This window comes from Streptomyces sp. NPDC001843, assembly GCF_042891955.1.
In the GTDB taxonomy this organism is placed as follows: domain Bacteria; phylum Actinomycetota; class Actinomycetes; order Streptomycetales; family Streptomycetaceae; genus Streptomyces.
In genome coordinates this window covers 1-112,430 of the sequence record NZ_JBIATQ010000010.1, presented here as the reverse complement: position 1 = coordinate 112,430, position 112,430 = coordinate 1, and the positions used below count along the sequence as shown (strand labels likewise).

At 71.3% G+C, this 112,430-nt stretch carries 102 protein-coding genes, 7 pseudogenes and 1 riboswitch (1 of these 110 running past the window's edge); of the genes and pseudogenes, 54 read left to right on the top strand and 55 right to left on the bottom strand.

The window, feature by feature from the left end:
* A protein-coding gene (gene ligD / locus ACFYZQ_RS24935) for a non-homologous end-joining DNA ligase (protein ID WP_389151641.1) crosses the window boundary here: on the top strand, positions 1–556 show its 3' portion. Its footprint begins 329 nt before the window's first position; 556 of the gene's 885 nt are visible here — the last part of the coding sequence; its start codon lies off the left edge, out of view; its stop codon occupies positions 554–556.
* Positions 557–807: 251 nt separating this feature from the next.
* On the opposite strand, the gene ACFYZQ_RS24930 is transcribed toward ligD, so the two are convergent.
* Positions 808–1,611 (bottom strand): NERD domain-containing protein, encoded by an 804-nt coding sequence (locus ACFYZQ_RS24930; RefSeq protein WP_389151638.1) that lies wholly within the window; start codon positions 1,609–1,611, stop codon positions 808–810.
* Between the two features lie 99 nt (positions 1,612–1,710).
* Between ACFYZQ_RS24930 and ACFYZQ_RS24925 the strand changes: the two genes are divergently transcribed.
* From ACFYZQ_RS24925 to ACFYZQ_RS24900, 6 genes are read left to right on the top strand one after another with little or no spacing between them, the layout of a single operon-like run.
* Complete coding sequence (locus ACFYZQ_RS24925) at positions 1,711–2,217, top strand: dual specificity protein phosphatase family protein (RefSeq protein WP_389151635.1); 507 nt, start codon at positions 1,711–1,713, stop codon at positions 2,215–2,217.
* A 57-nt stretch (positions 2,218–2,274) separates the two neighbouring features.
* On the top strand, positions 2,275–3,030 hold the full coding sequence (locus ACFYZQ_RS24920) for a hypothetical protein (protein WP_389151632.1): 756 nt from the start codon (positions 2,275–2,277) through the stop codon (positions 3,028–3,030).
* Positions 3,031–3,041: 11 nt separating this feature from the next.
* The gene (locus ACFYZQ_RS24915) at positions 3,042–4,319 is read left to right on the top strand and encodes an ATP-binding protein (protein ID WP_389151630.1); all 1,278 of its coding nucleotides are present in this window, start codon (positions 3,042–3,044) and stop codon (positions 4,317–4,319) included.
* 43 nt (positions 4,320–4,362) lie between these two features.
* Positions 4,363–5,724 carry an FtsW/RodA/SpoVE family cell cycle protein gene (locus ACFYZQ_RS24910; RefSeq protein ID WP_389151627.1) on the top strand — a complete coding sequence of 454 codons (1,362 nt, stop codon included), beginning with the start codon at positions 4,363–4,365 and terminating at the stop codon, positions 5,722–5,724.
* Positions 5,721–7,178: a penicillin-binding transpeptidase domain-containing protein gene (locus ACFYZQ_RS24905; protein WP_389151624.1), complete on the top strand. Its 1,458-nt coding sequence runs from the start codon at positions 5,721–5,723 to the stop codon at positions 7,176–7,178. The genes ACFYZQ_RS24910 and ACFYZQ_RS24905 overlap by 4 nt, the downstream gene beginning before the upstream one ends.
* Before the next feature lie 43 nt (positions 7,179–7,221).
* Positions 7,222–7,701: a DUF3291 domain-containing protein gene (locus tag ACFYZQ_RS24900; RefSeq protein WP_389151621.1), complete on the top strand. Its 480-nt coding sequence runs from the start codon at positions 7,222–7,224 to the stop codon at positions 7,699–7,701.
* Here the strand turns inward: ACFYZQ_RS24900 and ACFYZQ_RS24895 are convergent.
* A complete protein-coding gene (locus ACFYZQ_RS24895; RefSeq protein WP_389151619.1) occupies positions 7,646–8,287 on the bottom strand; it encodes a Uma2 family endonuclease in 642 nt (213 codons plus the stop codon). The two genes, ACFYZQ_RS24900 and ACFYZQ_RS24895, sit on opposite strands and share 56 nt — an antisense overlap.
* An 81-nt stretch (positions 8,288–8,368) precedes the next feature.
* Entirely contained in the window at positions 8,369–9,481 is a 1,113-nt protein-coding gene (locus tag ACFYZQ_RS24890; protein WP_389151616.1) for a ferritin-like domain-containing protein, read from the bottom strand.
* A 124-nt stretch (positions 9,482–9,605) separates the two neighbouring features.
* Here ACFYZQ_RS24890 and ACFYZQ_RS24885 point away from each other — a divergent pair, with 124 nt between their 5' ends.
* The 4 genes and pseudogenes from ACFYZQ_RS24885 to ACFYZQ_RS24870 all read left to right on the top strand — a co-directional run.
* The gene (locus ACFYZQ_RS24885; RefSeq protein WP_389151614.1) at positions 9,606–10,544 is read left to right on the top strand and encodes a diiron oxygenase; all 939 of its coding nucleotides are present in this window, start codon (positions 9,606–9,608) and stop codon (positions 10,542–10,544) included.
* A gap of 44 nt (positions 10,545–10,588) precedes the next feature.
* Positions 10,589–11,248 carry a TetR/AcrR family transcriptional regulator gene (locus ACFYZQ_RS24880; protein ID WP_389151611.1) on the top strand — a complete coding sequence of 220 codons (660 nt, stop codon included), beginning with the start codon at positions 10,589–10,591 and terminating at the stop codon, positions 11,246–11,248.
* Between the two features lie 10 nt (positions 11,249–11,258).
* On the top strand, positions 11,259–11,561 hold the full coding sequence (locus tag ACFYZQ_RS24875) for a hypothetical protein (RefSeq protein WP_389151608.1): 303 nt from the start codon (positions 11,259–11,261) through the stop codon (positions 11,559–11,561).
* Positions 11,562–11,676: 115 nt separating this feature from the next.
* Positions 11,677–12,285, top strand: a pseudogene (locus ACFYZQ_RS24870) (coiled-coil domain-containing protein); the annotation flags it as partial.
* Positions 12,286–12,368: 83 nt separating this feature from the next.
* Here ACFYZQ_RS24870 and ACFYZQ_RS24865 read toward each other — a convergent pair.
* From ACFYZQ_RS24865 to ACFYZQ_RS24845, 5 genes are read right to left on the bottom strand one after another with little or no spacing between them, the layout of a single operon-like run.
* A complete protein-coding gene (locus tag ACFYZQ_RS24865) occupies positions 12,369–13,622 on the bottom strand; it encodes a styrene monooxygenase/indole monooxygenase family protein (RefSeq protein WP_389151605.1) in 1,254 nt (417 codons plus the stop codon).
* Positions 13,623–13,654: 32 nt separating this feature from the next.
* Positions 13,655–14,308, bottom strand: coding sequence for an ATP/GTP-binding protein (locus ACFYZQ_RS24860; protein WP_389151603.1), 654 nt, complete (start codon positions 14,306–14,308; stop codon positions 13,655–13,657).
* A complete protein-coding gene (locus ACFYZQ_RS24855; RefSeq protein WP_388801863.1) occupies positions 14,289–14,708 on the bottom strand; it encodes a DUF742 domain-containing protein in 420 nt (139 codons plus the stop codon). The genes ACFYZQ_RS24860 and ACFYZQ_RS24855 overlap by 20 nt, the downstream gene beginning before the upstream one ends.
* On the bottom strand, positions 14,705–15,202 hold the full coding sequence (locus ACFYZQ_RS24850; protein ID WP_388801860.1) for a roadblock/LC7 domain-containing protein: 498 nt from the start codon (positions 15,200–15,202) through the stop codon (positions 14,705–14,707). Before ACFYZQ_RS24850 ends, ACFYZQ_RS24855 begins: the two co-directional genes overlap by 4 nt.
* A complete protein-coding gene (locus ACFYZQ_RS24845; protein ID WP_389151600.1) occupies positions 15,199–18,006 on the bottom strand; it encodes a nitrate- and nitrite sensing domain-containing protein in 2,808 nt (935 codons plus the stop codon). The genes ACFYZQ_RS24850 and ACFYZQ_RS24845 overlap by 4 nt, the downstream gene beginning before the upstream one ends.
* Positions 18,007–18,390: 384 nt before the next feature.
* Between ACFYZQ_RS24845 and ACFYZQ_RS24840 the strand changes: the two genes are divergently transcribed.
* Positions 18,391–19,179, top strand: coding sequence for a protein phosphatase 2C domain-containing protein (locus tag ACFYZQ_RS24840; RefSeq protein ID WP_389151597.1), 789 nt, complete (start codon positions 18,391–18,393; stop codon positions 19,177–19,179).
* Between the two features lie 43 nt (positions 19,180–19,222).
* Here ACFYZQ_RS24840 and ACFYZQ_RS24835 read toward each other — a convergent pair whose 3' ends face one another.
* Complete coding sequence (locus ACFYZQ_RS24835; protein WP_389151594.1) at positions 19,223–19,714, bottom strand: MarR family winged helix-turn-helix transcriptional regulator; 492 nt, start codon at positions 19,712–19,714, stop codon at positions 19,223–19,225.
* Positions 19,715–19,971: 257 nt separating this feature from the next.
* Here ACFYZQ_RS24835 and ACFYZQ_RS24830 point away from each other — a divergent pair, with 257 nt between their 5' ends.
* Positions 19,972–20,796, top strand: a complete 825-nt coding sequence (locus ACFYZQ_RS24830; protein WP_389151591.1) for a lysozyme — start codon at positions 19,972–19,974, stop codon at positions 20,794–20,796.
* Positions 20,797–20,955: 159 nt separating this feature from the next.
* Here ACFYZQ_RS24830 and lon read toward each other — a convergent pair whose 3' ends face one another.
* Positions 20,956–23,379, bottom strand: a complete 2,424-nt coding sequence (lon, locus tag ACFYZQ_RS24825; RefSeq protein ID WP_389151588.1) for an endopeptidase La — start codon at positions 23,377–23,379, stop codon at positions 20,956–20,958.
* Positions 23,380–23,546: 167 nt separating this feature from the next.
* Between lon and ACFYZQ_RS24820 the strand changes: the two genes are divergently transcribed.
* Positions 23,547–24,344 carry a GNAT family N-acetyltransferase gene (locus tag ACFYZQ_RS24820; protein ID WP_389151586.1) on the top strand — a complete coding sequence of 266 codons (798 nt, stop codon included), beginning with the start codon at positions 23,547–23,549 and terminating at the stop codon, positions 24,342–24,344.
* A 71-nt stretch (positions 24,345–24,415) separates the two neighbouring features.
* Here ACFYZQ_RS24820 and ACFYZQ_RS24815 read toward each other — a convergent pair whose 3' ends face one another.
* From ACFYZQ_RS24815 to ACFYZQ_RS24805, 3 genes are all read right to left on the bottom strand, one after another.
* Entirely contained in the window at positions 24,416–24,970 is a 555-nt protein-coding gene (locus ACFYZQ_RS24815) for a TetR/AcrR family transcriptional regulator (RefSeq protein ID WP_389151584.1), read from the bottom strand.
* Positions 24,970–25,290 (bottom strand): DMT family transporter, encoded by a 321-nt coding sequence (locus ACFYZQ_RS24810; protein WP_389151582.1) that lies wholly within the window; start codon positions 25,288–25,290, stop codon positions 24,970–24,972. The genes ACFYZQ_RS24815 and ACFYZQ_RS24810 overlap by 1 nt, the downstream gene beginning before the upstream one ends.
* 83 nt (positions 25,291–25,373) lie before the next feature.
* On the bottom strand, positions 25,374–26,123 hold the full coding sequence (locus tag ACFYZQ_RS24805) for a rhomboid-like protein (protein ID WP_389151579.1): 750 nt from the start codon (positions 26,121–26,123) through the stop codon (positions 25,374–25,376).
* Positions 26,124–26,317: 194 nt separating this feature from the next.
* On the opposite strand from ACFYZQ_RS24805, the gene ACFYZQ_RS24800 reads away from it, so the two are divergent.
* From ACFYZQ_RS24800 to ACFYZQ_RS24785, 4 genes are all read left to right on the top strand, one after another.
* A complete protein-coding gene (locus ACFYZQ_RS24800) occupies positions 26,318–26,995 on the top strand; it encodes a spermidine synthase (RefSeq protein ID WP_389151576.1) in 678 nt (225 codons plus the stop codon).
* A 123-nt stretch (positions 26,996–27,118) separates the two neighbouring features.
* Complete coding sequence (locus ACFYZQ_RS24795; protein WP_388801836.1) at positions 27,119–27,856, top strand: response regulator transcription factor; 738 nt, start codon at positions 27,119–27,121, stop codon at positions 27,854–27,856.
* Positions 27,853–28,962, top strand: coding sequence for a sensor histidine kinase (locus tag ACFYZQ_RS24790; RefSeq protein WP_389151573.1), 1,110 nt, complete (start codon positions 27,853–27,855; stop codon positions 28,960–28,962). Before ACFYZQ_RS24795 ends, ACFYZQ_RS24790 begins: the two co-directional genes overlap by 4 nt.
* Before the next feature lie 639 nt (positions 28,963–29,601).
* On the top strand, positions 29,602–33,390 hold the full coding sequence (locus ACFYZQ_RS24785) for a multifunctional oxoglutarate decarboxylase/oxoglutarate dehydrogenase thiamine pyrophosphate-binding subunit/dihydrolipoyllysine-residue succinyltransferase subunit (protein ID WP_389151570.1): 3,789 nt from the start codon (positions 29,602–29,604) through the stop codon (positions 33,388–33,390).
* A 100-nt stretch (positions 33,391–33,490) separates the two neighbouring features.
* Here ACFYZQ_RS24785 and fxsT read toward each other — a convergent pair whose 3' ends face one another.
* From fxsT to ACFYZQ_RS24745, 8 genes and pseudogenes are all read right to left on the bottom strand, one after another.
* Positions 33,491–36,499: an FxSxx-COOH system tetratricopeptide repeat protein gene (gene fxsT, locus ACFYZQ_RS24780; protein ID WP_389151567.1), complete on the bottom strand. Its 3,009-nt coding sequence runs from the start codon at positions 36,497–36,499 to the stop codon at positions 33,491–33,493.
* A gap of 152 nt (positions 36,500–36,651) precedes the next feature.
* Positions 36,652–38,103, bottom strand: a complete 1,452-nt coding sequence (locus ACFYZQ_RS24775; protein WP_389152234.1) for an aKG-HExxH-type peptide beta-hydroxylase — start codon at positions 38,101–38,103, stop codon at positions 36,652–36,654.
* Positions 38,103–39,278 (bottom strand): FxsB family cyclophane-forming radical SAM/SPASM peptide maturase, encoded by a 1,176-nt coding sequence (locus ACFYZQ_RS24770; RefSeq protein ID WP_389151564.1) that lies wholly within the window; start codon positions 39,276–39,278, stop codon positions 38,103–38,105. Before ACFYZQ_RS24770 ends, ACFYZQ_RS24775 begins: the two co-directional genes overlap by 1 nt.
* 107 nt (positions 39,279–39,385) lie before the next feature.
* The gene (gene fxsA, locus ACFYZQ_RS24765; RefSeq protein WP_389151561.1) at positions 39,386–39,574 is read right to left on the bottom strand and encodes an FxSxx-COOH cyclophane-containing RiPP peptide; all 189 of its coding nucleotides are present in this window, start codon (positions 39,572–39,574) and stop codon (positions 39,386–39,388) included.
* A gap of 13 nt (positions 39,575–39,587) precedes the next feature.
* Positions 39,588–42,965 (bottom strand): SAV_2336 N-terminal domain-related protein, encoded by a 3,378-nt coding sequence (locus tag ACFYZQ_RS24760; RefSeq protein ID WP_389151558.1) that lies wholly within the window; start codon positions 42,963–42,965, stop codon positions 39,588–39,590.
* A 7-nt stretch (positions 42,966–42,972) separates the two neighbouring features.
* Positions 42,973–44,019: an AAA family ATPase gene (locus ACFYZQ_RS24755; RefSeq protein ID WP_389151555.1), complete on the bottom strand. Its 1,047-nt coding sequence runs from the start codon at positions 44,017–44,019 to the stop codon at positions 42,973–42,975.
* 109 nt (positions 44,020–44,128) lie between these two features.
* Complete coding sequence (locus ACFYZQ_RS24750; RefSeq protein WP_389151552.1) at positions 44,129–46,237, bottom strand: trypsin-like peptidase domain-containing protein; 2,109 nt, start codon at positions 46,235–46,237, stop codon at positions 44,129–44,131.
* A 602-nt stretch (positions 46,238–46,839) separates the two neighbouring features.
* Positions 46,840–47,367, bottom strand: a pseudogene (locus ACFYZQ_RS24745) (CU044_2847 family protein); the annotation flags it as partial.
* Positions 47,368–47,569: 202 nt separating this feature from the next.
* Between ACFYZQ_RS24745 and ACFYZQ_RS24740 the strand changes: the two are divergent.
* The 3 genes from ACFYZQ_RS24740 (at position 47,570) to ACFYZQ_RS24730 (ending at position 49,935) form a co-directional block, all read left to right on the top strand.
* A complete protein-coding gene (locus ACFYZQ_RS24740) occupies positions 47,570–47,749 on the top strand; it encodes a DUF6104 family protein (RefSeq protein WP_155056888.1) in 180 nt (59 codons plus the stop codon).
* Between the two features lie 187 nt (positions 47,750–47,936).
* Positions 47,937–48,890: a DUF4097 domain-containing protein gene (locus ACFYZQ_RS24735; protein ID WP_389151549.1), complete on the top strand. Its 954-nt coding sequence runs from the start codon at positions 47,937–47,939 to the stop codon at positions 48,888–48,890.
* Between the two features lies 1 nt (position 48,891).
* Complete coding sequence (locus tag ACFYZQ_RS24730; RefSeq protein ID WP_389151546.1) at positions 48,892–49,935, top strand: helix-turn-helix transcriptional regulator; 1,044 nt, start codon at positions 48,892–48,894, stop codon at positions 49,933–49,935.
* Between the two features lie 31 nt (positions 49,936–49,966).
* On the opposite strand, the gene ACFYZQ_RS24725 is transcribed toward ACFYZQ_RS24730, so the two are convergent.
* From ACFYZQ_RS24725 to ACFYZQ_RS24710, 4 genes are all read right to left on the bottom strand, one after another.
* Positions 49,967–50,524, bottom strand: coding sequence for a Clp protease N-terminal domain-containing protein (locus ACFYZQ_RS24725; RefSeq protein ID WP_389151543.1), 558 nt, complete (start codon positions 50,522–50,524; stop codon positions 49,967–49,969).
* Positions 50,524–50,733: a helix-turn-helix domain-containing protein gene (locus ACFYZQ_RS24720; protein WP_018571396.1), complete on the bottom strand. Its 210-nt coding sequence runs from the start codon at positions 50,731–50,733 to the stop codon at positions 50,524–50,526. Before ACFYZQ_RS24720 ends, ACFYZQ_RS24725 begins: the two co-directional genes overlap by 1 nt.
* A 108-nt stretch (positions 50,734–50,841) precedes the next feature.
* Positions 50,842–51,807 (bottom strand): zinc-binding dehydrogenase, encoded by a 966-nt coding sequence (locus tag ACFYZQ_RS24715; RefSeq protein WP_389151540.1) that lies wholly within the window; start codon positions 51,805–51,807, stop codon positions 50,842–50,844.
* A 137-nt stretch (positions 51,808–51,944) separates the two neighbouring features.
* Positions 51,945–53,168, bottom strand: a complete 1,224-nt coding sequence (locus ACFYZQ_RS24710) for an NADP-dependent malic enzyme (RefSeq protein WP_389151537.1) — start codon at positions 53,166–53,168, stop codon at positions 51,945–51,947.
* A gap of 504 nt (positions 53,169–53,672) precedes the next feature.
* Between ACFYZQ_RS24710 and ACFYZQ_RS24705 the strand changes: the two genes are divergently transcribed.
* Genes ACFYZQ_RS24705 through ACFYZQ_RS24695 form a run of 3 tightly spaced genes read left to right on the top strand, consistent with a single transcriptional unit; the run spans position 53,673 to position 56,398 of the window.
* The gene (locus ACFYZQ_RS24705; RefSeq protein ID WP_389151534.1) at positions 53,673–54,641 is read left to right on the top strand and encodes an ABC transporter substrate-binding protein; all 969 of its coding nucleotides are present in this window, start codon (positions 53,673–53,675) and stop codon (positions 54,639–54,641) included.
* 30 nt (positions 54,642–54,671) lie between these two features.
* Entirely contained in the window at positions 54,672–55,601 is a 930-nt protein-coding gene (locus tag ACFYZQ_RS24700) for an amino acid ABC transporter permease (RefSeq protein WP_389151531.1), read from the top strand.
* Positions 55,598–56,398, top strand: a complete 801-nt coding sequence (locus tag ACFYZQ_RS24695; RefSeq protein WP_389151528.1) for an amino acid ABC transporter ATP-binding protein — start codon at positions 55,598–55,600, stop codon at positions 56,396–56,398. The genes ACFYZQ_RS24700 and ACFYZQ_RS24695 overlap by 4 nt, the downstream gene beginning before the upstream one ends.
* Before the next feature lie 75 nt (positions 56,399–56,473).
* Here ACFYZQ_RS24695 and ACFYZQ_RS24690 read toward each other — a convergent pair.
* A pseudogene (locus tag ACFYZQ_RS24690) lies at positions 56,474–56,766 on the bottom strand (SAM-dependent methyltransferase); the annotation flags it as partial.
* Between the two features lie 95 nt (positions 56,767–56,861).
* Between ACFYZQ_RS24690 and ACFYZQ_RS24685 the strand changes: the two are divergent.
* Positions 56,862–58,688: a serine/threonine-protein kinase gene (locus tag ACFYZQ_RS24685; RefSeq protein ID WP_389151525.1), complete on the top strand. Its 1,827-nt coding sequence runs from the start codon at positions 56,862–56,864 to the stop codon at positions 58,686–58,688.
* 30 nt (positions 58,689–58,718) lie between these two features.
* Here ACFYZQ_RS24685 and ACFYZQ_RS24680 read toward each other — a convergent pair whose 3' ends face one another.
* A complete protein-coding gene (locus ACFYZQ_RS24680; protein ID WP_389151522.1) occupies positions 58,719–60,113 on the bottom strand; it encodes a sigma-70 family RNA polymerase sigma factor in 1,395 nt (464 codons plus the stop codon).
* Between the two features lie 101 nt (positions 60,114–60,214).
* On the opposite strand from ACFYZQ_RS24680, the gene ACFYZQ_RS24675 reads away from it, so the two are divergent.
* A complete protein-coding gene (locus ACFYZQ_RS24675) occupies positions 60,215–61,030 on the top strand; it encodes a hypothetical protein (protein ID WP_389151519.1) in 816 nt (271 codons plus the stop codon).
* Between the two features lie 100 nt (positions 61,031–61,130).
* Here ACFYZQ_RS24675 and ACFYZQ_RS24670 read toward each other — a convergent pair.
* Positions 61,131–61,331: pseudogene (locus tag ACFYZQ_RS24670) on the bottom strand (hypothetical protein); the annotation flags it as partial.
* Positions 61,332–61,438: 107 nt separating this feature from the next.
* Between ACFYZQ_RS24670 and ACFYZQ_RS24665 the strand changes: the two are divergent.
* Entirely contained in the window at positions 61,439–62,068 is a 630-nt protein-coding gene (locus ACFYZQ_RS24665; protein WP_389151516.1) for a CGNR zinc finger domain-containing protein, read from the top strand.
* Here the strand turns inward: ACFYZQ_RS24665 and sodX are convergent.
* Positions 61,972–62,406, bottom strand: coding sequence for a nickel-type superoxide dismutase maturation protease (sodX, locus tag ACFYZQ_RS24660; RefSeq protein ID WP_389152231.1), 435 nt, complete (start codon positions 62,404–62,406; stop codon positions 61,972–61,974). The genes ACFYZQ_RS24665 and sodX overlap by 97 nt on opposite strands.
* A gap of 145 nt (positions 62,407–62,551) precedes the next feature.
* Here sodX and sodN point away from each other — a divergent pair, with 145 nt between their 5' ends.
* Positions 62,552–62,947: a superoxide dismutase, Ni gene (gene sodN / locus ACFYZQ_RS24655; protein WP_388804633.1), complete on the top strand. Its 396-nt coding sequence runs from the start codon at positions 62,552–62,554 to the stop codon at positions 62,945–62,947.
* Positions 62,948–63,025: 78 nt separating this feature from the next.
* On the opposite strand, the gene ppk2 is transcribed toward sodN, so the two are convergent.
* From ppk2 to ACFYZQ_RS24640, 3 genes are all read right to left on the bottom strand, one after another.
* Positions 63,026–63,928, bottom strand: a complete 903-nt coding sequence (gene ppk2, locus ACFYZQ_RS24650) for a polyphosphate kinase 2 (protein WP_389151513.1) — start codon at positions 63,926–63,928, stop codon at positions 63,026–63,028.
* A 61-nt stretch (positions 63,929–63,989) separates the two neighbouring features.
* Positions 63,990–64,223, bottom strand: a complete 234-nt coding sequence (locus ACFYZQ_RS24645; protein WP_388804639.1) for a hypothetical protein — start codon at positions 64,221–64,223, stop codon at positions 63,990–63,992.
* A 15-nt stretch (positions 64,224–64,238) separates the two neighbouring features.
* Complete coding sequence (locus ACFYZQ_RS24640; protein ID WP_389151510.1) at positions 64,239–65,393, bottom strand: anion permease; 1,155 nt, start codon at positions 65,391–65,393, stop codon at positions 64,239–64,241.
* 104 nt (positions 65,394–65,497) lie between these two features.
* Between ACFYZQ_RS24640 and ACFYZQ_RS24635 the strand changes: the two genes are divergently transcribed.
* The 5 genes from ACFYZQ_RS24635 to ACFYZQ_RS24615 all read left to right on the top strand — a co-directional run bounded on the left by ACFYZQ_RS24635 (position 65,498) and on the right by ACFYZQ_RS24615 (position 69,450).
* Positions 65,498–65,896, top strand: a complete 399-nt coding sequence (locus ACFYZQ_RS24635; RefSeq protein ID WP_389151507.1) for a helix-turn-helix domain-containing protein — start codon at positions 65,498–65,500, stop codon at positions 65,894–65,896.
* An 85-nt stretch (positions 65,897–65,981) separates the two neighbouring features.
* A complete protein-coding gene (locus ACFYZQ_RS24630; RefSeq protein WP_389151504.1) occupies positions 65,982–66,356 on the top strand; it encodes a hypothetical protein in 375 nt (124 codons plus the stop codon).
* A gap of 1 nt (position 66,357) precedes the next feature.
* Positions 66,358–67,668: a tetratricopeptide repeat protein gene (locus ACFYZQ_RS24625; RefSeq protein ID WP_389151501.1), complete on the top strand. Its 1,311-nt coding sequence runs from the start codon at positions 66,358–66,360 to the stop codon at positions 67,666–67,668.
* On the top strand, positions 67,668–68,996 hold the full coding sequence (locus tag ACFYZQ_RS24620; protein WP_389151498.1) for a Clp protease N-terminal domain-containing protein: 1,329 nt from the start codon (positions 67,668–67,670) through the stop codon (positions 68,994–68,996). The genes ACFYZQ_RS24625 and ACFYZQ_RS24620 overlap by 1 nt, the downstream gene beginning before the upstream one ends.
* A 37-nt stretch (positions 68,997–69,033) precedes the next feature.
* Entirely contained in the window at positions 69,034–69,450 is a 417-nt protein-coding gene (locus tag ACFYZQ_RS24615) for a VOC family protein (RefSeq protein ID WP_388804651.1), read from the top strand.
* A 61-nt stretch (positions 69,451–69,511) separates the two neighbouring features.
* On the opposite strand, the gene ACFYZQ_RS24610 is transcribed toward ACFYZQ_RS24615, so the two are convergent.
* From ACFYZQ_RS24610 to ACFYZQ_RS24600, 3 genes are read right to left on the bottom strand one after another with little or no spacing between them, the layout of a single operon-like run.
* Positions 69,512–69,844, bottom strand: a complete 333-nt coding sequence (locus ACFYZQ_RS24610; protein WP_388804652.1) for a DUF952 domain-containing protein — start codon at positions 69,842–69,844, stop codon at positions 69,512–69,514.
* A gap of 9 nt (positions 69,845–69,853) precedes the next feature.
* A complete protein-coding gene (locus ACFYZQ_RS24605) occupies positions 69,854–70,072 on the bottom strand; it encodes a hypothetical protein (RefSeq protein ID WP_389151495.1) in 219 nt (72 codons plus the stop codon).
* Positions 70,073–70,098: 26 nt separating this feature from the next.
* A complete protein-coding gene (locus tag ACFYZQ_RS24600; RefSeq protein ID WP_389151492.1) occupies positions 70,099–70,683 on the bottom strand; it encodes a dihydrofolate reductase family protein in 585 nt (194 codons plus the stop codon).
* Positions 70,684–70,797: 114 nt separating this feature from the next.
* On the opposite strand from ACFYZQ_RS24600, the gene ACFYZQ_RS24595 reads away from it, so the two are divergent.
* Positions 70,798–71,388: a TetR/AcrR family transcriptional regulator gene (locus ACFYZQ_RS24595; RefSeq protein ID WP_389151489.1), complete on the top strand. Its 591-nt coding sequence runs from the start codon at positions 70,798–70,800 to the stop codon at positions 71,386–71,388.
* 211 nt (positions 71,389–71,599) lie between these two features.
* Here the strand turns inward: ACFYZQ_RS24595 and ACFYZQ_RS24590 are convergent, their stop codons facing one another.
* Positions 71,600–72,745: a family 2 encapsulin nanocompartment cargo protein polyprenyl transferase gene (locus ACFYZQ_RS24590; RefSeq protein ID WP_389151486.1), complete on the bottom strand. Its 1,146-nt coding sequence runs from the start codon at positions 72,743–72,745 to the stop codon at positions 71,600–71,602.
* Between the two features lie 112 nt (positions 72,746–72,857).
* Positions 72,858–74,264 carry a family 2B encapsulin nanocompartment shell protein gene (locus ACFYZQ_RS24585; RefSeq protein WP_389151483.1) on the bottom strand — a complete coding sequence of 469 codons (1,407 nt, stop codon included), beginning with the start codon at positions 74,262–74,264 and terminating at the stop codon, positions 72,858–72,860.
* Positions 74,265–74,556: 292 nt separating this feature from the next.
* Here ACFYZQ_RS24585 and ACFYZQ_RS24580 point away from each other — a divergent pair, with 292 nt between their 5' ends.
* Positions 74,557–75,150 carry an N-acetylmuramoyl-L-alanine amidase gene (locus ACFYZQ_RS24580; protein WP_389151480.1) on the top strand — a complete coding sequence of 198 codons (594 nt, stop codon included), beginning with the start codon at positions 74,557–74,559 and terminating at the stop codon, positions 75,148–75,150.
* 33 nt (positions 75,151–75,183) lie between these two features.
* A complete protein-coding gene (locus tag ACFYZQ_RS24575; RefSeq protein WP_389151477.1) occupies positions 75,184–76,086 on the top strand; it encodes a 1-aminocyclopropane-1-carboxylate deaminase/D-cysteine desulfhydrase in 903 nt (300 codons plus the stop codon).
* 108 nt (positions 76,087–76,194) lie between these two features.
* Here the strand turns inward: ACFYZQ_RS24575 and ACFYZQ_RS24570 are convergent, their stop codons facing one another.
* Positions 76,195–77,790 (bottom strand): Na+/H+ antiporter, encoded by a 1,596-nt coding sequence (locus ACFYZQ_RS24570; protein WP_389151474.1) that lies wholly within the window; start codon positions 77,788–77,790, stop codon positions 76,195–76,197.
* A 61-nt stretch (positions 77,791–77,851) separates the two neighbouring features.
* Between ACFYZQ_RS24570 and ACFYZQ_RS24565 the strand changes: the two genes are divergently transcribed.
* The 3 genes from ACFYZQ_RS24565 to ACFYZQ_RS24555 all read left to right on the top strand — a co-directional run bounded on the left by ACFYZQ_RS24565 (position 77,852) and on the right by ACFYZQ_RS24555 (position 79,902).
* A complete protein-coding gene (locus ACFYZQ_RS24565; protein ID WP_388804669.1) occupies positions 77,852–78,112 on the top strand; it encodes a UBP-type zinc finger domain-containing protein in 261 nt (86 codons plus the stop codon).
* 261 nt (positions 78,113–78,373) lie between these two features.
* Positions 78,374–78,787 (top strand): anti-sigma factor, encoded by a 414-nt coding sequence (locus tag ACFYZQ_RS24560; RefSeq protein WP_006136266.1) that lies wholly within the window; start codon positions 78,374–78,376, stop codon positions 78,785–78,787.
* Positions 78,784–79,902 carry an RNA polymerase sigma factor SigF gene (locus ACFYZQ_RS24555; protein ID WP_389151471.1) on the top strand — a complete coding sequence of 373 codons (1,119 nt, stop codon included), beginning with the start codon at positions 78,784–78,786 and terminating at the stop codon, positions 79,900–79,902. Before ACFYZQ_RS24560 ends, ACFYZQ_RS24555 begins: the two co-directional genes overlap by 4 nt.
* 112 nt (positions 79,903–80,014) lie before the next feature.
* Here ACFYZQ_RS24555 and ACFYZQ_RS24550 read toward each other — a convergent pair whose 3' ends face one another.
* Positions 80,015–80,464, bottom strand: a complete 450-nt coding sequence (locus ACFYZQ_RS24550) for a hypothetical protein (protein ID WP_389151468.1) — start codon at positions 80,462–80,464, stop codon at positions 80,015–80,017.
* Between the two features lie 116 nt (positions 80,465–80,580).
* On the opposite strand from ACFYZQ_RS24550, the gene ACFYZQ_RS24545 reads away from it, so the two are divergent.
* Positions 80,581–81,549, top strand: a complete 969-nt coding sequence (locus ACFYZQ_RS24545; protein WP_389151465.1) for a diacylglycerol/lipid kinase family protein — start codon at positions 80,581–80,583, stop codon at positions 81,547–81,549.
* Positions 81,550–81,870: 321 nt separating this feature from the next.
* A complete protein-coding gene (locus tag ACFYZQ_RS24540) occupies positions 81,871–82,128 on the top strand; it encodes a WhiB family transcriptional regulator (protein WP_006142322.1) in 258 nt (85 codons plus the stop codon).
* 203 nt (positions 82,129–82,331) lie between these two features.
* On the opposite strand, the gene ACFYZQ_RS24535 is transcribed toward ACFYZQ_RS24540, so the two are convergent.
* Positions 82,332–83,798 carry a sensor histidine kinase gene (locus ACFYZQ_RS24535; protein ID WP_389152228.1) on the bottom strand — a complete coding sequence of 489 codons (1,467 nt, stop codon included), beginning with the start codon at positions 83,796–83,798 and terminating at the stop codon, positions 82,332–82,334.
* 483 nt (positions 83,799–84,281) lie between these two features.
* Here ACFYZQ_RS24535 and nagB point away from each other — a divergent pair, with 483 nt between their 5' ends.
* The 7 genes and pseudogenes from nagB (at position 84,282) to ACFYZQ_RS24500 (ending at position 92,189) form a co-directional block, all read left to right on the top strand.
* On the top strand, positions 84,282–85,067 hold the full coding sequence (gene nagB / locus ACFYZQ_RS24530; RefSeq protein ID WP_389151462.1) for a glucosamine-6-phosphate deaminase: 786 nt from the start codon (positions 84,282–84,284) through the stop codon (positions 85,065–85,067).
* Between the two features lie 167 nt (positions 85,068–85,234).
* A complete protein-coding gene (locus ACFYZQ_RS24525; protein WP_389151459.1) occupies positions 85,235–85,999 on the top strand; it encodes a GntR family transcriptional regulator in 765 nt (254 codons plus the stop codon).
* A gap of 137 nt (positions 86,000–86,136) precedes the next feature.
* Entirely contained in the window at positions 86,137–86,403 is a 267-nt protein-coding gene (locus tag ACFYZQ_RS24520; RefSeq protein WP_389151456.1) for a DUF3311 domain-containing protein, read from the top strand.
* Complete coding sequence (mctP, locus tag ACFYZQ_RS24515; RefSeq protein ID WP_389151453.1) at positions 86,400–88,028, top strand: monocarboxylate uptake permease MctP; 1,629 nt, start codon at positions 86,400–86,402, stop codon at positions 88,026–88,028. The genes ACFYZQ_RS24520 and mctP overlap by 4 nt, the downstream gene beginning before the upstream one ends.
* 75 nt (positions 88,029–88,103) lie before the next feature.
* Positions 88,104–88,423, top strand: a pseudogene (locus ACFYZQ_RS24510) (GNAT family N-acetyltransferase); the annotation flags it as partial.
* Positions 88,424–88,500: 77 nt separating this feature from the next.
* Positions 88,501–88,590: riboswitch (cobalamin riboswitch) on the top strand.
* A 141-nt stretch (positions 88,591–88,731) separates the two neighbouring features.
* The gene (locus tag ACFYZQ_RS24505) at positions 88,732–91,125 is read left to right on the top strand and encodes a ribonucleoside-diphosphate reductase subunit alpha (RefSeq protein WP_389151450.1); all 2,394 of its coding nucleotides are present in this window, start codon (positions 88,732–88,734) and stop codon (positions 91,123–91,125) included.
* A 56-nt stretch (positions 91,126–91,181) separates the two neighbouring features.
* A complete protein-coding gene (locus ACFYZQ_RS24500) occupies positions 91,182–92,189 on the top strand; it encodes a ribonucleotide-diphosphate reductase subunit beta (protein WP_389151447.1) in 1,008 nt (335 codons plus the stop codon).
* Between the two features lie 56 nt (positions 92,190–92,245).
* Here ACFYZQ_RS24500 and ACFYZQ_RS24495 read toward each other — a convergent pair whose 3' ends face one another.
* The 11 genes from ACFYZQ_RS24495 to ACFYZQ_RS24445 form a co-directional block, all read right to left on the bottom strand.
* Positions 92,246–93,616, bottom strand: coding sequence for a cytochrome P450 (locus ACFYZQ_RS24495; RefSeq protein WP_389151444.1), 1,371 nt, complete (start codon positions 93,614–93,616; stop codon positions 92,246–92,248).
* The gene (gene cyc1 / locus ACFYZQ_RS24490; protein ID WP_389151441.1) at positions 93,613–94,698 is read right to left on the bottom strand and encodes an epi-isozizaene synthase; all 1,086 of its coding nucleotides are present in this window, start codon (positions 94,696–94,698) and stop codon (positions 93,613–93,615) included. The genes ACFYZQ_RS24495 and cyc1 overlap by 4 nt, the downstream gene beginning before the upstream one ends.
* 244 nt (positions 94,699–94,942) lie before the next feature.
* A complete protein-coding gene (def, locus tag ACFYZQ_RS24485; protein ID WP_389151438.1) occupies positions 94,943–95,593 on the bottom strand; it encodes a peptide deformylase in 651 nt (216 codons plus the stop codon).
* A 90-nt stretch (positions 95,594–95,683) separates the two neighbouring features.
* On the bottom strand, positions 95,684–96,688 hold the full coding sequence (locus ACFYZQ_RS24480; protein WP_389151435.1) for a tetratricopeptide repeat protein: 1,005 nt from the start codon (positions 96,686–96,688) through the stop codon (positions 95,684–95,686).
* A gap of 100 nt (positions 96,689–96,788) precedes the next feature.
* Positions 96,789–98,039, bottom strand: a complete 1,251-nt coding sequence (locus tag ACFYZQ_RS24475; protein WP_389151432.1) for an HD-GYP domain-containing protein — start codon at positions 98,037–98,039, stop codon at positions 96,789–96,791.
* Positions 98,036–99,352 (bottom strand): HD-GYP domain-containing protein, encoded by a 1,317-nt coding sequence (locus ACFYZQ_RS24470; protein WP_389151429.1) that lies wholly within the window; start codon positions 99,350–99,352, stop codon positions 98,036–98,038. The genes ACFYZQ_RS24475 and ACFYZQ_RS24470 overlap by 4 nt, the downstream gene beginning before the upstream one ends.
* Before the next feature lie 144 nt (positions 99,353–99,496).
* On the bottom strand, positions 99,497–99,808 hold the full coding sequence (gene rsrA, locus ACFYZQ_RS24465) for a mycothiol system anti-sigma-R factor (protein WP_389151426.1): 312 nt from the start codon (positions 99,806–99,808) through the stop codon (positions 99,497–99,499).
* A complete protein-coding gene (gene sigR, locus ACFYZQ_RS24460; protein ID WP_388804723.1) occupies positions 99,805–100,488 on the bottom strand; it encodes an RNA polymerase sigma factor SigR in 684 nt (227 codons plus the stop codon). Before sigR ends, rsrA begins: the two co-directional genes overlap by 4 nt.
* 256 nt (positions 100,489–100,744) lie before the next feature.
* Positions 100,745–101,434: an alpha/beta family hydrolase gene (locus tag ACFYZQ_RS24455; RefSeq protein WP_389151423.1), complete on the bottom strand. Its 690-nt coding sequence runs from the start codon at positions 101,432–101,434 to the stop codon at positions 100,745–100,747.
* 1 nt (position 101,435) lies between these two features.
* Positions 101,436–102,251, bottom strand: a complete 816-nt coding sequence (locus ACFYZQ_RS24450) for an SOS response-associated peptidase (RefSeq protein WP_389151420.1) — start codon at positions 102,249–102,251, stop codon at positions 101,436–101,438.
* A gap of 175 nt (positions 102,252–102,426) precedes the next feature.
* A complete protein-coding gene (locus ACFYZQ_RS24445; protein ID WP_389151417.1) occupies positions 102,427–104,439 on the bottom strand; it encodes a glycosyl hydrolase in 2,013 nt (670 codons plus the stop codon).
* Between the two features lie 605 nt (positions 104,440–105,044).
* Here ACFYZQ_RS24445 and ACFYZQ_RS24440 point away from each other — a divergent pair.
* The 5 genes from ACFYZQ_RS24440 (at position 105,045) to ACFYZQ_RS24420 (ending at position 109,153) form a co-directional block, all read left to right on the top strand.
* Complete coding sequence (locus ACFYZQ_RS24440; RefSeq protein ID WP_389151414.1) at positions 105,045–105,767, top strand: M50 family metallopeptidase; 723 nt, start codon at positions 105,045–105,047, stop codon at positions 105,765–105,767.
* 64 nt (positions 105,768–105,831) lie between these two features.
* Positions 105,832–107,181, top strand: coding sequence for a 3-phosphoshikimate 1-carboxyvinyltransferase (aroA, locus tag ACFYZQ_RS24435; protein ID WP_389151411.1), 1,350 nt, complete (start codon positions 105,832–105,834; stop codon positions 107,179–107,181).
* A gap of 13 nt (positions 107,182–107,194) precedes the next feature.
* Entirely contained in the window at positions 107,195–108,205 is a 1,011-nt protein-coding gene (gene rsgA / locus ACFYZQ_RS24430) for a ribosome small subunit-dependent GTPase A (protein WP_389151408.1), read from the top strand.
* A gap of 75 nt (positions 108,206–108,280) precedes the next feature.
* The gene (locus tag ACFYZQ_RS24425; RefSeq protein ID WP_388804751.1) at positions 108,281–108,604 is read left to right on the top strand and encodes a DMT family transporter; all 324 of its coding nucleotides are present in this window, start codon (positions 108,281–108,283) and stop codon (positions 108,602–108,604) included.
* Between the two features lie 183 nt (positions 108,605–108,787).
* The gene (locus tag ACFYZQ_RS24420) at positions 108,788–109,153 is read left to right on the top strand and encodes a DUF1330 domain-containing protein (RefSeq protein ID WP_389151405.1); all 366 of its coding nucleotides are present in this window, start codon (positions 108,788–108,790) and stop codon (positions 109,151–109,153) included.
* 79 nt (positions 109,154–109,232) lie between these two features.
* Here the strand turns inward: ACFYZQ_RS24420 and ACFYZQ_RS24415 are convergent, their stop codons facing one another.
* A complete protein-coding gene (locus ACFYZQ_RS24415; RefSeq protein ID WP_389152225.1) occupies positions 109,233–109,838 on the bottom strand; it encodes a TetR/AcrR family transcriptional regulator in 606 nt (201 codons plus the stop codon).
* Between the two features lie 206 nt (positions 109,839–110,044).
* Here ACFYZQ_RS24415 and hisN point away from each other — a divergent pair, with 206 nt between their 5' ends.
* On the top strand, positions 110,045–110,845 hold the full coding sequence (gene hisN / locus ACFYZQ_RS24410) for a histidinol-phosphatase (protein ID WP_389151402.1): 801 nt from the start codon (positions 110,045–110,047) through the stop codon (positions 110,843–110,845).
* A gap of 37 nt (positions 110,846–110,882) precedes the next feature.
* On the opposite strand, the pseudogene ACFYZQ_RS24405 reads toward hisN, so the two are convergent.
* The 3 genes and pseudogenes from ACFYZQ_RS24405 to ACFYZQ_RS24395 form a co-directional block, all read right to left on the bottom strand.
* Positions 110,883–111,127, bottom strand: a pseudogene (locus ACFYZQ_RS24405) (tyrosine-type recombinase/integrase); the annotation flags it as partial.
* A gap of 7 nt (positions 111,128–111,134) precedes the next feature.
* Positions 111,135–111,371 (bottom strand): helix-turn-helix domain-containing protein, encoded by a 237-nt coding sequence (locus ACFYZQ_RS24400; protein WP_389151399.1) that lies wholly within the window; start codon positions 111,369–111,371, stop codon positions 111,135–111,137.
* A gap of 429 nt (positions 111,372–111,800) precedes the next feature.
* A pseudogene (locus tag ACFYZQ_RS24395) lies at positions 111,801–112,430 on the bottom strand (ATP-binding protein); the annotation flags it as partial.

Here is a 112,430-nt window from a genome sequence, read left to right as displayed (position 1 = left end):
GGAGTTCCATACGCATCAGTGGGTGATCCAGGATCCCGGGTGCGCGGATCGGCTCGTTTTCGATCTGGATCCTGGGCCGCCGGCGGGTGTGGTGCAGTGCTGTGAGGTCGCGTTGTGGTTGCGGGAGCGGTTGGCCGTTGATGGGGTCTCGGCGTACGTCAAGACGTCCGGGTCCAAGGGGCTGCATCTGCTGGCGGCCGTGCGGGGGGCTTCTTCGGAGCGGGTGTCCGAGTATGCGAAGGGGCTGGCTGTGGAGGCGGAAAGGGTTATGCCTCGGCTGGTGGTGCATCGGATGACGCGGAGTCTGCGGCCGGGGAAGGTGTTCGTGGACTGGAGCCAGAACGCGGCGCGGAAGACGACCGCTACGCCTTACACCGTGCGGGCGCGGGCTGAGCCGTATGTTTCGGTGCCGGTGACTTGGGAGGAGGTGGGGGGGTGTCGGTCTGCGGAGCAGCTTGTGTTCCGGGCCGGGGATGTTGCGGCGCGGTTGCAGGATCACGGGGATTTGCTGGCGCCGCTGCTTGAGCGTGGGCGGGCGGCTGTGTTGCCGGGGTGAGGGGTTTCGCCCCCGCCGTCCCTACCCTTCCCGTCCTCCAGGGGCTCCGCCCCTTCGACCCCGCTGGGGGCTGCGCCCCGTGGCCCCCGGCGGGGCTCCGCCCATGCACCCCGCCGGGGCTCCGCCCCGGACCCCATCGGCCTGAACGGCCTCGTCCTCGAACGCCGGACGGGCTGAGCAATGCCGGGCGGCACTGAAACGGCACCCCGACGGGCTGGGTGTTCATCGGCCCGCACCCAAAGGGCACCCCCTCACACCCTCCCCCACGTCCCCCGGTCCCGCGCCATCGCGTGCAGCGCCTCCACGTCCGCCGGCTTCAGCACGCCCCCCAGGCGGGACAGGTCCCCGATCTCCGTGTCCCGCAGGACGCGGACCTCGCGCAGCGGCACCGGTACCGACACCTCCCCCGGATCGACCAGGGCCAGTACCGGGCGGACCTCCGCGGTCAGGGCGTACGACGCGCGGTCGGCGTCCGCTCGGGCCTGGCGCAGCAAGGGCTGTGGGTCTCGGCGGCCGAGGGTGACCATCGGGTCGGTGATGAGGACGCGGTGGCGGCGGGCGGGGACGGTGTGGACGGTGAAGATGCCGCCGGGGCCGATCGCGAGGTGGTGGATGCGGTCGCCGCCGGGGAGGGGGACGGAGTGGAGGGTGTGCCAGCCCGCGCCGTCGAGGCGGTCCAGCGCCTCGCCGATCGTCTGCTCGGCCGCGAGGGCGCGGCGGCGCGGGTCGGGGCGGAGGCGGTGTGGTGGGGCCGGGTTGCGGTCCAGGGCGACCAGGAGGGCCTCACCGGGACGGTTGGGGGCCAGGTCGTCGTCCGGGTGGAGGGTGAGGCGGGCCAGTTCGGCGGGGGTCGGGACCGGGGGCGGGCCCACCGTGACCGGACCGGTCAGGAAGGGGCCCAGGGCTTCGAGTACGGCTTCCCTCTGGTGTTCACTGAGCAGGTTGACCCGGGCCGCCTCTCGGTCGTACCAGGCGATGTTGCCGCCGTCCCTGCCGCAGACGTACAGCCGTTCCTGACCGTGCCGCCAGGTCGGCACGACGCGCAGTCCGCTCATCCGCATCACCCCTCGACCATGGGAACAGGCGGGGTGCTCCCCGGGCAAGAACCCCGTTACCTTTGACAGCGGTGGGGGGACGGAGTGGGGGAGGCGCCGTTGCGTACCCGCAGGAGACAACCCGATGTACCGGCTCCGGGTACCCCGTGGAGCGAGATAGTGCCGGGCCTGTGGATGGGCGGCCATGAGTTCCGAAGTCCGGCGGGGCAGCTGGAGTTCGCCGTCGTGCGGGACGAGTTCGATCTCGTACAGACGCTGCTTCGGCTTCCGGGGCATGGGCCGGAGCCGGGCATCGAGCATCATGTGTGGCCGATTCCCGACGGTCCGCTGGACGGTACGCAGCTCGCCGGTGTGATGCGGCTGGCCCGGGCGGCGAATGACGCGTTGGACGCGGGCCGTAAGGTCCTCGTTCGGTGTTACCACGGGTACAACCGATCTGGCCTGGTCATTGCCCATGCGTTGGTCCGTCGGGGGCACGATGCCGAGGACGCGATACGGGTCGTCCGCGCCCGGCGCTCCCCCTGGGCGCTGCACAACGAGCTGTTCGTCGAGTACCTGCGCGCGGGTCTGGCCACCGCCCGCCTGCTGGAGGAACTGGCCGAATAAGGTGTGCTGGGCCGCCGTGCGGTCGTACTACCGAATGATTCGAGCCACAGGAGCACCGTGCCCCGCACCCGTCCGGCCCGCGCCGCCCGCGCCGCCCTCGCAGCCTGCGCCGTCGCCCTGGTGGCGGTGACCGTGGCCGGCTGCGGTGACACGGGCGGCCTGCGCGGCGCCGGGGCGACCCCGGCCGCGGTCGGCCCCGACCGGCTCTGGCCCGATCTGCGCCCGGCGTCCAGCCCGGCCTGGCCGTACGACGAGGGCAGCACGGAGACCGTGAAGGGCGTCGCCGTGCCGGGTGACGACATCCACGCGGTCTCCCCGGTCGCCGTCGTCCGTGCCGAGATAGCGGCGCACCCCGACGACTACGGCAGCAAGGGCGCGTACCACGCCACGGCGGTCCGGATGGACGACTGCGGGCCCGGCGGGGACGCGCGGCGGTGCCCCGTGCTGAAGGCGTACTACCGCGATCTGACCGGGGACGGGCGCGACGACATGACGCTGGGCTTCCGGTTGTATCCGACCAACCAGACGGCCGTGCGCGTCTACACCGTCGAGCATCACCGGCTGGTGCAGGTGATGGCCGACAACGACGCGATCACCGGGGTCGAGCTGGCCGGCCGGACCGTGATCGTCCGCTCGCCGGCCGGGATCACCGGCTACGAGTACCGCACCACCTGGGCCTGGGACGCGCAGCAGCGTGCGATGGTCTTCTCCCGGGACGAGTTCCTGCGCACCGGCAGGCATGGCCTAAGGCGGGGGCGGCACAGTACCCGCACGCCCTCCCCTTCGGTGTCCCCCTCGGCGAGCCTGCGATGAGGGCCCCGCGGATGAGGCTTCCCCGGCTTCGCCTTCCCCAGTGGGCCGGCACCCTGGCCGTGAAGGCCGCCGTCTTCATCGTGGTGATGTGCTGTGCGCTGGCCGCGCTGCTCGGCGTCCTGGTGCACGTCTCGGTGACCGACCAGACCGTGGGGCAGGCCCGGCATCAGGCGCTGGACCGGCTGGCCCAGGCGACCGAGGACTTCCAGGCGGGGGACGGTCTGTGGCGGGGCGCCGGGGTGGACCCCGAGGGGCTGCCCGCCGCTCTGCGGGCGCTGGCGGTGAGCGGGCAGCGGGGGACGATGGTCGGTACGCACCACGGGCGCCCCACGATGTGGGCGGCGGGCCCCGTGGACGGCGGCCGGGCGCTCGCGGTGGAGGTCGACTACTCGCAGCAGGCGGGCACCATAGCCGGCCTGGACCGGGCGATCCTGTGGTCGTCGGCGCTGGCCATCGGGTTGACACTGCTGGTCGGCGCGTTCGCGGTGACCCGGGTGACACGGCGGCTGCACGGCACGGCGCGGGTGGCCCGGCGGATCAGCGCCGGCGACCTGGACGCGCGCGTGAACGATCCGCTCGCGCAGGATCCGACCCGCCCCCAGGACGAGGTGGCCGCGGTCGCGGACGCGCTGGACACCATGGCGTCGTCGCTGCAGAGCAAGCTGCTGAGCGAGCAGCGGTTCACCGCGGACGTGGCGCACGAGCTGCGCACCCCGCTGACCGGGCTGCACGCGGCGGCCGAACTGCTGCCGCCGGGTCGGCCGACGGAGCTGGTGCGCGACCGGGTGGCGGCGCTGCGCACCCTCACCGAGGACCTGCTGGAGATCTCCCGGCTGGACGCCGGCCGGGAGCGGCCGGCGGTGGACACGGAGGAGCTGGGCGCGCTGGCGGAGCGGGTGGTGCGGGCGTCGGGCACGGACACCGAGGTGCGGATCGTGCGGGACGCGCGCGTGGAGACCGACCGGCGGCGGCTGGAGCGGGTGCTGGGCAATCTCGTGGCCAACGCGCACAAGCACGGGCGTGCGCCGGTGGAACTGACGGTGGAGCTGACGGGCGACGGGCCGGTGGTCACCGTACGGGACCACGGTGACGGCTATCCGGAGTACCTGCTACGGCACGGCCCGCAGCGCTTCCGTACCGAGGGCGGGGCGAAGGGGCACGGGCTCGGACTGACGATCGCGGTGGGCCAGGCGGAGGTGCTGGGCGCGCGGCTGGCCTTCGCCAACGCCCTGGACGGCGGAGCGGTGGCGACGCTGACACTGCAAGCTGACATCTCGGAAGGCGAGTGACGAACAGGGCACATGGGATGCCGCATTTAGGTAAGTTCCGGACATGACCAAGGCCGGAACCACCGTGGCGGCGGCACAGTCCCGGGCGCCCGTCGTACCCCTCCCCCGGCGCCGAGGCATCGAACTCGCCCTGATCGTGCTGGCCGTCCTGCTGTCCGTGTACGGCTACTGCGCCGTCGGGCTGGCCAGGTACGGCGCCGTCCCGCCCGGTGCGGCCGGCTACGGAGCCGGGCTCGGCCTCCTCGCCCTGCTCGCGCACACGGCCGTACGGGTGCGGGCCCCGTGCGCCGATCCGCTCCCGCTGCCGATCGGCGTGCTGCTCAACGGTCTGGGCCTGGTGCTGATCTACCGGCTCGACCTGGAGACACCGGGCGACCGGGCGGCACCGGCCCAGCTCGTGTGGTCGACGCTGGGCGTGGCCCTGTTCATCGTGGTCGTCCTGCTGCTGCGCGACCACCGGGCGCTGCAGCGCTACGCCTACGTGTGCGTGGCCGCGGCCCTCGTGCTGCTGACGCTTCCGGTGCTGTTCCCGGCGGTGAACGGCGCCCGTATCTGGATCCGCATCGCCGGGTTCTCCATCCAGCCGGGCGAGTTCGCGAAGGTGCTGCTCGCGGTGTTCTTCGCCGCGTACCTGGCGGCCAACCGCACCGCGCTCGCCCACAGCGGCCGCCGTGTCGGGTGGCTGCTGCTGCCCACCGGCCGGGTCCTCGGCCCGATCGTCGCCATCTGGCTGCTGAGCGTCGGCGTCCTGGTCCTGGAGTGCGACCTGGGCACCTCGCTGCTGTTCTTCGCCCTGTTCGTGGTCCTGCTCTACGTCGCCACCGGCCGCACCGGGTGGATCGCGGTCGGGCTGCTGCTCGCGGTGCTCGGGGCGGGCGCGGTCGGCCGGCTGGAGCCGCACGTGCACGGCCGGGTCCAGGACTGGCTGCACCCGTTCGCGACGATCGAGGCCGGGCTGGGGCCGGGCCAGCTGGCGCAGTCGCTGTTCGCCTTCGCGGCGGGCGGGGTCGCCGGCACGGGGCTGGGCCTCGGCCACTCCACGCTGATCGGCTTCGCCACCAAGTCGGACTTCATCCTGGCCACGGCGGGCGAGGAACTGGGCCTGGCCGGCCTGTCGGCGATCTTCCTGCTCTACGGGCTCCTCGTGGAGCGCGGCTACCGGGCGGGCCTGGCGCTGCGCGACCCCTTCGGCCGTCTCCTCGCGGTAGGGCTGGCCTCGCTGGTCGCGCTGCAGGTGTTCGTGATCGCGGGCGGGGTGACGGGCCTGATCCCGCTGACCGGCATGGCGATGCCGTTCCTCGCGCAGGGCGGCTCGTCCGTGGTCACCAACTGGGCGATCGTGGCCCTGCTGATCCGGCTGAGCGACTCGGCCCGCCGGCAGTACGACGGGCAGGAGGCCCCGTGACGAAGCACATCCACCACGCCGCCGCCTTCTGCGTCCTGCTGCTGGCGGCCCTGCTGGTGAACGCGGCCCGCGTCCAGGTCGTCCAGAGCCGGTCCTTCGACGGCAACCCGGCCAACCGCCGCCCCGAGATCGCCCGTTACCAGCAGCCGCGCGGGAACATCCTGGTGGGCGGCGAGCCGGTGACCGGCTCGTGGGACAGCGGGGAGCAGCTGCGCTACGAACGCAGCTACCGGTACGGCCCGTTGTACGCCCCGGTCACCGGGTTCTCCTCGCAGCGGTACGGGACGACGCTGCTGGAGCACACCGAGGACGCGGTGCTGTCCGGCACCGACCCGATGCTGTCGCCGCTGCCGCTGTGGAACCACGTCGCGCGGGCCCGTAACGCCGGCGGGGACGTGGTGACGACCCTGAACCGGGACGCGCAGCAGGCGGCGTTCAGGGGGTTGGGGGCGCGCAAGGGGGCGGTGGCCGCGATCGAGCCGGCGACCGGCCGGGTGCTGGCGCTGGTGTCCACGCCGTCGTACGACCCGTCCGAGCTGTCCGGGAACGGCGAGGCGGTGACCTCGGCCTGGGCCCGGCTGGGCGACGACCCGGAGAAGCCGATGCTCAACCGGGCGGTGGGGCAGACGTATCCGCCGGGTTCCACCTTCAAGGTGGTGACCGCGGCGGCGGCCCTCGACGCGGGCGCGGTGCGGGACCTGGACCGCCGGACGCGCTCCCCCGACCCGTACACGCTGCCCGGCACCAGGACGAGGCTGACGAACGAGTCCGACGGCTGCCGGGACGCCTCGGTGCGGATTGCCTTCGAGTGGTCGTGCAACACGGTGTTCGCCAAGCTGGGCGTGGACACGGGCGCCGAGCACATGCTGGCCACGGCGCAGGCGTTCGGCTTCAACGACCGGCACGCGAGGATCCCGTTCCCCGTCGCGCCGAGCACCTTCGACCCGGGCGCGGACCGGGCGCAGCTGGCGCTGTCCTCGATCGGGCAGTTCAACACCCGGGCCACGCCGCTGCAGATGGCGATGGTCGCGGCGGCGGTCGCGAACGGCGGGCAGCTCCGGCCGCCGTACCTGGTGGAGCGGACCACCCGCAGGGGCGGTGAGACCGTGGCGGCGTACGGTCCTCGCCCCCCGCGGCTGGTGATGCGGCCGTCGACGGCCGCGCGGATGCGGGAGCTGATGACCGACGTGGTGCGGGAGGGGACCGGCGGCAACGCCGCGATCCGGGGTGCCACGGTCGGCGGCAAGACCGGCACCGCCCAGCACGGCGTCGGCAACTCCGGTGTGCCGTACGCCTGGTTCGTCTCCTGGGCGCAGGCCGACGACGACCTGGAGCCGAAGGTGGCGGTGGCGGTGGTGGTGGAGGACGCCTCGGCCGACCGCGGTCACATCAGCGGCGGCGGTGACGCGGCGCCGATCGCGAAGGCGGTGATGTCGGCGGTTCTCGGTCTGTGAGACGGGGGTGACGGTCGCCGAGTGACCGACCTAACGTCCGATCATGACCGCATCCGCCGCGTACGAACTCGCCCAGGTCAACATCGCCCGCCTCAAGTACCCGCTGGACTCACCGCAGTTGTGGGACTTCGTCGACGCGCTCGACCCGGTGAACGCGGTGGCGGACGCAGCCGACGGGTTCGTGTGGCGGCTGCAGGACGAGTCCGGCGACGCCACCGACATCCCGGTCCTCGGTGACGACTGGCTGATCATCAACATGTCGGTGTGGCGGGACAAGGACGCGCTCACCGCGTTCATGTACCAGGGACGGCACCGGGAGTTGCTCGCACGGCGCCGGGAGTGGTTCGAGCGGGTGTCGGAGGCGATGGCGGTGCTGTGGTGGGTGCCGGCGGGGCACCGGCCGACCGTGGCGGAGGCGGAGGAGCGGCTGCTGCATCTGCGCGCCCATGGGCCGACCGACTACGCGTTCACCCTGCGGATGTCGTTCCCTCCGCAGGAGGTGCAACCGGCGGTCGGCGGTTGATCGCGGTGAGGTCGATGGTGAGGGGGAACGGGACGGTCAGCTTCAGTCGGTCATGGTGGATGCCGGTGCTGACGTACGTGTTCGTGGCCGGATCGAGTTCGTAGGTGTAAACCACCGGTAGGCCGTTGCCGCCGTCCTCCACACGCCAGAAGTACGGAATGCCCGCCGCCGCGTACTTGCGCGGCTTGGCCTCTCGGTCTCGTTCCTCCGAGTCCTCGGAGACGACTTCGACGGCGAGGACGACGGCGTCGGAGTGGTGCCAGGTTTGGTGCGGGCCTGTATCGGCGTCCGCACGGTACACCAGCACGTCGGGCTCCGGCCGGTTGCGCCGGTCGAGCTTGACGCTGAACTCCCGGTCGACGTCGTACGCGTCCGGCGCCTGGCTGAGCAGGGCATACTCCAGAAGCCGGATCGTACGCAGGTGAAAGCGGGTCTGCGGACTCACGAAGACGAGGCTCCCGTCGATCAGCTCCGTGTGCGGAGGAAGGTTCGGGAGCCGGTCCAGGTCGTCCGCCGTCCAGCCGCCCTCCGGCGGACGGGGCCACTCGTAGTCCTCGTCCAGCCCGTAGTCACGCGCGGCGCTCATGATTACTCCCATGGGGCGGAGTCTGCCTGGCACAGCCAGCGTACCCAGGCGAATATGCCGATACGTCCGTCAATCGAGTGATCACCCGCCGAGGCATTGACCTTCCTCGATGGCCTCCTCCACCTCAGCCACCCGCTCCCGCTCCTCCGCCGCGAACCGCTCCGCGTCCAGCTTCTCGGCGATCTCCTCGTCCTGGGCCATCAGCAGGTCCAGGTTGGAGTCGCCCATCTCGAAGACGCCCATGTCGACGTAGGCCTCCTGCAGGCGCTTGCCCCACAGGCCGATGTCCTTGACGCAGGGCACGATGCGGCTGAAGAGCAGCTGGCGGAAGAGGCGGAGGAACTCGGAGCGCTCGCTGAACTCCTCGGCCTCCGCCTTGGGGATGCCGAAGTTCTCCAGGACCTCGACCCCCCGCAGGCGGTCCCGCATCAGATAGCAGCCTTCGACGACGAACTCCTCGCGCTCGCGCAGTTCGGCGTCGGTGAGCTGCTTGTAGTAGTCCCGCAGGGCCATCCGACCGAAGGCGACGTGCCGGGCCTCGTCCTGCATGACGTAGGCGAGTATCTGCTTGGGCAGCGGCTTGTCGGTGGTGTCCCGGATCATGCCGAAGGCGGCGAGCGCGAGGCCCTCGATCAGTACCTGCATGCCGAGGTAGGGCATGTCCCAGCGGGAGTCGCGGAGGGTGTCGCCGAGCAGGGACTGGAGGTTGTCGTTGATCGGGTAGAGCATCCCGATCTTCTCGTGCAGGAAGCGGCCGTAGATCTCGGCGTGCCGGGCCTCGTCCATGGTCTGGGTCGCGGAGTAGAACTTGGCGTCCAGGTCGGGGACGGACTCCACGATCCGCGCCGCGCAGATCATCGCGCCCTGCTCGCCGTGCAGGAACTGGCTGAACTGCCAGGAGGCGTAGTGCTTGCGCAGTTCGCCCTTGTCCTTGTCGGTCATCTTCGCCCAGTACGGCGTGCCGTACAGGGTCATCGCCTCGTCAGGGGTGCCGAGCGGGTCGTGGGGATCGACCTCGAGGTCCCAGTCGATGCGCCTCTGCCCGTCCCACTGCTTGTCCTTGCCCTTCTGGTACAGGGCGAGCAATCGGTCGCGGCCGTCGTCGTACTCCCAGCTGAAGCGGGCGGCGCCGCTCGCCGGCACCTGCCAGTGCGGGTCGCCCGAGTCCATGGCGTAGAGGTCGTAGGTCGGCATGTTGGCAGGCTCACACGTAGACGCCGAGTCAACAAGAGGCGTGCAGGGGATTGACGCGCTTGCTGACAAGCAGTCTCATAAGTGCCGCAGGGCAAGTGACTCCGGGCGACGAGGTGGGACGGCCATGACGACGGTGACGGAAGGCGAGGCGCTCGCGGGGCTGCGCGACGCGCTCGGCCTGCTCAAGGACCGGGAGCAGGTGGCCGAGCGGCTGCTCGCCTCTTCCGCCAGGCACTCCTTCGACCCGGACGAGGAGCTGGACTGGGACGCGCCCTTCGAGGAGGGGAAGTGGTTCTGGCCGCCGGAGCTGGTGTCGCTGTACGGCACGCCGCTGTGGCGGCGGATGAGCGAGGAGCAGCGGATCCTGCTCTCCCAGCACGAGGCGGCGGCGCTGGCCTCGCTGGGTATCTGGTTCGAGATCATCCTGATGCAGCTGCTGGTCCGGCACATCTACGACAAGGCGGCGACGAGCGCGCACGTCCGGTACGCGCTGACGGAGATCGAGGACGAGTGCCGGCACTCCAAGATGTTCGCCCGGCTGATCTCCCGGGGGGACGCGCCCTGGTACCCGGTGAGCCGGGCCCACCAGCACCTGGGGCGCCTGTTCAAGACGATCTCGACCACGCCCGGCTCGTTCACTGCGACGCTGCTCGGCGAGGAGGTCCTGGACTGGATGCAGCGGCTGACCTTCCCGGACGAGCGGGTGCAGCCCCTGATCCGGGGTGTCACCCGCATCCACGTGGTCGAGGAGGCCCGCCACGTCCGCTACGCCCGTGAGGAGCTCCGCCGCCAGATGGTGACCGCGCCGCGCTGGTCCCAGGAGTTCACCCGGGTCACCTCCGGCGAGTTCGCCCGCGTCTTCTCGGTGGCCTTCGTCAACCCGGACGTGTACACCAACGTGGGCCTCGACAAGCGGGAGGCGCTGGCCCAGGTGAAGGCCAGCGCCCACCGCCGGGAGGTCATGCAGACGGGGGCGAAACGGCTGACGGACTTCTTGGACGACATCGGGGTGCTGCGGGGGGTCGGTCGACGGCTGTGGAGGTCGTCGGGGCTGCTCGCCTGAAGAGGCCCCCGGCTTCAGCGTTGCAAGCGATTACGCTGCGGTGCATGACCCCGGAGGCCGCCCCCACTCCCGCCTACCGTCGGCTGAGCGTCGAGGAACGGCGCAGTCAGCTCCTCGACGCCGCGCTGTCCCTCTTCGCGCACCGGGCGCCCGAGGAGGTGTCGCTGGACGACGTGGCGGAGGCGGCGGGGGTCTCGCGTCCGCTGGTGTACCGGTACTTCCCGGGCGGCAAGCAGCAGTTGTACGAGGCCGCGCTGCGCTCCGCAGCCGACGAGCTCGAGCAGTGCTTCGACGAGCCCCGCGAGGGTCCGCTCCTGCCCCGCCTGGCCCGCGCCCTGGACCGGTACCTGGCCTTCGTGGACGAGCACGACGCCGGTTTCAGCGCCCTCCTGCAGGGGGGCAGCGTCGTGGAGACGTCCCGGACGACCGCGATCGTCGACGGTGTGCGCCGGGCCGCCGCCGAGCACATCCTCAGCCACCTCGGCGTCACGGAACCGGGTCCGCGCCTGCGGATGACCGTCCGGATGTGGATCACGGCCGTGGAGGCGGCCTCCCTCATCTGGCTCGACGAGGACAAGCAGCCGCCCGTCGACGAGCTGCGCGACTGGCTGGTGGAGCAGTTCGTGGCCGTGCTGACGGTGACCGCGGGCCGGGATGCGCAGACGGCGGAGCTGGTCACGACGGCCCTGGCCGGGGATGCCTGACACTGGTCCCGTGAAGAGTCAGGACACCCCCTTCGAGGGCGGACCCATGGACGGGCGCGTGCTGCCCGTGCTGCTGGGCATGACGGGCCACCCCCCGAAGACGTACCGCATCCCCGTCCCGGACCCGGACGGCGGCCCGCCCACCGTCCTCGTCTACCGGCGGGTGCCCCGGGAGCAGAGCAGGCGCACGGGGCTGGTGCGGGGATGGAAGTACACGTACGACCCGGAGGCCGGCCCGGGCGGCGGCATCCGATGGCCCTGGTCCAAGCCCGACGCCGGCCGGTCCGGTGGGCCGGACGACGCCGACGGGTGAAACCGTTGCGCCGAACGGCGCACACCTGTTGCACGGCTCGCGTGCGCCCGCCTCATGCTCGCGGTGCGGAAATACGAATGGCGGATCGTCCGCCTACCGCACCGGAGGTGATGCCGTGTCAGGAAGACTTCTGCGCCTGGTGTGTACGGCCACGGTGGCGGCCCAGGCCGTCCTCGTACCCGCGCCCACCGCGTCCGCCGTCCCGCAGCCCCCGCGGACCGTGGTCGAGATGCTGACGGAACTGCAGCGGCTCTACCGGCAGACCGAGCAGGCCACCAGGACCTACGAGAGCACCGGGGAGCAGCTCGAACGGCAGCGCGCCGAGGTCGACCGGCGGGAACGGGAGCTGGCCCGCGCCCGCCGCGCCCTGTACGACAGCAGGAGCGCGGCGGGCAGGCTGGCCCGGCAGCAGTACCAGAGCAGCACCGCCATCTCCCCGTACGTACGCCTGCTGCTGGCCCGCGACCCGCAGCACGCCCTCGACGAGGGCCATGTGATCGGACGGCTGGCACGCGAGCGGGCCAGGACCCTGGCCCGGCTCGCGGACAGCGAACAGCGCAGCGACCGCCTGGCCCGCCAGGCCCGCGAGGCCCTCGACGTACAGCTCACCCTCGCCGCGCAGCGCGGGAAGGCCCGCGACGACGTACGCCGGCAACTCACGGAGATCGAGAAGCTGCTCGCCTCCCTCACCCCGGAACAGCTCGCCGGGCTGGGCAGGCCGGAGGCCGCGCCCGGCCCCCTCCCGGGGCCTGCGCCCGGCCCCCTTCCCGAGCCTGCTTCCAGCCCCCTTCCGGGGCCGGACGGCCCCTAGGCTCCCGCCACCGCGGCGAGGTACGCCTGGGTCTTCTCCGGCTCGTAGAAGAAGTTCTCGAAGTCCGCCGGGTCGTTGAAGGCGTTGGCGAAGCGGTCGGCGACCGGCTGGAGCTGGCCCGCGGCGCCGATCAGGTTGAGGATGTGCTCCGGCGGCGGGGCCAGCATGGCGTTGGTCCACTTGGTGACGTGCTGGGCCGTCTGCCAGTAGCGGTCGAAGGTGGCCTGCATCCACTCCTCGTCGAAGGGCTTGTCGCCCTGCTCCAGGATGGAGGCGAGGTACGCGGCGGCGCACTTGGACGCCGAGTTGGAGCCCTGGCCGGTGATCGGGTCGTTGGCGACGACGACGTCGGCCACGCCGAGGACCAGGCCGCCGCCGGGGAGGCGGCCGATGGGGTTGCGGACGGTCGGGGCGTAACGGCCGGCGAGCGTGCCGCCCGCGTCGGTCAGCTCGACCCGGGTCGCCCGCGCGTACTCCCAGGGCGTGAACTTCTCCATGAGTTCCAGGGTCAGGGAGAGGTGCTCCGCCGGGTCCTTGACGCCCTTGAAGACGTCCAGCGGGCCTCCGGGTATGCCCTCCCAGAACAGGATGTCGGCGCGGCCGGAGTTCGTGAGCGTCGGCATGACGAACAGCTCGCCGACGCCGGGGACCAGGTTGCAGCGGACCGCGTCGAACTCCGGGTGCTCGGGACGGGGGCCGAGGCCGTGCACGTACGCCACCGCCAGCGCGCGCTGCGGCTCGCTGTACGGGGACCGCTCGGGGTCGCGGCCGAACATGGACACCAGCTCGCCCTTGCCCGCCGAGACGAGCACGAGGTCGTACGTACGGGAGAAGTAGTCGAGGTCGGAGACCGCCGCGCCGTGGATGACGAGCTGGCCGCCGCGCTGGGCGAACGTCTCCATCCAGCCCGCCATCTTCACCCGCTGGTCGACGGACTGCGCGTACCCGTCGAGCCTGCCCACCCAGTCGATCGCCCGCTGGGTCGGGCCCGGGTCGTGCGAGCCGGGGGCGGCCACCGAGACGCCGAGTCCCTCGATCTTCGGGGCCTGGGACTCCCAGAAGTTCAGCTGCAGGTCGCGCTCGTGCTGCAGCGCCGTGTGGAACATGCACTGCGTGGACATGACCCGGCCGGAGCGGATCTCGTCCGCGGTCCGGTTGGACATCAGGGTGACCTCGTACCCGTGCGACTGGAGGCCGAGGGCGAGCTGGAGACCGGACTGGCCGGCCCCGACGACGAGTATCTTCCGCATGCGGGTGGTGCTCCTAGATTGCTTTTCGGGTGCTACTCGGGGGTTTCGTCGAGCGCGTGGCCCACGAGTGCCAGCAGGGTCTCGATCACCGAGATCCGGCGGCGCGCGTCCATGATCATGACAGGTATGTGTGCGGGGACCGTCAGCGCCTCGCGCACGTCCTCGGGCTCGAACAGCTCGCTGCCGTCGAAGTGGTTGACCGCCACCACGTACGGCAGCCCACAGCTCTCGAAGTAGTCCAGCGCGGGGAAGCAGTCCCGCAGACGGCGGGTGTCGGCCAGCACGACGGCGCCGATCGCGCCGCGCACCAGGTCGTCCCACATGAACCAGAACCGCTGCTGGCCCGGCGTGCCGAACAGGTAGAGCACCAGGTCGTCGTCGAGCGTGATGCGGCCGAAGTCCATGGCCACGGTGGTGGTCAGCTTGCCGGGCGTGGCGGTGAGGTCGTCGGTCTCCTCGCTCGCCTCGGTCATCAGCGCCTCGGTCTGCAGGGGCGTGATCTCCGAGACGGAGGTGACCATCGTGGTCTTGCCGACCCCGAAGCCGCCCGCCACGACTATCTTCGTCGCGATGGGGGCCCGGGTGCGGTCCGTCTGCCAGGACTTCAGGTCCTCGTCGGGCTCGGCGAGGGGGGTTCCCGGGGTCTGCCCGTAGGGGGCGACGGCGTCAGAGACGGCGGAGTCCATTCAGCACCCTTTCCAGCAGTGCGCGGTCCGGCCGGCCGGCGCCGTGGTTCGTTCCGGTTCCGTACACACGGATCTTTCCCTGGTCCGCGAGGTCGCTCAGCAGGACGCGGACCACGCCGAGCGGCATCTTCAGCAGCGCGGCGATCTCGGCCACCGTGCGCATACGGCGGCACAGTTCGACGATGGCCCGCATCTCCGGCATGACCGCGGAGAGCGGAGCACTCGTCAGCTCCTTGCGCTCCTCGGGGGCCTCGATGGCCGCCGTGGTCGCCACGAACGTCTCCACGAGCAGGACGTGGCCGAAGCGGGTACGGCCGCCGGTGAGCGAGTAGGGGCGGACACGGGCGGGCCTGCGGTCTCCGCCGCGGACCGGGAGCTTGTTCGGCGTGCTGCTGCTCATCGAGCGCTCCCCGTCGACTCTGACTCCATGGACTTACGGAGCTCGCTGCGCAGCTCGGGCGTCAGGACGTGGCCGGCGCGGCCGACGAAGAGCGCCATGTGGTACGCCACCACGCTCATGTCGCACTCCGCGGAGCCGTGCACACCGAGCAGCGAGCCGTCGCTGATCGACATCACGAACAGGCTGCCCTCGTCCATCGCGACCATCGTGTGTTTGACCCCGCCGAACCCCATCAGCTTCGCGGCGCCGACGGTGAGGCTGCCGATGCCGGAGACGATGGTGGCGAGGTCGGCGGAGGAGCCGCGGGGGCCCTTGCCGGGGCGGGCCTGGCGGGCCTCCGCCGCGGCGGCGGGATCGGAGGACAGCAGGAGCAGGCCGTCGGAGGAGACCACGGCGACGGACTGGATGCCGGGGACTTCCTCCACCAGGTTGGTCAGCAGCCAGTGCAGGTTGCGGGCCTCCCTGCTCAGTCCGAAGGTACTGGGCGCGGTCAACTGCTTGCCTCCTCGACTGTGCCCCCCGTGGCTTCTTCGGTTGTGGCGGCTTCCGCCTCTACGTGGCGGTAACCGGCTTCCGCGCCTTGGCGGAAGCCGCCGAGCCTGCGGCGCAGGGCTTCGGCGTCTACGGAGCCACTGCGCCTGCGGGGTGCCTGTGCGGGTGCGCTGATCTTCGGGGTGCGCTTGGGCAGGCCCTTGGCGGTGAGTCGCTCTTCGTCGTCCGTGCGGGTGTGTTCTTGCGGCGCCCCGGCCTCGGCTCCGCCTTCGGCCGGGGCGTTCCCACCCGCACCACCCGTGCGGCTTTCGTGCGCCGGTGCGGGTGGCCCCTGTGGGGGCGCGACGCCGTCGGCGGCTGCGGGTGCGTGGGTGGGTGTGGGCGCCGGGGGGCCCTGCCTCGCCTTGGGGCCGTCGGCGGCCTGGTGTTCGTGGGTGGCCTCGGGTTCGGGGGCCGGGGTGGACTGCAGGTCCGGGAGCAGCAGTTCCATCGTGCTCTCCGCGGGGGTCTCGGGGATCTCCCCCGGGGCCCGCTCGGCGGCCTCGTGTACGGGTTCCGCCGCGTCCGGGGAGTTCCGTACCGCCCGCTCCGCCAGGGTCACCAGCGGGTCGCCGCCGGTGTGGCGGCCGTGCAGGATGTTGGAGTTGGCCTCGGCGTCCGCGCCCGGCAGGGAGAAGGTGTGGGTGCCGCCCGCGACGGTGGGCCCGGGCACGGCCGCCGCCGGGGGCTGGGACAGCAGGGGCACGGGCAGCACCACGACCGCGGCCACTCCGCCCTGCTTCTGCTCGCGGAGCTGGACGCGGACGCCGTGGCGGTGGGCGAGGCGGGCCACGACGTACAGGCCGAGGCCGAGGCCGTCCTCGCCCTCCTGGTCGTAGGGCGACTCGGGATCGAAGTCGGCGAGGCGGGAGTTGAGGCGCTCCAGGCGCTCGGTGGTCATGCCGATGCCCTCGTCCTGCACGGAGAGCATGACCTCGCCGCTCTCCAGCAGCCAGCCGGAGACCTCGACGGGCAGGTCCGGCGGGGAGAACGAAGTTGCGTTCTCCATCAGTTCGGCCAGCAGGTGGGAGAGGTCGTCGGCCGCGAAGCCCGCCACGTGCGCGTGCGGGGGCAGGGCGGCGATGCGGACGCGTTCGTAGCGCTCGATCTCGCTGACCGCCGCCCGGACGACGTCGACCAGCGGGACCGGGCCCGGGTGCTGCTGGACGTGCTCGGTGCCCGAGAGGACCAGGAGGTTCTCGCTGTGGCGGCGCATGACCGTGGCGAAGTGGTCGAGCTTGAAGAGGGTGGAGAGCCGCTCGGGGTCGTCCTCGCGTTCCTCCAGGCCCTCGATGACCGCGAGCTGGCGTTCCACCAGGCCGAGCGTGCGCAGGGCGAGGTTGACGAAGGTGCCGCCGATGCTGGTGCGCAGCCGCTCGAGCTGGGCGGCGGAGTCGGCGAGTTCGGCGCGCAGTTCCTCGCGGGCGTCGGCCATCTTCTGGCGCTGGCCGACCAGGTGCCTGCGGTCGGTCTCCAGGGTGGTGATGCGCTCCTGGAGGGCGGCGGCGTGCGCGTGCAGGGCGTTGACCGAGCGGACGACCTGGGCGAACTCGTCGTTGCGGCCGGTGAACTTGACCGGTTCCTCGGTGGTGGGGTCCGCCGCCTCGGCCAGGCGGGCCGAGCCCCGGCGCAGTACGGACAGCGGGCGGGTGAGGCTGCGGGCCATCGCGGTGGCGATGCCGACGGCCACCAGCAGCAGGGCGCCGAGGACGGCGATCCGGATCTCCAGCGCGGTGACGTCGTCGTCCCGCAGCTTGGCGAGGTCCTTGGTGCGGTGGTCGTAGAGGGCGGACTCCACGCCCCGCATCAGGTCGACCCGGGCGGACAGGGCCGCGTCCAGCTTCTTGGTGCTGGTGGCGAGGTCGTCGTCGCTCAGCGTCGGCTGGTCGGTGAGGGACGCCAGGTACTTCTCGGCGGAGTTGACCTCGGGGCCGGTGACCGTGGAGTCGTACGAGGAGACGGCCGGCTTCGGCGCGGTGTCACGGAAGTCGGCGAGGGCGGCGTCCGAGCGAATCCTGGCCTGCTGGGCGGCGGCGGCGAGGGCGTCGCGCTGCTTCTTCTCGGCGCCCGAGGCGGTGGTGGTCGTGGTGGGCAGGCCGGTGGTGGGGCTGATCACCGTCTGCTCGCTGGAGGGCACGTCGAGGGCTGCCACGAGCAGGCCGCGGGCGGCGGCGGCCTGCTGGACGGCGGAGTCCAGCTCGGCGAGCGCGTACGCGCCGGAGCCGGCCCGCGGGGGCGTCTGCTCGGCCAGTTGCTCTGCGAGCCGGTGGAGTTCGGTGATGGCGGCGGAGTAGGCCTGGTGCGCCTCCAGGGCCGTGCTCTTGCCGGTGAGCGCCGACCGGCGTACGGCCGCTATGCCGTCGAGGTCCATCCGCAGCGAGTGGGGGAGGTCGGTGTCGGCGCGCAGGTCCTCGGTCTGCCGGTCGACGCGGGCGCTGCGCTGCTCGGAGGGCGCCTGGGACTTGGGGCGGCCGGCCGCGACGTAGGCGGTGACCTCATCGCGTTCGTCGGCCAGCGAGTGGGCGAGGGTGAGGGCGTCCTGGGTGCCCTGCGCGAGGGTCACCAGGTCCTGGGAGTCGCTCAGCTCCCCGGAGGCGGTGAGCAGGGAGGGGACTCCGGCCCCGGCTATGGCGGCGGCCACCACGGCGACGGCGACTATGAGCCGGTTGCGTACGTGGGTGGGGCGGCCGGTGCCGACCGGGGTGCGCTCGGCGTCCCCTCCCGAGGCCGTCTGGTTGCCTGTGCGCCGAGGCCGCGTCTTCTGCACCGGTGCTCGCATTCCTGAACTCGTCTACCCATGGGCCCGGGTGGCGCCCCGTCACGTCGGCGCGAGTGGTGCCCGCACCCGGTACGGTCCGTCCCCCGACCCTCCCAGTGCCGGTGGTCAGTGGTCGCGCATCACTTGGCTCGCCACCCAAAGGAGTGAACATCGGTTGGGAGTTGGCGGGCAAGTTCCTCCGGTGTGTGCGCAGGCCCCCCGCGGTGGGCCGGTTGGACGCGGACGGCAGGCTTTGGCAGGATTCGCCACCACGCCTTCCCGGAGCACGCCATTCCAGCCCAAAACAGGCGTCTGACCTGCGAGGTGGCGGGAATTCCGCGATCGTTGCCAGCCTTTCGCGGACGTTGTGAAAGGGTCGTGCAGACTGGCCGAATGCGTACTGAACTCGTTTCGGAACCGGGTGACGCGAGCCGCCCCAACGAGGACTTCGCCGCGGTCGGGCTACCGGCCTCCGGGCAGGGCGGTTGTGTCGTCGTCCTCGACGGTGTGACCCCGCCGAGGGACGGCGCGGGCTGTCTGCATTCCGTCCCCTGGTACACCGCGCGACTGGGCGGTGCGCTGACCGAACTGGCCGTTTCGCACCCTGATCTGACCCTGCCGGAGATACTCTCCCGGGCGATCCGTCGAACGGCCGACGCACATTCGGCCACCTGTGACCTTTCTCACCCGCGCACCCCCCAGGCGACGGTGGTCCTGGCCCGCTGGACCCAGGACACCCTGGACCACCTGGTCCTCTCGGACTCCGCCCTGCTGCTGCGGTCCCCCGACGGCACGGTCACCCCCGTCCTGGACGACCGGCTGGACCGGATCCCCCGCGCCTGGCTGGCGAGCGAGGCCGTCTGCGACGCCAGGGCCCGCAACAAGGAGGGCGGCTTCTTCACGGCCGCCGCGGACCCGGAGGTCGCCGCCCGCGCGGTCACCGGCACCCTTCCCCGGCACGAGGTGCGCGCCCTGGCCGCGCTGACGGACGGCGCGACACGCTGGGTGGAGAAGTTCCGGGAGGGCGACTGGACGGCCCTGTTCGACGTCATCCGCAAGGAAGGCGCACGGGCACCGGTCGACCGCGTACGGGAACGGGAGACGGCGGACCGGGAGGAACGGGCGTTCCTCGGGCGCGGCAAGACGCACGACGACGCGACGGTGGTGTACGCGGAGCTGTGAGGCGGCCGCTCCCGGCGGCCGCCCACAGTTGGGGGGGGAGGCCCTACTTCTCCGTGGTCCCGTTCAGCTCGTGCAGCAGCCGTGCCAGTTCGGCCACCTCGCGCCGGTCCCAGTGCGCGAGCTGGCTGAGGTACCTTGCGCGGCGGGCCTCCCGGACCTTGCCCACCCGGCGGCGGCCCTCGTCCGTCAGGCTCACCAGCCAGGCCCGCCCGTCCGCCGGGTCGGGCTCGCGGGCGATGAGCCCCAGCTCCTCCAGGGCGCGCAGCTGGCGGGACATGGTGGCCTTGCCGACCCCGATGTAGGCGGCCAGTTCCGTGGCGCGCTGGCTGCCGTGCTCATCGAGGCGGACGAGGAGGCCGTACGCGGCCGGCTCCAGGTCGGGGTGGACCTCGCGGGCCATCTCGCCCTGCTTGGCGCGGGCGCGCCGCAGGAACACCGTGAGCTCGCGCTCCAGTGCCAGGAACTCCTGGTCCGCACCGCTCGGCGTCACCTCGGCGGCGACGGGTTGTCCGCCGCCGTTCGCGTCCTCGTGCACGTCAGCACCTCTGCTCGGGTTTCCCGGTCCTGAAAGTTTTTGCCGGGCCTCGTCGTTGCCGCAGCTCTCCAAGTATTTCGCAGGCGTAGACCAACGGCGGTATCCGGACCCTCTTCCACGCCGTCATCTACGTGCGTAGCTTCATGAACAGGCCCCTAGTGGCATGCCCACGCCAGCAGATCGATCAGTGGGTCCGCCCGTGGGTCCCCCCCATTTCTCCCCACTCCCCCACCCCCTCCTCGTCACGGAGGCGCGTCATGTCCGTGTCCAGATCCGGTTCCATCCGCCCGCGCGCTCTCACGGCCCTCGCCGCCGCCCTGCTCGCGGCCCTCTCCCTCACCCTCCCCCTGTCCACCGCGCACGCCGCGAGCGCTCCCGCCCGCGGCACCGCCCACATGGGCATGGGCGTCCTCGCCCACGACGGCCGGGCCGGCAGCCCCGCCCCCACCGCCGTCACCCGGACCGAGGGCGTCGACGTCTCCGCCTACCAGGGCAACGTCGCCTGGTCGACCCTGTGGAACAGCGGCGTCAGGTGGGCGTACACGAAGGCGACGGAAGGCACGTACTACACGAACCCGTACTTCGCCCAGCAGTACAACGGCTCCTACAACGTCGGCATGATCCGCGCCGCGTACCACTTCGCGACCCCGGACACCACGAGCGGAGCCACCCAGGCCAACTACTTCGTCGACCACGGCGGCGGCTGGTCCAAGGACGGCAGGACCCTCCCCGGCACCCTCGACATCGAGTGGAACCCCTACGGCGCCGCCTGTTACGGCAAGTCCACCAGTGCGATGGTCGGCTGGATCGCCGACTTCCTGAAGACGTACAAGGCGCGCACGGGACGGGACGCGGTCGTCTACACGGCCACGAGCTGGTGGAGCCAGTGCACGGGCGGCTACGGCGGCTTCGCGTCGAGCAACCCGCTGTGGATCGCCAAGTACGCGTCGGACCCGGGGACGCTCCCGGCGGGCTGGGACTTCTACACCATGTGGCAGTACACCTCGTCCGGACCGACGGTCGGGGACCACGACAGGTTCAACGGGGCGCTGGACCGGGTGGTCGCCCTCGCGAACGGCTGACGTCGCGGATGACGTGACGACTGACCTCGCGGATGACGTGACGGCTGACCTCGCGGATGACGTGACGACTGACCTCGCGGATGACGTGACGGCTGACGTCGTGGCGAAGGCCCGGGCCTCCCTCACGGGACCCGGGCCTTGCCTCTCCGGTCGCGTCCGTCACGCCGCGGCCGGAACCTCGGGCGTCGCGTCGCTGGTCGCGGGCGTGAGCGCCAGCTCCAGGACCTGGCGGACGTCGGTCACGGTGTGGACGTCGAGCTTGTCCAGCACCTCGGCCGGGACGTCGTCCAGGTCGGGCTCGTTGCGCTTGGGGATGATCACGGTGGTCACCCCGGCGCGGTGGGCGGCGAGCAGCTTCTGCTTGACCCCGCCGATGGGCAGGACGCGGCCGGTCAGCGAGACCTCGCCGGTCATCGCCACGTCCGTGCGGACCAGTCGGCCCGACAGCAGCGACGCGAGCGCCGTGGTCATCGTGATGCCGGCGCTCGGGCCGTCCTTCGGGACCGCGCCCGCCGGGAAGTGGATGTGCACGCCCCGGTCCTTCAGGTCGGCGACGGGCAGCTCCAGTTCGGCGCCGTGACTGCGCAGGAAGCTCAGCGCGATCTGCGCCGACTCCTTCATCACGTCGCCGAGCTGACCGGTGAGGGTCAGGCCCGCCGCGCCCGTCTCGGGGTCCGCGAGGGACGCCTCGACGTACAGGACGTCACCGCCCGCGCCGGTCACCGCGAGGCCGGTCGCCACGCCCGGGACCGCCGTGCGGCGCTCGGCCGGGTCCTGGGCGGACTCGGGCACGTGGTGCGGCCGGCCGATCAGGTCCCGTAGTTCGCCGTCGGTGACGGTGAACGGCAGCTCCCGTTCGCCCAGTTCGTGCTGGGCCGCGACCTTGCGCAGCAGCCGGGCGATCGACCGCTCCAGGTTGCGCACGCCCGCCTCGCGCGTGTACTCGCCGGCGAGCTTGCGCAGCGCGCTCTCGTCGAGGGTGACCTCGTCCTTGCCCAGGCCCGCCCGGTCGAGCTGGCGCGGGAGCAGGTGGTCGCGGGCGATGACGACCTTCTCGTCCTCGGTGTAGCCGTCGAGGCGGACCAGCTCCATGCGGTCGAGCAGGGCCTCGGGGATGGCCTCCAGGACGTTGGCGGTGGCGAGGAAGACCACGTCCGACAGGTCGAGTTCGACCTCCAGGTAGTGGTCCCGGAAGGTGTGGTTCTGGGCCGGGTCGAGGACTTCGAGGAGGGCGGCCGCGGGGTCGCCGCGGAAGTCCGAGCCCACCTTGTCGATCTCGTCGAGCAGGACGACCGGGTTCATCGAACCGGCCTCCTTGATCGCGCGGACGATCCGGCCGGGCAGCGCGCCGACGTACGTACGCCGGTGGCCGCGGATCTCGGCCTCGTCGCGGACGCCGCCGAGGGCGACCCGGACGAACTTGCGGCCCATGGCGTGCGCGACGGACTCGCCGAGGCTGGTCTTGCCGACGCCTGGCGGGCCGACCAGGGCCAGTACGGCACCGCCGCGCCGGCCGCCGATCACGCCGAGGCCGCGGTCGGCACGCCGCTTGCGCACCGCCAGGTACTCGGTGATCCGCTCCTTCACGTCCTCCAGGCCCGCGTGCTCGGCGTCCAGGACGGCCTTGGCGCCCTGGATGTCGTACGCGTCCTCGGTGCGCTCGTTCCACGGCAGTTCGAGGATCGTGTCGAGCCAGGTGCGGATCCAGCTGCCCTCGGGGGACTGGTCGCTGGACCGCTCCAGCTTGTCGACCTCCTTCAGGGCCGCCTCGCGGACCTTCTCGGGCAGGTCGGCGGCCTCGACGCGGGCGCGGTAGTCGTCGGACTCCTCGCCGTCCTTCTCGCCGTTGAGGTCGCGCAGTTCCTTGCGGACGGCTTCGAGCTGGCGGCGCAGCAGGAACTCGCGCTGCTGCTTGTCGACGCCCTCCTGGACGTCCTTGGCGATGGTCTCGGCGACGTCCTGCTCGGCGAGGTGGTCGCGCAGTTGCTGGGTGGCGAGCTTCAGGCGGGCGACCGGGTCGGCGGTCTCCAGCAGCTCGACCTTCTGGTCGGTGGTCAGGAACGGCGAGTAACCGGCGTTGTCGGCGAGCGCGGAGACGTCGTCGATGGCCTGGACGCGGTCCACGACCTGCCAGGCGCCGCGCTTCTTCAGCCAGGTGCTGGCGAGGGCCTTGTACTCCTTGACGAGTTCGGCGACCTGACCCGGCAGCGGGTCCGGCACGCTCTCGTCGATCCTGGTGCCCTCGACCCACAGCGCCGCACCCGGCCCGGTGGTCCCGGCACCGATCCGCACCCGTCCGCGGCCGCGGATCAGGGCGCCCGGGTCACCGTCGGCGAGCCGGCCGACCTGCTCGACCGTGCCCAGCACACCCGTATTGGCGTACGTCCCCTCGATGCGCGGCACCAGCAGCACCTTGGGCTTCCCCGGCTCCGACCGGGCGGCGGCCTGCGCGGCCTCCACCGCGGCCCGCACCTCGGAGTCGCTCAGATCCAGCGGGACCACCATCCCGGGCAGCACGACCTCGTCGTCGAGGGGCAGCACGGGCAGGGTGAGTGGTGTGGACGCCGTGGACTCAGCAGTCATGATCTCCCCTTAGGCAGTCAACTTGAGCTATGCCGACTCAATGCTCGTGAGCCTCCGATTGTTCCCCAAGGGGTGTTCGCTGTGAGCGATCATCAGATGGGCGCCGCGCGGGCCCCATCGGAAAAGCAGTTGCCACCCGCCCTCGCATTCCCCGTACGGTGCACCGGATGACCGACACCTCGGCGTTACTCGCCGCCTACGACTCCCAGATACGCGCGACGCCGCCGGCCCCGCCGCCCGGCGTCACGCACGAGTACGACGGCAGGCTGCTGCGGACCGTCGGCCTGTTCCGCGGCATCCTCAACGCGCCGCCCGACCTGGAACTGCGCGGACGGGAGCTGGACGAGCTGATCTGCCGGCAGCGGGACTACTTCGCGGCGCGCGGGGAGGCGGTGGAGTGGAAGGTCCGCGGCCACGACGCCCCCGAGGACCTGACCGACCGGCTGCGCGCGGCGGGCTTCGCACCCGGGGCCGAGGAGACGGTGCTGGTCGCGCCCGTGGCGGACCTGGCCGTGGAACGGCCCGAACTCCCGGACGGCGTGCGCCTGCGCCGGGTCAGCGCCGACGCCGACATCCACCGGATCGGCGCGCTGCAGACGACCGTCTGGGGGCAGGACATGAGCTGGCTCGCCGAGCACCTGCTGGCGCGGCTCGCCACCGCCCCGGACGACCTCGCCGTGTACGCCGCCGAGGCCGGCGGCGACATGGTCAGCGCGGCCTGGCTGTCCTTCCGCCCCGGCACCGAGTTCGCCGGCCTGCTGGGCGGCTCGACCCTTGCTCAGTGGCGGGGCAAGGGCGTCTACCGCGCCCTGGTCGCCACCCGCGCCGCCCTCGCCGCCGCGCGGGGCGTCACCTACCTCCACCTGGACGCCTCGGCCGACAGCTCGCGCGTACTGCGGCGCCTGGGCTTCCGGGCGGTGACGACACTCACGCCGTACGTGTGGTCGCCGCAGGGCGGGGCCTGACGGCCGGGGGTGCGCCGGGGCGACCGGGGAGTCCGGGGCGTCCGAAGCGTCCGGGGGGGGAGCCGACGCGTCTAGCCGCCCGCCCCGATCACCCTCGCGAGCGCGTCCCTCGTGTACTCCTCGTCGTACTCACCGCCCGTCAGCAGCACCTGCAGACAGATCCCGTCGAGCAGCGCGACCAGGGCACGTCCGGTGCGCGGGTCGGTGCGCCGGGCGAGCAGTTCGGCGACCTCCTCCGTCCACTCGGCGGCGACGGGGCGCAGCGCGGGGCGGCGCAGCGCGGCGAGGTAGAGCTCGTACTCCAGCTCCGCGCCGGCGCGGTCGTCGTTCAGCCAGCGGCCGGTCAGCCGGGCCAGCTCGGCGGCGAGGTCGCGGCCGGGGTCGGCGAGGGCGCCGCCGTGGTCCCGGACGACCTTGGCGAAGCCTTCGCTCGCCTGGCGGAGGGCGGCCACGAGGAGGTCGTCGAGGGTCTTGAAGTGGTACGTGGTGGAGCCGAGCGGCACATCCGCCTCGGCCGCGACGGAGCGATGGCTGAGCCCGCCGATCCCGGAGCGGCCCACCACCCGGATAGCGGCGTCGATGATCCGCTGCCGCCGCTCGGGGTCGTACCGCCGTGCCGCCGCCATCAGTGCGCCCCGCCCAGATTGAGCAGCACGACACCGAGGATCACGAAGGCGATCCCGGCGACCTTGGCGGGCCCGGCCGGCTCGCCGAGGAAGACGACCCCGATCGCGGCGACGGCCGCGGTACCCGCTCCGGCCCAGATCGCGTACGCGGTGCCGACCTGCATCACCTTCAGGGTCTGCGCGAGCAGCGCGAAGGCGACCAGATAGCCGGCCACCGTGCCGAGCGAGGGCCACAGCCTGCTGAAGCCGTCGCTGTACTTCATGGCCGTCGTCCCGGCCACCTCCGCCGTGATGGCCGCGGCCAGCAGTCCGTATCCCATGTGTACGAGTGTACGCATCGATGCGTACGGACGTACACATGTGCGCATGCTGCCGAGCACGGTGGGCTGAGCGGCGGTGGGAGTCAGGCGGTGCGGGTCGGCTGCCCGCGTCTGACCAGCGGCCAGGTGGCCACCCCTATGGCCAGGGAGATCAGATGACCCCAGTCGGTCATCGGGTCGGTGAAGGCGATCAGGTCCCGGACGAGGATCCAGCCGGCCAGGGCCAGCAGGGGCCGGCGCAGCCACGGGGTGAGCAGGCCGGCCAGCGAGCCGACACAGGCCGCCACACCGAAGCTGATCCCGTAGTCCATGCGGTGCAGGGAGCTGTCCGGCAGATGACCGGCCAGGACGGCGAGCCCGACGGGCACTTCGGTGGCGAGCGTGGCCAGTACGTGCCCGAGCAGGAAGACCCCGGCCGCGCGCAGTCCGCCGGCCCGCCGCTCCAGCGCCGTCAGCACGAGCACGAAGCCGAGCGTGTACGGCGACACGAGCCCGCCCGCGACCCACAGCGCGCTCGCCAGCAGCACCAGCACCGGCGTGCGCAGCAGGTGGGCGACATCCGTACTGGAGGCCTGGTGCAGGGCGTGCACGAGGGACGGGTCGGCGTACTGGTCGATCAGGGAGGTGACGGCCAGCACGGCCGCGTAGCCGAAGGTGAAGGGAGTGCCGGTGGGGGTGGGCAGCAGCCGCAGGAGGCGGCGGGCCGGCGACCGGGCGGGGACCGGGTGGGCGGAAGGAGCCGGCGCCGGAGCGCTCTGCGCCGCCGGGCCTCGCTGGCGCGGCACGCCGTCGAGCAGCTCGGCCGCCCTCGCGGCACTCGCGGTCGGTTCCACGGTGAGGCGCTCCTTCCGTCCCGCCCCACCCTTCGTGTCCCACTGGTCGCTGTCTATGACCGACGCCACGTGGGACGGGATTCTCAGGAACCTCTCAAGCTCCCTGGAGTGCGCGCGGCGGGCGCCGCGGCCGACATCCGCCCGTCACCGGTAATTCCGCTGCCCGCAAAGCCTGCTTCGGGGAGGATGACCAGGTGAACGCCATCCACGAAACCCCCGTGGTCCTGGACCGCCGTCAGGGCCCCTACGGCGAGGTGGTCCTGCGCCGGCACGGGGAGTTACTGCAGATCATCGCAAACGGCTGCTTCCTGATGGACACCTCCGACGGCCGCTCGGAGCGGCTGCTCGTGGACGCCGCCTACGGCGCGCTGGACGGCCGGCCCGCACCGGACGTGCTGATCGGCGGACTGGGCGTCGGCTTCTCGCTCGCACACGCCGCGGCCGATCCCCGCTGGGGCCGGATCACGGTCGTGGAACGCGAGCGCGCGGTCATCGACTGGCATCTCGACGGCCCGCTGTCCGCACTCTCCGCCACCGCCCTCGCCGACCCGCGCACCCGGATCGTGGAAGCCGACCTGCTCGCCCACGTCAATGAGACATCCGCCACGTACGACGCCCTGTGCCTGGACATCGACAACGGACCGGACTGGACTGTCACCGACGACAACGGAGGCCTGTACTCACCGGCCGGACTCGCAGGCTGCGCAGGGATCTTGAGGCCGGGCGGGGTGCTCGCGGTGTGGTCGGCGACGCCCTCCCCGGAATTTGAAGATACCTTGCGGAATGCCGGGTTCCGGCAGGTGCGTACCGAAGAGATCCCCGTTGCCCGGGGCGTTCCGGACGCCGTACATCTCGCCGTACGACCTGGATAGCAAAGGCGACGCAACTCCCCGTAATGTGCATCCCTGACGCGGATCATTCAAGCGTCAATCGCAACCATGCGCAGACCGAGGAATCACCCCACTGGTTCCGGAAAGCACACTCAGGGGCGGGCGATGGAGCAGACACACACCTCCCAGAACGGCACGGCGGCCACCCCGGGCGCACAGCGCCGGGTCCTCGTGGTCGAGGACGACGCGACGATCGTCGACGCCATCGCGGCCCGGCTGCGCGCCGAGGGATTCCTCGTGCAAACCGCCGGTGACGGACCGGCCGCCGTGGACACCGCAGAGGCCTGGCAACCTGACCTGCTGATCCTCGACATCATGCTGCCCGGCTTCGACGGTCTGGAGGTCTGCCGTCGTGTGCAGGCACAGCGGCCCGTTCCGGTGATGATGCTGACCGCGCGCGACGACGAGACCGACATGCTGGTCGGGCTGGGCGTGGGCGCCGACGACTACATGACCAAGCCGTTCTCGATGCGGGAGCTGGCCGCGCGGGTGCACGTGCTGCTGCGCCGGGTGGAGCGGGCGGCGATCGCCGCGTCCACCCCGCGCTCGGGCATCCTGCGCCTGGGCGAGCTGGAGATCGACCACGCGCAACGGCGCGTCCGGGTCAGGTCCGAGGACGTCCACCTCACGCCCACCGAGTTCGACCTGCTGGTGTGCCTGGCGAACACCCCGCGCGCGGTGCTCTCCCGGGAGCAGTTGCTGGCCGAGGTCTGGGACTGGGCGGACGCCTCCGGCACCCGGACCGTCGACAGCCACATCAAGGCGCTGCGCCGGAAGATCGGTGCCGAGCGCATCCGTACGGTGCACGGCGTGGGCTACGCCCTGGAGACCCCGACGCCATGAGCGACGGGCCTCCCCCACGGCGAGGCCCCGGGGATCCCTGGGGCGGCGTACGCCCGTTCTCGATCAAGACCAAGCTGGGCGCACTGGTCGTCATCTCGGTGCTGATCACGACCGGGCTGTCGATGATCGCGGTGCACACCAAGACGGAGCTCCGCTTCATCACGGTGTTCTCGATGATCGCCACACTGCTGATAACGCAGTTCGTGGCGCATTCGCTCACCGCGCCCCTGGACGACATGAACACGGTGGCCCGGTCCATCTCGCACGGCGACTACACCCGCCGGGTGCGGGAGAGCCGCCGCGACGAGCTGGGCGACCTGGCGCAGACGATCAACGTCATGGCCGACGAGCTGGAGGCGCAGGACCGCCAGCGCAAGGAGCTGGTGGCGAACGTCTCGCACGAGCTGCGCACCCCCATCGCGGGGCTGCGGGCGGTGCTGGAGAACGTCGTCGACGGCATCGCCGAGGCGGACCCCGAGACCATGCGGACGGCGCTGAAGCAGACCGAGCGGCTCGGGCGGCTGGTGGAGACGCTGCTGGACCTGTCCCGGCTGGACAACGGGGTCGTACCCCTGCGCAAGCGGCGCTTCGAGGTGTGGCCGTATCTGTCGGGCGTGCTGAAGGAGGCCAACATGGTCGCCTCCGCGCGCGCGGGCATGGCCTCCGGCTCCGGCAACCACACCCGTAACGACGTCCACCTGCACCTCGACGTGTCCCCGCCGGAGCTGACCGCGCACGCGGATCCCGAGCGGATCCACCAGGTCGTGGCGAACCTCATCGACAACGCGGTCAAGTACAGCCCGCCGCACGGCCGGGTGACCGTGAAGGCGCGGCGCGGGCCGCAGCCGGAGTCGCTGGAGCTGGAGGTCCTGGACGAGGGGCCCGGCATCCCCCGGTCGGACTGGCACCGGGTCTTCGAGCGCTTCAACCGGGGCAGTGCCGTACGGCGTCCGCACGGCCCCGGCAGCGACGGCGGCACGGGCCTCGGCCTGGCGATCGCCCGCTGGGCCGTCGACCTCCACGGCGGCCGCATCGGCGTGGCGGAATCCGAACGGGGCTGCCGCATCCTGATCAGCCTGCCCGGAGAACACTTCCCACAGATCTGACGACGCGCCCGGCCTCGCGCCCGGCGGTCCCCGTCGACGGGTCGCTCGCACACCACAGCCACAGCCCGGCCGAGCCCGGCCCGGCACGGCCGGTCGCCGCGAGGGCACGGCGGGGCCTGCGCCGCCCCCCGTCATGCCCTCCCCCACGCAGGGCCGGCGCCTTCCCACCTGAGCGACGTGCGGCCCCCGGAGCCCGGCAGCGGGGCCGTCGCACGTCACCTCCCACGGCCCGGCCGAGCCCGGCCTGTGGCACCGCCGCTCGCCGGGACGGCGCGGCGGCTGGATCCGGGTGGCCGGATCCGTGCGGGACTGCCGCACCCCGGTCACCCGTCCGGGAGAGCCTTCCGTGCCAAGTTGACGTAAAGTTCGAACCGGAGCCACAAGATCCACCGGTGTCCGCGCTGGCGGACACGTGTGATCAGGGGGAGGCCTGCGGCGAGTCGCGCCCAGGCCCGGACCGTGGCGTCCCTTCCTCAGGTGAACCACGCTTGTTTCCCGCCATTTCAACCCCTGAAACACGCTTTTTCATGTGACTTACGCGACGATGAACGGGCCCGACCTGACCTTCGCGGTCTTGGAGGCGTAGCCTTTATTCCCGCTGTCCATCACCTTGTGAAGCGGAAGAGGGCGGTTGCCGCCGTGTCGCCACAGTCCCCCAGTAACTCGAGCATCTCGACCGACGACCAAGCCGGGAAGAACCCCGCTGCCGCGTTCGGTCCGAACGAGTGGCTCGTCGACGAGATCTATCAGCAGTACCTCCAGGACCCGAATTCGGTAGACCGCGCCTGGTGGGACTTCTTCGCTGATTACAAGCCGGGAGCTGCTGCCGCCGCACCGGCCGCGCCCGCTCCGGCGCCCGCGGCACCGAAGCCCGCCGCCAGTGCTCCCGCACAGCCGGCCGCGCCGACCGCGCCCGCCGAGCCGGCACAGGCCGCCCCGGCGGCTCCGGCCGCCCCGGCCGCGCCGGCAGCGGCGAAGCCGGCTCAGCCCGCGCAGCCCGCTCAGCCGAAGGCGAAGGCCCAGCCCGCCGCCGCGGCCCCCGCGGCCGCGTCCGCGGACGGGCCGGAGTTCGTGACGCTGCGCGGCCCGTCCGCCGCGGTCGCCAAGAACATGAACGCGTCGCTGGAACTGCCGACCGCCACCTCGGTCCGCGCGGTCCCGGTGAAGCTGCTGTTCGACAACCGCATCGTCATCAACAACCACCTCAAGCGGGCCCGCGGCGGGAAGATCTCCTTCACGCACATCATCGGCTACGCGATGGTGCAGGCCATCAAGGCCATGCCGTCGATGAACTGGTCGTTCGGCGAGAAGGACGGCAAGCCGACCCTCGTCAAGCCGCCGCACGTCAACCTCGGCCTGGCCATCGACCTGGTGAAGCCCAACGGCGACCGCCAGCTCGTCGTGGCCGCCATCAAGAAGGCCGAGACGCTGAACTTCTTCGAGTTCTGGCAGGCCTACGAGGACATCGTCCGTCGCGCCCGCGACAACAAGCTGACGATGGACGACTTCACCGGCGTCACGGTCTCCCTGACCAACCCCGGCGGCCTCGGCACCGTCCACTCCGTGCCGCGCCTGATGCCCGGCCAGTCGGTGATCATGGGCGTCGGCTCCATGGACTACCCGGCGGAGTTCCAGGGCACCAGCCAGGACACCCTGAACAAGCTCGGCGTCTCCAAGGTCATGACGCTCACGTCGACCTACGACCACCGGGTCATCCAGGGCGCCGCCTCCGGCGAGTTCCTGCGCGCCGTCGCGAACCTGCTCCTCGGCGAGAACAACTTCTACGACGACATCTTCGAGGCGCTGCGCATCCCCTACGAGCCGGTCCGCTGGCTCAGGGACATCGACGCGTCGCACGACGACGACGTCACCAAGGCCGCCCGTGTCTTCGAGCTGATCCACTCCTACCGGGTCCGCGGCCACGTCATGGCCGACACCGACCCGCTGGAGTACCGCCAGCGCAAGCACCCCGACCTGGACATCACCGAGCACGGCCTCACCCTGTGGGACCTGGAGCGCGAGTTCGCCGTCGGCGGCTTCGCCGGCAAGTCGATGATGAAGCTGCGTGACATCCTCGGCGTGCTCCGCGACTCGTACTGCCGCACCACCGGCATCGAGTTCATGCACATCCAGGACCCCAAGCAGCGCAAGTGGATCCAGGACCGGGTGGAGCGCCAGCACTCCAAGCCGGAGCGCGAGGAGCAGCTGCGCATCCTGCGCCGGCTGAACGCGGCGGAGGCCTTCGAGACCTTCCTGCAGACGAAGTACGTCGGCCAGAAGCGCTTCTCCCTGGAGGGCGGCGAGTCCGTCATCCCGCTGCTGGACGCGGTCCTCGACAGCGCCGCCGAGTCCCGGCTGGACGAGGTCGTCATCGGCATGGCCCACCGCGGCCGCCTGAACGTCCTCGCCAACATCGTCGGCAAGTCGTACGCGCAGATCTTCCGTGAGTTCGAGGGCAACCTCGACCCGAAGTCGATGCACGGCTCCGGCGACGTGAAGTACCACCTGGGTGCCGAGGGCACCTTCACCGGTCTGGACGGCGAGCAGATCAAGGTCTCGCTGGCCGCCAACCCGTCCCACCTGGAAACGGTCGACCCGGTCATCGAGGGCATCGCCCGCGCCAAGCAGGACATCATCAACAAGGGCGGCACGGACTTCACGGTCCTGCCGGTGGCCCTGCACGGCGACGCGGCCTTCGCGGGCCAGGGCGTGGTGGCCGAGACCCTGAACATGTCGCAGCTGCGCGGCTACCGCACCGGCGGCACGGTCCACATCGTCATCAACAACCAGGTCGGCTTCACCGCGGCCCCCGAGTCCTCGCGTTCGTCGATGTACGCGACGGACGTGGCGAGGATGATCGAGGCCCCGATCTTCCACGTGAACGGCGACGACCCCGAGGCCGTCGTGCGCGTCGCGCGGCTCGCCTTCGAGTTCCGCCAGGCGTTCAACAAGGACGTGGTGATCGACCTCATCTGCTACCGCCGCCGCGGTCACAACGAGTCGGACAACCCGGCCTTCACCCAGCCGCTGATGTACGACCTGATCGACAAGAAGCGCTCGGTGCGCAAGCTGTACACCGAGTCCCTGATCGGTCGCGGCGACATCACCCTGGAAGAGGCCGAGCAGGCGCTGCAGGACTACCAGGGCCAGCTGGAGAAGGTCTTCACGGAGGTCCGCGAGGCCGTCACGGCCCAGCCGAGCACCGGCCCGGTGTCGGACCCGCAGGCCGAGTTCCCGGTCGCCGTGAACACCGCGATCTCCTCGGAGGTCGTGAAGCGGATCGCCGAGTCCCAGGTGAACATCCCCGACACGTTCCAGGTGCACCCGCGTCTGCTGCCGCAGCTGCAGCGCCGGGCGGCGATGGTCGAGGACGGCACGATCGACTGGGGCATGGGCGAGACCCTCGCCGTCGGCTCCCTCCTGCTGGAGGGCACCCCGGTCCGGCTGTCCGGCCAGGACTCCCAGCGCGGCACCTTCGGCCAGCGGCACGCGGTGCTCATCAACCGTGAGACGGGCGAGGAGTACACCCCGCTGCAGTACCTCGCCGAGGACCAGGCGCGGTACAACGTCTACAACTCCCTGCTGTCCGAGTACGCGGTCATGGGCTTCGAGTACGGCTACTCGCTGGCCCGCCCCGACGCGCTCGTGATGTGGGAGGCGCAGTTCGGCGACTTCGTCAACGGCGCGCAGACGGTGGTCGACGAGTACATCTCGGCGGCCGAGCAGAAGTGGGGCCAGACGAGCGGCGTCACGCTCCTGCTCCCCCACGGCTACGAGGGCCAGGGCCCGGACCACTCCTCGGCCCGTGTCGAGCGCTTCCTCCAGCTCTGCGCCCAGAACAACATGACGGTCGCGATGCCGACCCTGCCGTCGAACTACTTCCACCTCCTGCGCTGGCAGGTGCACAACCCGCACCACAAGCCGCTGGTGGTCTTCACCCCGAAGTCGATGCTGCGTCTGAAGGCCGCCGCGTCGAAGACGGAGGAGTTCACGTCGGGTCAGTTCCGCCCCGTCATCGGCGACTCGACGGTGGACGCGGCCGCGGTCCGCAAGGTCGTGTTCGTGGCCGGCAAGCTGTACTACGACCTCGAGGCCGAGCGCACCAAGCGCGGCATCACGGACACGGCGATCATCCGTATCGAGCGCCTGTACCCGCTGCCCGGTGCCGAGCTCCAGGCGGAGATCAAGAAGTACCCGAACGCCGAGAAGTACCTGTGGGCCCAGGAGGAGCCGGCGAACCAAGGTGCCTGGCCGTTCATCGCCCTCAACCTGATCGACCACCTGGACCTGGCGGTCGGCGCGGACATCCCGGCGGGCGAGCGCCTGCGCCGGATCTCGCGTCCGCACTCCTCCTCCCCGGCCGTCGGTTCCGCGAAGCGGCACCAGGCCGAGCAGGAGCAGCTGGTGCGTGAGGTGTTCGAGGCGTAGGTCCCCGGCGGACGTACCGCGAGCGGACGTACCGAGAAGGGCCCGGCCCCGGGAGTTCCCCGGGGCCGGGCCCTTCGGTGTGTGCGGTGTGTGCGGTCGCTCAGTTCGGCTGCGGTTCGAAGTCCCAGTACGGCCTGTTCCGGGAGCGGGCCGAGAGGGTGTGGACGTGCTGCTTGCCGAGCGTGGCCTCCAGGTCGGACAGTGCCTCCTGCTCGACCTTCTCGGCCTGCTGGACGTTCCGCAGGCCACGCAGGTCGGCGGCGTGGGCCACCCGTGCGGAGAGGGTGAGGGGGTGGGTGCGGCCGAGGGACTCCGTCGCCCGGGTGATGGTGTCCCGGCTGAGCGCGGCGGCTCCCTCCGTGTCGCCCACCAGGTTGCGCAGGGCGGAGGCGTTGATGGCGCAGCCCAGGGTGTGCGGGTGGTTCTCCCCGACCGCCGTGGTCATGTCGGCCAGCGCCTGTTCGGCCAGCACGTGCGCGTGATCCCGTTCGCCGACCATGCGCAGGATCTGTGCCTGGTTGGCGCGGACTCCCGCGATGAAGGGATGGCCTTCGACGAGCAGTTGCTCATAGCGGGCGAGGACGGACTCGCTTGCCTCACGGGCCTGGTCGATGTCGCCGTGCTCCCGGGCGAAGCAGCTCTGGCTGACGGCGGCGGCCAGGGTCTGCGGGTGGCGGTCGCCCACCGTGCGCTCGTAGCGTTCCAGGACGCGGGCCAGCATCGCTCCGGCGCCCGCCCGGTCACCGCTGCGGAGCCGGCACAGCGCCAGGTTGTGCTCGGCCCGCAGCGTCTGCGGGTTGTCGGCGCCCATGACGAGGCGGCTCTCGCGGACGTTCTTCGCCTGGACGGACTCGGCCTCGGCGTAGCGGCCCAGCAGCCGGAGCCCGATGGCGTAGGAGATCTCCGAGAACAGCGCCCAGGGGTGCCGTGCCTTCAGCAGCCGGCGGCGCATCTCCAGGGTCGTCTTGTCGATTTCGAGGGACTGCTGGTAGTGGCCGAGCAGCCGGTGGGAGAATCCCAGGTTGTTGAGCGCGTTGAGGGTGCGGGAGTCCTCCTCGCCCAGCAGGTCGCGGTAGGTCGGGTACAGCCACTGGTACAGCTCCAGCGCTTCCTCGTACCGGGCCAGCCCCCACAGGTCGGCGCCCAGCCCGCCGGCCGCCCGCAGATGGTCCAGGTCCCGTTCGCCCCGCTCCTCGCGCAGGCGGTTCACGGCCTCCCGTTCGATGGCCTCGGTGCGCTCGTAGTCGCCGGAGGCGCGCAGCAGGTTGGCGTACTGGTAGATCAGGTCGAAGATCCTGGGATGGTACTGGCCGAGCGAGGACCGCCAGGCGCGCAGCGCACGTTCACCGAGCTTGACGCCCGAGGTGTACTCGCCGGCGAAGTACATGTAGCGCAGGCAGTTCAGGACGAGGTTCTGCACCCTGCGGTCGCCGCTGCCCAGGACGTCCGCGTACTTGAGGTGCGGCACGATCTCCGCGTAGGCGTCCCACAGGCGGGTGTCCGTGGCGCGGCCGGGGTCGGCCGCCGCGAGGGCGCGTCGCACGACGTCGACGAACTCCTGCCGGTCCGCCTCCGGCATGTCGCTGCGCACGATCTGGTGGACCATGCGGTGCAGGTACAGCGACTCGCCCGAGGAGGCGCCGGAGTCGGCGCCCGCGTCATGGGACTCCAGGCGCACCACGGAGTACTGGCGCAGCTGGTTGATGGCTCTGTTCCACAGCAGCGGGTCCTCGAGCAGCCCGGTGAGCTGTTCGGGCAGGTCGTCCAGCGGCATCTCCCGCAGCAGCCGTACGGGGATGAAACCGGGCGCGAAGAAGGTGCACAGACGCAGCAGGTCGACGGACTCGGGGACGGTCTCGCGGAGTTTGTTCAGCAGTATCGACCAGGCGGTCTGGAAGGCGACCGGGAAGTCTGCGGAGACCCTGACCACGTCCTGGTCGATGCCGCCGTCCAGGAGGGCGATGTAGTCCTCGACGGAGAGGTCGGAGTCGTTGAGCCAGCCGGCCGTCTGGTCCAGCAGCAGCGGCAGGTCCTCCAGGGCCTCGGCCAGCTGGTCGGCGTCCGCCTCGGACAGGCGCGGCGCGCGGCGCCGGATGAAGGCCACCGACTCGTCGCGGGCGTAGACCGGGATCTGCAGCAGGCGGCTGTTGTGGTCGCCCCACTGCGGGTTCCGGGAGGTGATCAGCACGTGCCCGGGGCCGGTGGGGACCAGGTCCCAGATCTGGTCGGGTTCGTCCGCGCCGTCGAGGATCAGCAGCCACCGGGAGGACGGCTCGCCCCGGCGCAGCGCGTCACGCACCGCCCGGAGCCGCTCGCCGTACTCGGCGCCGGTCGACAGACCGAGCTTGGGGGCGAGTTCGGCCAGCAGGCGGCGGTAGGTGACCCGCTTCTCGGCGTTGATCCACCACACGACGTCGTACTCGGAGCTGAACCGGTAGACGTACTCGGCGGCGAGCTGTGTCTTGCCCACCCCGGACATGCCGAAGAAGGTGAGCACGCCCGCGCCGGGCTCACTGCTGTTGAGCAGGTGGTAGGCCTCGTTCAGCAGCGGTTCGCGCCCGGTGAAGCGGGTGTTGCGGCGCGGTACGCCACCCCACACCTCGGGCATGGCCGACGGGAAACGCGGTCCGCGCCGGCTCTCGGCGGTCTCCGGCAGCGGTTCGTACGCCAGGTCGAGCCGCTCGACGACACGCCGTTCGGCCTCGTCCGGGCCGGTGTTCACGAGGTCGACGGGTGCGAGGACGGCGGTGGCGGTGGGGACCGAGGCGGTGGTCACCGAGACGGCCGCGAAGCGCGAGGGGTCCGGCGCCACGACCTCGCGCAGCGCCGCGTTCCACTCCTCGAAGGTGCGCGGGCCGAGTTTGAAGTACCAGTCGCTGATGAGGATCAGGACGCGGCCCTCGGCCAGGCTCAGGTCGCGCAGCAGTTCCACCAGAGGGACTTCGGGAGGCGCGTCCCAGCGCAGGTACACCACCTGCAGGCCGCGCCGCTCCAGACGGTCCCCGATCCAGGCCGCCCAGGCCCGGTTGAACCCGGCGAAGCTGATCGTGACGGTCTGCTTCGCGGTCCCCCTCCCGGTTGACCCGACCGGCCTACGCGTTCCAGACATGCAGCGGCCTCCCGCTCGCGATTTTAGAAGCTGTGCACGGCCCCGGGAAGGCGCGTGCGCGCGCCTGCTCCGATGCTCGTGGACGCATCCTTGCCCGCCGACACAACGATCTCCACCTGGCGGACGCAACGTGGTGCACGCGCATCCGCCCCTCACTCACGCGAGCGGCGCACATCCACCGCATGGCGCTGCACCCACAGGCGGCGGGCGGCTCGAACGTACTCGCGGGCCCTGACGACGTGGGCCCTGGGGACGGTGATGGCGGCCATCTGCTCGTGGGTGTCGACCATGACCTCGACGAACCGCCGTCCCCGCGGGGTGAGATCGTCCGATCCGACGAGTGCCGGCAGAGCCGCCGTCACCTTCGCGTGGTAGCGCGCGAACTGGCCCCATGCCTCGTCGCGGCGTGCGGCGTCCGCTTCACCCAGTGCGCGTCGCTGGAAGTAGTCCGCGAGGGCGAGGTGGGCGTAGGCGCCCTGCAGCAGGCCCTCGTAGGGGCGCGGCTCGGGGCGCCAGGGCGCGAAGTACCGTGCTCGGCCGTCCGAGTGATGCAGGGTCACCATCATGCCAAGCACGGCCAGTTTGGCGTGCTGCAGTTCGTGCACCAGGGTCGTGGCGAAGGCCGTGGCGTTCGGCGGTGTGCTGCTGAGCACCGCTCCGAAGGCCTCCGGCCGGGTGGCGCTGCACGCGCCGTGGGAGCGGCCGTCGGGCGACTCTCCCGGCGGCGCCGCGAGTGGTACCAGGCAGCGCAGCAGGGCCGCCGCCTCGGTGAGCCTCCCCTCGCCGCCGAGCCGCAGGGCGGTCGCCGTGCCCGTCCATGCCTGGAGCCAGTGCTTGCGTTCGGCGTCGTCGAGGGTGACCGGGCCGCTCAGGCCGTAGTAATGGGGACCGCCGTGCACGGTGCGGTACGGGTCCAGGTCGTCCAGCGGGATCGGGCCGGTGTCGGGCAGCAGACCGGGCAGCGCGTACGCGGAGGTCCAGGCGCGGGAGCCGGACCAGGCTCCGACGCCGTCCTCGAGGTGGACGACGACATCGGCGGCACCCGGCCGGCGCAGGGTCAGCCGGCCGCCGCGGTACACGGTGTCGACCGGCGTCGGCCCCGGATCGCCCGTGCGCAGCGCTCCGACGGACGGCAGCACGAGTGTTCCGGCGTGGGCGGTGAGCCGTACGGCGAAGGGCGTTCCGGCACGGGCGGCGATCGCCGCGGCCACGGCGCCGAAGTGGTCCAGGCCGGCGGCCAGGTCCCGCTGCCGCCGCGGGCCGGCGCCGTCCGCGGCCTCCAGTGCGTGCAGGACGCGCTGGGCCCAGGAACCGAGGAGCGGCTGGAGGAGGCCGGTGCGGACGGAGGGGCCGGCTGTCGAAGGGGGCTGTCCGCGGGGGCCCGTCCGCGCGACCTCGGCCTCCTCCAGCAGGGTCCAGTCCTCCCGGAGCCGCTGCCGCGCGCCGGGGGGACAGGCCGGTGAGGCCGTCGCGCCGTCGAGGACCGCGCGCAGGACGAGGAGCCGCCGGGTGTCCTGGTCCCGGGCGAGGAGGGCGAGGGTCTCCGGGCTGCCGCCGGTGCGGCCCAGTTCGGTGAGGGCGTGGTCGGGCAGCGACGGAAGTATCACGGTGTGCCTCCTTCGGCCGAGGAGGCGGCCGGTACACGTGCCGCGTCCTCGGTGAGCCGTCGCGCCACGTGCCGGATGAAACGCTGAAGGTCCGCGCAGTAGACGGAGCGGTTGGCGAAGCCGTGTCCGGCCCGGTAGCGGTGGGCGTAGTGGCCGCCGCCGCACACCCGGAGCAACGGGCACGCACGGCATCCGTCGGCCAGCGCGTCCTCGCCCGCCTGCCGGGCCGCCACCCCCGGGTGGCGCAGCACCTCGTCGAAGCTGTGCCGGAAGACGTCGAGCCCCGTCTCGGCCGCCCCCTCGTAGCAGGATTTCAGCGAGTCGACCTGCTCGATCGATCCGTCCGTCTCCACGACGACCGCTTCGAACGGTGTGAGGCCGAGGGACTCGGTGGCGGCGGGCATGCCGAGCAGCAGGGCTATGCACGACTCGAAGAGGCGGACCTTGGTCTCCCGCCTTCCCGCGTCCCACCAGCGGTCGAAGACGGCGCACAGCCACCGGCCGTGGCGCTCTCCACCGAGGTGTGCCGGCGGCGCGGACCAGTTGCCGTGTGGCAGCAGCAGGTCGAGCGCCGGGGGACGCAGGGAGACCAGCGACTCGTAGGTCTCGGCCGGGTCCAGCGTCGGGTCCACGACCGTGAGGATGCCGGCGTACGAGTCGGCGAAGCGGTCGGCGAGCAGCCGCGCCCCGCGGGACGCGGCGGGCCAGGACGGGCGTCCGGCGTGGTCGACACGCTGGGTGTTGTGGCCGGGCAGGCCGCCGTCGAGGCTGATGCCGACACGGATGCCGGCGGCGGCCAGGACGGTGAGGCGCCGCTCGTCGAGGAGGGTGGCGTTGGTCTGGACGACCGGGTGGACGGAGGTCCCGGGCCGGACGCGCTCACGGACCGTGGCGGCGAAGCGGGCCAGGGTGCCGGCGCCGGCCAGGAGCGGTTCGCCGCCGTGCAGGACGAGGCCGACCGCCGTCAGGCCGTGCGCGCTCGCGTGCTCGGCGATGCGGGTGGCGGTCCGGTCCAGTACGGCGGGGGACGCGGCCCGGGGGCGGTCACGCCATGACCGGTCGGGCCCCTCGTAGAGGTAGCAGTAACGGCACGCGAGGTTGCAGCGGCCGTGCGCCTTCACGATGAACTGCCGGAAGGGGAACGGGGCAGCGCGAGCAACGCCGTACGACACTCCGCCACCCCCATGCGCTCGGCCGTCCAAGGGCCGCATTCCCGAGCGGACCACGGGCAAACTGAACCCGCCCGTCGGCAAAGGGAATTGACCGGATCCCGTCTCTGTCACAGGGAGTTGTTGAACCCCCACAGCGTCTCGCCCGGCCGAGCGGCCCGTACCCGCAGGTCCTCCAGCACCTCGCGCAGCACGGGATGCCGGACCGTCCTCAGCTCCGCCAGGTTCATCGACAGCACGTCCGGCAGGGGCTCGTCCCCCACCGGCTCCGACACCTGCTCCGTGGGCTCCACGCTCATGTTCTCCCCCATGTCACTCCAGCTCCGCCAGCCTGCGCGCCGTCTCCTCGGAGGTGGGTTCGCTCGTGCCGACGCCGTCCTGCGGCATCCGCTGCCACTCCGCCCGCGCCGACCGGTAGGCCTCGCGGGCCGCACGCGGGCGGGCGGCCGCCTCATAGGTCCTACCCCGCCAGTGGTGCGCCTGAGCGTGCAACTCCACGGCCGCGAGCCGCTGCCGCTCGGTCTCGGCCGTCTCCTCCGCGTCCCCCGCGGCCTGGGCGGCGTCCCGGAACGCGTCCACCGCCGGGTCCAGCCGGGTGGTCCGGCCGAGACTGCGGTACGTCTCGAACCGGGCCTTGCCGAGTTCCAGCAGGCAGCGTGCGGCTGACAGCGCCTCGTCCGCCTCGGCCGCGGCCAGCCCGAACAGGTGCTCCGCCTCGCGCAGGTCGACCGGGTCGCCCCGGGTGCCGTAGCGGGCCATCAGCGCCTGGCCCAGCGACAGCAGCCGGTGCGCGAGCCGGGGGTCACCGGGCGGTGTCTCCGTGCGGCACTCGCGCAGCACCCGGATCGCCTGGGACAGCGGTCCGAGAGCCCGGCCGCCGGTCTCCAGGGCGGCCAGCCGCAGCAGCGCCCCGCCCCACTCGGCGAGCACCTCCGCGTGGGCCGGCTCGTCGCGCGGCATGCCACGGGCGGCCTGCTCGAACAGGTCGGCGGCCAGCCGCAGTTCGCGGGGATCGCCCGACTCTGCGTGCCGTGCCGTGCCGATACGTCCCGAGCGCACCAGCAGCGCCGACCGCAGCCCCCGTTCACGGGTGAGCCGGAGCCCCTCCTCGACCCGGTCCCGCGCCTCGTCCAGGGGCCCGCCCGAGGCCAGCAGTGCGTCGATCAGGTCGAGCCGGATGCGCACGCCCTCCCGCGGCGGCTGTTCGGTGCCGGCCTCGGCGGCGGTGTCCAGCGCGTCCCGCAGCGACCGGGCGGCCTGCTCGGCGTGGCCGCGGGCCTGTTCGGGGTCGGCCGTGGCGTCGGCCAGGCGGAGCAGGATCCGCCCGTGGGCGAGCGGCAGTTCGGGCGGGCGCCGGCGGCGGTCCGGCCAGACGTCGGCGAACGCCTCCAGCATGCCCACGGCGCCCTGCAGCAGCGCGCTGTCGTGCCCCAGCCGCCACTGTGCCTCCAGAGCGTCGACGCGTTCCAGGGTGAGCTTCAGCGCCTCTTCCTGTGCCAGGTCGGGGGCCGCGCAGGCCACCGCGTACTCGCGGTCGGCGCGGCGCAGCAGGTCCAGTGCGCCGCGGTGGTCCCCGTGCCGTCTGCGGTCGACGGCGGCCGCGTGCAGCACGCTCGCGAGGACCGCCCGTTCACGCAGCGCGTGCGGGTGCGCGACGGCCCGCTCCGCGGCCCGCTCCGCCTCCCGCAGCAGCTCCGGCCCGCCCTGCACCTCCCACAGCCGCAGCGTGCACCGCGCGTACTCCGCCCACAGTTCCGGGTCGGAGCCGGGCGGCCGTTCGTGCTCGGCGGCGCCGCGCAGCAGTTGTACGGCGTCGATGAGGTCCTGCACCATGCCCTCGTCGTCGAACCGCGCGATCAGCGAACGGGCCCGGGTGACCGCCAGGTGCGTCGCCGCGCGGGGACCGGCCTGGCCGAGCGCCGGACGGCCGCCGTAGGCCGCGAACTGTTCCGGCAGCGGCATGAACCTTTCCAGCACACGCGCGGCGACCTCCGCGAAGGGCTGCGGTACGAGCGTGGGGTCGCCGTGCTCGCCGGGGTCGCCGGGGTAGGAGCCGCCGGGCGCGTACGGGCGTCCGGCGCCGCCGTCGCCGTCGCCGAGCTGGGCCAGGGCGAGGGCGGGGAAGTTGGGGCCACCCTTGCCGTAGCGCTGCTCGATGTACTCCGAGCAGTGCTTGAGGACGAGGACCGCCTCGTCCCGGCCGAGGGTCGACAGCAGGGCCTCCCGTACGTCGGGCTGCATCTCGTACCACTGGGCGCCGCCGTCACCGTAGCTGTCGACCGCGCGGGTGAGGAGCCCGCTGAGCAGCACCTCGGCCAGCTCGGACGGGCCCGAGTCGGGGAGCATCGTGCGCTGGACGAGCTGCATCACCGGCAGGCAGAGCGGGGCGGCGGCCAGACAGCCCGCGAGCCGGCCGGCGGCCGGGGAGGCGGTGGAGCGGAAGCTGCCGAGGCGCTGCGCCCAGGAGCGCTCCCCGGCGGGGCCCGCGGCCGGCGCGGGCGGCTGGTCCGCGCGTACCCAGCCCACGGCGCCGGAGACCGGTGCGGCGCCGGCCCCGGACAGCAGCCGGGCCCACGCCCCGAGGGCCACCGGTTCCGGGGGCAGCACGGGGACGGGCAGACCGCCGCCCCGCGGCTCCACGGCGCCGGCCGGGCCTCGCACCCGCAGCGCGGCGGCGCCGCCCAGCGTCTCGCCGCGGGTGAGTTCGCCGTACGTCACCGGCAGCCGGGTGCGACTCCACAGGCGCTGCGGAAGCGGCTGGAGGACCGCGGCCGGGGCCTGCCGGGCCAGGTGGTGCAGCAGCCGGTGGGCGCGGCCGCTGCGCCACAGCGGGCCCGCGCAGTCACTCACCAGGAGGGTGATCCGGCGGCCCGTCGGATCGCTGAGCCGGTCCGCCGCGTGCAGCGGGGCCGTGTGCGCGTCGGGGCTGCGGCTGACCAACGGGTCGCCGTCCGGCCCCTCGTGCAGATGGCTGACCTGGACGTCCCCGAACGCGCCCAACTGGCCGAAGATCTGCTCCAGTTCGGCGAACATGCGGTCCCATACGCGCATGGACGGCGAGGCGTCCAGCACCAGCTGCAGCCGGGTGTCGGCGCGGGTCACGGCCCGGTACACGGGAATCACCAAGCCCCCCGCGCGGGCGCTCAGTTCGGCCGTGGCCGTCTCGTCCAGCTCCTTGCGCAGCGGCGGTGCGGCGCTGCGGTAGCCCTGCAACGGCCGTAAGGCCCGCTGGAGTTCGAGCGGTGCGGGCAGTACGGGAGCCACGGGCACGCCGACCGGCAGCGCCGAGGCACGGCCCGGTGCCCGCCCGCGTCCCGCCCCGCCGCGCGTCGGCGGGTACAGGGGCACGCTTCCGTCGGCCCGGGTGCTGTACGACGACGGTGCGGGCGGCTCGGGCCGCGGGGTGCCCTTCGTCCGTTCCGGGGTGATGAGGGGCGGCGGCTTCCCGGTGCCGTCGGTGGGCCCCGCCCCGCCGGCCTGCGGCGATCCGTCCGGGTCGGACACCTGTGCCGGCCGCGCCCAGCGGGCCAGCCACAGGGCGTCGCTCAGCCCCTCGGTGTCCGGGTCGAGCCCCACCAACCGCAACCGTGCGACGAGTTCGGCGATCGGGTCGGCGGTGCCTTCGGGGGCAGGGGTCTGCGGGGCCCGGTCCGGGCCGGGGGGACCGTGGCGCGCCTCGGCGTCGGACATCAGCGCCTCACCTCGGGCGGTCGAGTCGCTGGATGAGCAGGTCGGCGAGTCGGTCGCGGCTGGGCGGGGCGGCCGCGTCGGTGAGGTAGATGGCGTTCAGCAGCTGGTCGGCGGCGAGGAGTTCGCTGCGCGAGCGCTCCAGGAACCGGGTGATCAGGTCGTCACCGGCGCGGGCCGCCTCGTCGCCGAGGTGGGCGCGTACGAACGTGGCGAGCCGGTTGTGGTCCGGGCGGCCCAGCTCCAGGTGGATGCAGCGGCGCAGCAGCGGGGCGGGGAAGTCCCGCTCCCCGTTGCTGGTCAGCACCACGAACGGAAAGGCCCGGCAGCGCACCCGGCCGTCCCGGATCCGGACCTTGGCGCCGTCGGCGGTGAGCACCTCGGCCTCGCCGTCGGGCAGCCGGTCGGCGATGCGCTGCAGCTCCGGGATCTCGAACTCGCCCTCCTCCAGCACGTTCAGCAGGTCGTTGGGCAGGTCGATGTCGCTCTTGTCGAGTTCGTCGATGAGCAGCACGCGCGGTGTGTCGGAGGGCAGCAGAGCTGTGCCGAGCGGGCCGAGCCGGATGTAGCTGCCGATGGCCTCCACGGAGCCGGGGCTGCCCGCCGCCGCGCCGAAGCCCCCCTGCGCGGCGATCTGGACGTCCTGGAGCCGGGCGATGGCGTCGTAGTGGTACAGGCCGTCCTGGAGCGCGGAGCGGCTGACGATGGACCAGCGCAGTACGTCGCCCAGCCCCAGTTCGTACGCCACCGAATGGGCCAGTGTGCTCTTGCCCGCGCCGGGGCTGCCGGTGACGAGCAGGGGGCGGCGCAGGTAGAGCGCCGCGTTGATCATCTCCAACTCCTCGGCGCCGGGCCGGTGGAGCTCCGCCAGGTGCCGGTGCGCGCCCAGTCTGCGCTGCCGGGAGCCGTCGCCGCCCCGCTCCCGGGAGCCGTCACCGCCGTCCGCGCTGTCCCGGCCGGCGAAGTCCCGCCAGGGCGGCGGCGGAGGCAACCGGCTCATTCCGTCGTGCGGTTCTCCGGCGCCCCGGTAGATGAGCCACTCACTGGATTCCGTCATGTCCGGTCCTCGTCGTCACTCGTCCGCCACGGCAGCCGTCGAACGTGCCTCACGGTATCGACCCGCTGGAAAGCTGGTAAGAGGCCGAAAGGCGTTCGGGCGCGTTGCATCAGGGGGCCTCCAGGAGATCTCCGGTTCCGGGCAGGGGCTGATGCGGATCGTCGTACAGAAGCGCTATTCCGTCGGCCCAGTAGGCCTCCGTGAGCCCCGCGTACCGCTTCACGCGCAGCCCGTGCACCAGGTCGGGCAGGAACGCCGCGCCGTGGCCGTCGTCGACGACCTGTCTGACCCCCCGGTGGAACTCCCCGCACACGGCGTCCGGCTGGCTGCGCCAGCGGCGCCACACGACCACCGAGAAGCCGGCGTGCAGGATGCGGCCGAGCGCGGCGGCGTCGTCCTCGTAACGCCGGTCGCCGTAGCGGCACAGCACCGGGACGGTACGGGGTGACAGGCCGCGCAGTCGCGTCACGGCCGGCACCGGCTCGCGCACCCCGTCGTCGCAGTCCAGCACCTCGGTCCCGGCGTCCCGGGCGTGCAGCCGGCGCCAGCGGTCCCTGCGCTCCGTCTCTTCCTCCCCGGCGCCGCTCCACTGCGCCCCGAACATCCCGGGCATCCCGGGCTCGCCGTCGCCGGGGAGCTGGTCACGGTCGCGGCAGCGCACGACGACGGGCCGCTCGGCGCCCAGCGGGAGGACGTCCGGCCGCAGCCGCCACTCGTCCACGGCCAGCCCGAGCAGCGGGTGCGGCAGCGCCGCGTGCAGCGCCACGGGACGCCCGGGCTCGTCGCAGCGGCGGAAGGCCTCGGCGAGCGGGGCCGCGACCCGGGCCGGAAGCTCCTCCAGCGGGGTGCGCTCCTCCTCGTGCAGACGGGTCACGTCGCCGTCCTGGCCGGCCACGGATACCGACCAGTCGCAGCGATCCGGCTCCCAGCCCCTGGGGAGCACCTCGAGCAGCACGGACAGCCCGGGCCGGGCGGGTCGCTCCCCGACCGGCCACACCGGCGTCCCGGTGCCGCGACGCTGCCCCAGCCACTCGGCGCGCCGCCGGGCCAGGCCTTGGCGGTAGCCGCTGTCGAGGCCCGTCGACGTCTGTTTCACCCACTCCCACAAGGCCTGTTCGGCCTCCAGCAGGCTGGGCGTGGCCGGGCGTTCGGCCGCCATGACCTGCATCGCGTAGTCGAGTACGAGTTTCAGCGCACCGTCGTGCCGAGCGTTCTCATACAGCACACCCAGGCCGTCCCGCCAGCCTCGGGGAGCCGGAACCAGGGTGGGGAGCTGGAAGTTCGGCAGGGAGTCGAGGATGTCGAGCAGGCTGCGGGTGGTGACCGGCGGGGGCAGGTCGGCGAACCGGCCGAGCAGTTCGCCGCGCTCTTCGGGGCCTAGCGTGCGGCCGGGGCGGGCCCCGAGCTCGCCCTGCAGATCGGCCCAGGTGGGACGCCGGGAGTCCGAGGGCTGCTGCCGGTCGCGGTGGTAGCGGTCGTGGGCGTGGAAGACCGCCTGGTAGACGTCGTCGTGCTCGGTCCGCACGCCGTCCGGTGGCGCCTGTAACGTCCGCAGCCGCTCGATCCCCGTGGAGGTGCCGCCCGTCCCGTGGGCCGCGCGCGACTTCAGTACGCCGATGACCTCGCCGCGCACCGGGTCGATCACGGGGCCGCCCGAGACACCCGGCGGCAGGTCGTTCTGCCCGATCCGCATCTGCACCCCCTCGGACCAGCCGCCGATGGTGCCCTGTACCGAGAGGAACCCGTCCAGGATCTGCAGCTGGCCTCCGGTGACCGTCCAGCCCGCGTAGAACACGCGACCCTCGCCGTAGTGCGCGGCGGGCCGCTCGGACACGTACACGCAGTCGTGGCCGACGGGTTCGCGGAGCCGGACGAGGGCCAGGTCCGGGGCCGGCCAGCTGCCGGGCAGTGAGCGTTCGACGTGCTCCGGGAGGGTGGCCGCCACCTGGCCGGGGACGACGGAGGGGCCCTGGCCGGGGCCGGTCTGGTAGACCACCGCCACTTCGTCCCCCTCCCCGCCGTTCACCACGTGTGCGCAGGTCAGAACCCAGTTCGGGGCGATGAAGAATCCGCTGCCGAGAAAGGTGCCGGGTTCGTCCAGGGCATACCCGACACCTGTGCGATGAATGCGCACGGTGGCCGCCAGGACGAGTTCACGCAGCGCATGGTGAGCGGCATGGACACCGTACGATGCGCCCCCGCCGTACCCGTCCGTCATACCCGCCCCCCGCCACCGACCCGCCGGGCGCCCCCATGCACCCGCACGCCGGGGGACGCGCCCGCGCGGGCGCTCTCGTGGGGGTCGGGAGGGGCGGGGGTGCTTGCGACGGTTGCGTCGAGAGGGGTTGCTGGGGTGTCTGGAGCGGAGGGTGACGGGGCAGGGCTCCGGACGTCGTGGAGAGCCGGGGCCGGGGCGGGGACCGGGGCCCAGGCGGCGCCTGGGGCGGGAGGCGGGGTCTGAGTCGAGCAGCCACGGCCGGGAACCGGGTCAGGGCCGGGAACCGGGCCACGGCCGGGGACAGGGCCAAGGCCGGGAACCGGGCCACGGCCGGGAACCGGGCCACGGCCGGGAACCGGGCCACGGCCGGGAACCGGGCCACGGCCGGGAACCGGGCCAAGGCCGGGAACCGGGCCAAGGCCGGGAACCGGGCCAAGGCCGGGAACCGGGCCAAGGCCGGGAACCGGGCCAAGGCCGGGAACCGGGCCAAGGCCGGGGACAGGGCCAAGTCGGGCAGCCGGGGCCGGGTGGGGAGCCGCAGCCGGGCCAGGGCCGGAGGCCGCGACCGGGCCGGAAGCAGGGCTTGGCCGGGAAACCGGAGGCGCCCCACGACCCGAAGCCGGACTTGGACCGGCAACCGGAGCCGCGCCACCCCCCGAACCCCAAGCCGAGCCAGGAGCAGGAGCCGAAGCCGGGCCCGGGCCGGGGGGCGGGGGTGAGTCGGGCGGCGGGGGCGAGTCGGAGGTCGGCGGTGCGTCCGGGACGGGAGCCGTGGGGTCCGGTGGGCCGCCGCCGTTCCAGGTCAGGGTCACCGTGATGCCGGCCTTGGCCTCGCCGTCCGCGAGCAGTCCCACGACCTTCCCGGCCTTCGCGGTCAGCTCGATCCCGAACTCGACGCTCACCTCGTCCGGCCGCACCGCCCGCAGCGGACCGGCCAGCGAGCGCGCGACACCGGTGACGAGCGAGTGGAGGCTCTCCACGCTCGCCTCCACCCGCTCGGCGAACCCGGTGTCCGTGTACGACAGTTCCCCCGACGGCACGGCCAGCTCGTCGGCCCCCGATATCCGCGCCCAGACCGGCGTGCCGTCCGGCAACTCGATCCGCGCCACCCGCGTCCCTTCCCGCCCCATTGCACGCTCCCCCGTTCCCCGTGGCATCGCCCCGCCCGCCCGCCGGGCAGGCCGGCGGGCCCGGCGCTCCCTGCGCCTATCCTTTTCCTGTCCTGTCGTGGCTCCCCGGACGGGAAGCCGGCATCACTCTTCCCAAGGGAGAGGGTTCTTCCCCCACGGGAGCGGCCCTACCCCTGCACTGACACCACGGAGCACCATCCCCATGTACTTCACCGACCGAGGCATCGAAGAACTGGAGAAGCGGCGCGGCGAGGAAGAGATCACCTTCGAGTGGCTCGCCGAGCAGCTCCGCACGTTCGTCGACCTGAACCCCGACTTCGAGGTTCCGGTGGAACGACTGGCGACGTGGCTCGCCCGCCTGGACGACGAGGACGACGACTAGGGCCGGTCCGCACCGACGCCGCGCCCCCACACCGCGGGGCGCCTTCCCCCACCACTGGGCCGCCGAGGAGGCGGCCCAGCTTCCGTCATGCCCACGAACGGGTGTCTTGACTTCACGCCACCACGATATATCGTGAATCACGGAAGACGCGATATGGCGTGTCGCATCCTGCCCGAGGAGGGCTCCCATGCCCGAGTGGTCCGTAGCCGAGCCCACGAAGCTCACGTTCGACACCCCCGTCAGCGACCTGCACGTACGCATCGTCAACGGAACGGTGAACGTCGTGGGCACCGACGAGGGCTCCGCCCGCCTCGAGGTCACCGACGTCGAAGGACCACCCCTCGTGGTCACCCAGGAGGACGGGACGTTGACGGTGGCCTACGAGGACCTGCCCTGGAAGGGCTTCCTCAAGTGGCTGGACCGCAAGGGCTGGCGCCGCAGCGCGGTCGTCTCCCTCGCGGTCCCGGCGGACACCCGGGTGGAGGTGGGCGTGATAGGCGCCGGCGCCGTCGTATCCGGACTCCGGGGCCCCGCCGTGGTCAAGGGGGTCACCGGCGACACCACGCTCGTCGCCCTTTCCGGCCCGGTGCGCGCGGAAACGGTGTCCGGCAACCTCGAGGCCCAGGCCGTCACGGGCGATCTCCGGTTCAACTCCATCTCCGGGGACCTGACCGTCGTCGAGGCCTCGGGCTCCTCCGTGCGGGCCGACTCGGTCAGCGGCTCGATGATCGTCGATCTCGATCCGGACGGCCCGACCGACGTCAGGCTCACCAGTGTCTCCGGTGAGATCGCCATCCGGCTCCCGCACCCCGCCGACGCCGAGGTCGAGGCGAACACAGCGAGCGGCATGATCTCCAATGCCTTCGACGGCCTGAGGGTGCACGGCCCGTGGGGCGCCCACAAGGTCACCGGCCGCCTCGGCGCGGGCACCGGCAAGCTCAGGGCCACCACTGTCTCCGGCTCGATCGCCCTGCTGCGCCGCCCGCCCAGGGAGGACGAGGAGGACGCCCCGTGGGACACCGCGCCGACGGCCCCGCCGGCCGAACCGCATCCGGACTCGGGGGACAATTCCGCTTCCGGCCCGGGCGACGACGCAGGCAGCGCCCCGGCCGACGGCACGACCGACAAGAAGGTGCTCTGACATGCCCCCCGTCTTCGCCCATGGCCGCCTCCGCCTCTACCTGCTGAAGCTGCTCGACGAGGCCCCACGCCACGGCTACGAGGTGATCCGCCTCCTCGAGGAACGCTTCCAGGGGCTGTACGCGCCGTCGGCGGGCACCGTCTACCCCCGGCTGGCCAAGCTGGAGGCCGAGGGCCTGGTCACCCACACCACCGAGGGCGGCCGCAAGGTGTACGCCATCACGGACGCCGGCCGCGCCGAACTCGCCGACCGCAGTGGTGAGCTGGCCGACCTGGAGCTGGAGATCCGCGAGTCGGTCGCCGAGCTCGCCGCCGAGATAAGGGCCGATGTGCGCGGCGCGGCCGGCGACCTGCGGCGGGAGATGCGCGCGGCGGCCTCCGAGGCGCGGCGCGGCGGCAAGGCGGACACCGGGGACCACGGCCCCTTCGGGGAGCACGGCGAGCCGGGCGACAAGGAGGCCTGGCGACTCGCCAAGGACGAGATGCGCCGGGTCAAGCAGGAATGGAAGGAGCAGGCCCGCCGCGCCAAGGACGAGAGCCGCCGGGCCCGCGAGGAGGCCCAGCGAGCCCGGCGGCAGGCGGAGGAGGCCCAGTCGCGGGCGCGGGCCCAGGCACAGGAGGAGATCCAGCGCGTCGCCCGCCGCGTGCAGGAGCACGTCCAGGACCATTTCGCGCGGGGCGACTGGCCGACGGGGGTCAGGGAAGGCCTTGCCGAACTCGCCAAGGAGTTCGGCAGGGACTTCGGCAAGGACTTCGGGTTCGGGCGCTCCGAGCCGGGGGCCCGTACCGCCAAGTCGGCCCCCGCCCCGGAGTACTCCGACACCCCGGAGGACTTCCCCGCCGACTACGAACCGGCGTGGGCCCATGAGGACCCGACCGGTGACCCGGCCCGGGACCTGGACCGTCTGCTCGACCGGTTCCGGGACGACATCCGGGACGCGGCCCGCGACCACGGGGTCACGGCCGAACAGCTCCGCGACGCCCGCCGGCACCTGTCGACGGCGGCGGCGCACATCGGCGTCATACTGCGTCACCCCAGGGTCTGAGCGCCTGACAAGGCAGACGCGAAGGCAGGCGTCAGCCCGCCTTCGCCTCGCCGTCGCCGTACAGCACCCGCGTCAGCGACTCATAGGTCACGCCGTGGTCGGCGAGGACCTCGGCGGGTACGCCCGGGCGGGTCGTGAGGGCGAGCAGAAGGTGCTCGTCGCCGATGTGGCGATCATGGTGGCCGAGAGCGACACGCAGGGACTCGACCACCAGCTCCTTGGCACCACGGCTGAACGGCCGCCGTCCGGACAGGCGTCGCCGCGTCCCCGCCAACGCCCCCTGGCCGTGCGTCTCTTCGACCCGGTGCACGATCCGGGACAGATCGATGCCCAGCCCGGACAGCGCGTCCGCGTCGGCCCGCGACAGGCCGCCGCGGCGCCGGGCCTCGGCCAGCGCCCGCACCACCGCCTCCCGCCGCGCCGCCGACAGTCCGAGCGCGGCCAGGGCGAACGAGCCCCGGCTTCCCTCACGCTCCAGCAGGGCGAGCAGGACGTGGGACTCTTCGACCCTGCCGTCCCCCAGTCGCCCGGCCTGTGCGACGGCGCCCTCCACCACGGCACGCCCGTCCTCGGTGAACCTCTCGAACATCACTGCCTCCCGTACTTCTTGTGCACGGCCTGCCTGCTGACGCCGAGTTCGGCGGCGATCTCCTGCCACGACCAGCCCTGATTGCGCGCGCTGCGCACCTGCACCGCCTCCAGCTGCTCCAGCAGCCTCCGCAGGGCGGCGACGGCCCGCAGCCCGACCCGTGGATCGCGGTCGCCCGCACGCTCGGCCAGATCCGTTGCTTCGGTCATGACGTCAACTTAGGTTGACAAACCGCCTCCCGTCAACCCTGATTGACAAACGGCGACGGCCGGCCCGGAATTCGAGCCGGCCGTCGGACAGTCATGCGAGTGCGCGGATCAGCCGTTGGTGAGGACGATCTTTCCGAACTGGTCGCCGGACTCCAGCCGTTCGAAGCCCTCGCGGGCGCGGTCGAGCGGAAGCACCTCGTCGATGACGGGACGCACCCCGGTGGCGGCGCAGAAGGAGAGCAGGTCCTCCAGCTCGTCCTTGGTGCCCATCGTGGAGCCGACGACCTTCAGCTCCAGGAAGAAGATGCGGGTCAGCTCCGCATGTGAGGGACGGTCGCCGCTGGTGGCACCGGAGATGACGATCGTGCCCCCGGGACGCAGGGACTTCACCGAGTGGGACCAGGTGGCCGCACCGACGGTCTCGATCACGGCATCCACCCGCTGCGGCAGCCGGGCCCCCGACTCCAGCGCCTCGACGGCACCGAGCTCCAGGGCCCGCTTCCGCTTGGCCTCGTCCCGGCTGGTGGCGAAGACCCGCAGCCCGGCGGCCTTGCCGAGCACGATCGCGGCCGTGGCGACACCGCCGCCCGCGCCCTGGACCAGGACCGAGTCACCGGGTCGCACCCCGGCGTTGGTGAAGAGCATCCGGTACGCCGTCAGCCAGGCGGTGGGCAGACAGGCGGCTTCCGCGAAGGAGAGCTCCTTGGGCTTGGGCAGGATGTTCCAGGTGGGCACGGCGACCCGCTCGGCGAAGGTGCCCTGGTAGCGCTCGGTGAGGATGGAGCGGGGTTCGTTCGGGCCGACGCCGTGGCCCGTCTGCCCGATGACGGAGTGCAGGACGACCTCGTTGCCGTCCTCGTCGACGCCCGCGGCGTCACAGCCGAGGATCATCGGCAGTTTGTCCTCCGCGAGGCCGACACCGCGCAGGGACCAGAGGTCGTGGTGGTTGAGGGAGGCGGCCCTGACGTCGACGGTGCTCCAGCCGGAGCGGGCCTCGGGGGCCGGACGCTCCCCCAGCTCAAGGCCGTTGAGCGGCTGGTCGCGGTCGATTCGGGCGGCGTAGACAGCGAACATGGGCTCGACGATAGGTTCCCGGCGGGACCGGTGGAACCACGGCACCCTGTGACACATGCCCTCTTGCCAGTTCGGACCACCTGGACATGCGCGCGGGCAAGGAACGGCCCCGCCCGAACGGGCGGGGCCGTTCGAGCTCACCTACGGGCAACGCCCTCGGCCCGGGCAGCGGCAGCGACCGCCGCGGTCACCGCCGGAGCGACCCGCTCGTCGAACGGCGAGGGGATCACGTAGTCGGCGGCGAGGTCGTCGCCGACGACCGCGGCGAGCGCCTCCGCCGCCGCGATCTTCATCCCCTCGGTGATCCGGGAGGCCCGCACCTGCAGCGCTCCCGCGAAGATCCCCGGGAAGGCCAGCACGTTGTTGATCTGGTTCGGGAAGTCCGACCGCCCGGTGGCGACGACCGCCGCGTACTTGTGCGCGACGTCGGGGTGCACCTCCGGGTTCGGGTTGGCCATCGCGAACACGAAGGCGCCCTTGGCCATGGAGGCCACGGCCTCCTCCGCGACCGTGCCGCCGGAGACGCCGATGAAGACGTCGGCGCCGGCCAGCGCGTCCTCCAGCGACCCGGTGATGCCCGCCTTGTTCGTGAATCCGGCCAGCTCGCGCTTGACGGAGGTGAGGTCCTCGCGGTCGGCGGAGACCACGCCCTTGCGGTCGGCGACGGCGACGTCCCCGATCCCCGCCTCGACCAGCATCTTCGCGATGGCGACACCGGCCGCGCCGGCGCCCGAGATGACGGCCCGCAGGTCGCCGAGCGAGCGTCCGCTCAGCCGCGCCGCGTTCCGCAGCGCAGCCAGCGTCACCACGGCCGTGCCGTGCTGGTCGTCATGGAAGACGGGAATGTCCAGGCGCTCCTGCAGCTTCCGCTCGACCTCGAAGCACCGCGGCGCCGAGATGTCCTCGAGGTTCACTCCGCCGAAGGACGGGGCGAGCCGGACCACGGTCTCGACGATCTCGTCGACGCCCGTGCAGTCGAGCGCGATCGGCACCGCGTCCACGCCGCCGAACTGCTTGAAGAGGATGGCCTTGCCCTCCATCACCGGGAGGGAGGCCTGGGGGCCGATGTCCCCGAGGCCGAGGACGGCCGTACCGTCGGTCACGACGGCGACCACCGAGGACTTCCAGGTGTAGTCGTCGACCAGCTCGGGCTGTTCCGCGATCGCGGTGCACACGCGCGCGACACCCGGCGTGTACGCGAGGGACAGGTCGTCCTTGTCACGGACCGGCACGGTGGCCTGCACGGCCATCTTGCCGCCGCGGTGCAGCGCGAACGCCGGATCGAAGGAATCGAGGGGCTCGGCCCCGCCGTCCTGGTCCGTTTTACCGTCGCTGCGAGGATTGACGATCTCCGCTGCCACTTCGTTTTACCCCTTAAGTATTCAATGGTTGAGGGTTGCCACTCCTGGTGAGGGGTGGGCGGGACCGCGTACGGCCCGATCACTGATACGTACGGGCATACGCGACGGGTGCGCCGCACACGCACCCTGAGCCCCGGATGAGGGGTGTAAAGAACCTTCATACCGGACGGACGGCACCGACGACGAGTCCATTGGTCCAAGGTCACACCCGTGCTCTCGACGAGGGCTCGACGAAGACTCAAACGGCGGCCACATCGTGAGATGGGCAAGAGATTTTCCGGCCAGATGGCTTGATTCCCGCAGATACGCGGTCGGATCGTGACGAATATAAGCGGACCTGATGCGATTTGGGGTTCACCCGTTATCCGATTTTGACAAAGTCAAACACCTGAACGGCGTAGTCCGAATGGCAAGATGCGGTAAAACCCACGAGGTCGCGACACCCGAAGCCGTGTGCTCCCGTCGACCCATCGGCACTCCACCCATCCGCCGGAGGAACCCACAATGACCGCAAGCTCCACCCGTCGTACGACCGCCGCGCACCCCCGTCTGGCCGCGGTCGGTGCGATCGCGGTCGCAGGCGCCCTGATGCTCACCGGCTGCGGTGACCACACCGACAAGAGCGGTTCGGACGGCTCCAGCTCCGGCTCCGGGTCCTCCTCGGCACCCCTCGCCGCCAAGCTGCCCGCGGACATCCGCAAGGCAGGCGTCATCAAGGTGGGCTCCGACATCGCGTACCCGCCGGTCGAGTTCATGCAGAGCGGCAAGGCCGTCGGCATCGACCCGGACATCGCGGACGCCCTCGGCAAGCAGCTTGGTGTGAGGTTCGAGTTCGACAACGGCAAGTTCGACAACCTGATCGTGGGCCTGCAGGCCAAGCGGTACCAGGTGCTCATGTCGGCGATGAACGACACCAAGGACCGCCAGAACGGCATCGACTCCGACAACGGCCACAAGGTGGGCAACGGCGTCGACTTCGTCGACTACTTCACCGCCGGCACCTCGATCCTGGTCCAGAAGGGCAACCCGAAGGGCGTCAAGTCGCTCGACGACCTGTGCGGCAAGGTCGTCGCCCTGCAGAAGGGCACCACGTCCGAGGGCATCGCCAAGGCGCAGAACAAGAAGTGCACGAAGGACGGCAAGAAGGCCATCGACCTGCAGACCTTTGACACCGACCCCGAGGCGCTGCTCCGGTTGAAGCAGGGCGCGTCCGTCGCCGACCTGAACGACTTCCCGGTTGCGGCCTACAACGCGAAGACCTCCGGCGGGGGCAAGGACTTCGAGGTCGTCGGCGACCAGATCGAGGCGGGTCCGTACGGCATCGCGGTCGGCAAGGAGAACACCCAGCTGCGGGACGCCCTTCAGGCCGCCATGGCCGCGATCATCAAGAACGGCGAGTACGGGAAGATCCTGGCCAAGTGGAACGTCACGCAGGGCGCCGTCACCGAGTCGAAGATCAACGGCGGCTCCTGAGCAGCTCCGCAAGACTGAAGGGCTGTCCCTGTGACTGACATCGTCGACAAGGTTCCGGCGCCGTCGCTGCCGCCGGAGCAGATCAAGGCCATTCCGGTGCGGCACTACGGCCGCTGGGTGTCCGGCGTCGTGGTCGTCGCCATCGTGGCGCTGATCGTGGTCGCGTTCTCCAACGCGAAGATCAACTACAGCGTCGTCCCCGACTACCTCTTCGATCCGGACATCGTGTCCGGCGCCTGGACCACGCTGTACATCTCCGTGCTGGCCATGGTGCTCGGCGTGGCCCTCGGTGTGGTCCTCGCCGTGATGCGGCTGTCGTCGAACCCGGTCACCAGCACCGTGTCCTGGTTCTACATCTGGTTCTTCCGCGGCACCCCGGTCCTGGTCCAACTACTGCTCTGGTACAACATCTCGCTCGTCTTCCCCATCCTGAACCTGGGGTTCTACAAGGACGAGATGAACCAGGTGATGACGCCGGTCCTCACGGCCCTGCTGGGTCTCGGCCTGAACGAGGCCGCGTACATGTCGGAGATCGTCCGCGCCGGCATCCAGTCGGTCGACGAGGGGCAGACCGAGGCGTCCCACGCACTGGGCATGACCCAGGGCCAGACGCTGCGCCGGGTGATCCTCCCGCAGGCCATGCGGGTCATCATCCCGCCGACCGGCAACGAGTTCATCAACATGCTGAAGACCTCGTCGCTGGCCTACGCGGTCCAGCTCCCCGAGCTGATCAAGCGGGCCACCGACATCTCCAGCACCTCGCTGGCGGTTGTCGAGATGTACTTCGTCGCCTGCATCTGGTACCTGTTCCTCACGACGATCTTCAGCATCGTCCAGTACTACATCGAACGCCGTTATGCCCGTGGTTCGACGCGCAACCTGCCGCCGACCCCGTTCCAGCGCCTGAAGAAGAACCTCCGAATGTTCGGTTCGTTCCGCCGCCCGGAGGTGGCCCGATGACCGGTCTCAGCAAGGACATCACGCCGCCGAGCAGCGGCGCGCCGATGGTCAGGGCCGAGGGCGTGCACAAGTCCTTCGGGCTGGCGCACATCCTCAAGGGCATCGATCTGGAGGTGAACCCGCGGGAGGTGTTCTGCCTGATCGGGCCGTCCGGCTCCGGAAAGTCCACCTTCCTGCGGTGCATCAACCACCTGGAGAAGATCAGCGCCGGCCGGCTGTACGTCGACGGCGACCTGGTCGGCTACCGGCAGAAGGGCGACAAGCTCTACGAGCTGAAGGAGACGGAGGTCGCGGCTCAGCGGCGGGACATCGGCATGGTGTTCCAGCGCTTCAACCTCTTCCCGCACATGACGGCGCTGGAGAACGTCATGGAGGCGCCGGTCCAGGTCAAGCGCGAGTCGAAGGCGGTCGCCCGGGAGCGCGCGGAGCGGCTCCTCGACCGGGTGGGCCTGGGGGACCGCAAGGGGCACTACCCGGCGCAGCTCTCCGGCGGTCAGCAGCAGCGCGTAGCCATTGCCCGGGCACTGGCGATGCAGCCGAAGCTGATGCTCTTCGACGAGCCGACCTCGGCCCTGGACCCGGAGCTGGTCGGTGAGGTGCTCGACGTGATGCGGGACCTCGCCGAGGACGGCATGACGATGATCGTCGTCACGCACGAGATGGGCTTCGCCCGGGAGGTCGGGGACTCGCTGGTGTTCATGGACGACGGCGTGGTCGTCGAGTCGGGCCACCCGCGCGAGGTCCTGACGAACCCGCAGCACGAGCGGACGAAGTCGTTCCTGTCCAAGGTGCTGTAACGCTGCGCTGAGAGAGGGGCGGTACGGGTGTCCGTACCGCCCCTCGTCATGTCATGTCACTTCAGCGCCGGCAGCAGCGTGCTCGCCGTGGATCTCGAAGCGGCGGGCCGTGGGCCCGGCCGGAACGGGGTCCTGGGCGGCCGGCTGCCACCACTCGGACCAGTCCGGCGCTCCCGCGGCCTTGGCCTGATCCATGCGGCGTGGCGCTGGGCCCGCTCGGCAGCGTTGATCCGGGGCGTGGTGTCGTCGATCATGTGGTCCGCGTTCATGAAGACGCCGCCGTCGCGGACGAGTCCCGCGACCTGACCGTAGAGGGCCGCGAGGGGATCGCCGTGCAGCCAGTGCGGGGCCGTGGTGGTCAGGTGCGCTCCCGCACGCGCATGTGCTCAGGAAAGCCACGACGCCCGGTGTGCCGACGTACAATTGTTCGTACCTGCGGCACCGGAGCTAGGAGGCTCCGATCATGCGCGACGGTGAGCCGGACGAGCGTCGTTCGTCGGCCGTCGGGGAATCCTCCGTCGGCCGTTCGGGTACCCGCAGCTTCGAGGGTTTCGACAGACTCGGCGACTATGTGCTGTGCGAGGTGCTCGGCGAGGGCGGTATGGGGCAGGTGTACCGGGCGTACGACCTGTGCCAGGACCGAGAGGTCGCACTCAAGATCCTTTCCCCGCAGTTGCAGCTCGACAAGGAGTTCCGGCAGCGCTTCCAGCGTGAGTCGCGGATCGTGGCGCGGCTGAACGAACCGCACATCATCCCCATTCACCACTACGGCGAGATCGAGGGCCTCCTCTACCTCGACATGCGGCTGGTCGAGGGTGAGGACCTGCGCAGCAGGCTGCGCGACCGCGGCCCACTGCCCCTGGCGGAGGCGACGAACATCCTGGCTCAGGTGGCCGACGCACTCGACGCCGCGCACGAAGCCGATGTGACCCACCGGGACGTCAAGCCGTCGAACATCCTGCTCAGCAAGGGACACAGCGGTGCCCCCTTCGTCTACCTGGTCGATTTCGGTGTCGCCCGTTCCGGAAGAGGCAACACCCTCACAGCGCCCACCCAGGCGATCGGAACCGCGGAGTACATGGCCCCGGAGCGCTTCCTGGGCACAAGCACGGACTCGCGTATCGATGTCTACTCGCTCGCCTGCGTGCTCTACGAGTGCCTGACCGGCCGTACGCCGTTCCCCGGGCAGGAGTTCGCGTCCCAGTGCCATGCTCACGTCGAGCTGCCACCGCCTCGTGCCTCGGAGGCTGGCGCCGGGCTCCCGGCGGAGTTGGACGACATCATCGCCAAGGGCATGGCGAAGCAACCCGAGGAGCGCTACGCGACGGCCGGCGAGCTCGCACGGCATCTGCGGCGCGTGGCGGAGGCGACGGCCGCCCGCGGGCACGGGGCCGGGGCGGCGGACATCGGTCCCGGACATCGACCACCAGCAGAGGAACGTACCTCGCCCTGGCAGATCACGCCCTCCGCGGCAGGCAGGGCGGCCCCGGACACCACGGCGGGTCTCCGGTCCACGCCGGACCAGGCGCACAAGCGCAACGCAGCCGCGAGGCGCGGCAGCAGCCGGCGGCGCGGTTCGGGTGCGGATCACGCCACGGACGACCAGTTCCCGCGGGCCCCGGATCACCGCGAACCGACGAAAAGCCGGGTATCCCCGAAGCCGCTGTTCAGGCGCAAGGCGTTCCTGATCGCTGCTGCCGTCGCGACAGGGCTGTGCACCGGCCTGCTCGTGTTCGGCCTGCGGTCCCCGTCCTCACCGCCGACGGCTTCCACCGCACCCTCGGCCAACCAGACGCCAGGACCCGGGGCAGGTACCTTGCCGGCGCTGTTCACCACGTCACTTCCGGCGGCGGACGACACCAACGAGACGGTGAGTCCGGTCGAACGGCCGCTGTTGCAGTCCTCGCACTTCGACCACTGTCGCCCGATGCAGAGCATGGAGAACAACCATGCGGTCCGCGCCGCCGTGCATTGCTGGGTGGACAAGGGCGGCCCTGGTGGCAGACCGACCGTGGCGAACTTCTACAGCTTCGACAGCTCCGGCACTCTGGACAAGGTCATCGGTGCGCAGACCGCCCGAGCCTGGAAGGGGCCCTGCACAGGCGCTGGGCCCGCTGCGCAGAGCTGGCCGACCGGCAGCACGGTCGCCTCTGGAACGCTGTACTGTTTCACCGGCCGGGACGGCCCCGCGTTGGCCTGGTCCGACGACCGCCGGGGGAAGGCCACCCTCGGCGTCGTGGGCGGCTCCACAATGCAGACGCTGTATCAGTGGTGGTCGGTGAACCACTGAGCGTCCGGCGCCGCGGGCGTCGGGCAGTGGTCAGCTCGTGGTGATCGACAGCAGCGGCCCGCTGTCCGTGTCGACCTCGAACTGGGCGACCGCATCCACGCTCTTCGAGATCGCGCCGGGGATCGGGACGGTGTCGGAGCCGTTGCCCGCGAGCCAGCTGGCTGCGGTTTCGCGGCTGCCCTCCAGGCCGACGGCGACCAGCGTGCAGTGCGTCTGGGAGGGGATCCCGGACACGTTGAGTCGTACTTCACTGCCCCAAGGTGTGGGGGCGGTGGTCACCGTGGCGCTCACGCCCGAGGCCTGGTCGGACGCCTTGAAGGTCCGGGTACCCGGCGCGCCGATCCGGGAGGTGGTGCCGGGCGACGACAACCGTGACGCCACCACCCAGGTGACGGCGGCGACGACCACCACCAGAGCGAGCACGGCGGCACGCCGCCGCCACGCCCGGAGCGGCTGGTCACCGGCTTGCTGATGCATCTCGTCGAGGGCCGTTCCGCCGGGCTGGGCCTGGGTGGCTGCATCGGGCGTGAGCTGACCACCGCCATCGCGCCCGATCACCACCGCCCTCTCCGGCCCGGCCGCGGCAGGGGAGGCGCGCCCCGGCATCACATCGGCTTCGCTGACGCTGTCGAGCAGCGGGACGAGCTCGGCCAGCGCGTCCCGTTCCGCCCGACAGTCGGCACAGGTGGCGAGGTGGGCGGCGATCACCCGTCCCTCGTCCGGCGCGAGTTTGCCCAGCACGTACGCACCGAGTGAGAGCCGGGCGGGGTCGAATCCCGAGGTGTGCGTGCGCATCCCGTCGCCCCGGTCGGTACGGCCAGGGGCGACGGGGCCTGACGCCACCCCCGCGTGCCCCGCCGCCGTACCGCCCGCGACCTCGGGGCCGCCGCCCTCGGGGCCGCCGCCTTCGGGGCCTCGCTCGCACAGCTCGGCGCGGAGCTGCGTCAGCGCGTGATACAGACGGGACTTCACCGTGCCGACGGGGACGCCGAGCCCCTCAGCTGTCTCGTCCATGCCCCTGCCGCGATAGTAGGTCTCCAGAAGCACGGTGCGTTGGGTGGGCACGAGGGCACGCACGGCCTCGGCCACCCGCCAGGCCCGGGCGGACCGGCGTTGCCCCTGCTCCACGGTGACCTCTCCGGCAGGCCGATGGGCGGAATCCTCCGGACACACCGCCGAACCGGGCTCGGCGGCCAGGCCACGCAGGACCGAGCGCAGCCACTCTCTGCGGGACTCCCGTGCCGAGTCGAAGGAATCAGAGTTACGCCAAGCCCGCAGGAGCGCCTCCCGCACCAGCGCCTGCGCCTGCTGCCGATCTCCCGAGGTGAGATCCATGGCGTCGTTGAGCAGCGGTTCGCCGTGCTCGGCGTACATGGTCAGCAGCACCTCCTCGTCAGGGCTGGAGTCACTGCGCTCAGCGTTCACGATGGTCGATCACTCCCAAATGCACCAGCTTGCCGGGTTATGCCGCACAATAAATATTACTCTATGCAATATATGGGCAACGTTCCGTAGCGGGAGGCAGCGTGAGAAGACCGCTCTACGCCGTCATGGCATTCGCGACCATGGCGTGGACCGCGGCACCCGCCGCGGTTGCGCAACCCGTCGGCGTCCAGCGCTACCAGGCTGCCCTCGACCCGGTTCCCACGAACCGGGTCAACGGGTCGGGTCTGGCCAACCTGCAGCTCAGCGGGACCCAGGCGCAGATCGCCATCGAGACCGCCGGCCTCGTCAACAGCTGGCACGCCTTGCACATCCACGTCCACGGCCAGGGCAGATGCCCCGATGCCTCGATGGCGAAGCAGCACAACCACCGCACGGCGATCAGCGCGACCGACGGCGCCGCCGCCTACGGCGAGATCATGACCTCACTGACGGTGAGCGGGGATACCAGCCCGAGCCGGGCGTTCGCTTCGAACCGCTTTCCCTCAGGAAGCAATCTCGCCTATGCGCGAACGGTGACGCTCGACAGCGACACCGTGGAGCAGTTGCAGGTCGGCAAGGCGGTCCTCGTGGTCCATGGCATCGACTACGACGGCCACGGCCGGTACGACGACGCCCTCGGGACCAGCGAAGACGACACCACGCAGCCCCAGGACGCCACCGCCCCGGCGCTGTGCGGAACCTTCAGAGCGCTCGGCGCCTCCCCATCCCAGTCCGCCGCGCCCAGCACCGGACCCACCGGCTCCGAACCCGGCGAGTACGCACAGCAGGGGACGGGCACGGCCGGCGGGACGAGCACGGTCGACATCATCGCGCTCGTCGTCGCCGCGGCGGCCTTCGCCGGAGCGCTCGTAGCGGCGTTCTACAGCCGCGCCGCCCTGAAACGCCTCGAACGCTGAATCCCTGCCCCGCCCGGCACCCACCGGACGGGGCACTATGATGCGGCGAATTCCAAGATCAGCCGAACTCCAGGGGACCGATCGATCAGTGCTGTCAACGAGCGCTCCCGGTCAGGACGGCGTCGTAGGAGTCGTACGGCAGCTTCGCCGGCGTCGAGGACCGCGGCGTGGAACCGACGAGCGCCTCCACCATGTCAAGCACGATGCGGAAGCGTTCCTCACGGTCCGGCATGTACCACTCCTGCTGCCGTTCCCAGCTCTCCTGCCAGGCTGTCCAGTCGGTGCCGGTACTGGTGGTCATGGAAACGGCAGCCCCCGTCTCCCCTCGCACGAGTAATACCCTGGGAGCGCGACCGTCTCTTACCCGACCGCATCGGAAACCATAGAGCGCCCCCGTAAGGACTACAAGTGGAACTGGCCTATTACTCGGATTACGCCGTGCGTCTCGTCAACAGCGAGGAGCCGGTCCGGGGCAAGGACACCCTGACGTCGGTCGAGGCGGTCCGCGACCTGTTCGGCGCCAACTCCTCCACGGCCCGCCGGGCCACCGACGCGGACGTCACGCGCTTCCGCTCGGTCCGTGCCCGGCTGCGCGCGGTCTTCGAGGCGGCCGACACCGGCGACGAGACCCTGGCCGTCGACCTGCTGAACTCCCTGCTCCTGGAGTTCCCGGTGAGCCCGCAGATCTCCGGGCACGACTACCGCGACGAGGACGGCCGCCCGCTGTGGCACATGCACCTGGCCGAGCATCCCTCGAACGTCACCGCGGGCTACGCGGCGACCGCCGCGATGGGCCTGGCGTTCCACCTGACCGAGTACGGCGTCGACCGCCTCGGCCTGTGCGAGGCGGCCCCCTGCCGCAACGCCTACCTCGACACCTCCACCAACCGGTCCCGGCGCTACTGCTCGGACCGCTGCGCGACCCGCGCCAACGTGGCCGCCTACCGAGCCCGCAAACGTCTGGAGGCCGACCGGCCGGAGAAGACCGGCCTCGCCGCCGACAGCGCCCAGCGCGCCAGCGCCAGCGGCGAGCGCTGATCGGCCCTCAGCGGCCGGAACCGCAGCAGGACCCGTCCGAGGATCAGGTCCTCCGGAACGGCCCCGTAGTCGGTGCTGTCCCCTCCCGCGTACGCGTTGTCCCCGAGCACCCACCAGCCGCCTTCGCGCAGCTCCACCGCGCGCTTGACCACGAGCAGGTCCTGCTGGAAGGGATGGCGCAGGACGACCACGTTCCCCGGCCTGATCCGGGCCCCGTACTGCACCACGAGCTGATCCCCCTGGTACAGCGTGGGCACCATGGACGGCCCGGTCACCTCGGCCAGCCCGAAGGGCGCGGCGCCCCTCCCCCGCTCGGTCTCCTGCGACAGCTCCGGCATCCCCGGCACCTCCCCGGTCCGTTCATCCACCAGTCCCAGTCTCGCCCCGGACTTTTGTCCTAAGCCCAAGGGGGCACTCGCGAAAACCGGTCCCGCAGGGAGTAATGTCCCACCTGAGAAGACGATCACGAGGAAGGAATGCTCCATGCTTTCCCGCCTGTTTGCCCCCAAGGTCAAGGTCAGCGCGCACTGCGACCTGCCCTGCGGTGTGTACGACCCGGCCCAGGCCCGCATCGAGGCGGAGTCGGTGAAGGCCATCCAGGAGAAGATGGCCGCCAACGACGACCCGCACTTCCAGGCGCGTGCCACCGTCATCAAGGAGCAGCGCGCGGAGCTCGCCAAGCACCACGTCTCCGTGCTCTGGAGCGACTACTTCAAGCCCCCGCACTTCGAGAAGTACCCGGAGCTGCACCAGCTCGTCAACGACACCCTGAAGGCCCTCTCGGCCGCCAAGGGCTCCACCGACCCGGCGACCGGCCAGAAGGCGCTGGACTACATCGCCCAGATCGACAAGATCTTCTGGGAGACCAAGAAGGCCTGACGACCGCGCAGGTCGCAGTCACGAAGCCTCGAGAAGGGGCCCGCCGGGACGATCTCCCGGCGGGCCCCTTCGGCGTCCTCAGCGGCCGCCCCCGTCGTCCTCCCCGGCCTCCAGCAGGCCCGCCGCGGCGCCGACGATGCGCGGGTCGGGGTGGCCGACGACCTCCTCGTCCTTGTCGGTGTAGTCGAAGCGGGCGAGGACGCTGCGCATGGCCTCGACGCGGGCGCGCTTCTTGTCGTTGCTCTTCACCACGGTCCAGGGCGCGTGCTCGGTGTCCGTCTCACGGAACATGGCGACCTTGGCGGCGGTGTAGTCGTCCCAGCGGTCCAGCGAGGCGAGGTCCATGGGGCTGAGCTTCCACTGCCGCACGGGGTCGACCTGGCGGATGGTGAAGCGGGTGCGCTGTTCGCTCTGCGAGACGGAGAACCAGAACTTCACCAGGTCGACGCCGTCGTCCACGAGCATCCGCTCGAACAGGGGCGCCTGGCGCATGAAGCGCCGGTACTCGTCGTCCGTGCAGAAGCCCATGACCCGCTCGACACCCGCCCGGTTGTACCAGGAGCGGTCGAACATCACGATCTCGCCCTCGGTCGGCAGGTGCTGCACGTACCGCTGGAAGTACCACTGCCCGCGCTCGCGCTCGGTCGGCTTCTCCAGCGCCACCACCCGGGCGCCGCGCGGGTTGAGGTGCTCCGTGAAGCGCTTGATGGTGCCGCCCTTGCCGGCCGCGTCCCGTCCCTCGAAGACGATGACCAGCCGCCGCCCGGTCTCCTTGATCCAGCTCTGCAGCTTCAGCAACTCGATCTGCTGGAGCCGCTTGTGCCAGTCGTACTCCTTGCGCTCCATGCGGTGTGCGTACGGGTAGTTCTCCCGCCAGGTGTCGATCGGACTGCCGTCGGGGCGGATGAGTACCGGGTCGTCGGGGTCGGTGTAGTCGACCTTCAGGTCGGCCACTTCGGTCAGCAGGGGATGCGTCGTCATCCTTGTTCCCGTCTCGTCATCTTTGCTCCCGCCTCGTCATCCTTGCTCCCGCCTCGGTGGATCAGTGGAACTGCGGCACGATCAGATAGATGCCGTACGCCACCACGGCCGCGCAGGCGAGGAAGCACAGACCGGCCTGGGCCATGCCGATGGCGGGCGCGCCGGCGCCGTCCTCGCGGGCGCCCTCGAAGCGGGCGAGGCCCAGGACGCCGAGGGCGAACACGACGACCACCGCGACGGTGACGCCGATGCTCACCGCGGTGACCTGGCCGAGTGCGTTCCAGTCCAGATGCATTCCGGGTCTCCTGGGTCAGGCGGCCGTGCCGACGTGGGCCGGTGCCGTGGTGCGGATGTTGACCTCGTGGTGGTCGTTGACGTTGTTGGCGTGCACCGGGTTGCGGCGCGAGATGACGACGATGCCGGCGGCGAGGGCCGCGCCGACCAGTGCGACGACGATGGTGCCGATGTCGCCGCCGTGCGTGACGACGCTCGCGGCGAGCCCGCCGACCAGTGCGGCGGCGGGCAGCGTGATCAGCCAGGCGACCACCATCCGGCCCGCGACGCCCCAGCGGACCTCCGCCAGACGCCGGCCGAGGCCCGCGCCGAGGATGCTGCCCGAGGCGACCTGGGTGGTGGACAGGGCGAAACCGAGGTGCGCGGAGGTGAGGATGACGGTCGTGGAGGCCGTCTCGGCGGCGAAGCCCTGCGGGGACTGGATCTCGGTGAGGCCCTTGCCCATCGTGCGGATGATCCGCCAGCCGCCGAGGTAGGTGCCGAGGCCTATGGCCAGCCCGGCCGACCCGATCACCCAGGCCGGCGGTCCGGCGTCATGGCCCAGCGCGCCCGCCGAGATCAGCGTCAGCGTGATGACGCCCATGGTCTTCTGCGCGTCGTTGGTGCCGTGTGCGAGCGAGACCAGCGAGGCCGAGGCGATCTGGCCGAGCCGGAAGCCCTTGGTGACCGAGTCCTTGCGCGCCCGCTGGGTGAGCTTGTACGCGAGGTAGGTGGCGATCAGCGCCGCCAGGCCGGCCACCAGCGGTGAGGCCACGGCCGGGATCAGCACCTTCTCGACCACCTTGTCGAAGTGCACGCCATGGGATCCCGCGCCGACCCAGACGGCACCTATCAGCCCGCCGAAGAGCGCGTGCGAGGAGCTCGACGGCAGCCCCGCCAGCCAGGTCAGGAGGTTCCACAGGATCGCCCCGACCAGCCCCGCGAAGATCATCCCTGGACTGACCAGGGTGTCGTCCACGATCCCGCCCGAGATCGTCTTGGCGACCTCCGTGGACAGGAAGGCGCCGACCACGTTGAGGGCACCACTCACCAGCACCGCTGTTCTCGGCTTGAGCGCGCCGGTGGCGATGGACGTGGCCATCGCGTTCGCCGTGTCATGGAACCCGTTGGTGAAGTCGAAGGCCAGAGCCGTGACGATGACGACCGCCACGAGGAACGTGATGTGGTCCATGCCTTGAGGGAAGCAAGCGGGGGCCAACTCCCGGAGAACTGGAAGCGAAGGGTCCGTCGAAGTGAGACGCACCGTGGTCGCGCCCGCCGTGCCATGCTGTCCGGGTGACGCGCGAAGACCTGGTCCGCCTGCGTCGGACCCGCGACCGTATGGACCGCGAGTACGCCGAGCCCCTCGACATGGCCGAGCTCGCGCGCACCGCCCTGATGTCCCCCGGCCACTTCCAGCGCAGCTTCCGCAAGGCCTTCGGGGAGACGCCGTACAGCTACCTCATGACCCGCCGGATCGAACGCGCCAAGGTACTGCTGCGCCGCGGCGACCTCAGTGTCACCGAGGTGTGCCTCGCCGTGGGCTGTACCTCCCTGGGCTCGTTCAGTTCCCGCTTCACCGAACTGGTCGGCGAGACTCCGAGCGCGTACCGGGCGCGCCCGCACGAGGAGAGCGCGGTGATCCCGTCCTGCGTGGCCCGTACCTTCACCCGTCCCCGGCGCCGCCCCTACTGACCGGCGCACCCCGCTCGCCCCGCCCTACACTGGTCCTTTCCCAACAGCGTTGCGCAGCAAGGTCATTGAGGAAATCGGGGGAGCCGTGGCGACCGCACTCATCTCCGTCCGGAGCGAGGACCCGGTCAGGGACGCCGAGTCCCTGACCGACTGGCTCAGAGGCGAACCGGCGCTCGCCGGGAAGGTTCGGCTGACCGGGGGCGCCCCGCGGCCGGGACAACTGGGCACCGCCCTGGACACGGTGACCGTGCTGCTCGGGGCCGGCGGCCCGCTCACCGTGCTCGCTTCCTGTCTGCGCGCCTGGATCACCCAGCCGCGCCGCAGCGACGTACGCCTGAAGGTCGAGCTGGACGGCGGGCGTGTCGTCGAGATCGACGCCAAGCGGGTCGACACCGAGGACGTGGAACGGCTCCTGCGGCAGGCCCGCGAGGAGGGACCCGACCCGGACGCGCGGGACTGACGTGCGCCTTCCCGACCCCCACCGCTCCCGGGTCGTGCTGATCGGCGCCGGACACTACTCCGACCCGGCCCTGCCCGACCTCCCGGCCGTGCACCGCACCATCACCGACCTGGCGGGCCTCTTCACCGACCAGTACTACGGACTGGTCCCCGACAGCCACTGCACGATGCTGCTCGACGAGGGCGATCTCAGGACCGTCGGCGGCCGGCTGCGGGCCGCCGTGGCCGAGGCGGAGGACCTGCTGCTCGTCTACTACGCGGGCCACGGGCTGGTCAGCGGCCGACGCCACGAGCTGTACCTGGCGCTGCCCGACAGCGAGTGGGCGGCGCCGGAGTTCAACGCCCTCGAGTACGACAAGCTGCGCGACGCCGTGCTCGACAGCCCCGCCGAGACCAAAGTGGTCGTCCTCGACTGCTGCTTCTCCGGCCGGGCCGTCTCCGACTCCCTCTCCGGGGGCGGGGCCGAGCGGATCGGCCAGCTGGAGGTGGCGGGCACGTATGTGCTGACCTCGGCGCAGCGCGACCAGGTCGCCCTGGCTCTGCCGGAGGAGGAGCACACCGCGTTCTCCGGCCGGTTCATGCGGCTGCTGCGCGAGGGCGTGGTCGGCGGCCCCGAGCTGCTCACCGTCGACGACCTCTACCAGCGGCTGCGGGCGATCATGGAGGCCGAGGGACTGCCCACCCCGCTCAACCGCGGCGCCGGGACCGCGCACCGGATCGCCCTGGGCATCAACCGTGCCTTCGCCGCGACCGCCGGACCCGAGCTGCGCAGACGGCACGTCGCCGCGGTGGAGCAGGGCAAGGCCGGGGACTGGAAGGGCGCGGCCGGTCAGCTGCAGAAGATCCTCGACGAGCAGGCCAGGATCCTCGGCCCCGACGACCCCGACACCCTGCGCACCCGCCAGTCCTACGCGCACAGCCTGGGCGGTGCCGGCACCCCCGTGGAGGCCGCCGGACTGCTCCGGCAGTTGCTCGCCGACCAACTGCCGCTCCTCGGGCCGGATCACGAGGACACCCTCCGCACCCGGCAGTTCCTCGCCGTCAATCTCGGCGAGGCCGGGCACCGCGAGGAGGCCATCGGCATGCTCCGGGTGCTGCTGGCCGACCGGGGCCGCGTGCTGGGCGCCGAGCACCCGCACACCCTGCGCACCCGGCACATGCTGGCCCGCAACCTCGTGTTGACCGGCGCGCGTGACGAGGCGGTGGCGTTGCTGCGGCAGTTGGTGGCGGAGCGGGAGCGGGTGCTGGGGGTGGAACATCCGCATACGCGGAGGGCTCGGGAGGATCTGGCCGGGGCCAGGGGGGAGGCGTGATGCTCGAGGGGTTCAGCGACGCGGCGCGGCTCGTCGTGGGTTACGCCGAACGCCACGCCCGGGCGCTCAAACACCAGTACATCGGCACGGAGCACCTGCTCCTGGGCCTGGTGGAGGCGGCCGACCGAGCCGGAACGGGCGGGGACCTGGAGGTCCTCCTCGGCATCTCGTCGGCACAGATCCGCGGTGCGGTGGTCGGGGTGCGTGGCTTGGGCGGCAGCGATTCGCCACAGGTGCTCACCTACAGCTCGGAGGCCCTCGCCGTACTCGACCTGGCGTCCAAGGAGGCCGGTGCGATCGGCCTGAGGGAGGTGGAGCCGGAGCACATCCTCCTTGCCCTCACCGCCGTGGACGGTGGGACCGGGGTCGACGTGCTGCGCGCGAACGGGGTGGATCTCGCCCGGGTACGGCGGTCGGTCATCGGGGCCTGGCAGGCCGGACGCCCGGAGCCCGTCGAAGCACCCGGCCTCATCGAGGCCGTGACCCGCGTCGTGGTCCCGGGCCCCGTCGTCGGCCGCGCCTCCGAGATCGACCGGGTGATCCGGGTACTCACCCGCCGGCACCGCAACGTCCCCCTGCTCGTCGGAGAGCCCGGCGTCGGCAAGAAGACCATCGCCGTCGGGGTCGCCTCGGCGATCGCGGAGGGGCGCCTGCCCGCGGTCCTGCGTGACCACACCGTCCGCGCGCTGGACCTCGGCACCGTCCTCGCCGACCCTCAGCACCGGGCCCGGGGCGGCTCCCTCATCGCCGACCTGATCGCCGAGTTCAGGAGCAGCCCGCGCATCGTCCTCCACCTCGACGGTGCCCTCACCCCCCTGCACCTGTCCGACGGCGTCACCACGCCCCTGGACCTGTTCCGGGCCCTGCTCCACGACCCCGGCGTCTTCGTTCTCGGTGACTGCGGACGGGCCCAGTACGAGCGGGCCACGGATCCCGGCCTCGACCGGATCGTCCAGCCGGTGGTCGTCACGGAGCCGTCCGACGCCGACGTGGGGGTCATCCTGCGCGCCGTCTGCAGGCGCCTGGAGATCCACCACGGCGTGGTGTTCTCCACCAACGCCCTGGAGGCCGCCGCCACCCTCGCGCGGGACCACGTACCCGACCGTTCCCTGCCCGGTTCGGCGATCGGTCTGCTGGACGAGGCCGCGGCGCTGGTAAGGATGCAGGCCGCACGCTTGGACCCACCACCGGACATGGAACCGCCGCCCGTCAAGGAGCACCATGTCCGCACGGCGCTCGCCGCCTACTCCGGCATCCAGACGTCCACCCGCGGCGCCGCACCACCCATCCCCGCCGAACACGATCCCTCCGTCTGGGCCATGAGTTGAGGCAGCGCTCCCGGCGCCCCGGAACTAGCGTGAGCACATGGACCTGAAACTCAAGCAGTGCTTCATAGCCGTCGACGACCACGACAAGGCGCTCCATTTCTACGTCGACGTCCTGGGCATGGAAGTCCGCAACGACGTCGGCTTCGAGGGGATGCGGTGGGTGACCGTCGGCTCGCCGCTCCAGCCGGACGTGGAGATCGTGCTGGAGCCGCCCGGCATGAACCCGGACGCCTCACCCGCCGATCGGCAGGCGATGGCCGAACTGCTCGCGAAGGGCATGCTGCGCGGGGTCATCTTCACCACCCGCGACTGCGACGCCCTGTACGAGCGGGTCCGGGAGTCCGGCGGCGACGTGCTGCAGGAACCGATGGACCAGCCGTACGGCGTGCGCGACTGTGCCGTACGGGACCCGGCCGGGAACATGCTGCGGTTCATCGAGCGGGCGGACGCGTGACCGTCCGCCGGACGTACGCCTTCGTTGCGTAGGGGGCCCGGTCATCCCCAGGTCCGCCCGGTCATCCCCAGGTCTCCACCTCCACCACAGCATCGACCGGTACGGGCCCGTACACGTGCGGGAACTCCTCGCCGCCCGGCTCCACGGCCTCGTACTTCACCGGCACGCCGAGCCGGCCGGGGTCGACGACCAGGACCACCAGGTCGTCGGGACCGTCGTAGGAGCCGTACAGGAAGGCGGCGACGCGCGGGAGCTGGTCGCGGGTGGAGAAGTGGATGAAGCCCTCCTCCTGGAGGGTGCGGCCCCGGGTCGACACCTCGAAGGTGCCGCGCTCCCGGGCCGCGTCCCACAGGGAGCGCTCGGTGATGTGCAGGATGTACGGCAGTTTCGTCATACGGCCACGCTACGGGCCGGTTTCCCGCCGCGTCGCGTCGTTTCCCTCGTGCGGGGCCGGGGGCCTGCGCCGCCCGCCGGGCGCGGCTTCGGCGGCCGCCGGGCAGTCGGGGTTGCGGCAGGGTCCGGGCACCCACACCGGCACCCAGGCGCCCAGTGTCTTGTGCCGCCGGATGACCGTCTCGAGGGGCCGTCCGCAGACCCGACAGACGTGTTCCTCGCCACCCATGCTCCCAGGGTAGGGCGGGCGGGGGCTCAGCGCTTCCTGCTGTACGTCCGCACGAGCACCCCGTTGTCGAACGTGCGCACCGACTCCAGCCGGAAGTCCGTGACGGCGAAGCCGGCGGCGAACATCGGCACTCCGGAGCCGTACACCTGCGGGTAGGTCTTGATGACCAGCTCGTCGATCTCGTCGAGCAGTGCACCGGCGATCTGCGAGCCGCCGCAGAGCCAGATGCCGAGGCCTTCGTCCTCGGCCTTCAGCTCGCGTATCCGGGCGACCAGGTCTTGGTCGATCACCGTCACGTTCGGGTCGGGCGGGGTGCCGAGGGTGCGCGAGGCGACGTACTCGCGCAGGTGGCCGTAGGGGCTGGTGACGCCGGCGTCGAGGGCGAGCTGGTAGCTGGCGCGGCCCTGGACCACGGTGTCGAAGTGGCGGTTCCCGGCGCCCTTGACCCCCAGCGCCTCGCGTCCCTGGGCGGCGATGGTCTCCGGGTACGTCGAGGTGAGGTATCCGACGAACTCCTCGTCGAGGAAGGCGAACATCGACGAGGCGTCGCCGTCCGGGTCCCCGATGAACCCGTCGATGGAACAGGCGACGAAGTAGGTGAGCTTTCGCAAGCTGGACTCTTTCCGTAGGCTGCGTCCGAACTGACCACTCCAGTTGTAGTACTTCGCTTGTAGTGGTTGCAAGAGACTTTCGGAAGAGGGATCAAGTGGGAGAGGTCATTCCGCATGGCTGGTAACCCGGGGCGCCGGGCCGCCCTCGTCGACGCCGGTGTCGAGGTGCTCGCCCGGGAGGGCGCGCGGGGGCTGACGTTCCGCGCGGTGGACACCGCGGCCGGGGTGCCGACCGGCACCGCGTCGAACTACTTCACCGGCCGCGACGACCTGCTGCGCCAGATCGACGCCAGGCTGCACGCACGGCTCGCACCCGACCCCGAGGTGCTCGCCGAACTCATGGCGGCGCCCAAGGACCGCGCACTGGTGACGGCCCTGATGCAGGACCTCATGGGGCGCGTGACCCACGACCGGACGGGCTACCTCGCCCTGCTGGAGATGCGACTGGAGGCCACACGCCGTCCCGAACTGCGGGCTTCCTTCACGGAGTCGGTGCGCGCGGAGCTGGAGTACGGCATGGAGTTCCACCAGCGGGCCGGACTGCCCGGAGGGGACGAGACCGTCACCGTGCTCTACCTCGCCATGCTCGGTCTGATCCTGGAGCACCTCACCCTGCCGGGCGTGCTGGACGGCGTCCTGCCCGGCACGGGGGTCCCCGAAGGGCTGGTCGAGACGCTCGTGACCACGATCGTCCCCGAGCGGTAGCCCTGAGGTCACCCCTTCGGCCCTGCACCGACCCCGGGCACACGACCCGCCGGACCGGCGGAGACGAAGACCGGCGGAGACGAAGGACGGACCCCGCACGCCGTGGGGAGGTGCGGGGCCCGCCGGGCCGGAGCCCCCGGTGACCGTGCGGGGTCAGGAGCCGCACGGACCCGGAGGCCCCGGGGTCCTCGATGACCGACGACCGTCGGCCTCAGCTGCTGCGCCGGGTCACGAACTCGGCCAGCGCCAGCAGACCGCCGGCCGCCTCCGGGTCCGGGACGGCCCGGGTCAGCTCCTGCATCGCGAGCGCCATCCGGTCCGCCGCCTGGGCCTGCGCCCAGTCCCGTCCACCGGCCCGCTCCACGGCCTGCGCCGCCCGGGCGATCCCTTCGGTGTCCCCTTCCTCGTACGGCGTCCCGTACAGCTCGGCGAGTTCGGCGGCGGCCGGGGTGCCCGAGGTGAGGGCCGCCACCACGGGCAGTGACTTCTTGCGGGCGGTGAGGTCGGAGCCGGCCGGCTTGCCGGTGCGCTCGGGGTCTCCCCATATGCCGATGACGTCGTCGATCAGCTGGAAGGCGAGCCCCGCCTGCCGGCCGAAGGCGTCCAGCGCCGCCACGTCGTCCGCGGTCGCCCCCGCGTACAACGCGCCGAGTGCGCAGGCGCACCCCAGCAGCGCACCGGTCTTGGCCTCGGCCATGACGAGCACCTCGTCGAGGGTGACCTCGCCCGGGGCCCGCCGCTCCATGGCCGTGTCCGCGTGCTGACCGGCGCACAGTTCGACGACGCAGCCGGCGAGCCGGGCGGCCGCCGCCCCCGACGCGGGATGCGGGTCCTCGGCGAGCAGCCGGAGGGCCAGCGCCTGCAGGGCGTCCCCGGCGAGGATCGCGTCGGTGTCGCCGAACACGGTCCACGCCGTGGGCCGGTGCCGACGGGAGGTGTCGCGGTCCATCACGTCGTCGTGGAGCAATGTGAAGTTGTGGACGAGCTCCACCGCCGCGGCGGCCCGCACGGACGCCGCCCGCGCCCTCGGGCCGCCCAGCGCGTCGGCCGCGGCCAGGACGAGCGCGGGCCGTATGGCCTTGCCCGCGTTGGCGGCCGCGGGGGTGCCGTCCGCGTGCCGCCACCCGAAGTGGTACTGCGCGATGCGCCGCATCGATCCGGGCAGCGACTCGACGGCGGCGCGCAGTTCGGGATCGACCGAGGCACGGGCGCGGTCGAGGATCACCGCGGCCTCGTGCCCGTCGAGCGGGCCCGTCAGGCCGTCCCCGGCGGGAGCTCGCCGCCGGGGCTCGAGCGTCCCGTCGGGCGGCGGCGATCCCCCCGAGCGCTGCTTGGTCTCCGTCATGGACTCGGCCATGGGTCCCCCTCGCGAAGCACGCGGACGGTGGCGCTTCCTTCCCGGCTGAGCGGGTACCGGGAGGGTCTACCCGCCCCGGCGGCCGGGGACACGGCGGCGAAGTGCGGAAACGTCACCTCCACCGGCCGATCTCGACGTTCTCCAGCACACCCAGCGCGTCCGGCACCAGGACCGCCGCCGAGTAGTAGGCCGTGACCAGGTACTTGATGATGGCCTGTTCGTTGATGCCCATGAAGCGCACGGACAGACTGGGCTCGATCTCGTCCGGGATGCCCGACTGGCGCAGCCCGATGACGCCCTGGTCCTCCTCTCCCAGTCGCATGGCGATGATGGAGCTCGTCCGCGCCTCGGTGACCGGGATCTTGTTGCTCGGGAAGATCGGCACGCCGCGCCAGGTGGGGATGCGGTTGCCGCCCATGTCGATGGTCTCCGGAACGAGTCCGCGCTTGTTCAGTTCGCGGCCGAAGGCGGAGATCGCGCGCGGATGGGCGAGGAACAGCTTGGTGCCGCGCCGGCGGCTGAGCAGTTCGTCCATGTCGTCCGGGCTGGGCACACCGTCGTGCGGCTGGAGCCGCTGGTCGTACTGGCAGTTGCTGAGCAGGCCGAACTCGGGGTTGTTGATCAGCTCGTGTTCCTGCCGCTCCTTCAACGCCTCCACCGTGAGCCGGAGTTGCTGCTCGGTCTGGTTCATCGGCTGGTTGTAGAGGTCGGCCACGCGCGTGTGGATGCGGAGCACGGTCTGCGCGATGCTCAGCTCGTACTCGCGCGGGCTGGCCTCGTAGTCGACGAAGGTGTGCGGGATGTCAGGCTCGCCGCTGTGACCTGCGGCGAGGTCGACCTCCTTCTCGCCGTACTTGTTGGTGCGCTGCCGGGGGATCGAGCGCTGCGTGCGGAGGTGCTCACGCAGGGAGTCGGCACGCTCGGCGACCTGCTCGAAGTCCTGACGGGAGAGGATCAGCACCGTGCAGGCGGTGTCCGCGCGCGCGGTGTACTCCCAGATGGCGTCCGGGTCGAGCAGCGCGTCCTCGCCGAAGTAGGCGCCGTCGGCGAGGACGCCCAGGACCGCGTCGTCGCCGTACGGACCCGTGCCCACCTTCTCGACCCTGCCGTGGGCCAGCAGGTAGATCTTGTCGGCCTGGCTGCCGAAGGAGGCGATCACCTCTCCCGGGGCGAAGTCCCGCCGGTGGCAGCGCTGGGCCAGCTCCGAGAGCACCTCCTGGTTGTCGTACGACCGCAGGGCCGGCAGCTCGGCCAGTTCGCCCGGGATGACCTCGACGCGGTCACCGGTCTTCACGAAGGTGATGCGCCCGTCGCCGAGCGCGTACGTCAGTCGCCGGTTGACCCGGTACGTGCCGCCCTGCACGTTCACCCATGGCAGCATCCGCAGCAGCCAACGGGAGCTGATCTCCTGCATCTGGGGCGCGGACTTGGTGGTCGTGGCCAGGTTCCGCGCGGCCGCCGTGTTCAGACTCTGCTGCGGCCTGTTCTGTTCCTCGCGGACCTCTTCGCCTACCGACATAGAGAATTGCCCTCCCGGTCATGCTCCGGCGCCGAACTGCGCCGGGCATCGATCTCGCGACCACGTTCTCATCACGCAACGTGTCGCTGCCATTACCCGAAAGAGCGGGATTGGATCATCGCACTACTGGGCAAACAGGAGGACCGCGTCATCACCTGCCGGGATCACGGACTGTCCGGATCGACTCGCACAGCGTACGAACGATGTGTCCGGGACATCCCATTTCGGTAGTACCTGCTGTACGAGGCGGTCACGATCGGTCACCGCCCAGCACAGCACGAAGGAGGCGATCATGGCCTCACCCATGTCCGCGAGCGGCTTCCTCAACGCCCTGAGAGCGGAAGGGCTCACCGTCGTCGAGGTCGGCGACTGGGAGCACCACAACCGCAACCACAAGGGTCCGTGGGGTCCCGTGCACGGCGTGATGATCCACCACACGGTGACCACGGGCGGCGAGCGGACGGTCGCCCTGTGCCGGGAGGGCACCACCGACCTGCCGGGCCCGCTGTGCCACGGCGTGATCACCAAGGACGGCACCGTCCACCTCGTCGGCTACGGCCGCGCCAATCACGCGGGGCTCGGCGACGACGACGTGCTGCGCGCCGTGATCGCCGAGAAGGGACTGCCGCCGGACAACGAGGCCGACACCGACGGCAACCGGCATTTCTACGGCTTCGAGTGCGAGAACCTCGGTGACGGCAAGGACCCCTGGCCAGAGGTCCAGCTCGACGCCGTCGAGAAGGCGGCCGCGGCCGTCTGCCGCCACCACGGCTGGACGGAGCGCTCGGTCATCGGCCACCTGGAGTGGCAGCCGGGGAAGGTGGACCCGCGGGGCTTCACGATGAAGTGGCTGCGGGAGCGGATCGGGGAACGCCTGAAGGCGTGACGGCCCCAGCCGCCTCCGGGCGACAATGAACCCGTGACCAGCCCCGACACCCTCACCCCCCGTCTCCCCTCCCCCCTTCGGGAGGTCTCCGACGAGCGGTTCACCGGGCGCGGCGTCCGTCTCCTGCTCAAGCGGGACGACCTGATCCATCCGGACCTGGTCGGCAACAAATGGCGCAAGCTGGCCCCGAACCTCGAGGCGGCGGCCGGCCGGACGATCGTGACCTTCGGCGGCGCGTACTCCAACCATCTGCGGGCCACCGCCGCCGCGGGCCGCCTCCTGGGCCTGGACACCGTCGGCGTGGTCCGCGGCCAGGAGCTTGCCGACCGGCCTCGCAACCCGTCCCTGGCCCGGTGCGAGGCCGACGGCATGCGCCTGCACTTCATCGACAGGTCGACATATCGCCGCAAGTCCGAAGCCGGCACCCTGGACGCCCTCCTGCGCGCCGTCGACGCACGGGACGCCTACGTGGTCCCGGAGGGTGGCAGCAACGCCGAGGCCGTCCGTGGCTGCCAGGCCTTCGGCCGGGAGTTGCGCGGCCAGGACGCCCGCGTCGACGTGGTCGCCCTCGCCTGCGGCACCGGCGGCACCCTCGCCGGTACCGCCGCCGGCCTGGCCCCGGACCAGCGCGCCCTGGGCATACCCGTCCTGAAGGGCGACTTCCTCGCCGCCGGGATACAGGCCCTCCAGGAGCAGGCCTTCGGCGCCCGCAGGGGCACCTGGTCGCTGGACGACCGTTTCCATTTCGGCGGCTACGCCCGCACCACCGAGGAACTCGACGCCTTCGCCATGGACTTCGAGGCCCGCCACGGTCTCCCCGTAGAGCGGCTGTATGTCGCCAAGCTGCTCTACGCCCTGGCCGTCCTCACGGACGAGGGCGCCTTCCCTCCCGGAACGACGATCGCCGCCGTCATCACCGGCCGCCCGTTCCCCTGACCGCCTACGTCGTGTCCGCAAAGTCCCGTCGTCCACCCGGAGGGCGGCCCCCGCGGCGTCTGGTGCGTGCCAGGCGTCGCGGGGCAGGCGGGACTTTGCGGACACGGTCTACGCCGCCTCCCGGTACGCCGCCGCCTCCTCCAGGTCCAGCCTGCGCAGCAGGGTCCGCAGCATCTCGTCGTCGATGTACCGGTGGTCGCGCAGCCGGACGAACACGTCGCGCTCGGCGCTGATCATGTCCCGGGACAGTCGGCGATAGGTGTCGTCGACCGTCTCGCCGGTCACGGGGTTCACCGCGCCGAGCCGCTCCCAGACGGCGTTGCGGCGGCGTTCCAGGACCATGCGCAGACGGTCGGCGAGCGGCGGGGGAAGGGCGTTGCGCTCGTCGGACAGGAGTTCGTCCAGGCGCTGCTCCGCGACCCGGGAGGCCTGCGCCTGGGCGTTGGCCTCGGCGAGCGTCTCGGCCTGCGCGTCCCGGCCGGGGAACTTCAGCAGGCGGATCAGCGGGGGCAGCGTCAGGCCTTGCACGACCAGCGTCCCGATGACCGTGGTGAAGGTCAGGAACAGGACCATGTTGCGCTGCGGGAAGGGGGCGCCGCCGTGCACGGTCTGCGGGATCGAGAAGGCGATGGCCAGGGAGACCACGCCCCGCATCCCGGCCCAGGAGGTGACCATCGCGCCCCTCCATGTGGGGTTCGCCTCGCGTTCCCTGATCCGCGACGACGCCAGGCGCGGCAGGAAGGCCGCCGGGTAGACCCACACGAACCGGGTCACGACCACCACGAGGAAGACGGCCACCGCGTACCAGGCGGCTTCGGCGCCCTGGTACGCGCCGAGCCCCTTGAGGACGACCGGGAGCTGCAGTCCGATGAGCGCGAAGACCGCGGACTCCAGCACGAAGGCGACCATCTTCCACACCGCCTCCTCCTGGAGCCGGGTGGCGAAGTCGACCTCCCACGCGCGGTGCCCGAGGTGGAGGGCGACGACCACGACCGCCAGCACACCGGAGGCGTGCAGCTGCTCGGCAACGCCGTAGGCGACGAACGGGATGAGCAGCGAGAGGGTGTTCTGCAGCAGCGGCTCCCTGAGGTGCGTGCGCATCCAGTGGATGGGTGCCATCAGGACCAGACCGACGCCGACGCCGCCGACCGCGGCGAGCAGGAACTCGCCGACCCCGCCCATCCAGGTGGCGCCCTCACCGACGGCCGCGGCGAGGGCGACCTTGTAGGCGGTGATCGCCGTGGCGTCGTTGAGCAGGGACTCGCCCTGGAGGATCGTGGTGATCCGAGAGGGCAGTCCGACCCGGCGGGCGACCGCCGTCGCCGCGACCGCGTCCGGCGGCGCCACCACAGCACCCAGCACGAGGGCGGCGGGCAGGGGTATCCCGGGGACGATCCGGTAGACGGCCCAGCCGACGACGAAGGTCGCGAAGAGCACGTATCCCACCGACAGCAGCGCCACCGGACGCAGCTGCGCCCTCAGGTCGAGGTAGGAGCTGTCGCTCGCCGACGTGTACAGCAGCGGGGGCAGCAGGAGAGGGAGTACGACGTCGGGGTCGAGCGTGTAGTCGGGCACCCCCGGCACGTAGGAGACCAGCAGCCCGGCCGCGACCAGCAGCAGTGGAGCAGGTACCGGCGTCCGCCGGGCCGCCCCGGCGATCGCGGCGCTCCCCGCCACCAGGAGCAGCAGCGGCATCACGTCCATCGTCCTCGCCCGCCCTCTTTTTCCGCGCGGTCACCCGCACGCCCGTCGTAATCTGGCAATCATGAAACAGTGCACGCACGCCGACGCGCTGCCGCACCCGGAGCCCGAGCCGCAGAACGAGACCTGCCCGGAGTGTCTCGCGAACGGTACGCACCCGGTGCAGCTGCGCCTGTGTCTGACCTGTGGCCACGTCGGCTGCTGCGACTCCTCACCCGGGCGGCACGCCACGGGACATCACGAGAAGTCCGGTCACCCGGTGATGCGGACCTTCGAGCCGGGTGAGAACTGGCGCTGGTGCTTCGTCGACCACGTCCTCGTGTAACCCTGTATGCAGGCGTGGAGCCGGACGGTTCGACCGTCTGACGTCTGGGTACGTCAATCCGGCGCGCGCTCTTCCCAATTGAGACCGCTGGACCTCTAGACACGGAGCGTATCCACAGCTTTACTGTGAGTGACGCCAGGGGGTTGGGGTCCCGGGGACAGATACGTTCGGAGCGCGATAGCGTCACCGCTGAAACACGTATCGCGTTACCCGAGGGGCAACCCTCGGCCCCGTAAAGCTTGTACCACCATGGAGGTGAGGGTGTCCCAGATCGCAGGCGAGCCCGCGACCCAGGACTTCGTGGAAGTCCGGCTGCCGGCTGCGGGTGCCTACCTGTCGGTGCTGCGGACGGCCACGGCCGGTCTCGCCGCCCGCTTGGACTTCACCCTGGACGAGATCGAGGATCTGCGCATCGCGGTGGACGAGGCGTGCGCGATCCTGCTCCAGCAGGCCGTGCCCGGCTCCGTGCTGAGCTGTGTCTTCCGACTCGTCGACGACTCGCTCGAGGTCACGGTCTCGGCACCGACCACGGACGGGCACGCTCCCTCACGGGACACCTTCGCCTGGACGGTGCTGTCGGCCCTGGCGGGCAAGGTCTCCTCGGCCGTCGACGAGGACCGGACCGTCTCGATCAGCCTCTACAAACAGCGCGGCGCGGGACCCGGGCCGGCGTGAGGAACGGGGACGGTCCGGTGCGGGACGAAGAGCGCGGCACACGGGGGCTGCCGATCGGAGGCGCGGACTCTCCGGGCGGTTCCCCACGCATGCGGGACGGCATCGACGGGATCCCCGAGCAGGCCAGGCCGCACCCGGAGGACCACTCCGCGGAGGCCGGCCCCCCGGACGAGGGGCAGCGGGATCGGGATGGTGCCGTGCAGAGCACGCCTCTGGAGGGACGCAGCGGGGTTTCCCCGGCCCGGACGGAGGCGAGGGCTCGGGGAATGGCGACGGGCGGGACGATGAGCGAGCACGAACGGGACGACGACGAGCTGGACGCGCAGGCCGTGCCGGCCCTGCAGGGCGCGCAGCACGACCAGCAGGACCGCAGCGGGGCGCGTGCGATGTTCGTCGAACTGCGGGCGCTGAGCAACGGCAGCCCGGAGTACGCGGAGCTGCGCAACCAGCTGGTCCGCATGCACCTGCCGCTCGTCGAGCATCTCGCACGCCGCTTCCGCAACCGCGGTGAGCCGCTGGACGATCTCACCCAGGTCGCCACCATCGGTCTGATCAAGTCGGTCGACCGTTTCGACCCGGACCGCGGCGTGGAGTTCTCCACCTACGCCACCCCGACCGTCGTGGGCGAGATCAAGCGGCACTTCCGCGACAAGGGCTGGGCGGTCCGTGTGCCGCGTCGGCTGCAGGAACTGCGGCTGTCGCTCACCACGGCCACGGCCGAGCTGTCACAGCAGCACGGGCGCTCCCCGACGGTCCACGAGCTGGCCGAGAAGCTCGCCATCTCCGAGGAGGAGGTCCTGGAGGGCCTGGAGTCGGCGAACGCCTACTCCACGCTCTCCCTGGACGTCCCGGACACGGACGACGAGTCCCCGGCGGTCGCCGACACCCTCGGCGCGGAGGACGAGGCTCTGGAGGGTGTCGAGTACCGCGAGTCCCTCAAGCCCCTGCTGGAGGATCTCCCGCCCCGGGAGAAGCGCATCCTTCTCCTCCGGTTCTTCGGCAACATGACCCAGTCCCAGATCGCGCAGGAGGTCGGCATCTCCCAGATGCACGTCTCCCGCCTCCTGGCCCGCACCCTGGCCCAGCTACGGGAGAAGCTGCTGGTCGAGGAGTAGTCGACGGGACTGAAAAGCAGCCCCTGGAGGACGGGAAGGGTAGGGGCGGCTGGGGCGAGAAACCTCCCGCCCGGCACGCGTGCCCGCAGAATTCCGCCGAACCCCCGGAAGGCTACCGCTCCGCGCGGCCCGGGCCCTTGATGCCGAGGGCCTTGGTCGTGGCGGGGTTCAGCAGGAGGATCAGCGCGGTCAGGGCGACGACGGCGAGGGCGATGCCGGCCGGGATCGCGGCGCTGTCGGCCTGGAGGAGGCTGTAGGCGACCGGGAGGGCCATGATCTGCGTGATGACGGCGGGCCCCCGGCTCCAGCCGCGTCGCAGCAGCAGTCCGCGCGCGGCGAGCAGCGGCAGCAGGGCGAGGACGATGAAGGTGACGGCCAGGGTCACCGCCTGCTGCCGGTCGTCCGGCTCGCCGGCGACACCGAGTACGAGCAGCCACACACCCCCAACCACCAGCGCGCCTCCCTCCAGCGCGGCCAGCGCCGCCGCGTAGGTCAGCCGGCGCGGACGCGGGCCCTCGGCTTCCGCGGGGATCTTCGGGGTGGGGTTCTGCTCACTGCTCACCTCTGAAGGGTAGCCCTCGTCCCGATGCCGGAAGTGTCCAGGCTCACGTCACCATCTCTTACCGGATCCCTAACTCGGTGTGGGTCGAGTACCGCCCAGTAGGTAACCTGCAACCCATGCGTGCTCTCCTCGTGGTCAATCCGGCGGCAACCACCACAAGCGCACGTAGGCGTGACGTGCTGATCCATGCGCTGGCGAGCGAGATGAAGCTCGAGGCGGTGACCACCGAGTACCGGGGCCACGCCCGCGACCTCGGCCGACAGGCGGCGGAGAGCGACGACATCGACCTGATAGTCGCCCTCGGCGGTGACGGCACCGTCAACGAGGTCGTCAACGGCCTGCTGCACAACGGCCCCGACCCCGACCGTCTGCCCGGTCTCGCCGTGGTGCCCGGCGGCTCCACCAACGTCTTCGCCCGCGCCCTGGGCCTGCCCAACGACAACGTCGAGGCCACCGGCGCCCTGCTGGACGCCCTGCGCGAGGGGCGCGAACGCGTCGTCGGCCTCGGCCTGACCTCGGGCACGCCGGGCACCGAGGACGAGTCCGTCCCGTCCCGCTGGTTCACCTTCAACGCGGGTCTCGGCTTCGACGCGGGGGTGGTCGGCCGGGTCGAGCAACAGCGCGAGCGCGGCAAGAAGTCGACGCACGCGCTGTACGTCCGTCAGGTCGTCCGGCAGTTCCTCGGCGAGCCGCACCGCCGGCACGGCACCATCACGCTCGAACACCCCGGCGCGGACCCGATAACCGATCTTGTCGTGGCGATAGTCTCGAACACGTCGCCTTGGACCTATCTCGGCAATCGCCCGATGTACACGTCGCCTAAGGCCTCGTTCGACAAGGGCCTCGACCTGCTCGGTCTCAGCCGTCTGTCCACGGCCGCGGTTGCCCGGTATGGCACCCAGTTGCTCACTTCGTCCCCCGAGCGCGGACCCCAGGGCAAGCACGCCACCTCCCTGCATGATCTGGACCGGTTCACCTTGCATTCGAAGGTGCCCCTCCCCCTCCAGATGGACGGCGACCACCTCGGACTGCGTACCAGCGTGACGTTCACAGGCGTACGCCGTGCACTGCGTGTGATTGTGTGAGCGGAACGGTCTAAAGTCCTTTCACTCGAACGTTTAGGCCAGGATCCACCCCATGGAAGTACGGCTGTGACCTAGTCGACACCGAGGAATCAAAAAAAACTTTCCGGAAGGGGTTGTATCCGCCGCTGAGGTTTGCGAGTCTCTACGTGGCGATCGGGACGGCCCGCAACACCGGCCTCCACTGATCACCGGAACCCCTCTTCAAATCATCAGGACCACGCCGGGGAGACTCGGCGGTCGGCCCTTCACTTGTTGAGGGATTCGTGAAAGCGTTCACATTCACAAGCAATCAGCACGTAATACCAAGGAGAGGTAGCAGCCATGGACTGGCGTCACAACGCCGTTTGCCGCGAGGAAGACCCCGAGCTGTTCTTCCCCATCGGCAACACCGGTCCTGCGCTGCTGCAGATCGAGGAAGCCAAGGCCGTCTGCCGTCGCTGCCCCGTTATGGATCAGTGTCTGCAGTGGGCGCTCGAGTCCGGCCAGGACTCCGGCGTCTGGGGTGGTCTCAGCGAGGACGAGCGCCGCGCCATGAAGCGCCGCGCCGCTCGCAACCGGGCCCGTCAGGCCTCCGCCTGACAACACCCGCCCCGCGAACAGCCTGAGCTTGGCGGCGCGTGCAGCGAGCACGCATCTCCCGCCCCCGAGCCGCAGCGCGCAGTACCCCCGATGCGCTTAGTAGCAACGAGCGACTAGCCTCGGACCGATTCCGGTCCGGGGCTCTTTGCTTTCCGGGGCCGTCTCCCGGGCTCTCGGGGACTGTCCCCGGGGCTTCCGGGAACCTACTTCTGCGCCTGGACCGGAATGTCGAGGATCACCCTCGTCCCCCGCTCCGGCGCCGGAACCATGTCGAAGGTGCCGCTCAACTCGCCCTCGACCAGGGTGCGTACGATCTGCAGCCCCAGGTTGCCCGAGCGGTGCGGGTCGAAGCCCTCGGGCAGGCCGACCCCGTCGTCCTGGACGGTCACCAGGAGGCGGGCCTCCTTGGTGGTTCCGCCGCGTACCGCGGAGACCTCGACGGTGCCCGTGTCGCCCTCGCGGAAGCCGTGCTCCAGGGCGTTCTGCAGGATCTCGGTCAGGACCATGGACAGCGGGGTCGCGACCTCGGCGTCGAGTATCCCGAAGCGGCCGGTGCGCCGGCCGGTGACCTTGCCCGGCGAGATCTCCGCGACCATGGCGAGCACACGGTCGGCGATCTCGTCGAACTCCACTCGCTCGTCCAGGTTCTGGGACAGGGTCTCGTGCACGATCGCGATCGAGCCGACCCGCCGCACGGCCTCCTCCAGCGCCTCCCGGCCGCGCTCGGACTCGATCCGCCGGGCCTGGAGCCGGAGCAGCGCCGCCACCGTCTGGAGGTTGTTCTTCACCCGGTGGTGGATCTCCCGGATGGTGGCGTCCTTGGTGATCAACTCGCGTTCCCGGCGACGCAGTTCGGTGACGTCCCGGAGCAGCACCAGGGAACCGATACGCGTCCCCTTGGGCTTGAGCGGGATCGCCCGGAACTGGATCACCCCGTCGCTGGCCTCGATCTCGAACTCGCGCGGCGCCCATCCGCTCGCGACCTTCGCCAGCGCCTCGTCCACCGGGCCTCGGGTCGGGGCCAGCTCGGCGGTGGTCGTGCCCAGCTCCTGGCCGACCAGGTCGGCGGCGAGGCCGAGACGGTGGTAGGCGGACAGGGCGTTGGGAGAGGCGTACTGGACGATGCCGTCCGCGTCCAGCCGGATCAGGCCGTCGCCGACGCGCGGCGAGGCGTCCATGTCGACCTGCTGGTCGGGGAACGGGAAGGAGCCGGCCGCGATCATCTGCGCCAGGTCGGAGGCGCTCTGGAGATAGGTCAGCTCCAGGCGGCTCGGGGTGCGCACGGTCAGCAGGTTGGTGTTGCGGGCGATGACTCCGAGGACCCGGCCGTCCCGGCGTACGGGGATCGACTCGACCCGTACCGGGACCTCCTCGCGCCACTCCGGATCGCCCTCGCGCACGATCCGGCCCTCGTCGAGGGCCGCGTCCAGCATGGGACGGCGGCCGCGCGGCACCAGGTGGCCGACCATGTCGTCCTGGTATGAGGTCGGGCCGGTGTTGGGGCGCATCTGGGCCACCGAGACGTACCTCGTGCCGTCGCGGGTGGGGACCCACAGCACCAGGTCCGCGAAGGACAGGTCGGAGAGCAGCTGCCACTCCGAGACCAGCAGGTGGAGCCACTCGAGGTCGGAGTCGTCGAGTGCTGTGTGCTGGCGTACGAGTTCGTTCATGGAGGGCACGTCTGCGAGCGTACCCGGGGGCTGCGACCTGCCCGAAAAACACCCGCGGGCCGCGGCGCCTGGGAGGGACCCTCAACCCTCCCGGCACCGCAGCCCGGAGCAGCAACGGCCGTGGGGTGTGCGGTCCCGGTCGGCCGAAGGATGAGGAGCCGGGGCAGTCAGGGCAGAGAGCTCCGGTTCCTCGGTCCGCCTTCCTGTGCGGGGAAGACGGAAGAGTGTGTCCTCGCATTGTGGACTAGACCAGCAGGTGTGTCCATGCGTGGGAAGTTGTTGCGACTTGGCGCTTCGAAGCCTAGCCCGCCCGGGTCCCGAACGGGGCCAGATGGCCATGGCAATTTCCGCGAGCGCCGCCGGCTCCGCGGACGGGGCGGGCTGCTCGCTGACGTGAGCGGGGTGCTGGGGGTACGATGCTGTTGCTGTTCGATTGGTCTACACCACACACCCTTATGTGCTCCACAGATCGGCAGGCCCAGCGTGGAAGTTGTCATCGTTCCGGACGCGAAGTCGGGCGGCGAGCTCATCGCCGAGGCCATGGCACAACTGTTGCGTCGCAAGCCCGACGCCCTGCTCGGGGTGGCCACCGGCTCGACCCCGCTGCCCATCTACCAGGCTCTGGCGGCGAAGGCGCGCTCCGGGGCCGTGGACACCTCGCGGGCACGGATCGCGCAGCTCGACGAGTACGTGGGGCTGCCCGCCGAGCACCCGGAGTCCTACCGGTCCGTGCTCCGGCGGGAGGTCCTGACCCCCCTCGGGATCGGGATGGACGCGTTCATGGGCCCGGATGGAACGGCCGAGGACGTGCAGGGCGCGTGCGAGGCGTACGACCGGGCGCTCACCGAGGCGGGCGGCGTGGACCTGCAGTTGCTCGGGATAGGCACCGACGGCCACATCGGCTTCAACGAGCCTTGCTCCTCACTCGTCTCCCGCACGCGCATCAAGACGCTCACCGAGCAGACCCGGATCGACAACGCCCGCTTCTTCGACGGTGACATCGAGCAGGTGCCGCACCATGTCATCACCCAGGGCATAGGCACCATCCTGGAGGCCCGGCACCTGGTGCTCCTCGCCACCGGTGAGGGCAAGGCGGACGCGGTCGCCGCGACGGTGGAGGGACCGGTCGCGGCCGTGTGCCCGGCATCGGCACTGCAGCTGCACCCGCACGCGACCGTCGTCGTCGACGAGGGCGCCGCCTCCAAGCTGAAGCTCGCGGACTACTTCCGGTACACCTACGCCAACAAGCCGGACTGGCAGGGCATCTGAGACCGGCATCTGCCGCCATGGACTAGACCAGGGGTGGTCACAACGGTATACAGAGGAGATCACGGAGCGTACGGGTGGGCACCCGGCGCGCTGAGCCGTGCCACGATGTGGGCCGTGGCCGATGGGCATGTCGGTCGCTTGGGCACCCGGAGCCGGGAAGGCAGAGCATGAGCACCGACGTCAGCAGTGCGGAGAACGAGAACGGCGCCCCCGTCCGTACCGCGCGCGTGCCCAAGTACTACCGCCTGAAGAAGCACCTGCTCGACATGACGGAGACCCAGGCGCCCGGCACCCCCGTCCCGCCGGAGCGCACGCTGGCCGCCGAGTTCGACACCTCACGCACCACCGTCCGCCAGGCCCTGCAGGAACTGGTCGTCGAGGGCCGGCTGGAACGCATCCAGGGCAAGGGCACCTTCGTCGCCAAGCCGAAGGTCTCGCAGGCGCTGCAACTCACCAGCTACACGGAGGACATGCGCGCCCAGGGCCTGGAGCCGACCTCGCAGTTGCTGGACGTCGGCTACATCACCGCCGACGAGCGGCTCGCCGAGCTGCTCGACATCACGGCCGGCGGCCGGGTGCTGCGCATCGAGCGGTTGCGCATGGCCAACGGCGAGCCGATGGCCATAGAGACCACACACCTGTCGGCCAAGCGCTTCCCGGCACTGCGCCGCAGTCTCGTGAAGTACACCTCGCTGTACACCGCGCTCGCCGAGGTCTACGACGTCCACCTCGCCGAGGCCGAGGAGACCATCGAGACCTCGCTGGCCACTCCCCGCGAGGCGGGTCTGCTCGGTACGGACGTGGGCCTGCCGATGCTGATGCTCTCCCGGCACTCCCTGGACCGGGAGGGCAAGCCGGTGGAGTGGGTGCGGTCGGTCTACCGGGGGGACCGCTACAAGTTCGTGGCGAGGCTGAAGCGTCCGCAGGAGTAGACGGGACGGTGTCTTCACACCGTCACCCCGGAATCGACATACCGACATGCGGGCGCGGTCTTCCACTGCACTGACCTCGTCCCCTAGATTGCCTGCGCATTACCCAGGTGATCAGTGAGGGGACGGAGCCGACAGAGATGTCCAACGCACCGGATACGACAAGACCGGCGGTGGTGACGCCCCTGCGCGCCGTCATCGCCGTCTGCCTGATCGCGCCCTTCGTGGCGTTGCTGTGGGTCGGCTCCTATACCAAGGCGGACCCCGCGTTCATCGGCATCCCGTTCTTCTACTGGTACCAGATGCTCTGGGTGCTGATCTCCACCGTGCTGACCATGACCGCTCACCAGTTGTGGCGGCGTGACCAGCGCGCCCGCCAGGATGCGAAGGGGGGTACGGCGGAATGAAGGACGGCGTGAACGGCGTCGCGCTCGGCGTGTTCATCTTCTTCTTCCTGGCCGTGACGGTCATGGGCTTCCTGGCCGCGCGCTGGCGCAGGGCCGACGACGAGCACAGTCTCGACGAATGGGGCCTGGGCGGCCGGTCGTTCGGCACCTGGATCACCTGGTTCCTGCTCGGTGGTGACCTGTACACGGCGTACACCTTCGTCGCGGTGCCGGCGGCGATCTACGCGGCGGGCGCGGCGGGTTTCTTCGCGGTGCCGTACACCATCCTCGTCTACCCGTTGATCTTCACGTTCCTGCCCCGCCTGTGGTCGGTCTCGCACAAGCACGGCTATGTGACCACCTCGGACTTCGTGCGCGGCCGCTTCGGCTCGAAGGGGCTGTCGCTGGCGGTGGCGCTGACCGGCATCCTGGCGACGATGCCGTACATCGCGCTGCAGCTGGTCGGCATCCAGGCCGTGCTGGACGTGATGGGGGTCGGCGGCGGGGAGAACACCAACTGGTTCGTGAAGGACCTGCCGCTGCTGATCGCCTTCGGTGTGCTGGCCGCGTACACGTACTCCTCGGGACTGAGGGCGCCCGCGCTGATCGCGTTCGTCAAGGACGCGCTGATCTACATCGTCATCGCCGTCGCGATCATCTACATCCCGATCAAGCTGGGCGGGTTCGACGACGTCTTCGCCAAGGCGGGCGACGCGTTCAGCCAGGTCAACCCGGCGACCGGGAAGCCGCGCGGCGCGCTCGTGCCCGCGGAGGCGGGCCAGTGGACGTACGCCACGCTGGCGCTGGGCTCCGCGCTGGCGCTGTTCATGTACCCGCACTCGATCACCGCGACGCTGTCCTCGCGCAGCCGTGAGGTCATCCGCCGCAACACCACGATCCTGCCGCTGTACTCGCTGATGCTGGGCCTGCTGGCACTGCTGGGCTTCATGGCGATCGCCGCCGGGGTGAAGGTCACCAACGGCCAGCTGGCCATTCCGCAGCTCTTCGAGGACATGTTCCCGGACTGGTTCGCCGGTGTGGCCTTCGCGGCGATCGGCATCGGTGCGCTGGTGCCGGCGGCGATCATGTCGATCGCGGCCGCCAACCTCTTCACCCGCAACATCTACAAGGACTTCATCAAGCCGGACGCCACGCCGAAGCAGGAGGCGCAGGTCTCCAAGTTCGTGTCGCTGCTGGTGAAGGTCGGCGCGCTGGTCTTCGTCCTCACCATGGACAAGACCGTCGCGATCAACTTCCAGCTGCTCGGCGGCATCTGGATACTGCAGACCTTCCCCGCCCTGGTCGGCGGCCTGTTCACCCGCTGGTTCCACCGCTGGGCGCTGCTCGCGGGCTGGGCGGTCGGCATGGTGTACGGCACGCTCGCCGCGTACGGCATCTCCTCGCCGACGCAGGCGCACTTCGGCGGCAACGCCAAGGAGATCCCGGGCATCGGGGAGATCGGTTACATCGGCCTGACGGCGTTCGTCCTCAACGTCGTCGTGACCGTGGTCCTGACCTTCGTACTGAAGGCGGTGAAGGCCCCCGAGGGCGTCGACGAGACCAAGCCGCAGGACTACACGGCGGACGCGGGCGACCCGGGCGTCCAGGTGGAACTGCCCCCGGCCACGGCCGGCAGCGCGCACTGAGCCGTACGCGACGGACGGGCCGCCGAGGAAACCCGGCGGCCCGTTGCCGTACCCGTCGGGCACACTGCGCGCGAGCTGCTCGGAGGCGTCACCTTCTTCCCGACGGCGGACCCGGGGCCGACATAGCCGGCCCCGGAGAGGCCGAGATCCGCGCGCCGGCCGTCGACCACGGCGCCCGCGGCCGAGGCGTCGGTGAAACCCTCGTCAGAGCCCGCGTCGACCGTGCCCGTGCCACGGAGGGCTGCGCCTCCATCGTCCTGTCGAGCCAGCGCTCCATGCACACCGCCCACCGGCTCTACGAACGCCTGGGCTTCGTCCGCACACCGGAGCGGGACTGGAACCCCGTGCCGCATCTGGACGACGTCACTCTCCTCACCTACCAACTGACGCTCTGAAACCAGCCCGACACAACATCTGGGGGTGACACCGCGACCCGGCACTAGATGTATGCTCATGCTCGCTGTCGCCGCAGGGGAATCCGGTGCGAATCCGGAACTGTCCCGCAACGGTGTACTCGCACCCGTATGCCCGCATACGGGTGACGAGAGTCAGTCCGAGGACCTGCCGACAGCGTGCCCGGCCGTCCGGCCGGGTGCCCTGACGTCCGGGCCTCGTGGAGTGGGCCGGTGGACGCGACGCCGCGTGCGCTCGTGCTGCCCCCTGCCCTCCGCCAGGCCCCCTGCCGAGCGAGGGAGTGCCCCACGTGACCATCGCGCCAGCCGACCCGGCTTCAGCCACCCCGGCGACCGAGGCCGACCCGGTGGAGTCGGACGGTCCCGGTGCCGCGTTGCTGCGGACCCTGACCGAGCTGACCGCTGACCTGCCCGACGCCGACCCCGGCCGGGTGGCCGCCGCCGCGCTGCGCGGCCGGTCGGCGCGGGCCGACGAGGCGGAGTTGCGCGAGCTGGCCACGGAGGCGGCCGCCGGCCTGATCTCCGAGGACCCGGCCTACTCGAGGCTGGCCGCCCGGCTGCTCACCCTCACCATCCGCGCCGAAGCGGCCTCGCAGGGCGTCACGTCCTTCACCGGGTCCGTCGCCGTGGGCCACCGCGAGGGCCTCATCGCCGACCGCACCGCCGAGTTCGTACGCCTGCACGCCGAGCGGCTGGACGCGCTGGTCGACACCGGCGCCGACGACCGCTTCGGTTACTTCGGTCTGCGCACCCTGCACAGCCGGTACCTGCTGCGGCACCCCCACACCCGGAAGGTCGTCGAGACGCCCCAGCACTTCATGCTGCGCGTCGCCGCCGGTCTCGCCGAGGACGACACCTCCCGCTCCGTCGACGAAGTCGCCGCGCTCTACGGTCTGATGAGCCGCCTCGACTACCTGCCCTCCTCCCCCACCCTCTTCAACTCCGGCACCCGGCACCCCCAGATGTCGTCCTGCTACCTCCTGGACTCCCCCAAGGACGAGCTGGACTCCATCTACGACCGCTACCACCAGGTCGCCCGGCTGTCCAAGCACGCCGGCGGCATCGGGCTGTCGTACTCCCGCATCCGCTCCCGCGGTTCGCTGATCCGGGGCACCAACGGGCACTCCAACGGCATCGTGCCGTTCCTGAAGACCCTGGACGCCTCGGTCGCCGCGGTGAACCAGGGCGGTCGGCGCAAGGGCGCCGCGGCGGTCTACCTGGAGACCTGGCACTCCGACATCGAGGAGTTCCTGGAGCTGCGCGACAACACCGGCGAGGACGCCCGCCGCACGCACAACCTCAACCTCGCGCACTGGGTCCCGGACGAGTTCATGCGCCGGGTCAACGCCGACGAGCAGTGGTCGCTGTTCTCCCCGGTGGACGTGCCGGAGCTGGTGGACCTGTGGGGCGAGGAGTTCGACGCCGCCTACCGCAAGGCCGAGGCGGAGGGCCTGGCCAGGAAGACCGTCGCGGCCCGCGACCTGTACGGCCGAATGATGCGCACCCTCGCACAGACCGGCAACGGCTGGATGACCTTCAAGGACGCCGCCAACCGCACTGCCAACCAGACGGCCGAGCCGGGCCACGTCGTGCACTCCTCCAACCTCTGCACGGAGATCCTGGAGGTCACCGACGACGGGGAGACCGCGGTCTGCAACCTGGGCTCGGTGAACCTCGGCGCCTTCGTCGACACGGCGATCGGCGACATCGCCTGGGAGCGCCTGGACGAGACGGTCCGCACCGCCGTCACCTTCCTGGACCGCGTCGTCGACATCAACTTCTACCCGACCGAGCAGGCGGGCCGCTCCAACGCCAAGTGGCGCCCGGTCGGCCTCGGCGTGATGGGCCTGCAGGACGTGTTCTTCAAGCTGCGGCTGCCCTTCGACTCCCCCGAGGCGAGGCAACTGTCCACCCGTGTCGCCGAGCGCATCATGCTCGCCGCCTACGAGGCCTCCGCCGACCTCGCCGAGCGGGGCGGGCCGCTGCCGGCCTGGGAGAAGACCCGTACGGCCCGCGGTGTGCTGCACCCGGACCACTACGGCGTCGAGTTCGCCTGGCCGGAGCGCTGGGCCGCGCTGCGCGAGCGGATCGCGACGACCGGCATGCGCAACTCGCTGCTGCTGGCCATCGCCCCCACCGCCACCATCGCCTCGATCGCCGGAGCGTACGAGTGCATCGAGCCGCAGGTCTCCAACCTGTTCAAGCGCGAGACGCTGTCCGGTGAGTTCCTGCAGGTCAACTCGTACCTGGTGAAGGATCTCAAGGAGCTCGGCGTGTGGGACGCCCGGACCCGTGAGGCGCTGCGCGACTCGAACGGCTCGGTGCAGGACTTCGCCTGGATCCCGGCCGACGTACGGGCGCTGTACCGCACGGCCTGGGAGATCCCGCAGCGCGGCCTGATCGACATGGCCGCCGCGCGCACCCCGTTCCTGGACCAGGCCCAGTCGCTGAACCTGTTCCTGGAGACGCCGACCATTGGCAAGCTCTCCTCGATGTACGCGTACGCCTGGAAGCAGGGTCTGAAGACGACGTACTACCTGCGTTCCCGCCCGGCGACCCGGATCGCCCGCGCCGCCCAGGGCCAGGCGCAGTCCCAGAAGCCGATCCCCGTCCAGCAGGCCGCCGACCCCGACGCGGTCGCCTGCTCCCTTGAGAACCCCGAGTCCTGCGAGGCCTGCCAGTAATGCCCGCCCGTCACCCGACCACCACCCCTGGAGGGCGGCGCTCCGCGCCGACTGCTATGACACCCCAGAACCTGCTCGACCCGGGCTTCGAACTGACCCTGCGTCCCATGCGCTACCCGGACTTCTACGAGCGCTACCGCGACGCCATCAAGAACACCTGGACCGTCGAGGAGGTCGACCTCCACTCGGACGTCGCCGACCTCGCGAAGCTGACTCCGGCGGAGCAGCACCTGATCGGCCGGCTGGTCGCGTTCTTCGCCACCGGCGACTCGATCGTCGCGAACAACCTCGTGCTGACCCTCTACAAGCACATCAACTCCCCCGAGGCGCGGCTCTACCTGAGCCGGCAGCTGTTCGAGGAGGCCGTGCACGTCCAGTTCTATCTGACCCTGCTGGACACCTACCTGCCCGATCCGGAGGACCGCGCCGCCGCCTTCGCGGCCGTGGAGAACATCCCCTCCATCCGCGAGAAGGCCGGGTTCTGCTTCAAGTGGATCAACGAGGTCGAGAAGCTGGAGCGTCTGGAGTCCAGGGCGGACCGCCGTCGCTTCCTGCTGAACCTCATCTGCTTCGCCGCGTGCATCGAGGGCCTGTTCTTCTACGGCGCCTTCGCGTACGTCTACTGGTTCCGCAGCCGGGGTCTGCTGCACGGTCTGGCGACCGGCACCAACTGGGTGTTCCGCGACGAGACGATGCACATGTCGTTCGCGTTCGACGTCGTGGACACCGTGCGCAAGGAGGAGCCGGACCTCTTCGACGACGAGCTCCAGCAGCAGGTCACCGACATGCTGCGGGAGGCCGTCGAGGCCGAGCTGCAGTTCGCACGCGACCTGTGCGGTGACGGCCTCCCGGGCATGAACACCGACTCGATGCGGCAGTACCTGGAGTGCGTCGCCGACCAGCGTCTGACGCGCCTCGGCTTCGCCCCGGTGTACGGCTCGGAGAACCCCTTCTCCTTCATGGAGCTCCAGGGTGTCCAGGAGCTGACCAACTTCTTCGAGCGGCGTCCGTCGGCGTACCAGGTGGCGGTGGAGGGCACCGTCGACCTGGACGAGGACTTCTGAGCCGCCCGGGCGGCCGGTAGTCCGTGAGACGCCGCCGGTGGCGGCGTCTCACCCGGTCACCAGGGCACGGGTCGCACCAGCAGCCGGTTCGGGCGGAGCGTGATGCCCACCCGCGTGGCGTCGTTCGACCCACTCACCTGCTCGAAGCGGTACTTCGCCGACACGGCGGCCGTGATCAGGGTCAGCTGGGCCATGGAGAAGTGGTCGCTGGGGCACTTGCGGTTGCCGACGCCGAACGGGCTCATCGCGTACTTCGGCACGTCCTTGGCGCGGTCCGGCAGCCAGCGGTCGGGGTCGAACTCGAGGTGGTCCGGGTACGAACGCGCGTCGCGCTGGATCGCGTACGGGCTGTAGACGATGTCCGCCCCGGCCGGAATCGAAAAGCCGCCGAGCTCGGTCTCGGTCACCGCGCGCCGTGTCAATATCCATACGGCGGGGCGCAAACGCATCGTTTCGACGACGAGATTGTTCGTGTGGGTCAGCCCGCGCACGTCCTCGAATCCAACCGGTCGACCGCCGGTCACGGATTCGACCTCGGCGCGGACCCTGGCGGCTTGTTCCGGGTGTGTGGCGAGGATCTGGAGGAGCCACATGATCGTGGAGGCGACTGTTTCGCTGCCGGGGGTGAGTATCGCGACCACCTGGTCGTGGATCTCCTGTTCTCCGATGGGGTCGCCGTTTTCGTCCTTCGCCTCCAGCAATGCCGTCAGCAAATCGTCCGGCTTTCGACCGGATGCCCGGCGTTCGGCGATGATCTCGTCGACCAGCAGATGCAAATCGGCCAGCGCCCGGTTGAATTCCCGGTTGGCCGGCAGCGGCAGCCGGTAGAGCGGGCCGAGCGGGACGACCATCCGGCGGTACATGCCGCGGAAGACGGTGGCGAGGGCGGTGCACAGCCGCTCGGCCCGCTCGTCCATGTACTCGCCGTGCAGCAGGCAGCGGGCCGCGACGCGCACGGCGACACGGAATGCCTCCGAGGTGCAGTCGAGGGTCTCACCGGGCCGCCAGCGCTCGGTGAGCGCGTGTGCCTCCTCCTCCATGACCGGCCCGTACGCGGGGATGGCGTCGAGCCGGAAGGCGGGCTGGACGGTGCGCCGCTGACGGCGGTGCAGGGAGCCGTTGGCGGTGGCCACGCCCTCGTGGCCGAGCAGCCCTTCCAGGGACTCCCACAGCGGCCCGGCGATGATGTAGTCGGTGCTGAGCGCCAGCGCGCCGGTGAGTTCGGGTGTGGTGACGGCGTACACCGTCTTGGGGCCCAGTTTCAGGCGCACGACGTCGCCGTGGTCGCGTAGTCGGGCCATGAAGGCCAGCGGATCTCGGACCAGCTTCCAGCCGTGGCCGAGCATCGGGACGGCGCCCCCGGCGAGGGGCGGTTCGCTCGGTTCGGACGCCTCGGGGTCCGCGGGGCGTACGGATTCGACGGTCATTTCTCACCTGCCGTTTCGTTGTCGACGTACGGGGGGGTGGACCGGTCGTCCCAGCTGTCGACCCTGTACCGCCCGGACTCGTGGTGGAACCAGTAGACGGAGGCGAACCAGTTCCGCATATTGCCGAGGCAGGCGCGTACGGTGCCGCCGAGTTCCTTTCCGCGCAGGGTGCCGTCGTCGAGGTCGTCGGCGAACCGTAAGCCGATCCGCTCCGCCGCCAGGAATTCGGTGACACATTCCTCGACGCGCCGCCTGATTTCCCTTACTGCTTCTTCCAGGGTCATTCCCTGATGGGTGATCAGGCTGATTCCGAGGTTGTGGACCTCGTCGCCCGCGATTTCCTTCGGCAGCGAGCAGAGGTCGTTGTACCACGCGGCGAATTCCTGACTCAGCAGGGCCGGGCGACGGTATGCCGGGTGTTTCCTGACGGCGTCCGGGAGTTCGCGTCCCGCGCTGGGTTCCAGCAGGTCCGTCCATATCCAGTGGGCGAACGTCAGGCGCCGCAGGGCGAGGTACTCCTCGACCCGGGGGATGCGGGCCTCGGTGCGGTTGCGGAACTCCCGGTCGTACGCCTCGATCACCGCGTGGAAGTGCCGGGCGAACCGTCCGTTCCAGGTGCTCGGCAGGAACGAGTACAGCCGCAGCACACTGTCCGCGAACCCTGCCACCACGGGGTCCCGGTGGCGCAGGTGGTGCCCGGGAAGGTCGAGGGCCGTGTGCAGCTGGGACCTGAGCCGCCGCCAGGCGCCCGCGCGGCCGTGGACGATGTCACGGTCGTGGCGGTCGTCCCAGACGAAGAACCATGCGCTGTAGTCGGCTATGGCCTGGAGCACCTCGTCGGGAGCACCGAGGTAGTACCCCGCCATGAGGTCGGTGTAGCAAAGTCCATCGGCATATTCCGTCACCTTGTCGGCCGGCATGAGCCGTTTTTCCAGCAGCCACAGGCGGGTCTTCTCCTGAAGCTTTGGCCAATACGGGTGCAGATGCCGGGTAAACGCGTCCTCGATCACCGGAAGGGCGAGCGAGGGTGGAACCGCGAGCGCCGTCGGTGTCGATGTGGTGCTGTGTGGGAAAGCATGCACGAACAAGCCCCTCTCAGCCGCCAGGAACGCACGCCCCTCCGGCGATACCGGGCGTGCGCCGTTGCGTATCCCCGCACTTCCATTCAGCACCACAACTGACCGGTCTGGGAACGGATTTACTCCACTCACCACCCAAAGATGCCGGAAATCTTGCGACGAACAAACGAACGACGCCCGGTCGGGAAGATCCCGACCGGGCGTCGTCGCTGCTCTCGTACGGTTCCCGTACGTCCGGACCGCGGTCTCAGTCGTTGGCGACCACGGGATAGCGTGGCTCGTTCTCCGCCATCTGCCGCAGGGCGTCCTTCCGTTCCCGCTTGGACAGACGATCGATGTAGAGGTAGCCGTACAGGTGATCGGTCTCGTGCTGCAAACAGCGTGCGAAGTAGCCGGTGCCGCGCACCTTGATCGGGTTGCCCTTCTCGTCCTGCCCGGTCACCTCGGCGTAGTCGGGCCGCGCCAGCGGCGCGTAGGCCGTGGGGACGGACAGGCAGCCCTCGTTGCTGTCGTCCAGGCGGCGCCGGTCGGCCGGCAGGTCCACCAGCTTCGGGTTGCACACCACGCCGACGTGCCGCACGCCCTCGTCGTCCTGGCAGTCGTAGACGAAGACCTTCCGATCGACGCCGATCTGGTTGGCGGCCAGGCCCACGCCCTCGGCGGTGCGCTGGCTGGCGAACATGTCCGCGACCAGCTGCTCGAGCTCCTCGCCGAACTCGGTGACGTCCTTGCACTCCTTGTGCAGCACCGGGTTGCCGACGACCGTGATCGGCCGCGAGGTGCCGCGCTCACGCCAGGCGGTCTCGCGCTCCTCGCAGTCCTCCGTGTCGACGACGAAGCCCTCCTCGTCGACGGGGAGCACGCCCGCGTGCTGCTGATCGGTGTCCTGCTGCGCCATGACCGACGTACGCCTTCCTTGCAAAAACCGGGGTCGAACCCACCGGGGTCGAAACAGAGGTGTGGTGCTGATACAGGGTATGCCGAACGCTCAGCAGACCTCTTCCAGATCCCGCCAGTCCCGGGAGTCCGGGCTGTCCGCCACCCAGCCGTCCAGCAGCCCCCTCACCAGCGAGGCGGGCGCGGCGACGCCACACTCACGTTCCGGCACCCACAGCTGCCCGTCCGTACGGTGGCCCAGCGGACCGGGGTGCCCCGGCTCGCTGTGGTCGTGCGGATCGAGGTGGATGCCGTCGCCCTCGTCGGAGGGCATCCGGGACTCCGAGCACATCCGGCACAGCAGCCGCACGGACGAGGACCAGTCCTCCGCCGCGAAGCCGGCGTCGGCGGCGAGCTGCTCCAGGGCGTCCCGGTCGGCCTCGGTGGCGGCCTCCAGCAGGACCACCCAGGTGGGCACGGGCGAGGGCGCCCACAACTCGATCTCGTCGAAGACGGGGTAGGCGTGCCCGGCGACCGTGGTCCGCTCACCGTGCGGCACCCCGTCGTGGAGCACGACCTCGCCCCAGCGCCGTCCGGACGAGGGAAGCGGAATGGACAGCACCTCGATCCGCGCCGGATCGAGCCTGCGCCCCCACACGACCTCGGCCTCGCCCTCCGGCGACAGCCTTACGGCCGCACTGCCCAGGTCCATCCCGAGCGGCTCCCCGGCACCGGCCCCTGACCCGGACTTCGGCCGTGAGGTGCCACCGGGCACCTTGAGGCCGTAGGCCTGCCAGGCCCGCCGGGCCAACGGCCAGTCCTGCAGGGCGGTGGCGGCGATGCCCACGTTCCACCAGTCGGGCGCCCCGGTCTCCTTCTCGAGCAGCGCCACCGCCCTGAGGCCGGCCGCCCGGGCCTGCTCCCAGTCGTGCCGGAACTTGTGCAGCAGGGCGAGGTTGAACCAGGACTCCGACAGCCAGGGCTCCAGATCGGCGGCGCGCGTCAGCAGCTCGCCCGCGTCCTCGTACCGGCCGTCCCCGATCAGCGTGAACGCCCGGTCGGTGGCCTGCCGCCAGGAGGCGGAGGGCCGGTGCCGTCCCTTGCCGAAGATCCTCACGATTCCCGCCTGCCAGTTCCAGTTCCGCGCAGTGGGCTGGCCGCTGCCCCCGGACACCCTCTCCCTCGCATCCAACCACGTACGCAGGGACGGGCGCTCATTACCCATGGGTTACCCAGCCCGCGGCAGGGTCAGACGCGCCGCCTCCTCGATTGCGGAGCACGCGCGCGAGCGACTCGACGACCTCGGGCGCGTACTCCCCGGCCGTGCCGAGCCGCAGCTCCTCCAGCGCCTGCAGCTGGCCGCCGGGCCCGGCGTCGCGCGCCTTCTCCTCGTAGGCGTTGACGGCCCGGACGATCCGCGCGGCGAGCGGCTGCTCCGGACAGGGGTCGGCCTGCCGTTCCACGACCACGGCGACCGCCGCGTCCACCCCGGTCTGCCGTACGACGGCCCCGCCGAGCAGGGCGATGCGCCGCTGCTCCTCGGCGGGCAGCTCGGCGGTGGCCCCGGCCGGCACCGGGTCGACGAGGCTGAGTTGGCCGATGTCGTGCATGAGCGCCGCGTACTCCAGCACGGTCAGCTCGGGCCGGGTCAGCCCCAGGTCGCGGCCGACGGCCCGGCTGAGCGCGGCGACCCGGTGGGCGTGCCCGGCCGGTGTGTAGCCGGCTATCTCGGTGGCCCGGGCGAGCGAGGCGATGGTCTGCCGGTAGGTGGCGCGCACGGCCGCGTACCGCCGCAGCGACTGCTGGGTGAGCAGCAGGGGCAGGCAGAAGACGGGCAGCGCCCACAGGCCCGCGACGGCGACCCCGAGGGCGATCACCGCCCCGGTCGCGCACACGGCGGACCCGATGCCGACGAGTCCCCGCAGCTCGTCCCTGAGGAGCGGGCCGAACGGCCACCGGCTGCGGGAGTGCGCCAGCGCGGCGGCCAGCACGGCGTCGCACAGCGCGGTGAGCGAGAGCAGCGCGATCAGCAGCAGTGCGTAGGCCGGCCCGCCCCAGCTCTCGAACACGCCCCGGCGGTAAAGGGGTTGGAAGCAGACGGCGGCGAAGCCGACGGTGAGGACGCGGCGGGCCAGGTGGTCGAGGGTCGGGGTCCGCCCGCACCAGACGTGCGGCACGCTGCCCAGCAGGGAGGCGGCGAGGACGACGGCGACGACCTGGGGCGCGTCGTGCCGGGTGGCGTGTCCGGCGTCCTCCCCGAGCAGGGCGTACGCCAGCGCACCGGCGGCGCCGAGGGGGGCGGCCTCCCGCACCTGGGCGCCGGTCCAGCGGCTGAGTTCGCCGACCGTGACGAGGACGCCGAAGGCGAGGGCGCCGCCGCGTTCGTCGAGGCCCGTCCAGAGGGTGTCGGCGAGGGAGACGGCGGCGACGAGGGCGGCCGAGGCGTGGATGAGGCGCAACGCGGTCATCGCCGCGCTCCGGTCCGGCCGTCGACGGGGCCTGGCGGTGCCGTGGCGCACTCCGGTTCGTCGGCGGTGACGGCGGGGTGCCAGCCGTGCCGTCCCAGGGCCCGGACCAGCGCGGTGACCATCCGGGGGTCGAACTGCGTGCCCGCACACCGCTGAAGCTCCTGCACGGCGGCGGGGACCGGACGGGCCCTGCTGTAGGACCGGGTGGAGGTCATCGCGTCGAAGGCGTCCGCGACGGCGACGACCCGGGCGCACTCCGGGATCTGGCCGCCCACCAGCCCGTAGGGGTATCCGCTGCCGTCCATGCGCTCGTGGTGGTGCAGGATCGCCGCGCGCGCCTCGCCGAGGAAGGAGATGCCGCGCACCATCTCGTGGCCGTACTCCGGGTGCAGCTCGATGATCCGCCGCTCCTCCGGGGTGAGCGGTCCGTCCTTGCGGAGCAGGCGCGTGGGCACGCCGAGTTTGCCGACGTCGTGCAGGATCCCGGCGAAGCGCAGCACCTCGACGCGCTCGTCGGCCATGCCCAGCTCGCGGGCGATCAGCACGGAGGCCTGTCCGACGCGCTCGCTGTGCCCGCGCGTGTAGCCGTCCTTGATGTCGACGGCCTGCACCAGCGCGCGGATGGTGGCCTGGTGCGCGGCGCGTTCGCGGTGGTACTGGGCGAACACCCACCAGGAGACGTACATCGGCAGCAGCACGAGCAGCGCGGCGACCGGCCCGTACGGGCTGCGCCACAGCACGGCCATCATCAGCCCGGCCAGCCCGTGCACCCCGAGCGGTGCCAGGGACCGTGCCAGCAGCCCCCGCCAGGCCCGACGCGCCGGCAAGCGCTCGGCCACGGCGAGCATCCCGCCGTCGAGCGCCGCCAGCACCAGGCAGAACACCGGGACGGCGGCCACGGCGGGCAGCAGGGCGTACGGGAAGTCCGAGGCCGCCACCGCGTCGCCGCCGCCCAGCGCCCAGTGCACCCAGGCCGCACCCCACACGCCGAGCGTCAGTCGCGCGGCCCGCCAGATCCGCCGCACGGTCCCCGGCCGCTGCTCCACTCGGGCCAGCAGCGCGCCCGGCAGCGGTACTAGCGCGGCGGCGGGCGGGGGCAGCAGGAACGCCCCGGCGAGCAGGACGGGGTAGACGGGGTGGAACGCGCCCGCGAAACGGCGCCGGACGGCCTGCTCGCAGGCGGCGTACACCATGGCGAGCAGCGCGAGGGCAGCCCAGGGGGTGGGGAGTGAGGGCAGCGGCCGCAGACAGAGCAGCGCGAGCAGGGTGACACAGGCCACGTAGCCGCGTGTCCGTGCGGGAACCGCCTCCATGACCCCTCGACCCCTCCCCCGACGCCCTTCCAGGCTTCTGGAGCCTAGGGCGGTTGTCGGGGGGTACGAGGGTTCATGACCCGGGGATTAGCACGTTCGGGTGACGACCGAGGGGTACCCAGGGTGCCGAGGGTCAGGAGCGGTTCAGGATTCCTGTCCGGTGGCCGGTGCGGCCGTCACGTCGTGCTCGGGCACCGCCTGCCCGGAGCGGATCAGCTCGATCCGGCCCATGACCTTGGCGCGCAGGTCGGTCGGCACGTCGTCGTGCCCGCAGCAGCGCTTGACCAGCTTCTTCACGGCCTGTTCGAGCCCGTACTTCTCCAGGCAGGGCGAGCACTCCTTGAAGTGCTGCTGGAACTTGTCGCGATCGACGTCCGGCATCTCACTGTCGAGGAACTCATACAGGTGTTCGAGTACCTCACTGCAGTCAGTCTCGTGCGGCTCTCCGCAGCTCATGAGCCCGAGCCTTTCGCTTCGTTCGACTCCCCGGCGCCGGCCGGAACCAGCCCACGATCGCGGGCGTAGTCCTCGAGCATGCCGCGCAGTTGGCGGCGACCCCGGTGCAGCCGGGACATCACCGTACCGATGGGTGTCCCCATGATGTCCGCGATCTCCTTGTACGCAAAGCCCTCTACGTCCGCGAGGTAGACGGCGATGCGGAATTCCTCGGGGATCGCCTGCAGCGCTTCCTTCACGTCCGAGTCCGGCAGGTGGTCGAGCGCCTGCGACTCGGCGGAGCGCAGACCGGTCGACATGTGCGACTCGGCACGGGCGAGCTGCCAGTCCTCGATCTCCTCCGCGGCGCTGCGCTGGGGCTCGCGCTGCTTCTTGCGGTAGGAGTTGATGAAGGTGTTGGTGAGGATCCGGTACAGCCAGGCCTTGAGGTTGGTGCCCTCGCGGAACTGGTGGAAGGACGCGTACGCCTTGGCGTACGTCTCCTGCACCAGGTCCTCGGCGTCGGCCGGGTTGCGCGTCATGCGCAGGGCCGCCGAGTACATCTGGTCGAGGAATTCGAGCGCGTCCCGTTCGAAGCGCGCGCTGCGCTCCGCGGTCGACTCCGCGCCGTCGCCCCGGCCCTCGGGCAGTTCCGCCTGGCCGTTGTCGGTCCCTGCGTCCGTCCCAGTGACCGGACCCACCTCCTCAAGATCGTGCGTGGGGCCGAAAGCGGACCCACTCGATTCGGAGGATAGACGACGACCGGTGCCTGCCGCCGCTCGAATAGGAGCGGCCTTTGCCGCGTGCAGCACTGTCCACTCCAGGTCGGCGCGGCTGCTGCGGCTCGGGCAGTAGGTCGAACCCATGCGGCGGACTTCCTCTCCTACGACATCCGTGCTGGTACTTCAGCACTTCTGTCGGCCACAACAGCGAGGGAAGGTCCGGCATTCCCGGCGGTCAGCCGAGTGACGAGCTCCACTCGGCCACCGCGTCGGTGATGATCTCGAGTGCGCGCTCCTGACCGATCTCGGCCCTCCCCCACGCTCGGCTTCGCTCGCGCGGGGGGACCCCCATGGGCACGGCGAAGCCGTGATCGCCGTACGGCACCTCGACGATGTCCGTCCCGTCGGGGAACTCCTCCGGCTTCCCGAACGGATCGTTGCCGCCCTGCACGACGAGCGTGGGCACCCCGGCGCCCAGCAGCTCCTCGGCCCGGGACTTCTCGGGCCGGCCCGGCGGGTGCAGCGGGAAGCTCAGCGCGAGGACGGCGTGCGCGCCGAGTTCGCCCGCCGTACGGCACGCGACGCGCGCCCCGGCGCTCCGCCCGCCGGAGACCACCGGCAGCCCCGGCTTGGCGAGCGCGGGCCACACCCCGCGCCACCCCACGTCCAGCGTCTTCGGCGCGGGCGCCACCTTCCTGCCCGCCACCCGCCAGGGCTGCTCGACGAGCGCGACGGTCACTCCGTGGCCGGGCAGGACCCGGGCGAGCGCCTGGAGGTCACGGGCCTCGATGCCGCCTCCGGCACCGTGGCTGACGGCCAGCACGAGCCTGGCCCGCTTCGCCGGATGCCAGGTGATGCGGGCGTCTCCCGCCTCCGTACCGATGATCTCGCCGGTGCCGCCGGCCACCTTCGTCTCGTCCGTCACATCAGAAGAGTGTGCCCTCCTCAGGCCCCTCGAGCTCCTTGAGCAGCTCCGCGCCGTTGTTGCGCACGTTGCTGACGGCGGTCGAGACGGGGTAGGCGCGCATCAGGCCCGCGGGGGGCGGCGCCAGCAGCCCACGCAGCGCGTCGACATCCGTGCGGGACGGATCCAGCCAGGCGTCCCAGCGGTCCGGCGTGAGCATCAGCGGCATCCGGGGGTGGATGTCGGCCAGTGACCGCGGCCCCTCGGCCGGAGCCACGGCCAGCGGCGTCGTCTCCGCCTCCGTGGTGATCACCGAGCACGTCGCCCACCAGGCCCGCGGATGGTCGTCGGGCAGGGTGCCGTCCCGCCAGAACTCGTACAGCCCGGCCATGGCGAAGACCGACCCGTCGGCGGGCAGCACGAAGTACGGCTGTTTGCGCGGGCGCTTCTTCTTCCCCTCGACTTCCAGGTCCCGCTCCTGCGCGGCGGTGACCCACTCGTAGTAGCCGTCGGCGGGCACGATGCAGCGCCGGGCGGCGAAGGCGCGGCGGTAGGAGGGCTTCTCGTGCACGGTCTCCGCGCGCGCGTTGATCATCCGCGCGCCGCCCTCGGGCGACTTGGCCCAGGAGGGGACCAGGCCCCACTTCAGCCTGCGCAGCTGGCGGACCGGGCGCCGGTCGTCCGCGTCCTTCAGAGGACGGTCCAGGACCACGTGGACCTCCTTGGTCGGGGCCACGTTGTAGTCCGGTTCCAGGACCTCCTCGGACTCCCACTTCTCGATCTCAAAGATTCCCGCGAGATCCTCGGGCCTACGACTCGCCGCATACCGTCCGCACATCTGAAACGCCCCCTCCTACCTGCGACGACGCTGGTGCTCTCTCGTGCCCCAGCCACCGGGACACGTCCAAGAGTGGCAGACCGTCCCCGGGCGGTGGCCGTCCGGATCGCCGCTGCTGTTCGACGAGCCGGTGCAGGTGGGAGGGACGACTCACACTTGACCGTGCGGAACAGCCTCATTCGGCCCTGATGTCGTCCACGTACACGACGCCCTTGGTCGCGGCGCCGCTGCCATGGACGAGGTAGAGACTGAACGACGTCACCTTGGCGAGATGAGCCGCGTCGAGCACGGCCCCAGTGTGCGCGGTGTCCCAGGGAGCGGGGGCGAAATCGCTGAAGGGCGCCCTGACCTCCTGCCCGTTCATGTCGGACAGCGGGACCTGGTACCAGTAGTCGATTCCGCCGGCGGTGATCTGGAGCGCTCCGCCGTTCGCGGAACCGTCGCCCTGCAACCACAGCGCCAGGGACGTGAAGGCGGACCAGTCCGCGTCGACCGGCTTGCCCGCACCGGTGTACTCGGCGCCGGTGAAGTCGTACGCGTAGGCCAGTCCGTAGGAGCCCGAGGACCTGTGGTCGGCCGACAGGGTGAGGGTGTGGGAATTGACGTGGGTGTACGCCTCGCTCAGGGCGGTGTCGTCTCCGGCGTACCCCTCGAAGTCGTCGACCCATCCGGCGGGCAGGGGCGCGGCCTCGCCGAGGAGGACCAGGGCCGAGTCGGTGAGCGTCCTGCCGTCGATCCGCGCGCTCACGGTGAGGGTCACCGAGCGGTCGGCCGGCGAGGCCGGGTCGATCGACCAGTCGCCCGAGTAGAAGCCGTCGGCGTCGAGGCACAGCGGTCTGGCGCGTCCGCCGTTCACGGAGTAGGTGACCCGGCTCGCCCTCGCGGGCGTGACACGCACCCGGACGGTGGCCTTCGAGGTGGTCACACGCTGCCGGTCCGCCGGGGTCACGAGGTGCATGAAGGGGGCGTTGCCGACAGCCGTGGTGCGAGCGGAATACACCCCCCGGAGATCGGCGGCGAACAGGGTGTAGGGATCCTGGTGGAACTTGACGAAGTCCGGCAGCAGTGGGTGGCCCGGGTACGGCACATAAGCGCGCTTGGTGCCTCCGAAGTTGGCCCAGGTGAGCATGTACGTCATCCGGCGGGCCAGCGGGTCCCCCTCGAGTGCCCGCGACAGCTGGGTGAACCACTGCGGGTTGCGGACATCGGTGCCGCTCTCCCCGAACTCGGTGAAGGCCGGAACCTTGCCTCGCTCGTTCGCCAGCCGGACCACCATCGCCAGATCCTTCACCAGACCGTCCAGCCAGGCGGTCGGTCCGGCGTTCTCGTCGTAGGAGTCGTAGCCGAGGATGTCGACGAAGCGGTCACCCGGGTAGGTCTTCAGGTAGCCGGTCGGGTCGCCCGCGAAGACCGAGTTGGGCGAGTAGGCGTAGAGCAGGTTGTGGACGCCCCTGGTGTCGCGCAGGTACTCGACGGTGTAGCGGTAGAGCTCGATGTACTCGGCCGCCCCGGTGTGGCCGGCGCCCCACCAGAACCAGGCTCCGTTGTTCTCGTGGAAGGGGCGGAAGATGACCGGGATCGCCGTGCCGTCCGGTCGCCGCGCTCCCTTCACCGCCTTGGCGATGCGATCGAGGAAGGCGTTGAAGTCCGCGTGCTTCGCGCCCCCGGGAAGGACCTGGCCGACCACCCGGCCCGTTGTGTCGTAGAAGTCCCCGCCGGTGACGAAGTTCGGCATGTGGGCGCTGAGGGTGTTGATCCCACCGCGTGCGTCCCCTTGCCGGATGCACCGGCTGAGCGCTGCGATGTTCCCTGCTTCGGTTCCGTCCTGGACGCCGGGGCGTTCGTCGCCGTCGAGGATGAGGGTGTCCCAGCCGAAGACGGCGGGGTAGTCGCCCACCGCCGCCCTGGTGTCGGACGCCCTGCCGTCGGGAGTGGCGAAGGTGAAGCCGTAGGTGAGGTCGTGCTGGTGACCGAACAGGATGCCTCTTCCCTGCTGCCGCTGCAGGTAGGCGAACAGCGCGCGGGTGGCGGGGGTCGCCCTGTCGTCGACGATCCGAACCGGCGTCGGCCCGCCGGCGGATGTCGTGGGGGAGGTCGCCGCGGCGGCCGCCGGTATGCGGGCGCCCACTGCCATGGCGACCGTGGCACCGAGGACGAACGTGCGACGCTTCATGTGGGGGTTGGGCATGTGGGTCTCCTCGGACGTGGCGATCTCTCGCCGGGGGAAGTGACTCGCCGGTATCGAGTGCGCCGCGGGGAGCGGGTGTCCTGGGCCGGAGCCCCGTCCCGTGCCGGGCCGGGGGGGCGATCAACGTTGGCCGGCCTGCGCCTCCGCGGAGGCCGAGAACGTGGCCGGCACCGCGGCAGGGGCGGCACCGGTCACAGCTGCCGCCTTGAGCGTCCAGGATCCGTTGGTCACTTGTGGGGGGTCCTTCCGTGACGCGGTGTGCTGCAGCCAGAGGTGTCCTGGTCAGGGACATTCGCGACGCACGACACGCGTGTGCTTCAAGTGGCCCTATTCGACTGGAGGTTCAGGAAAAAGGAAAGAGTCCTGCACCGTCCGGACCAAGTGGGACGTGTCGTTCTCGCGGACGCCGGTGGGACGATCGGATTCGATCTCCGTCACCTGCGCCCTCCGCTGTCAGGAACGATCGCTGTCAGGTCGGCGTCTCAGGCACCGTCCGCACATACGTGCCACACTGCCAGGCCCACCCGTCACCCGACCACCACCCCCCATCGACGGCGCTGCGCGCCGACCCCTGTCAACTCCGGGAGAGGGAGCGACCACCGAACATGCAGAGCACCGCCGCCACCGCGCTGCCCGACGTCTGGGACCGTCTCGTGGGCACCCAGCCCGACCCTGATCTGTGGGTGGTGCTCGCCACCCTGGCCGCGGCGCTCGCGGTGGTGGTCCCGCACACCCTGTGGCGCGTCTTCCGCAACGCGATCACGATCGCCCACGAGGGTGGTCACGGACTCGTCGCCCTGCTCACCGGGCGGCAGCTCACCGGCATACGCCTGCACTCCGACACCAGCGGGCTCACCCTCAGCCGGGGCAAGCCGCACGGCATCGGCATGATCCTCACCGCCGCCGCGGGCTACACCGCTCCCCCGCTGCTGGGCCTGGGCGGCGCGGCCCTGCTGGCCGCCGGGCACATCACGCTGCTGCTGTGGGTGGCGACCGCCCTGCTGGTGGCGATGCTGGTGATGATCCGCAACGCGTACGGGGCACTCACCGTGATCGTCACCGGGGGCGCCTTCCTGCTGGTGTCCTGGCTGGCCGGGCCCCAGGTGCAGGCGGCGTTCGCGTACGCGGTGGTGTGGTTCCTGCTGTTCGGCGGGGTCCGCCCGGCCTTCGAACTGCAGGCCAAACGGTCCCGGGGCGGCGCGGGCGACTCGGACGCCGACCAGTTGTCGCGACTGACGCACGTACCGGCGGGCCTGTGGCTGTTCCTGTTCCACGTGGTGTCGCTGAGTGCGCTGATCGGTGGGGGACGGTGGCTGCTCGAGGTGTGACCGTCGCGGGCGCCCGGGCCGCCTGGCCGAAACCGGCGGCGCCGACCGCCACTAAAGTGGGGCCATGGCCGCTAACCCCGTACACACCGACCTCTGGCCCGCCCCGCACGCGAGCGGAGCCGTCGACGCGACGGTCCACGTGCCCGGGTCCAAGTCGGTCACCAACCGCGCCCTCGTGCTCGCCGCCCTCGCCTCCGAGCCCGGCTGGCTGCGCCGCCCGCTGCGCTCCCGCGACACACTGCTGATGGCGGGCGCCCTGCGCGCGATGGGCGTGGAGATCGAAGAGACCGTGTCGTCCAGTTCGGCTCCCGGGGGCGGCCCGGACGGCACGGGCGAGGCCTGGCGTGTGCTCCCGACGGGCCTGCACGGACCGGCCACGGTCGACGTCGGCAACGCCGGCACCGTCATGCGCTTCCTGCCGCCGGTCGCCGCACTGGCCGACGGCCCCATCCGGTTCGACGGCGACCCGAGGTCGTACGAGCGTCCCCTGCACGGTGTGATCGACGCGCTGCGGGTGCTCGGCGCCCGGATCGACGACGACGGCCGGGGGGCGCTGCCGCTGACCGTGCACGGCGGCGGCGCGCTGGACGGCGGCCCGGTCTCGATCGACGCCTCGTCCTCGTCGCAGTTCGTCTCGGCGCTGCTGCTGTCCGGGCCCCGGTTCAACCAGGGCGTCGAGGTCCGGCACACCGGCGCGACGCTGCCCTCCATGCCGCACATCCGGATGACGGTCGACATGCTGCGCGCGGTCGGCGCCCAGGTGGACACCCCGGAGTCGGGCGGTGAGCCGAACGTCTGGCGGGTCACGCCGGGCGCGCTGCTGGGCCGCGACCTGACGATCGAGCCGGACCTGTCCAACGCCCAGCCGTTCCTGGCGGCGGCGCTGGTCACCGGCGGCAAGGTGCTGATCCCGGACTGGCCGGCCAGGACGACCCAACCGGGTGACCGGCTGCGCGAGATCTTCACCGAGATGGGCGGTTCCTGCGAGCTGACCGAGTACGGCCTGGTCCTCACCGGCTCGGGCTCGGTCCACGGCATCGACGTCGACCTGGGCGACGTCGGCGAGCTGACCCCGGGCATCGCCGCGGTCGCCGCCCTCGCGGACTCCCCCTCGACGCTGCGCGGTGTGGCCCACCTGCGCCTGCACGAGACGGACCGGCTGGCCGCGCTCACCAAGGAGATCAACGAGCTGGGCGGTGACGTCACGGAGACCGCCGACGGCCTGCACATCCGCCCGCGTCCGCTGCACGGCGGGGTCTTCCACACCTACGAGGACCACCGCATGGCGACGGCCGGTGCGATCATCGGCCTGGTGGTCGACGGTGTGCGGATCGAGAACGTGGCGACCACGGCGAAGACGCTGCCCGACTTCCCCGAACTGTGGACCGGGATGCTCGGCAGCGGCAGGGCGTAGGGGACTCACCGTTATGCGCCGCTACGGCAAGCACACCGACGAGGACGACATCCGCTCCCGCCCCAACCGCAAGGGCAACCGACCCCGGACGCACATCCGGCCCAAGCACGAGGACGCGGCCGAGGGCATGGTCCTCACCGTCGACCGGGGCCGGCTGACCTGCCTGGTCGACGGCCGTGCGGTGATGGCGATGAAGGCCCGGGAACTGGGCCGCAAGGCCGCCGTGGTGGGCGACCGGGTGGCACTGGTCGGTGACCTGTCCGGGAAGAAGGACACCCTGGCGCGGATCGTGCGCATCGAGGAGCGCTCGTCGGTGCTGCGCCGCACCGCGGACGACGACGACCCGTACGAACGGGTGGTGGTCGCCAACGCCGACCAGCTGGCGATCGTCACGGCCCTGGCCGACCCCGAGCCGCGTCCCCGCCTGATCGACCGCTGCCTGGTCGCCGCCTTCGACGGCGGTCTGGAGCCCCTGCTGGTGATGACCAAGTCGGACCTGGCCCCGCCCGACAAGCTGCTGGAGCTGTACGGCGCCCTGGACATCCCGTACGTCGTCACCAGCCGAGAGGAACTGGCGGACGGCGGCGCGGCCGCCCGGGTGCGGGAGCAGCTGGACGGCCGGATCACGGCCTTCGTGGGGCACTCCGGTGTCGGAAAGACGACGCTGGTCAACGCACTCGTCCCGGAGGACCGCCGCCGTACGACGGGACATGTGAACGCGGTGACGGGTCGCGGCCGCCACACCACGACCTCGGCCCTCGCCCTGCCCCTGGCGGTGTCGGGCGGCTGGGTGATCGACACCCCGGGGGTGCGCTCCTTCGGCCTTGCGCACATCGACCCGACCCGGGTCATCCACGCCTTCCCGGACCTGGAGCCCGGCACGGAGGGCTGCCCGCGCGCGTGCAGTCACGACGAGCCGGACTGCGCGCTGGACGCCTGGGTGGCCGAGGGACACGCCGACCCGGCGCGGCTGTACTCCCTGCGCCGACTGCTGTCCACGCGTGAGCGGACGGAAGGGGACTGACGCCGCGTTGTTTGGGGGAACCTAAGTCCGGTAAGTGCATAATCGCACCGAGCCGGACCTACGGGAGGACAGCGCATGGCGTGGCTGCTGGTCATCGTGGCCGGAATGCTCGAGACCGGTTTCGCCGTATGCCTCAAGCTCTCCCACGGCTTCACCCGGCTGTGGCCCACGATCGCCTTCTGCTGCTTCGCCCTCGGCAGCTTCGGCCTGCTCACCCTCTCCCTGAGGAAACTGGACGTGGGCCCCGCCTACGCCGTGTGGACCGGCATCGGCGCGGCGGGGACCGCGATCTACGGCATGGTCTTCCTCGGCGACCTGGTCTCGACCCTGAAGATCGTCTCCATCAGCCTGGTCATCCTGGGCGTGATAGGGCTGCAGCTGTCCGGCTCGGCGCACTAGGGCCTATTCCGGCGGACCATGTCGCAGACGCGGGGCTTGGCACGCCCGTCTGCGGCGTTGTCGTCGGTCGCCGACGCTCCGCGCGCCCTTACCCGGGAGGTAATCGCCTGCCACGGGGGGTCGTGGCTACGTTCGGTGCCGCGTCCCGCGGGGGGCGTGAACGAGTGAGCGAAGGAGCGTGCCGTGACCGCCTATGGCTTCGCGCATCTGCGCGATCGTCGTCATCACCCCGACGTCCTCGCGTACTTGGAACGCATCCAGGACACCCTCGACCCGTTCCACGGGCGTTTCGTCATCCATGGCCCGCCCGCCGAGGTGGTGGAGGGCGACTGGCAGGGAAGCATGGTGCTGATCGAGTTCCCCGGCCTGCCCGAGGCGCGCGCCTGGTACGGCTCCCCGGCCTACCGGGAGATCCTCCGCCTGCGCACCGACCACGTCGTGGGCGACCTGCTGCTGATCGAGGGCGTCGGCCCGGACTACGACCCCAGGCAGCGGGCCGCGAAGCTCAGGGCGGAGGCGCAGGCGGCCACTGGGGCCGACGCGACCTGAGCCGTCGTGAGCCACGGCCTGCACAGCGGCGCTGAGGTCGGCGGGCCCGCGCCCCGCGCACGCGATCCCTGACGACCCGTCACGTCGGCTGCCGGTGCAGTACGGCCCGCACCAGCTCCGCAGCGCCGCCCTCCCCCGGCGGGGCCGCGACGCAGGACAGGGCGAGGCGTACCGCGAGCTCGCAGGACCGGGTCAGTTCGGCGGTGTCCGCCGGGACCGCACCGGGGCCGGCCAGCGCCGCGACCGCCCGGTCCCGCACGAGTTGCACGAAGTCGCCGGGCGAGGGCAGCGGCCCGTCCGCCCGGCGCTGTGCCGGTACCGCGGAGGAGGAGGGCACGGCCGACAGCGCCGGCGCGGGCAGGCGCTCGCTCCAGCAGCCGGTCAGCATGGCCCGCACCAGCGCGTTCTCCCGGGCGGCCGACATCATCCACTCGGCAGTGGCGGTGAGCCGGTCCCCCGGGGCGGCGTACGCGGCGAGAGTCCGCTCCACCCCGGCCAGGTACCCGTCGGCCTCTCTGCGCACCAGCGCCCTGGCCAGCCCTTCCTTGCTCCCGAACTCGTTGTACAGCGTCTGCCGGGACACCCCGGCCGCCGCGGCCACGTCCACCATGCGTACGGCGGACCACGGCCGACGCGCGAGCGCCGTGTACGCGGCGTCCAGCAGGGATTCCCGCGCTGCAGGCATCATCGCCTCCCTCGGCGAGCGGCACTGCGCCCAGATTTGACGCGTACACAGGCACTGTCAAGGGTTCACGAGGGCACCGGGGGGCGCCTTCGGCCGACCGCGCGCGTGCCTGCGGTGCCGCCCTCCGGCTGCGGGAACGCACGCCTCCCTCGGTGCACACCCTCCCCCGGTAGCCCCGTGCCGACCCACCCGGATACCGTGCCTACATGCCCGACTACCTCGACGACCTCCGCCTCGCCCACGTCCTCGCGGACGCGGCCGACGCCGCGACGACGGCTCGCTTCAAGGCCCTCGACCTCAAGGTGGAGACGAAGCCGGACATGACCCCGGTGAGCGAGGCGGACCAGGCCGCCGAGGAGCTCATCCGCGGCCAGCTCCAGCGCGCCCGCCCGCGGGACGCCATCCTCGGCGAGGAGTACGGCATGGAGGGCACCGGGCCCCGCCGCTGGGTGATCGACCCGATCGACGGCACCAAGAACTACGTCCGCGGTGTCCCCGTCTGGGCCACCCTCATCTCCCTGATGGAGGCCGGGGAGGGCGGCTACCAGCCCGTCGTCGGCCTGGTCTCCGCACCCGCCCTGGGCCGCCGCTGGTGGGCGGTGAAGGACCATGGCGCCTTCACCGGCCGCAACCTGACCTCCGCGACCCGCCTGCACGTCTCTCGCGTCTCGAAGATCTCCGACGCCTCCTTCGCGTACTCCTCGCTCAGCGGCTGGGAGGAGCGGGGACATCTGAACGGCTTCCTCGACCTCACCCGCGAGGTGTGGCGCACGCGCGCGTACGGCGACTTCTGGCCCTACATGATGGTCGCCGAGGGCTCCGTCGACATCTGCGCCGAGCCCGAGCTGTCCCTGTGGGACATGGCCGCCAACGCGATCATCGTCACCGAGGCCGGCGGCACCTTCACCGGCCTCGACGGCCGCCCGGGCCCGCACAGCGGCAACGCCGCCGCGTCGAACGGCCTGCTGCACGACGAGTTGCTGGGGTATCTCAACCAGCGCTACTGACGCCGGTTGCGGCTTGACCTGCGCGTTTACCCCTCCCTCAGTCCCCCGGGGCCGTCGTGGGGCCGTCATCGGCGTCCGGGCCGTCCTCGAACGCCCGGTTCACCGCCTCTCGCGTGCGCTTCTCGCTGCTCGGCATCAGGTGGGTGTACGTCCGGAGCGTGAAGCCGGGTCGTGGTGTCCCAGGTACTCGGACAGGGCCTTGATGTTCTCCCCGGCGTCCAGCAGAACGGACGCGCAGAAGTGCCTGAGCGCGTGCATGCCGTTCTCCCGGCCTCGAGGCGGTGTGGGGTTAGGCGGCGGCGTCCGTGTTCTTGCGGCTGGTGACATAGGCGCGCACGTCGGCGGGGTCGTAGCGGACGTACTTGCCGATGCGGAAGCCGGGCGGGCCGATGCGCTTCTTGCGCCACTGGTAGACGGTTTCCTTCGGAACCTTGAAGATCACCGCGAGGTCGTCGGTGTCGAGGTACCGGTCCGGCAGGCCGCCTCGGAGAGTGGCGCGGGGGTCGGAATCGGTCGGCTTCGCCAAAGGGACTCCAAGAGGGAGGGCATGGCTGCGTCTGTCCGAGGTGCGGATTTCTGCGTCACCTGCGTCATCTGCGTCACTCGCCGCTCTACCCTGCGGTTTTGCGGTGACGCAGCACGGTGGGGGTGCGTCACCGGTGAGACGGGCTCCCGTCATCGGGTGACGCAGGTGACGCAGGATTCGGCTGTCTGCGTCACCGGTCTTCCGGCAGGTCACCGGCCGTTTTCGGGGTGCGGGTGACGCAGGTGACGCAGCGTCTCTCTACTTCGGACAAAGAGGGGGTGGTGTCTGTTGTGGTGCGCGGCTCAGAGAGCGAAGAAGGAGCCGCTTCGCGGCGCGTCCATCGCAGGGCGGCGTCGCCGCCGACCAGCAAGAGGAGCACGCGGGGACGGGTGCTCCTCTTGCTTGTGCGAGTGGTCGCGGGCCGCGCGGTCAGAAGGCCGCTTCCTGCTCGGGCGAGGGCGGCGCGGCGGACGGTCGCGCGATCTCGATGTAGCGGGATGTGTTGGTGCGTCCCCAGTCGATGAGTACGCCCCGGGCGGCGAGGGTGGGTTGAAGGCGCTTGAGGCGGTCTGAGAGCACCTTGCCGGTGGTCGGCCATCCTTTGGGCAGGGGACGGAAGTCTTCGCCCGTGTAGAGGCTCGTGAGGCAGTGCAGCCATTCGGCTGACGTCATCCGCTGCTCGGTGCCCGGGTCGATGTCGGCGGCGTGCTTGAGCACGGTCTGTGCCAGCAGGTCGCCCTCGATGGCGTCGTCGTTGAGGTCGTCCAGGCTGGCCCGGTAGGCGGCGAGCGCTCCCAGGCCGGTGGCCGCGTCGAGCTGCGCGCACAGGTGCGCGAAGTCGGCCATGCGCAGGTCGGTCGGGATGTCCGCCTCAGCCGCGCGCACCTGCACGGTCAGGTCCAGGAGTGAGCCGAGGATGACGGGCAGCACCTCTGCGAAGTCGGACCACAGCTCCGCCTCGGTGCGCCGGACCCGGGGGCGTTCCAGGCGGAGTGGCAGGAGCCGTTCGGCGAGGTCGGGCCGGATCACGCCGACGTCGATGCCGGTCAGGAGCAGGGG

Coding starts and splice junctions, on each gene's coding strand:
- ACFYZQ_RS24735 (WP_389151549.1), top strand. CDS start 47,937: ATGCCCGAGTGGTCCGTAGCCGAGCCCACGAAGCTCACGTTCGACACC.
- ACFYZQ_RS24495 (WP_389151444.1), bottom strand. CDS start 93,616: ATGACCGTCGAATCCGTACGCCCCGCGGACCCCGAGGCGTCCGAACCG.
- ACFYZQ_RS24585 (WP_389151483.1), bottom strand. CDS start 74,264: ATGTCGGTAGGCGAAGAGGTCCGCGAGGAACAGAACAGGCCGCAGCAG.
- ACFYZQ_RS24695 (WP_389151528.1), top strand. CDS start 55,598: ATGACCGGTCTCAGCAAGGACATCACGCCGCCGAGCAGCGGCGCGCCG.
- ppk2 (WP_389151513.1), bottom strand. CDS start 63,928: ATGACGACGCATCCCCTGCTGACCGAAGTGGCCGACCTGAAGGTCGAC.
- ACFYZQ_RS24615 (WP_388804651.1), top strand. CDS start 69,034: ATGGACCTGAAACTCAAGCAGTGCTTCATAGCCGTCGACGACCACGAC.
- ACFYZQ_RS24820 (WP_389151586.1), top strand. CDS start 23,547: ATGACCGACACCTCGGCGTTACTCGCCGCCTACGACTCCCAGATACGC.
- ACFYZQ_RS24540 (WP_006142322.1), top strand. CDS start 81,871: ATGGACTGGCGTCACAACGCCGTTTGCCGCGAGGAAGACCCCGAGCTG.
- ACFYZQ_RS24760 (WP_389151558.1), bottom strand. CDS start 42,965: ATGTCCGACGCCGAGGCGCGCCACGGTCCCCCCGGCCCGGACCGGGCC.
- ACFYZQ_RS24605 (WP_389151495.1), bottom strand. CDS start 70,072: ATGGGTGGCGAGGAACACGTCTGTCGGGTCTGCGGACGGCCCCTCGAG.
- aroA (WP_389151411.1), top strand. CDS start 105,832: ATGGCCGCTAACCCCGTACACACCGACCTCTGGCCCGCCCCGCACGCG.
- ACFYZQ_RS24500 (WP_389151447.1), top strand. CDS start 91,182: ATGACACCCCAGAACCTGCTCGACCCGGGCTTCGAACTGACCCTGCGT.
- ACFYZQ_RS24915 (WP_389151630.1), top strand. CDS start 3,042: ATGAGGCTTCCCCGGCTTCGCCTTCCCCAGTGGGCCGGCACCCTGGCC.
- sodN (WP_388804633.1), top strand. CDS start 62,552: ATGCTTTCCCGCCTGTTTGCCCCCAAGGTCAAGGTCAGCGCGCACTGC.
- ACFYZQ_RS24570 (WP_389151474.1), bottom strand. CDS start 77,790: ATGGACGTGATGCCGCTGCTGCTCCTGGTGGCGGGGAGCGCCGCGATC.
- ACFYZQ_RS24930 (WP_389151638.1), bottom strand. CDS start 1,611: ATGAGCGGACTGCGCGTCGTGCCGACCTGGCGGCACGGTCAGGAACGG.
- sodX (WP_389152231.1), bottom strand. CDS start 62,406: ATGCCGGAGCTGTCGCAGGAGACCGAGCGGGGGAGGGGCGCCGCGCCC.
- ACFYZQ_RS24830 (WP_389151591.1), top strand. CDS start 19,972: ATGTCCGTGTCCAGATCCGGTTCCATCCGCCCGCGCGCTCTCACGGCC.
- ACFYZQ_RS24725 (WP_389151543.1), bottom strand. CDS start 50,524: ATGTTCGAGAGGTTCACCGAGGACGGGCGTGCCGTGGTGGAGGGCGCC.
- ACFYZQ_RS24545 (WP_389151465.1), top strand. CDS start 80,581: ATGCGTGCTCTCCTCGTGGTCAATCCGGCGGCAACCACCACAAGCGCA.
- ACFYZQ_RS24525 (WP_389151459.1), top strand. CDS start 85,235: ATGAGCACCGACGTCAGCAGTGCGGAGAACGAGAACGGCGCCCCCGTC.
- ACFYZQ_RS24790 (WP_389151573.1), top strand. CDS start 27,853: ATGAGCGACGGGCCTCCCCCACGGCGAGGCCCCGGGGATCCCTGGGGC.
- fxsA (WP_389151561.1), bottom strand. CDS start 39,574: ATGAGCGTGGAGCCCACGGAGCAGGTGTCGGAGCCGGTGGGGGACGAG.
- ACFYZQ_RS24860 (WP_389151603.1), bottom strand. CDS start 14,308: ATGGACTCCGCCGTCTCTGACGCCGTCGCCCCCTACGGGCAGACCCCG.
- ACFYZQ_RS24520 (WP_389151456.1), top strand. CDS start 86,137: ATGTCCAACGCACCGGATACGACAAGACCGGCGGTGGTGACGCCCCTG.
- ACFYZQ_RS24445 (WP_389151417.1), bottom strand. CDS start 104,439: ATGCCCAACCCCCACATGAAGCGTCGCACGTTCGTCCTCGGTGCCACG.
- ACFYZQ_RS24640 (WP_389151510.1), bottom strand. CDS start 65,393: ATGGACCACATCACGTTCCTCGTGGCGGTCGTCATCGTCACGGCTCTG.
- ACFYZQ_RS24645 (WP_388804639.1), bottom strand. CDS start 64,223: ATGCATCTGGACTGGAACGCACTCGGCCAGGTCACCGCGGTGAGCATC.
- ACFYZQ_RS24910 (WP_389151627.1), top strand. CDS start 4,363: ATGACCAAGGCCGGAACCACCGTGGCGGCGGCACAGTCCCGGGCGCCC.
- ACFYZQ_RS24595 (WP_389151489.1), top strand. CDS start 70,798: ATGGCTGGTAACCCGGGGCGCCGGGCCGCCCTCGTCGACGCCGGTGTC.
- ACFYZQ_RS24475 (WP_389151432.1), bottom strand. CDS start 98,039: ATGACCGCGTTGCGCCTCATCCACGCCTCGGCCGCCCTCGTCGCCGCC.
- ACFYZQ_RS24795 (WP_388801836.1), top strand. CDS start 27,119: ATGGAGCAGACACACACCTCCCAGAACGGCACGGCGGCCACCCCGGGC.
- ACFYZQ_RS24565 (WP_388804669.1), top strand. CDS start 77,852: ATGAAACAGTGCACGCACGCCGACGCGCTGCCGCACCCGGAGCCCGAG.
- ACFYZQ_RS24470 (WP_389151429.1), bottom strand. CDS start 99,352: ATGGAGGCGGTTCCCGCACGGACACGCGGCTACGTGGCCTGTGTCACC.
- hisN (WP_389151402.1), top strand. CDS start 110,045: ATGCCCGACTACCTCGACGACCTCCGCCTCGCCCACGTCCTCGCGGAC.
- ACFYZQ_RS24620 (WP_389151498.1), top strand. CDS start 67,668: ATGCTCGAGGGGTTCAGCGACGCGGCGCGGCTCGTCGTGGGTTACGCC.
- ACFYZQ_RS24720 (WP_018571396.1), bottom strand. CDS start 50,733: ATGACCGAAGCAACGGATCTGGCCGAGCGTGCGGGCGACCGCGATCCA.
- ACFYZQ_RS24715 (WP_389151540.1), bottom strand. CDS start 51,807: ATGTTCGCTGTCTACGCCGCCCGAATCGACCGCGACCAGCCGCTCAAC.
- fxsT (WP_389151567.1), bottom strand. CDS start 36,499: ATGTCTGGAACGCGTAGGCCGGTCGGGTCAACCGGGAGGGGGACCGCG.
- lon (WP_389151588.1), bottom strand. CDS start 23,379: ATGACTGCTGAGTCCACGGCGTCCACACCACTCACCCTGCCCGTGCTG.
- def (WP_389151438.1), bottom strand. CDS start 95,593: ATGGCGCAGCAGGACACCGATCAGCAGCACGCGGGCGTGCTCCCCGTC.
- ACFYZQ_RS24885 (WP_389151614.1), top strand. CDS start 9,606: ATGACGACGGTGACGGAAGGCGAGGCGCTCGCGGGGCTGCGCGACGCG.
- ACFYZQ_RS24880 (WP_389151611.1), top strand. CDS start 10,589: ATGACCCCGGAGGCCGCCCCCACTCCCGCCTACCGTCGGCTGAGCGTC.
- ACFYZQ_RS24705 (WP_389151534.1), top strand. CDS start 53,673: ATGACCGCAAGCTCCACCCGTCGTACGACCGCCGCGCACCCCCGTCTG.
- rsgA (WP_389151408.1), top strand. CDS start 107,195: ATGCGCCGCTACGGCAAGCACACCGACGAGGACGACATCCGCTCCCGC.
- ACFYZQ_RS24740 (WP_155056888.1), top strand. CDS start 47,570: ATGTACTTCACCGACCGAGGCATCGAAGAACTGGAGAAGCGGCGCGGC.
- ACFYZQ_RS24685 (WP_389151525.1), top strand. CDS start 56,862: ATGCGCGACGGTGAGCCGGACGAGCGTCGTTCGTCGGCCGTCGGGGAA.
- ACFYZQ_RS24900 (WP_389151621.1), top strand. CDS start 7,222: ATGACCGCATCCGCCGCGTACGAACTCGCCCAGGTCAACATCGCCCGC.
- ACFYZQ_RS24450 (WP_389151420.1), bottom strand. CDS start 102,251: ATGTGCGGACGGTATGCGGCGAGTCGTAGGCCCGAGGATCTCGCGGGA.
- ACFYZQ_RS24855 (WP_388801863.1), bottom strand. CDS start 14,708: ATGAGCAGCAGCACGCCGAACAAGCTCCCGGTCCGCGGCGGAGACCGC.
- ACFYZQ_RS24610 (WP_388804652.1), bottom strand. CDS start 69,844: ATGACGAAACTGCCGTACATCCTGCACATCACCGAGCGCTCCCTGTGG.
- ACFYZQ_RS24865 (WP_389151605.1), bottom strand. CDS start 13,622: ATGCGGAAGATACTCGTCGTCGGGGCCGGCCAGTCCGGTCTCCAGCTC.
- rsrA (WP_389151426.1), bottom strand. CDS start 99,808: ATGAGCTGCGGAGAGCCGCACGAGACTGACTGCAGTGAGGTACTCGAA.
- ACFYZQ_RS24840 (WP_389151597.1), top strand. CDS start 18,391: ATGCGTACTGAACTCGTTTCGGAACCGGGTGACGCGAGCCGCCCCAAC.
- ACFYZQ_RS24730 (WP_389151546.1), top strand. CDS start 48,892: ATGCCCCCCGTCTTCGCCCATGGCCGCCTCCGCCTCTACCTGCTGAAG.
- ACFYZQ_RS24425 (WP_388804751.1), top strand. CDS start 108,281: ATGGCGTGGCTGCTGGTCATCGTGGCCGGAATGCTCGAGACCGGTTTC.
- ACFYZQ_RS24810 (WP_389151582.1), bottom strand. CDS start 25,290: ATGGGATACGGACTGCTGGCCGCGGCCATCACGGCGGAGGTGGCCGGG.
- ACFYZQ_RS24440 (WP_389151414.1), top strand. CDS start 105,045: ATGCAGAGCACCGCCGCCACCGCGCTGCCCGACGTCTGGGACCGTCTC.
- ACFYZQ_RS24755 (WP_389151555.1), bottom strand. CDS start 44,019: ATGACGGAATCCAGTGAGTGGCTCATCTACCGGGGCGCCGGAGAACCG.
- ACFYZQ_RS24590 (WP_389151486.1), bottom strand. CDS start 72,745: ATGGCCGAGTCCATGACGGAGACCAAGCAGCGCTCGGGGGGATCGCCG.
- ACFYZQ_RS24415 (WP_389152225.1), bottom strand. CDS start 109,838: ATGCCTGCAGCGCGGGAATCCCTGCTGGACGCCGCGTACACGGCGCTC.
- ACFYZQ_RS24580 (WP_389151480.1), top strand. CDS start 74,557: ATGGCCTCACCCATGTCCGCGAGCGGCTTCCTCAACGCCCTGAGAGCG.
- ACFYZQ_RS24815 (WP_389151584.1), bottom strand. CDS start 24,970: ATGGCGGCGGCACGGCGGTACGACCCCGAGCGGCGGCAGCGGATCATC.
- ACFYZQ_RS24535 (WP_389152228.1), bottom strand. CDS start 83,798: ATGAACGAACTCGTACGCCAGCACACAGCACTCGACGACTCCGACCTC.
- mctP (WP_389151453.1), top strand. CDS start 86,400: ATGAAGGACGGCGTGAACGGCGTCGCGCTCGGCGTGTTCATCTTCTTC.
- ACFYZQ_RS24890 (WP_389151616.1), bottom strand. CDS start 9,481: ATGCCGACCTACGACCTCTACGCCATGGACTCGGGCGACCCGCACTGG.
- ACFYZQ_RS24750 (WP_389151552.1), bottom strand. CDS start 46,237: ATGACGGACGGGTACGGCGGGGGCGCATCGTACGGTGTCCATGCCGCT.
- ACFYZQ_RS24895 (WP_389151619.1), bottom strand. CDS start 8,287: ATGAGCGCCGCGCGTGACTACGGGCTGGACGAGGACTACGAGTGGCCC.